The organism is Gammaproteobacteria bacterium, assembly GCA_030680605.1.
GTDB lineage: Bacteria > Pseudomonadota > Gammaproteobacteria > SURF-13 > SURF-13 > JAQBXX01.
In genome coordinates this window covers 1-115,343 of record JAUXUQ010000007.1, presented here as the reverse complement: position 1 = coordinate 115,343, position 115,343 = coordinate 1, and the positions used below count along the sequence as shown (strand labels likewise).

At 58.7% G+C, this 115,343-nt stretch carries 95 protein-coding genes and 4 tRNA genes (1 of these 99 running past the window's edge); 68 read left to right on the top strand and 31 right to left on the bottom strand.

Annotation, left to right across the window (positions count from 1 at the left end; all coding sequences use genetic code 11):
* The 5 genes in view from recJ to Q8L89_03890 are tightly spaced (at most 19 nt apart) and all read right to left on the bottom strand, a layout consistent with a single transcriptional unit that may run on beyond the window.
* A protein-coding gene (gene recJ, locus Q8L89_03910; GenBank protein ID MDP1708192.1) for a single-stranded-DNA-specific exonuclease RecJ crosses the window boundary here: on the bottom strand, positions 1 to 1,209 show its 5' portion. The gene continues 609 nt to the left of window position 1, outside the view; 1,209 of the gene's 1,818 nt are visible here — the first part of the coding sequence; the start codon lies at positions 1,207 to 1,209; its stop codon lies off the left edge, out of view.
* Entirely contained in the window at positions 1,206 to 2,201 is a 996-nt protein-coding gene (locus Q8L89_03905) for a hypothetical protein (GenBank protein MDP1708191.1), read from the bottom strand. The genes recJ and Q8L89_03905 overlap by 4 nt, the downstream gene beginning before the upstream one ends.
* 10 nt (positions 2,202 to 2,211) lie before the next feature.
* Entirely contained in the window at positions 2,212 to 2,883 is a 672-nt protein-coding gene (locus Q8L89_03900) for a class I SAM-dependent methyltransferase (protein MDP1708190.1), read from the bottom strand.
* Positions 2,884 to 2,902: 19 nt separating this feature from the next.
* Positions 2,903 to 3,601 carry a tRNA (adenosine(37)-N6)-threonylcarbamoyltransferase complex dimerization subunit type 1 TsaB gene (tsaB, locus tag Q8L89_03895; protein MDP1708189.1) on the bottom strand — a complete coding sequence of 233 codons (699 nt, stop codon included), beginning with the start codon at positions 3,599 to 3,601 and terminating at the stop codon, positions 2,903 to 2,905.
* Positions 3,598 to 5,529: an ATP-dependent DNA helicase gene (locus tag Q8L89_03890; GenBank protein MDP1708188.1), complete on the bottom strand. Its 1,932-nt coding sequence runs from the start codon at positions 5,527 to 5,529 to the stop codon at positions 3,598 to 3,600. The genes tsaB and Q8L89_03890 overlap by 4 nt, the downstream gene beginning before the upstream one ends.
* Before the next feature lie 56 nt (positions 5,530 to 5,585).
* On the opposite strand from Q8L89_03890, the gene Q8L89_03885 reads away from it, so the two are divergent.
* Positions 5,586 to 6,284 (top strand): pirin family protein, encoded by a 699-nt coding sequence (locus Q8L89_03885; protein ID MDP1708187.1) that lies wholly within the window; start codon positions 5,586 to 5,588, stop codon positions 6,282 to 6,284.
* Positions 6,285 to 6,299: 15 nt separating this feature from the next.
* On the opposite strand, the gene secF is transcribed toward Q8L89_03885, so the two are convergent.
* From secF to queA, 5 genes are read right to left on the bottom strand one after another with little or no spacing between them, the layout of a single operon-like run.
* A complete protein-coding gene (secF, locus tag Q8L89_03880; protein MDP1708186.1) occupies positions 6,300 to 7,232 on the bottom strand; it encodes a protein translocase subunit SecF in 933 nt (310 codons plus the stop codon).
* 11 nt (positions 7,233 to 7,243) lie between these two features.
* On the bottom strand, positions 7,244 to 9,103 hold the full coding sequence (gene secD, locus Q8L89_03875) for a protein translocase subunit SecD (GenBank protein ID MDP1708185.1): 1,860 nt from the start codon (positions 9,101 to 9,103) through the stop codon (positions 7,244 to 7,246).
* A 28-nt stretch (positions 9,104 to 9,131) separates the two neighbouring features.
* A complete protein-coding gene (gene yajC, locus Q8L89_03870) occupies positions 9,132 to 9,464 on the bottom strand; it encodes a preprotein translocase subunit YajC (GenBank protein ID MDP1708184.1) in 333 nt (110 codons plus the stop codon).
* Positions 9,465 to 9,498: 34 nt separating this feature from the next.
* The gene (gene tgt, locus Q8L89_03865) at positions 9,499 to 10,614 is read right to left on the bottom strand and encodes a tRNA guanosine(34) transglycosylase Tgt (GenBank protein ID MDP1708183.1); all 1,116 of its coding nucleotides are present in this window, start codon (positions 10,612 to 10,614) and stop codon (positions 9,499 to 9,501) included.
* A gap of 39 nt (positions 10,615 to 10,653) precedes the next feature.
* Positions 10,654 to 11,688 (bottom strand): tRNA preQ1(34) S-adenosylmethionine ribosyltransferase-isomerase QueA, encoded by a 1,035-nt coding sequence (gene queA / locus Q8L89_03860; protein MDP1708182.1) that lies wholly within the window; start codon positions 11,686 to 11,688, stop codon positions 10,654 to 10,656.
* Positions 11,689 to 11,746: 58 nt separating this feature from the next.
* On the opposite strand from queA, the gene Q8L89_03855 reads away from it, so the two are divergent.
* The 6 genes from Q8L89_03855 (at position 11,747) to Q8L89_03830 (ending at position 22,968) form a co-directional block, all read left to right on the top strand.
* A tRNA-Leu gene (locus tag Q8L89_03855) sits at positions 11,747 to 11,830 on the top strand.
* Between the two features lie 259 nt (positions 11,831 to 12,089).
* Positions 12,090 to 13,901, top strand: coding sequence for a histone deacetylase family protein (locus tag Q8L89_03850; protein MDP1708181.1), 1,812 nt, complete (start codon positions 12,090 to 12,092; stop codon positions 13,899 to 13,901).
* Between the two features lie 195 nt (positions 13,902 to 14,096).
* Positions 14,097 to 14,861: a trehalose-phosphatase gene (gene otsB, locus Q8L89_03845; protein ID MDP1708180.1), complete on the top strand. Its 765-nt coding sequence runs from the start codon at positions 14,097 to 14,099 to the stop codon at positions 14,859 to 14,861.
* Positions 14,862 to 14,872: 11 nt separating this feature from the next.
* A complete protein-coding gene (treZ, locus tag Q8L89_03840) occupies positions 14,873 to 16,720 on the top strand; it encodes a malto-oligosyltrehalose trehalohydrolase (GenBank protein ID MDP1708179.1) in 1,848 nt (615 codons plus the stop codon).
* A complete protein-coding gene (locus tag Q8L89_03835) occupies positions 16,721 to 21,859 on the top strand; it encodes a malto-oligosyltrehalose synthase (protein MDP1708178.1) in 5,139 nt (1,712 codons plus the stop codon).
* A gap of 263 nt (positions 21,860 to 22,122) precedes the next feature.
* Entirely contained in the window at positions 22,123 to 22,968 is an 846-nt protein-coding gene (locus Q8L89_03830) for an alpha/beta hydrolase (protein MDP1708177.1), read from the top strand.
* 196 nt (positions 22,969 to 23,164) lie between these two features.
* Here Q8L89_03830 and Q8L89_03825 read toward each other — a convergent pair whose 3' ends face one another.
* Positions 23,165 to 23,752 carry a hypothetical protein gene (locus Q8L89_03825; GenBank protein ID MDP1708176.1) on the bottom strand — a complete coding sequence of 196 codons (588 nt, stop codon included), beginning with the start codon at positions 23,750 to 23,752 and terminating at the stop codon, positions 23,165 to 23,167.
* A gap of 554 nt (positions 23,753 to 24,306) precedes the next feature.
* Here Q8L89_03825 and Q8L89_03820 point away from each other — a divergent pair.
* From Q8L89_03820 to Q8L89_03755, 14 genes are all read left to right on the top strand, one after another.
* Positions 24,307 to 25,188, top strand: coding sequence for a phosphoribulokinase (locus Q8L89_03820; GenBank protein ID MDP1708175.1), 882 nt, complete (start codon positions 24,307 to 24,309; stop codon positions 25,186 to 25,188).
* Between the two features lie 274 nt (positions 25,189 to 25,462).
* Positions 25,463 to 26,581, top strand: a complete 1,119-nt coding sequence (locus tag Q8L89_03815; protein MDP1708174.1) for an acetate/propionate family kinase — start codon at positions 25,463 to 25,465, stop codon at positions 26,579 to 26,581.
* A 34-nt stretch (positions 26,582 to 26,615) separates the two neighbouring features.
* Entirely contained in the window at positions 26,616 to 28,250 is a 1,635-nt protein-coding gene (locus tag Q8L89_03810; protein MDP1708173.1) for an alpha-D-glucose phosphate-specific phosphoglucomutase, read from the top strand.
* A gap of 14 nt (positions 28,251 to 28,264) precedes the next feature.
* Positions 28,265 to 30,655, top strand: coding sequence for a phosphoketolase family protein (locus tag Q8L89_03805; GenBank protein ID MDP1708172.1), 2,391 nt, complete (start codon positions 28,265 to 28,267; stop codon positions 30,653 to 30,655).
* 27 nt (positions 30,656 to 30,682) lie between these two features.
* Entirely contained in the window at positions 30,683 to 31,936 is a 1,254-nt protein-coding gene (locus Q8L89_03800) for a glycosyltransferase (GenBank protein MDP1708171.1), read from the top strand.
* Positions 31,937 to 32,024: 88 nt separating this feature from the next.
* Positions 32,025 to 33,386 carry a nodulation protein NfeD gene (locus Q8L89_03795; protein ID MDP1708170.1) on the top strand — a complete coding sequence of 454 codons (1,362 nt, stop codon included), beginning with the start codon at positions 32,025 to 32,027 and terminating at the stop codon, positions 33,384 to 33,386.
* A gap of 2 nt (positions 33,387 to 33,388) precedes the next feature.
* Positions 33,389 to 34,159: a slipin family protein gene (locus Q8L89_03790; protein ID MDP1708169.1), complete on the top strand. Its 771-nt coding sequence runs from the start codon at positions 33,389 to 33,391 to the stop codon at positions 34,157 to 34,159.
* A 344-nt stretch (positions 34,160 to 34,503) separates the two neighbouring features.
* Positions 34,504 to 36,459, top strand: a complete 1,956-nt coding sequence (gene glgB, locus Q8L89_03785) for a 1,4-alpha-glucan branching protein GlgB (GenBank protein MDP1708168.1) — start codon at positions 34,504 to 34,506, stop codon at positions 36,457 to 36,459.
* Entirely contained in the window at positions 36,459 to 38,468 is a 2,010-nt protein-coding gene (locus Q8L89_03780) for an alpha-1,4-glucan--maltose-1-phosphate maltosyltransferase (GenBank protein ID MDP1708167.1), read from the top strand. Before glgB ends, Q8L89_03780 begins: the two co-directional genes overlap by 1 nt.
* Positions 38,469 to 38,477: 9 nt before the next feature.
* On the top strand, positions 38,478 to 41,801 hold the full coding sequence (treS, locus tag Q8L89_03775) for a maltose alpha-D-glucosyltransferase (protein MDP1708166.1): 3,324 nt from the start codon (positions 38,478 to 38,480) through the stop codon (positions 41,799 to 41,801).
* Positions 41,802 to 41,907: 106 nt separating this feature from the next.
* Positions 41,908 to 42,591: a hypothetical protein gene (locus Q8L89_03770; protein ID MDP1708165.1), complete on the top strand. Its 684-nt coding sequence runs from the start codon at positions 41,908 to 41,910 to the stop codon at positions 42,589 to 42,591.
* 144 nt (positions 42,592 to 42,735) lie between these two features.
* On the top strand, positions 42,736 to 44,910 hold the full coding sequence (gene glgX / locus Q8L89_03765) for a glycogen debranching protein GlgX (protein ID MDP1708164.1): 2,175 nt from the start codon (positions 42,736 to 42,738) through the stop codon (positions 44,908 to 44,910).
* Entirely contained in the window at positions 44,907 to 45,110 is a 204-nt protein-coding gene (locus tag Q8L89_03760; protein ID MDP1708163.1) for a LapA family protein, read from the top strand. Before glgX ends, Q8L89_03760 begins: the two co-directional genes overlap by 4 nt.
* A gap of 524 nt (positions 45,111 to 45,634) precedes the next feature.
* Positions 45,635 to 46,225 (top strand): hypothetical protein, encoded by a 591-nt coding sequence (locus Q8L89_03755; GenBank protein ID MDP1708162.1) that lies wholly within the window; start codon positions 45,635 to 45,637, stop codon positions 46,223 to 46,225.
* A gap of 27 nt (positions 46,226 to 46,252) precedes the next feature.
* Here the strand turns inward: Q8L89_03755 and Q8L89_03750 are convergent, their stop codons facing one another.
* Both Q8L89_03750 and Q8L89_03745 read right to left on the bottom strand, forming a co-directional pair.
* Complete coding sequence (locus Q8L89_03750; protein MDP1708161.1) at positions 46,253 to 46,726, bottom strand: DoxX family protein; 474 nt, start codon at positions 46,724 to 46,726, stop codon at positions 46,253 to 46,255.
* 71 nt (positions 46,727 to 46,797) lie between these two features.
* Positions 46,798 to 47,019: a hypothetical protein gene (locus Q8L89_03745; GenBank protein MDP1708160.1), complete on the bottom strand. Its 222-nt coding sequence runs from the start codon at positions 47,017 to 47,019 to the stop codon at positions 46,798 to 46,800.
* 464 nt (positions 47,020 to 47,483) lie between these two features.
* Between Q8L89_03745 and Q8L89_03740 the strand changes: the two genes are divergently transcribed.
* Positions 47,484 to 49,187 (top strand): autotransporter assembly complex family protein, encoded by a 1,704-nt coding sequence (locus Q8L89_03740; protein MDP1708159.1) that lies wholly within the window; start codon positions 47,484 to 47,486, stop codon positions 49,185 to 49,187.
* Positions 49,187 to 52,927, top strand: coding sequence for a translocation/assembly module TamB domain-containing protein (locus Q8L89_03735; GenBank protein MDP1708158.1), 3,741 nt, complete (start codon positions 49,187 to 49,189; stop codon positions 52,925 to 52,927). Before Q8L89_03740 ends, Q8L89_03735 begins: the two co-directional genes overlap by 1 nt.
* A gap of 33 nt (positions 52,928 to 52,960) precedes the next feature.
* Here the strand turns inward: Q8L89_03735 and Q8L89_03730 are convergent, their stop codons facing one another.
* Genes Q8L89_03730 through orn form a run of 3 tightly spaced genes read right to left on the bottom strand, consistent with a single transcriptional unit; the run spans position 52,961 to position 56,131 of the window.
* Complete coding sequence (locus tag Q8L89_03730; GenBank protein MDP1708157.1) at positions 52,961 to 54,463, bottom strand: trehalose-6-phosphate synthase; 1,503 nt, start codon at positions 54,461 to 54,463, stop codon at positions 52,961 to 52,963.
* Position 54,464: 1 nt separating this feature from the next.
* The gene (locus Q8L89_03725; GenBank protein MDP1708156.1) at positions 54,465 to 55,532 is read right to left on the bottom strand and encodes a mechanosensitive ion channel family protein; all 1,068 of its coding nucleotides are present in this window, start codon (positions 55,530 to 55,532) and stop codon (positions 54,465 to 54,467) included.
* Positions 55,533 to 55,585: 53 nt separating this feature from the next.
* Positions 55,586 to 56,131, bottom strand: a complete 546-nt coding sequence (orn, locus tag Q8L89_03720; GenBank protein ID MDP1708155.1) for an oligoribonuclease — start codon at positions 56,129 to 56,131, stop codon at positions 55,586 to 55,588.
* A gap of 84 nt (positions 56,132 to 56,215) precedes the next feature.
* On the opposite strand from orn, the gene Q8L89_03715 reads away from it, so the two are divergent.
* From Q8L89_03715 to Q8L89_03705, 3 genes are read left to right on the top strand one after another with little or no spacing between them, the layout of a single operon-like run.
* A complete protein-coding gene (locus Q8L89_03715) occupies positions 56,216 to 57,460 on the top strand; it encodes a M48 family metallopeptidase (GenBank protein ID MDP1708154.1) in 1,245 nt (414 codons plus the stop codon).
* Positions 57,461 to 57,480: 20 nt separating this feature from the next.
* On the top strand, positions 57,481 to 57,762 hold the full coding sequence (locus Q8L89_03710) for a cytochrome c (protein ID MDP1708153.1): 282 nt from the start codon (positions 57,481 to 57,483) through the stop codon (positions 57,760 to 57,762).
* Positions 57,759 to 58,094: a 4a-hydroxytetrahydrobiopterin dehydratase gene (locus Q8L89_03705; GenBank protein MDP1708152.1), complete on the top strand. Its 336-nt coding sequence runs from the start codon at positions 57,759 to 57,761 to the stop codon at positions 58,092 to 58,094. Before Q8L89_03710 ends, Q8L89_03705 begins: the two co-directional genes overlap by 4 nt.
* A 14-nt stretch (positions 58,095 to 58,108) precedes the next feature.
* On the opposite strand, the gene gltX is transcribed toward Q8L89_03705, so the two are convergent.
* Complete coding sequence (gene gltX / locus Q8L89_03700) at positions 58,109 to 59,515, bottom strand: glutamate--tRNA ligase (GenBank protein ID MDP1708151.1); 1,407 nt, start codon at positions 59,513 to 59,515, stop codon at positions 58,109 to 58,111.
* Positions 59,516 to 59,611: 96 nt separating this feature from the next.
* On the opposite strand from gltX, the gene Q8L89_03695 reads away from it, so the two are divergent.
* Positions 59,612 to 59,686, top strand: a tRNA-Val gene (locus Q8L89_03695).
* Between the two features lie 81 nt (positions 59,687 to 59,767).
* Here the strand turns inward: Q8L89_03695 and Q8L89_03690 are convergent.
* From Q8L89_03690 to Q8L89_03680, 3 genes are all read right to left on the bottom strand, one after another.
* The gene (locus Q8L89_03690) at positions 59,768 to 62,740 is read right to left on the bottom strand and encodes a valine--tRNA ligase (protein MDP1708150.1); all 2,973 of its coding nucleotides are present in this window, start codon (positions 62,738 to 62,740) and stop codon (positions 59,768 to 59,770) included.
* Positions 62,741 to 62,804: 64 nt separating this feature from the next.
* The gene (locus Q8L89_03685; GenBank protein MDP1708149.1) at positions 62,805 to 63,224 is read right to left on the bottom strand and encodes a DNA polymerase III subunit chi; all 420 of its coding nucleotides are present in this window, start codon (positions 63,222 to 63,224) and stop codon (positions 62,805 to 62,807) included.
* Positions 63,225 to 63,241: 17 nt separating this feature from the next.
* The gene (locus Q8L89_03680) at positions 63,242 to 64,726 is read right to left on the bottom strand and encodes a leucyl aminopeptidase (protein MDP1708148.1); all 1,485 of its coding nucleotides are present in this window, start codon (positions 64,724 to 64,726) and stop codon (positions 63,242 to 63,244) included.
* A gap of 91 nt (positions 64,727 to 64,817) precedes the next feature.
* Here Q8L89_03680 and lptF point away from each other — a divergent pair, with 91 nt between their 5' ends.
* Positions 64,818 to 65,945 carry an LPS export ABC transporter permease LptF gene (gene lptF / locus Q8L89_03675; protein MDP1708147.1) on the top strand — a complete coding sequence of 376 codons (1,128 nt, stop codon included), beginning with the start codon at positions 64,818 to 64,820 and terminating at the stop codon, positions 65,943 to 65,945.
* Positions 65,946 to 66,123: 178 nt separating this feature from the next.
* Here the strand turns inward: lptF and Q8L89_03670 are convergent, their stop codons facing one another.
* Both Q8L89_03670 and Q8L89_03665 read right to left on the bottom strand, forming a co-directional pair.
* Positions 66,124 to 66,270, bottom strand: coding sequence for a hypothetical protein (locus Q8L89_03670; protein MDP1708146.1), 147 nt, complete (start codon positions 66,268 to 66,270; stop codon positions 66,124 to 66,126).
* A gap of 770 nt (positions 66,271 to 67,040) precedes the next feature.
* Positions 67,041 to 67,116: transfer RNA gene (locus Q8L89_03665), tRNA-Glu, on the bottom strand.
* Between the two features lie 30 nt (positions 67,117 to 67,146).
* On the opposite strand from Q8L89_03665, the gene pcnB reads away from it, so the two are divergent.
* The 8 genes from pcnB to Q8L89_03625 all read left to right on the top strand — a co-directional run bounded on the left by pcnB (position 67,147) and on the right by Q8L89_03625 (position 72,995).
* Positions 67,147 to 68,526, top strand: a complete 1,380-nt coding sequence (pcnB, locus tag Q8L89_03660) for a polynucleotide adenylyltransferase PcnB (GenBank protein ID MDP1708145.1) — start codon at positions 67,147 to 67,149, stop codon at positions 68,524 to 68,526.
* A gap of 36 nt (positions 68,527 to 68,562) precedes the next feature.
* On the top strand, positions 68,563 to 69,057 hold the full coding sequence (folK, locus tag Q8L89_03655; protein MDP1708144.1) for a 2-amino-4-hydroxy-6-hydroxymethyldihydropteridine diphosphokinase: 495 nt from the start codon (positions 68,563 to 68,565) through the stop codon (positions 69,055 to 69,057).
* A complete protein-coding gene (locus Q8L89_03650; GenBank protein MDP1708143.1) occupies positions 69,044 to 69,718 on the top strand; it encodes a deoxynucleoside kinase in 675 nt (224 codons plus the stop codon). The genes folK and Q8L89_03650 overlap by 14 nt, the downstream gene beginning before the upstream one ends.
* A gap of 24 nt (positions 69,719 to 69,742) precedes the next feature.
* Positions 69,743 to 70,537 carry a 3-methyl-2-oxobutanoate hydroxymethyltransferase gene (panB, locus tag Q8L89_03645; GenBank protein ID MDP1708142.1) on the top strand — a complete coding sequence of 265 codons (795 nt, stop codon included), beginning with the start codon at positions 69,743 to 69,745 and terminating at the stop codon, positions 70,535 to 70,537.
* An 11-nt stretch (positions 70,538 to 70,548) separates the two neighbouring features.
* Positions 70,549 to 71,421 carry a pantoate--beta-alanine ligase gene (gene panC / locus Q8L89_03640; GenBank protein ID MDP1708141.1) on the top strand — a complete coding sequence of 291 codons (873 nt, stop codon included), beginning with the start codon at positions 70,549 to 70,551 and terminating at the stop codon, positions 71,419 to 71,421.
* Between the two features lie 37 nt (positions 71,422 to 71,458).
* Complete coding sequence (locus tag Q8L89_03635) at positions 71,459 to 71,839, top strand: aspartate 1-decarboxylase (GenBank protein ID MDP1708140.1); 381 nt, start codon at positions 71,459 to 71,461, stop codon at positions 71,837 to 71,839.
* A gap of 80 nt (positions 71,840 to 71,919) precedes the next feature.
* Positions 71,920 to 72,552: a hypothetical protein gene (locus Q8L89_03630; protein ID MDP1708139.1), complete on the top strand. Its 633-nt coding sequence runs from the start codon at positions 71,920 to 71,922 to the stop codon at positions 72,550 to 72,552.
* Positions 72,553 to 72,644: 92 nt separating this feature from the next.
* The gene (locus Q8L89_03625) at positions 72,645 to 72,995 is read left to right on the top strand and encodes a TfoX/Sxy family protein (GenBank protein MDP1708138.1); all 351 of its coding nucleotides are present in this window, start codon (positions 72,645 to 72,647) and stop codon (positions 72,993 to 72,995) included.
* A 28-nt stretch (positions 72,996 to 73,023) separates the two neighbouring features.
* On the opposite strand, the gene Q8L89_03620 is transcribed toward Q8L89_03625, so the two are convergent.
* The 3 genes from Q8L89_03620 to glgA all read right to left on the bottom strand — a co-directional run bounded on the left by Q8L89_03620 (position 73,024) and on the right by glgA (position 78,324).
* Positions 73,024 to 73,881: a PA4780 family RIO1-like protein kinase gene (locus tag Q8L89_03620; protein MDP1708137.1), complete on the bottom strand. Its 858-nt coding sequence runs from the start codon at positions 73,879 to 73,881 to the stop codon at positions 73,024 to 73,026.
* Between the two features lie 54 nt (positions 73,882 to 73,935).
* On the bottom strand, positions 73,936 to 76,746 hold the full coding sequence (ppc, locus tag Q8L89_03615) for a phosphoenolpyruvate carboxylase (GenBank protein MDP1708136.1): 2,811 nt from the start codon (positions 76,744 to 76,746) through the stop codon (positions 73,936 to 73,938).
* A 105-nt stretch (positions 76,747 to 76,851) separates the two neighbouring features.
* Positions 76,852 to 78,324: a glycogen synthase GlgA gene (gene glgA / locus Q8L89_03610; GenBank protein MDP1708135.1), complete on the bottom strand. Its 1,473-nt coding sequence runs from the start codon at positions 78,322 to 78,324 to the stop codon at positions 76,852 to 76,854.
* A 120-nt stretch (positions 78,325 to 78,444) separates the two neighbouring features.
* Here glgA and gnd point away from each other — a divergent pair, with 120 nt between their 5' ends.
* The 4 genes from gnd to Q8L89_03590 all read left to right on the top strand — a co-directional run bounded on the left by gnd (position 78,445) and on the right by Q8L89_03590 (position 82,817).
* Positions 78,445 to 79,383 (top strand): decarboxylating 6-phosphogluconate dehydrogenase, encoded by a 939-nt coding sequence (gene gnd / locus Q8L89_03605; protein ID MDP1708134.1) that lies wholly within the window; start codon positions 78,445 to 78,447, stop codon positions 79,381 to 79,383.
* Positions 79,376 to 80,887, top strand: coding sequence for a glucose-6-phosphate dehydrogenase (gene zwf / locus Q8L89_03600; GenBank protein ID MDP1708133.1), 1,512 nt, complete (start codon positions 79,376 to 79,378; stop codon positions 80,885 to 80,887). The genes gnd and zwf overlap by 8 nt, the downstream gene beginning before the upstream one ends.
* Positions 80,888 to 80,969: 82 nt before the next feature.
* Entirely contained in the window at positions 80,970 to 82,610 is a 1,641-nt protein-coding gene (gene pgi / locus Q8L89_03595; protein ID MDP1708132.1) for a glucose-6-phosphate isomerase, read from the top strand.
* 21 nt (positions 82,611 to 82,631) lie between these two features.
* Positions 82,632 to 82,817, top strand: coding sequence for a hypothetical protein (locus Q8L89_03590; GenBank protein ID MDP1708131.1), 186 nt, complete (start codon positions 82,632 to 82,634; stop codon positions 82,815 to 82,817).
* A gap of 7 nt (positions 82,818 to 82,824) precedes the next feature.
* Here Q8L89_03590 and Q8L89_03585 read toward each other — a convergent pair whose 3' ends face one another.
* Positions 82,825 to 84,231, bottom strand: coding sequence for an amino acid permease (locus tag Q8L89_03585; GenBank protein ID MDP1708130.1), 1,407 nt, complete (start codon positions 84,229 to 84,231; stop codon positions 82,825 to 82,827).
* A gap of 288 nt (positions 84,232 to 84,519) precedes the next feature.
* Here Q8L89_03585 and trxB point away from each other — a divergent pair, with 288 nt between their 5' ends.
* The 4 genes from trxB (at position 84,520) to Q8L89_03565 (ending at position 90,154) form a co-directional block, all read left to right on the top strand.
* Positions 84,520 to 85,485, top strand: coding sequence for a thioredoxin-disulfide reductase (trxB, locus tag Q8L89_03580; GenBank protein ID MDP1708129.1), 966 nt, complete (start codon positions 84,520 to 84,522; stop codon positions 85,483 to 85,485).
* Positions 85,442 to 87,823, top strand: a complete 2,382-nt coding sequence (locus tag Q8L89_03575; protein ID MDP1708128.1) for a DNA internalization-related competence protein ComEC/Rec2 — start codon at positions 85,442 to 85,444, stop codon at positions 87,821 to 87,823. Before trxB ends, Q8L89_03575 begins: the two co-directional genes overlap by 44 nt.
* A 74-nt stretch (positions 87,824 to 87,897) precedes the next feature.
* The gene (locus tag Q8L89_03570; GenBank protein ID MDP1708127.1) at positions 87,898 to 89,970 is read left to right on the top strand and encodes a carbon starvation CstA family protein; all 2,073 of its coding nucleotides are present in this window, start codon (positions 87,898 to 87,900) and stop codon (positions 89,968 to 89,970) included.
* Between the two features lies 1 nt (position 89,971).
* Entirely contained in the window at positions 89,972 to 90,154 is a 183-nt protein-coding gene (locus tag Q8L89_03565; protein ID MDP1708126.1) for a YbdD/YjiX family protein, read from the top strand.
* A gap of 55 nt (positions 90,155 to 90,209) precedes the next feature.
* Here the strand turns inward: Q8L89_03565 and Q8L89_03560 are convergent, their stop codons facing one another.
* A complete protein-coding gene (locus Q8L89_03560; GenBank protein MDP1708125.1) occupies positions 90,210 to 90,716 on the bottom strand; it encodes a hypothetical protein in 507 nt (168 codons plus the stop codon).
* Between the two features lie 303 nt (positions 90,717 to 91,019).
* Here Q8L89_03560 and Q8L89_03555 point away from each other — a divergent pair, with 303 nt between their 5' ends.
* From Q8L89_03555 to Q8L89_03465, 19 genes are all read left to right on the top strand, one after another.
* The gene (locus tag Q8L89_03555) at positions 91,020 to 92,345 is read left to right on the top strand and encodes a replication-associated recombination protein A (protein ID MDP1708124.1); all 1,326 of its coding nucleotides are present in this window, start codon (positions 91,020 to 91,022) and stop codon (positions 92,343 to 92,345) included.
* 9 nt (positions 92,346 to 92,354) lie between these two features.
* Entirely contained in the window at positions 92,355 to 92,729 is a 375-nt protein-coding gene (gene crcB / locus Q8L89_03550; GenBank protein ID MDP1708123.1) for a fluoride efflux transporter CrcB, read from the top strand.
* A gap of 55 nt (positions 92,730 to 92,784) precedes the next feature.
* A complete protein-coding gene (locus tag Q8L89_03545; protein MDP1708122.1) occupies positions 92,785 to 93,132 on the top strand; it encodes a hypothetical protein in 348 nt (115 codons plus the stop codon).
* 5 nt (positions 93,133 to 93,137) lie between these two features.
* Positions 93,138 to 94,433, top strand: a complete 1,296-nt coding sequence (gene serS, locus Q8L89_03540) for a serine--tRNA ligase (GenBank protein ID MDP1708121.1) — start codon at positions 93,138 to 93,140, stop codon at positions 94,431 to 94,433.
* Positions 94,434 to 94,527: 94 nt separating this feature from the next.
* Positions 94,528 to 94,788: a YfhL family 4Fe-4S dicluster ferredoxin gene (locus Q8L89_03535; protein MDP1708120.1), complete on the top strand. Its 261-nt coding sequence runs from the start codon at positions 94,528 to 94,530 to the stop codon at positions 94,786 to 94,788.
* An 80-nt stretch (positions 94,789 to 94,868) separates the two neighbouring features.
* Complete coding sequence (folE, locus tag Q8L89_03530; protein ID MDP1708119.1) at positions 94,869 to 95,468, top strand: GTP cyclohydrolase I FolE; 600 nt, start codon at positions 94,869 to 94,871, stop codon at positions 95,466 to 95,468.
* Positions 95,469 to 95,486: 18 nt separating this feature from the next.
* Positions 95,487 to 95,765, top strand: coding sequence for a SelT/SelW/SelH family protein (locus tag Q8L89_03525; GenBank protein MDP1708118.1), 279 nt, complete (start codon positions 95,487 to 95,489; stop codon positions 95,763 to 95,765).
* Between the two features lie 68 nt (positions 95,766 to 95,833).
* Complete coding sequence (locus tag Q8L89_03520; protein ID MDP1708117.1) at positions 95,834 to 97,318, top strand: NAD(P)H-hydrate dehydratase; 1,485 nt, start codon at positions 95,834 to 95,836, stop codon at positions 97,316 to 97,318.
* Between the two features lie 41 nt (positions 97,319 to 97,359).
* Positions 97,360 to 97,803 carry a tRNA (adenosine(37)-N6)-threonylcarbamoyltransferase complex ATPase subunit type 1 TsaE gene (gene tsaE, locus Q8L89_03515; protein ID MDP1708116.1) on the top strand — a complete coding sequence of 148 codons (444 nt, stop codon included), beginning with the start codon at positions 97,360 to 97,362 and terminating at the stop codon, positions 97,801 to 97,803.
* 152 nt (positions 97,804 to 97,955) lie between these two features.
* Positions 97,956 to 99,323: an N-acetylmuramoyl-L-alanine amidase gene (locus Q8L89_03510; protein ID MDP1708115.1), complete on the top strand. Its 1,368-nt coding sequence runs from the start codon at positions 97,956 to 97,958 to the stop codon at positions 99,321 to 99,323.
* Between the two features lie 147 nt (positions 99,324 to 99,470).
* Positions 99,471 to 101,261, top strand: a complete 1,791-nt coding sequence (mutL, locus tag Q8L89_03505; protein MDP1708114.1) for a DNA mismatch repair endonuclease MutL — start codon at positions 99,471 to 99,473, stop codon at positions 101,259 to 101,261.
* A 17-nt stretch (positions 101,262 to 101,278) separates the two neighbouring features.
* Positions 101,279 to 102,214, top strand: coding sequence for a tRNA (adenosine(37)-N6)-dimethylallyltransferase MiaA (gene miaA / locus Q8L89_03500; protein ID MDP1708113.1), 936 nt, complete (start codon positions 101,279 to 101,281; stop codon positions 102,212 to 102,214).
* Between the two features lie 107 nt (positions 102,215 to 102,321).
* Positions 102,322 to 102,573 (top strand): RNA chaperone Hfq, encoded by a 252-nt coding sequence (gene hfq / locus Q8L89_03495; protein MDP1708112.1) that lies wholly within the window; start codon positions 102,322 to 102,324, stop codon positions 102,571 to 102,573.
* 20 nt (positions 102,574 to 102,593) lie between these two features.
* Positions 102,594 to 103,778, top strand: coding sequence for a ribosome rescue GTPase HflX (hflX, locus tag Q8L89_03490; protein MDP1708111.1), 1,185 nt, complete (start codon positions 102,594 to 102,596; stop codon positions 103,776 to 103,778).
* Between the two features lie 21 nt (positions 103,779 to 103,799).
* Positions 103,800 to 104,993, top strand: a complete 1,194-nt coding sequence (gene hflK / locus Q8L89_03485) for an FtsH protease activity modulator HflK (GenBank protein MDP1708110.1) — start codon at positions 103,800 to 103,802, stop codon at positions 104,991 to 104,993.
* Entirely contained in the window at positions 104,993 to 105,871 is an 879-nt protein-coding gene (gene hflC / locus Q8L89_03480; GenBank protein MDP1708109.1) for a protease modulator HflC, read from the top strand. Before hflK ends, hflC begins: the two co-directional genes overlap by 1 nt.
* A 29-nt stretch (positions 105,872 to 105,900) precedes the next feature.
* Positions 105,901 to 106,086, top strand: a complete 186-nt coding sequence (locus tag Q8L89_03475; GenBank protein MDP1708108.1) for a DUF2065 domain-containing protein — start codon at positions 105,901 to 105,903, stop codon at positions 106,084 to 106,086.
* Between the two features lie 23 nt (positions 106,087 to 106,109).
* A complete protein-coding gene (locus Q8L89_03470) occupies positions 106,110 to 107,306 on the top strand; it encodes an ATP phosphoribosyltransferase regulatory subunit (protein ID MDP1708107.1) in 1,197 nt (398 codons plus the stop codon).
* Positions 107,303 to 108,595, top strand: a complete 1,293-nt coding sequence (locus Q8L89_03465) for an adenylosuccinate synthase (protein ID MDP1708106.1) — start codon at positions 107,303 to 107,305, stop codon at positions 108,593 to 108,595. Before Q8L89_03470 ends, Q8L89_03465 begins: the two co-directional genes overlap by 4 nt.
* A 27-nt stretch (positions 108,596 to 108,622) precedes the next feature.
* Here Q8L89_03465 and Q8L89_03460 read toward each other — a convergent pair whose 3' ends face one another.
* Genes Q8L89_03460 through purM form a run of 3 tightly spaced genes read right to left on the bottom strand, consistent with a single transcriptional unit; the run spans position 108,623 to position 111,111 of the window.
* Positions 108,623 to 109,354: a DUF3108 domain-containing protein gene (locus tag Q8L89_03460; GenBank protein ID MDP1708105.1), complete on the bottom strand. Its 732-nt coding sequence runs from the start codon at positions 109,352 to 109,354 to the stop codon at positions 108,623 to 108,625.
* Positions 109,355 to 109,358: 4 nt separating this feature from the next.
* Positions 109,359 to 110,033: a phosphoribosylglycinamide formyltransferase gene (purN, locus tag Q8L89_03455; GenBank protein ID MDP1708104.1), complete on the bottom strand. Its 675-nt coding sequence runs from the start codon at positions 110,031 to 110,033 to the stop codon at positions 109,359 to 109,361.
* A 16-nt stretch (positions 110,034 to 110,049) separates the two neighbouring features.
* Entirely contained in the window at positions 110,050 to 111,111 is a 1,062-nt protein-coding gene (purM, locus tag Q8L89_03450; protein MDP1708103.1) for a phosphoribosylformylglycinamidine cyclo-ligase, read from the bottom strand.
* A 115-nt stretch (positions 111,112 to 111,226) separates the two neighbouring features.
* Between purM and Q8L89_03445 the strand changes: the two genes are divergently transcribed.
* The 5 genes from Q8L89_03445 (at position 111,227) to Q8L89_03425 (ending at position 115,123) form a co-directional block, all read left to right on the top strand.
* On the top strand, positions 111,227 to 111,793 hold the full coding sequence (locus tag Q8L89_03445; GenBank protein ID MDP1708102.1) for a CDP-alcohol phosphatidyltransferase family protein: 567 nt from the start codon (positions 111,227 to 111,229) through the stop codon (positions 111,791 to 111,793).
* A complete protein-coding gene (locus Q8L89_03440; protein MDP1708101.1) occupies positions 111,786 to 112,853 on the top strand; it encodes an AI-2E family transporter in 1,068 nt (355 codons plus the stop codon). The genes Q8L89_03445 and Q8L89_03440 overlap by 8 nt, the downstream gene beginning before the upstream one ends.
* Complete coding sequence (gene hda, locus Q8L89_03435; protein MDP1708100.1) at positions 112,850 to 113,563, top strand: DnaA regulatory inactivator Hda; 714 nt, start codon at positions 112,850 to 112,852, stop codon at positions 113,561 to 113,563. Before Q8L89_03440 ends, hda begins: the two co-directional genes overlap by 4 nt.
* A 78-nt stretch (positions 113,564 to 113,641) precedes the next feature.
* Positions 113,642 to 113,734 (top strand) — tRNA-Ser (locus Q8L89_03430).
* Positions 113,735 to 113,854: 120 nt separating this feature from the next.
* Positions 113,855 to 115,123, top strand: a complete 1,269-nt coding sequence (locus Q8L89_03425; GenBank protein ID MDP1708099.1) for a glucose-1-phosphate adenylyltransferase — start codon at positions 113,855 to 113,857, stop codon at positions 115,121 to 115,123.
* Positions 115,124 to 115,157: 34 nt separating this feature from the next.
* Here the strand turns inward: Q8L89_03425 and Q8L89_03420 are convergent.
* A partial coding sequence (locus tag Q8L89_03420) for a YaeQ family protein (GenBank protein MDP1708098.1) occupies positions 115,158 to 115,343 on the bottom strand: 186 nt, incomplete at its 5' end.

Below are 115,343 nucleotides of genomic sequence, written 5' to 3'. Positions count from 1 at the left end.
TGCTGCGAGGATGCCAATAACACCCTGGTGCCAGTCGGGATCAAACAGACAAAGCCCATGCGGTAATGCGGCTTCAGTATCCAGGCGCATCGATTTGAGCGCACTTAAGGCCTGCTCCTGCATCTCGCTTTCGATGCTGCGGCGTTCGCGGTTGAGTGTGTCGAGACGCTGGGCCATATCCAGCGCGGCTGTGTAGTCATCGCACAACAGGCATTCAATGCCGAGCGCCATGTCCTCCAGCCTGCCTGCGGCGTTAAGGCGCGGCGCGGCGGAAAATGCGAGATCGGAGGCGCAGATACGTTCCACATTCTTCCCTGCCACGGTGAGCAGTGCCCGAATGCCGGCAATGCAGCGGCCACTGCGAATGCGCTGCAGGCCCTGTGCAACCAGTATGCGGTTATTGTGATCGAGGGGGACGACGTCCGCGACGGTACCGAGCGCGACCAGATCGAGCAGTTGCGCAAGATTGGGGTCTGGTATATTTTTTTCATGGAACCAGTGTGTCGTGCGCAAGTGCGCGCGCAGCGCCAGCATCACATAAAAAATCACGCCGACGCCCGCAAGGTGCTTGCTCGGTCGCTCCCGGCGTCCTGCCTCCCGCGACACTGGCACATCCTTGTGCGGCGGAAAATCCTCTTCTGGCAGGTTGGGGTTGACGATGGCGTCAGCCGCGGGCAGTTCTGCGCCGGGCAGGTGGTGATCGGTGATGACGACCTGCAGGCCAAGCTGTCTGGCCGTGCGCACACCTTCGATGCTGGAGATGCCGTTATCGACGGTGATGAGCAGATCGGCCGCCATGGGTGCTGTAGCCATCACAATTTCAGGAGTGAGGCCGTAGCCGTATTTGAAACGGTCAGGTACTACATAGCGTACATCCTGCGCGCCCATGAGACGCAAAGCCCGTATCGCGAACGCACAACTGGTGGCGCCGTCAGCGTCAAAATCGGCAACGATGACAATACGCTTGTTGTCGGCCAGCGCAGCAGCCAGCAGCGCGACGGCATGCTCCATGCCGCCTGGGCCAGTGCCGGACTCGCCCAATAACGGCTGCGTGGACGCGAATGCCGCAGGGCTGTGCAGATGTGCAAGCGCATAGTCGAGCTCCTGTGCGGAGTTGATGCCACGTGTGGCATAAATGCGCTTCAGTACCGGGTGCAGATGATCCGGCAGCAGGGAGGGGCTGGTCGCGATACGCCGTATGACTTTCATATGAACCTGTCGTACCAGCGGCGTAGTGTCTGCGGCGTATTGCGGAATATCCTGCCGTCTTCCGTATAGATATCCAGCGTAGCAAGCGCACCGGAGTTGACTGCTCCCAGCAGTGGCGCACACCACGTGTTGCTGAAGAGTTCGGCACAGTCGTCGCTAGCGGACGCTGCCGGAAAAGAGGGGGACAGCAAGCGGTGTCCGGGTTGTGTGACATGATGCAGCCAGTCAGTAGTGTTCTCAGGCACAGTGGCATACGCCGCGCCGCTCAGGCAGGCAAGCCCAAGGCTGACCGGTTCCTCGCTCCAGACCTGCTGGAAGCGGTGGGGCGCTACGGCGGGCGCAGATCCGCCGCCCCAGAACCACACGCTGTTGACCGGCAGTTCACCGCGTGCAAGGCGGGCCTGATTGACGGGAGAGGCATGGAGTTGCATCTGTACTTCATTCAGGAGGCGGCGCCAGCGCGCGGCTGTCTGCGCATCACCGGCCTGTGGCAGGTGATGCAAAATATCATGCGCCACAGCATCTTCCAGCCCGGTCAGTGTCAGGCCGGGATCGCTCTCCAGCTGCAGGTACCAGCGCTTGGGCTGGGGCGCGGAGAACGCCATTCCGTAGGCAGAGAATAATTCGTGCAGTGCTGTGCCCAGGGCGGCGGCCTCCTCGGTGCCAAGGTCGAGGGCATGATTACCGAGCATCAGCAGACGGTCACCATCGGGGCGCAGCACGACCGGGTCGGCGCGCAGCCACCAGCTGGCGTGGGCGGCAGCGGGGTTCGCGCTGTCAAAGGCATGCGTGACCGCCGCGATGGGCAGCCCTGACAGGCGGCTGCTTTCTGCTGCAAATAATTCGAACAGCACGTGGTTGCGGTCAACGGCACAGGTTGAGGGTTTGGCGCGCGCGAACAGGGTGTGGAGCGCAGGGGCCTTGTGGCGGTGGGCTGTCGGCGGCATCCGTCCGGGGTAGAGCAGGCTCAGATGGCTTCCCGCCCGCGTCATGCCAGTCCACCTATGCCGTGCTGCATTTCAGCGCCAGCGATATCCCATCGGCAACCGGCAGCAAGCTCAAGGCAACGCGTTTATCGTGTAGCAGTTTTTCATTGAGATGGCGGATAGCGAGGGTATCGTCATCCTGTATGCCTGGGTCAGCGACGCTACCGCCCCACAGCATATTGTCAAACATGATTAATCCGCCTGGGCGTAGTAGTTGCAGCGTGCGCTCATAATACGCATCGTAACTGGTCTTGTCCGCGTCGATAAAGGCAAAATCAAACGTGCCGCCCTCCCCGTTGTGCAACAGTTGGTCAAGAGTTTCACGCGCTGGTGCAAGATGAAGGTCAATCTTGTGCTGAACTCCGGCTTCCTGCCAGTAACGTTGTGCAACCTGTGTCCATGATTCGCTCACGTCACAGGCGACAAGTCTTCCGTCAGCCGGGAGCGCCAGTGCAACACACAGTGAGCTGTAGCCGGTGAAGACGCCGATCTCCAGTGTCTTTTTTGCACCCATGAGCTGCACCAGCAGCGCCATGAACTGGCCCTGCTCGGGTGCGATCTGCATCACCGCCAGTGGATCGCGTGCAGTTTCCTCGCGCAGACGTGTGAGTAGAGGCGTCTCGCGTACAGAAACGTGTATCAAGTAATCGTACAAGGCATCTGTCAGGGTGATGGATTTATTGGTCATAGGTGTGGCCGTCTGCGGTTTATAGGGTTGGCTGATCCGACAGTTTTTTCCAGGTGACCTCGTTTCTGAGGTATACCGGTTGCGCCTGTTCGGCACTGACGGCCTGACCGAGTGTGAATCCGTGCGCGCCGAGCTGTGCCACGGCGCGTGCACGCGGATGATGGTCGGTATACGTAGCACTGAGCCGGTCTTGCAGGCGGATATGCAGTACCGATGAGTAACTTTGCCAGCCGCTGCCGGCACCCTGCCAGTGCCCCGCGGCGGGAACAGGGACATGCCCCGGCGGGTAGACACCTTCTTCACCCTGCAACTGCATCATGCCATTATCACTCATCCGGTAAGCGCCCCAGTAGACTTCGCTCATGCGCGCGTCCAGCGCCGACAATACATGTGTAGTACCGAACTGTTCGTGCACGCCCTGGGCCAGCGCTGCCAGTGTGGACACCGGCACCACCGGAAGATCGGCGCCAAAGGCGATACCTTGCGCGACGCCAGCGGCAATGCGTACCCCTGTGAATGAGCCGGGCCCGCAGCCGAAGGCCAGTGCATCGATCTGGCTCAACATCAGGCCTGCCTCCGCCAGCAGTTCCTCCGCCATCGGCAGAATCAGCCGGGAGTGGTTGCGTGGCGCCACCTCGAAGCGCTCGCGTATCTCGCCCGCAACAGACAAGGCAACGGAGCAGGCGTCGGTGGAGGTTTCAAGGGCGAGAATATTCACGATGCGATACCTGCGGTGATGGAGCCTTCGGCCGCAAAAAAAGCTTCGACATCTTGCATGCTGCGTGTCAGCGGCACCGGTGGCAGGCTGTGCAAAAAATTCTTGCCATATGACTTGGTAAACAGCCGTGGATCGCACAGCATCAACACGCCGCGGTCGTGCGTGTCCCGGATCAGTCGGCCGATGCCTTGCTTGAGTGAGAGCACGGCCTGCGGTAACTGGTAGTCCATGAAGGGGTTCTTGCCTGCTGCGCGCAGGGCTTCGAGGCGGGCCTGCAGCAGCGGGTCACCGGGTGAGGCGAAGGGAAGTTTGTCTATGATAACGCACGACAGTGCTGGACCGCGCACATCGACACCCTCCCAGAAACTGGCGCTGCCCAGCAACACGGCGTTCCCCAGTGTGCGGAAGCGCTCAAGCAGTTCGGCGCGCGGCGCACTGCCCTGCACCAGCAGGGGGAAATCGAATCTTCCCTTGAGCAGTGTGGTAGCCTCACGCAGGGCACGGTGGCTGGTGAACAGCAGGAAGGCGCGGCCGCCGCTGGCGTGGATGACCGGCAGCGCGGCTTCAATCACGCTGGAGGTGTAGTGGGGTTGTGCCGGGTCAGGCAGCATGTCCGGCACATACAGCAAGGCAAGGCGGGCGAAGTCGAAGGGGCTGGCCCATTGCCGGGTAATGGCATCGTTCAGGCCGAGTCGCGCGCTGAAGTGATCGAAATTGTCCCCCACTGCCAGGGTTGCCGAGGTGAATATCCAGGCACAACGCTGCGCCAGAATCCGCGCGTAAAACTGCTGTGCAATATCGACCGGTGTGAGGTTAAGGGCGAAGACATGCGCATGGGTCTCGAACCACGCGACGTGATTCTCGGGCACCGCTGTGGTAAACAAATCCAGCTGTTCTTGCAGGATGATGCAACGCCGCCAGCAGTTTTCCAGTCCTTTGCCGCGCACCGCTGCGGTCTCCAGTAAATCGTGCAGCTGGTTCAAGGCCTGCTGCAATGCGTCCAGTGCGGGAGTCAAGGCGGGCTCCTGCTGTGCCTCGTGCCAGTTGCCGCGACGCTCGTCGACACCCAGTGCCAGGCGAAAATCACGGGTGGCCTTGCTCAGGTTGTCTGCGGCGGCAGCGAGCGAAGTCATGTCAACTGCCTCCTTGACCTGTTCTGCAACGGTGTCGTGGGCGAGCCCGAGCAGCTGACGGTTGCCAAGTACGGTTCCGAAAAATCCAGCAGCGATTTCCGCCAGCTGGTGGGCCTCATCGAAGATGATACCCTCGACGCCGGGGAGCAGATCACCAAAACCCTCTGCGCGCAAAGCCATATCGGCGAAAAACAGGTGATGGTTGATGACCAGCAGGTCTGCCGTCTGCGCCTCGCTGCGCGCGCGCAGCACATGACATGACCTTAATGACGGGCACGCCTGCCCCAGGCAATTATCCGCAGTGCTGGTGACATGCGGCCAGAGCGGGGAGTCCTCGCGGATACCGGTCAATTCGGCAATATCGCCGCTACGGGTGTGTCCGGCCCAGGCGCGGATGGCGCCCAAATCGGCGGTCTGGGCAGGGCTGTGGTGGCGTTGTTCCGCCAGATCCAGCCGGTGCAGGCACAGGTAATTGGAGCGTCCCTTGAGGAGGGCGGCGCGTGCCGGCACCGCAAGGGCTGCACGCAGGGCGGGCAGGTCGCGCTGGAACAACTGGTCCTGCAAGGTTTTGGTTGCCGTGGAGACAATGATTTTCTTGCCAGACAGCAGCGCGGGCACCAGATAGGCAAAGGTCTTGCCTGTACCGGTGCCGGCCTCGGTGATGAGCAGGTCCTGGTCTGCCAGCGTCCGGGCAACGGCGGCGGCCATCTCCTGTTGCGCGATGCGCGGCGCAAAACCCGGCAGGGTATGCGCAAGCGGTCCGTCGGGGCCGAAGAGGCGGGCAAGTGAGTGCATGGTGTTATTATAGTGGAACTGATGCGCAAGCCGGGGTTTTGTCAGGGGATACAGGCATGATTACACTGCGGCCGGGCGCAGAACGCGGCCACTTCCAGCACGGCTGGCTCGATAGCCGGCACAGTTTTTCGTTTGCAGATTACCATGATCCTAAACACATGGGCTTTCGCGCCTTGCGGGTCATCAATGAAGACCGGATACAGCCAGGGCAGGGTTTCGCTGCGCACAGTCACCGCGATATGGAGATAGTGACCTACGTGCTGGAAGGCGCGCTGGAGCACAAAGACAGCCTCGGGACGAGTTCAGTGATGCGGTATGGCGACGTACAACGCATGAGCGCAGGCAGCGGCATTACCCACAGCGAATATAACCACTCAACAACCGAGCCGGTGCACCTGTTGCAGATATGGGTGCTGCCGGACAAGAACGGTATTGCGCCGGGCTACGAGCAGCGCAGCTTCAGTATCGAGGATAAGCGCGGCGGTCTATGCCTGATCGCTGCGGGTGGCGGGCGTGGCAATGCAGTGGCAGTGCAGCAGGATATAGATGTATATGCCGGTATTCTCGCCGCACATGAGCGCGTGACACATGCGCTGACCCGGCGCCATGCCTGGCTTCAGGTGGCGCGCGGTGCAGTGGATGTACAGGGTACACGGCTGATCGCCGGTGACGGTGCCGCAGTGAGTGATGAAACAGTGCTCGAGATTGCCGGCGTGGCCGAGGAATCCGAGGTGTTATTGTTCGATCTGGCCTAGGCTCAAAGCGGGTGGTCAAGGGCGGTCATCAATTTCACCCTCTTTTTTGACCGGCACCATGTCGGCACGCGAGATGCCCAGCCACATGACAATCGGGCTGGCCACCAGTACCGAGGAGTAGGTGCCTACCGCAATGCCGATGGCGAGTGTGAGCGCGAAATAAAACAGTATTTCACCGCCGAGAAATAACATGGCAAACACCATGATCAGCGTCGTTGCGCTGGTCATGATGGTGCGACTCAGGGTGCTGGTGATAGAGCTATCGATGATCTCCGCAATCGTGCCCTTGCGCATCTTGCGGAAATTCTCCCGGATACGGTCAAACACCACGACGGTATCGTTTACTGAATAGCCAAGAACGGCGAGCATGGCGGCAAGCACCGTGAGGGTGAATTCCCACTGAAACAACGAGAACAGACCGAGCAGTATCAGCAGGTCGTGGGCAGTGGCGACGATGGCGCCTACCGCAAAACGCCATTCGAAACGGATGGCAAGATAGATCATGATGCCGATGGACACCAGAATCAGTGCCAGTCCGCCGTCATTGACCAGCTCGGCACCCACCTGCGGGCCGACAAATTCCACGCGCCTGACTTCCACTTTGTCGTTGTCGGCGCGCAACACTTTCAGCACCTGCTCGCTCAGTTGCGCACTGGTCACGTCCGCCTTGACCGGCAGGCGTATCAGTACATCTACAGAAGTACCAAAGTTTTGCACATTGGCGTCGCGGAAGTTTCCGGCTTCGAGCGTATTGCGTACCTGATTCAGGTTGACCGCCTGAGGGTAACGGACTTCCATCATGGTGCCGCCGGTGAACTCGATGCCGAGGTTGAGCCCGCGCACAACGAGCAGTACCACTGCGGCAAGAAAGATGACGGCCGAGACGATCGACGTAGTCCGCGCATGACGCATGAAGCGGAGCTCTTTTGTGATGTGGAAAAATTCCATTGTCCGGCCCGCTAGATATGGAGTTTGGCGAGCTTGCGCCTGCGCCCGTAGAGGAGATTGACAACACCGCGTGACACCATCACTGCGCTGAACATTGATGTCAGAATGCCGATGCACAGTGTCACCGCAAAACCGCGTATCGGCCCGGAGCCGAGCCAGAACAGGGAGAAGCCGGCAATCAGCGTGGTGATGTTGGAGTCGAGAATGGTGTCGAAAGCGCGGTCGTAGCCCGCATTGATGCTGGCTTGCGGACTGTTGCCGTTGCGCAATTCCTCGCGGATACGTTCGAAGATAAGCACGTTGGCATCTATCGCCATGCCGATGGTGAGTGCGATACCCGCAATACCCGGCAGTGTGAGTGTTGCCTGCAGCATGGACAGCACGGCGACCAGCAACAACATGTTGATGCCGAGCGCGAGGCTGGCGATGACTCCGAAGAAATAATAGTAAATGGTCATGAAGACCGCGATGGCGGCAAACCCGATCATGGTCGAGTTGAAGCCCTTGGCGATATTCTCCGCGCCCATACTGGGCCCGACGGTGCGTTCTTCGACGATTTCAATCGGCGCTGTCAGGGCGCCAGCGCGCAGCAGCAGAGCCAGATTACGCGCCTCGTCGGTGTTGTCGAGTCCGGTGATCTGGAAGCGCTTGCCGAGCTGTTCGCGGATGACGGCTGTGTTGATGACTTCCTCGACCTTGGATTTGATCTTGGTCTGCACGCCATCAACGACCCGTGTCTCACTCTTGTTTTCAATGAACACCACCGCCATCAGCTTGCCGACATTTTCTTTGGTGGCCTTGCTGAAAATATTGGCGCCCTTGCCGTCCAGAGTAATGAATACTGCGGGTTCGCCAGCTCTCTGTTCAATGCCGGAGGCGGCATCAATGATGTAGTCGCCGGTCAGCATGACCTGGTTCTTGAGCAGGATATGGCCGCCCTCGCGCCGCTTATAGAGCTTGGAGCCGGCAGGAACGCGGCCCGCCAGGGCGTCATCGACCAGATTCGTCTCGTCCGCCATACGGAATTCGAGGGTAGCCGTGGCGCCGAGTATTTCCTTGGCGCGTGCGGTATCCTGCACGCCCGGCAGTTGTACTACGATACGGCTGTCGCCCTGCTGCTGGATGACGGGTTCAGCGACACCGAGTTCGTTGACGCGATTGCGCAACGTGGTGATGTTTTGCTGCAAGGCAAACTTGCGAACCTCGCGCTGCTCAGATTCGGAAACCACGGCAATCAGATCATGGTTGGTGGCGCCGTCAACATCTTTCAGCTCCAGCAGGGGGAAATCCCGGCTCACCAGGTCATTCGCCTGGTCCCGCTCTTCCGGGCTGCGGAATTTTATCTCAAGGCCATTTGTGCCGCGGCCAATACTTAGGTAGCGCAGCTTCTTGTCGCGTAGCAGGCTGCGAATATCACTTATATAGCGCTCCTCCGCCTGGCCTACGGCGGCTTCCATATCTACTTCCATAAGGAAGTGCACGCCGCCGCGCAGGTCAAGCCCGAGATACATGGGCAGTGCATTGATGGCCCTGAGCCAGACAGGCGTTGCAGGCGCGAGATTCAGTGCTACCACGTAGCCGCCGCCCAGCGTTTCCTTGACGATATCCTTCGCCCGCAACTGGGTTTCGGTATCGCTAAAGCGGATCAGCAGGGCATGGTCATCGCGCGTGGTGGATTTGTAGGGGAGGGCATTTTGCTGTAATAGCCCGAGTACCTGCTCCTCGGCAGCAGCATCTATGGTGGTGGTGCGGGTGCCGGAAATTTGCAAGGCGGGATCTTCGCCATACAGGTTGGGCAGGCTGAACAGCACGCCCGTGACGACGGCGATCACGATCAGCAGGTATTTCCAGGCAGGATACTGGTTCATCATGGCGGCAGGGTATCTGGCAGCGTGGGCTTCAGGCTGATGCTATGGTGCCTTTGGGCATGACGCCAGCAACAGAATGTTTCTGCACCTTCACGACGGTGTTGCCTGCAATCTCGATGCTGACGAAATCAGTGCCTACTTCGGTGATACGGCCCAACAGGCCACCCGTGGTGACGACCTCGTCATTTTTTGCCAGTGACCCCAGCAAGACCTTGTGTTCCTTGGCGCGCTTCATCTGTGGGCGGATGAGCAGAAAGTAAAACAGCACGAATATCGCGATCAGCGGTATGAAGCTGAACAGCGTGGATTCCGGCGAGGCAGCGGGTGCTGCCTGGGCCATGGCATCGGAGATAAAAAAGCTCATGAGGGTTTCCGGGCAATCATTAAAGTGGCGCTAATTATGCCACAGCCGACGGGTTTTGCGCGCGTTTTGCGTGGAAATCGGCCACAAAGTCGTCGAGCTGGCTCCGGCCGATGGCATCGCGCAGACCCTGCATCAGGCTTTGATAATAGTGCAGGTTATGCAGGGTGTTGAGGCGCGCCCCCAGAATTTCATTGGCCCGGTCGAGATGGCGCAGGTAGGCGCGGCTGTAGTGGCGGCAGGTGTAGCAGCTGCAGTCCGGGTCGAGTGGGCGGGTATCAGCCTGATACTGGCTGTTGCGGATACGTATTTCACCGCTGCTGACAAACAGGTGACCATTGCGGGCATTGCGCGTAGGCATCACGCAATCAAACATGTCCACACCCCGCTGTACCGCTTCGACCAGATCTTCTGGCGTGCCGACGCCCATGAGATAACGCGGTTTGTCGGTGGGCATGCACGGTAGCAGCGACTCCAGCACCTGTAGCCGGTCAGCCTTGGGTTCACCTACGGATAGCCCGCCGATGGCATAGCCGTCAAAACCGATGTTGGTAAGGCCTGCGAGCGAAGTGGCCCGCAGCTGTGGGTAAACACCACCCTGCACAATGCCGAACAGGGCGGCGGGGTTGTCACCGTGTGCCTGCTTGCTGCGTGCGGCCCAGCGCAGCGACAGTTCCATGGAGGTGCGCGCAGTGTCGGTGTCGGCGGGGTAGGGTGTGCAGTCGTCGAAGATCATCACGATGTCCGCGCCCAGCGCGCGCTGCACTTCCATGGAGCGTTCGGGGTCGAGGTATACCATGTCACCGTTCACCGGCGAACGGAAGGTCACGCCTTGCTCGGTGATCTTGCGCAATTCACCCAGACTGAACACCTGGAAGCCGCCGGAGTCCGTGAGAATAGGGCCATCCCAGTGCATGAAGTCATGCAGGTCGCCATGTGCGCGGATCACCTCGATGCCGGGGCGCAACATCAGGTGAAAGGTGTTGCCGAGAATGATTTCGGCGCCGGTGGCACGCACCTCCTCCGGTGTCATCGCCTTCACCGTGCCGTAGGTACCAACCGGCATGAAGGCAGGCGTTTCCACCGTGCCGCGCGCAAAGGACAGGCGACCGCGGCGGGCGTGGCCATCATTGTTGAGGAGTTCAAAGTTCATAACATAGTAGCGAGGATAGAGTAATGTTTTTACTCGCCACTAGCTACTCGCCACTGGTGTGACAAACATGGCATCACCATAGCTGAAGAAGCGGTAACGCTGCTGCACCGCATGCCGGTAAGCATTCAATACGTTCACAGTGCCGGCGAAGGCAGACACCAGCATCAGCAGTGTAGACTCCGGCAGGTGGAAGTTGGTGATCAGGGCATCCACGGTTTTGAAGCGGTAGCCGGGGTAAATGAAAATGCCGGTTTCGCCTGTCAGGGGCTGAATCTCTCCGTTTGCCGCCGCACTTTCCAGGGCCCGTACGCTGGTGGTACCAACTGCAATCACGCGCCCGCCACGTGCGCGTGTAGCGCGCACCTGCTCACAGACGTGTGTGGTTACTTCAAGCCGTTCACGGTGCATGACATGGTCTTCGACATTGTCTGCACGCATCGGCTGAAAGGTGCCCAGCCCCACGTGCAGGGTTACGAAGGCGCACTCGATGCCTTGCGCTGCAAGGCGCCGCAGCAGCGCGGTGTCAAAGTGCAGCCCTGCGGTGGGGGCGGCAACGGCGCCCGGGGTCTGCGCATACACGGTCTGGTAGCGTTCGCGATCGGCGGGCTGGTCGGCACGCTCGATATAAGGCGGTAGCGGGGTATGGCCGACGCTATTCAGCAGTTCGAGGACATTATTCTGCCCGTTCGCAAACGCCAGCTCATACAGGTCACCGTGGCGCGTCACAACATGGGCGGGCATGCCTTCCAGCATTAACTGCATGCCCGCCCTGGGCGGTTTGCTGGCGCGTATCTGTGCCAGCACGCGGTTATGATCCAGTACACGCTCCACCAGCACCTCAATGCGCCCGCCGGATTCCTTGCTGCCGAACAGACGTGCGGGAATGACGCGCGTGTCGTTGAGCACCAGCAGGTCGCCCGGAGCGAGCAGTTGCGGCAGCGCACTGAACGAGTGATCTCCCAGCGCACCGCTAACGCCATCGAGTGTCAGCAACCGGCTTTGTGTGCGCTCGGGCAGAGGGGCTTGGGCGATCAGCTCAGGCGGGAGGTCATAGTGAAATTCGCTGCGGCGCATATTTAAGGGGTGGTGCAATCTATCGCCATGCGCAAGAAAGCCCTATAATAGGCGATATGCCGGGGTGGCGGAACTGGTAGACGCGCCGGACTCAAAATCCGGTGGTGGTGACACCGTGTCGGTTCGATTCCGACCCTCGGTACAATCAAGGAATCACCTGATGTTGCATGTGCTTCAGGACAGCGTCTGGCGCTGGACTGGGGCAGATGGCGCGGTCAGGGGGTATCGTGCACTCCACGCTCTGTGGGCCTCAACTGCTTCGGGTTTCCGCCCCGGGGTGATTGCAGGGCAGCCTGTCCATCCTGTTTTGCACGATGTCATCGTGTCCGGGCAGATGGGCGCCGTGTACGAGGCGCTCATATGGGAACGGCTGCAGCCCTTTGCATGAAGGATGCTGACCCATGTTCAGAATACGCAAAATATACGACGACACCTCGGCTGCCAATCGTGATGCGATCGAGCAGGTCAAGGGCATCATGCGCAAGCAGTTCCCGCTCACGCGCAAGGAAGACCTCGACAAGATCGTCATGCAGTTGCATGACCCCGTGCGCTATCGTTATCGCTCGATTCTGTTTGTGGGCGAGAATGCGGCCGGCGTGGTCAAGGGCTTTGCCATGATGCTGCACATGCCCGACCTGAACATCGGCTATCTGGAATTATTGTCGGCGGCGCCGGGTGCTACCGGCGGTGGCGTTGGCGGTGCGCTGTATGAGCATGTCCGGGAAGAGGCCGGCAATCTCGGTATGAGGGGACTGTTTTTTGAGTGCAGCGTCGATGACCCGATGGTCATCGCCAGCGCCAGCACCCTGAAACAGAATCAGGAGCGCCTGCGCTTCTATGAGCGCTACAAGATATTCCCGATCATCAACAACCTCTACGCCAGTCCGGTACACGAAGGCGACCGCGACCTGTATTTTCTGATGCACGATCCGCTGGGCAAGCCGGATTCTCTGCAGTTGCCGTTTCTGCGCAAGGTTATCAGGGCGATACTGGATCGTAAATACGGAAATTTGTTGAGCAAAGACCATATAGCCATGGTGGCGCTCTCATTCAAGGACGATCCTGCCGTATTTCGTGAGCCCAGATACATCAAGCATGCCGTTGCCGCTACTCGAGTTGTGTCGGGAGCCAAGGCAGCTATTGCGCTGATTGTGAATGCGGGGCACGACATTCACCATGTGCGTGACGTCGGCTATATGGAGGCACCGGTGCGTATTCCGGTCATCATGCGAGAGCTTGCAAAAACAAGTCTGTTTTGCAATGTCAAGGCCGAGCGCTTTCCGTCCCGTTTTATCAAACAGGTGCACGATGCCGGCTACGTGGATTATCTGCGCCGCGCGTGCGAATCCCTGCCTGCGGGCAAGTCCATATACCCGATCATTTTTCCGTTGCGTAACAAGCTGCGTCCGCCCAAAGACTCGGAACTGCAGGTTGGCTACTACTGTATGGATACCTTTACGCCGCTCAACCGTAATGCCTACATTGCCGCACGCAATGCGGTCAATTGCGCGCTGACCGGGGCCACGAAACTTCTGGATGATTATTCCATTGCCTATGCGCTGGTGAGGCCGCCGGGGCATCATGCCGAGACGCGCGCATTCGGCGGATTCTGCTACTTCAACTCTTCTGCGGTCGCTGCCAATTATTTATCCAGTTACGGGCGGGTAGCCGTACTGGATGTGGATTTCCATCACGGCAACGGTACCCAGGATATTTTTTATTCCCGCAGTGATGTATTGACAGTTTCCATACACGGCCACCCGCATTTTGCCTATCCGCATTTTTCCGGGTTCGCGGATGAGAAGGGTGAGGGCGCGGGTGAGGGATACAACATCAACTACCCGTTGCCGGAAGCCTGTTCTGTTGAGCGCTATCAACGAACGCTCGAAGATGCGCTGAAGAAAATCGCGCGCTTCAGACCCGATTATCTGGTGGTCGCGCTCGGCCTCGACACGGCCAAGGCCGATCCAACAGGAAGCTGGACGCTGGGCGCCAAGGATTTTCATGAGAACGGGAGGCTCATCGGTGCGCTTGGAATACCGATGCTGGTGGTGCAGGAGGGTGGCTACAGAACCCGAACGCTGGGCATCAATGTAAGAAACTTCTTTGCCGGATTGTGGCAGGGCTACAGCGGAAGCAAGAAGCAGACTCATCTGCCTCCATCGCGAGGCAGCATACATCCCGCAACTGAAAATATGCAAACCTCTCCATGACGGATATTCAGTGCTGAGATAGCGTGGCATGCGCTGTCCTAAATTGACTTGCAGTGCTGTCATTGTTACAGTAAAAAGTGCCCGGAATGCACATGTTTTGATGTAATTCAGGGTTCGCAAGCTGCGCCAGGTGAGTGGCCGTCGCAGGCCAGTGCACCCGCCCCCATTCCTCGTCAACCATAAAGGTAAGCAGCCTTGGCGCAACATTTACCCGCCTTTGGTCTGAACTGGGCCTTTTTTCTCGATGTTGACGGCACCTTGCTCGACATCGTTCAGCATCCGGATGATGTGCAGTGCGGCCCGGGCTTGATCGACACGTTGGCAGCACTGCACTGTATTGCGCCAGTGGCACTGATCAGCGGCCGGCCGATTGCAATGCTTGATCGTCTGTTTGCGCCACTGCAACTGCCTGCCGCCGGACAACACGGCGCAGAATCGCGCCTGTCGAATGGACAGGTAAGCCGGCAGGATACACACGCGCAGGCGTTCACTGCCATCAGGCCCGCACTGGAGCAGTTTGCGCGCCAGCACACGGGTGTGCTGCTGGAGGACAAGGGTCTCACGCTCTCGCTGCACTACCGTATGGCGCCAGCGCTCGAGGGTGAAGCACAGGCATTAATGTCGCATCTGCTGCGGCAGCTTGGGGATGATTTTGTGCTCATGGCAGGCAACAAGGTGTTCGAGATACGGCCACGTGGCCGGGACAAGGGGCAGGCCATTGCCACATTCATGCAGACTGCCCCGTTCAGCGGGCATACGCCGGTATTTGTGGGTGATGATGTAACGGACGAAGACGGGTTCAGAATAGTCAATTGGATGGGGGGTTACGCGATCAAGGTAGGCGAGGGTGCCACATTGGCGCGTGGGCGACTGGAGGATGCCGGCGAGGTGCTGGACTGGCTGCGACACTATGTGCAGTGGCATGCCTTGCAAACAGGCGCCTGCCAGACTCCATCATAAGGGAATAGAGTATGGCGCAACAGCAGCAATCTGTGCAACGTGTGCATGCCATGCCCTTCGGGGCAGAGATGCTGGACGATGGCAGCATCAACTTCCGGCTGTGGGCCCCGGCGGCGCAGCGTGTCGAGGTCTGTCTGCAGGACGGCGCGGGTGAAAGGATACTCCCGCTGCAACTTCAAAAAGACGGCTGGTTTTCGCTCGCCACGCATGAGGCAACCGCGGGTGCGCACTATTGCTTTAGTGTGGACGGCGGGATGCGGGTGCCGGATCCTGCCTCGCGCTACCAGCCGCAGGATGTGCACGGGCCGAGTGAAGTGGTAGACCCGCGCGCGTGGCAGTGGGCAGATACAGGTTGGCAGGGCCGCCCCTGGGAAGAGGCCGTGTTTTATGAGCTGCACGTCGGCAGCTTTACGCCGCAGGGCAGTTTCGTGGGAGTTGCAGAGCGTCTCGATCATCTGGTCGATCTCGGTGTGACGGCCATAGAGCTGATGCCGGTGGCGGATTTTCCGGGTGTTCGCAACTGGGGCTACGATGGCGTGTTGCCGTATGCGCCTGATGCGAGTTATGGCCGCCCCGAAGAGCTCAAGGCGCTGGTGCAGGCGGCGCACGCCAAGGGTCTGATGGTGTTTCTGGATGTCGTGTATAACCACTTTGGGCCGGAAGGCAATTACTTGCATGCCTATGCGCCGCAGTTTTTCAGTCAGCAGCACCACACGCCCTGGGGCGCGGCCATCAACTTCGACGGCGTAGACTCTGGCCGGGTGCGAGATTTCTTCATTCACAATGCCCTCTACTGGCTGGAGGAATATCATCTGGATGGCTTGCGGCTCGACGCCGTGCACGCAATTCTGGACAATTCCAGTCCGGATTTTCTCACCGAACTGGCGCAGGCCGTGGCCCGAGGGCCGGGGGCCACGCGCCACGTGCATCTGGTGCTGGAGAATGACGACAACGCGGCGCGCTATCTGGAGCGTGACACTGTGCTCAAGCCACGCGCCTATGTGGCGCAGTGGAATGACGACATCCATCATGCACTGCATGTGCTGGCGAGCGGCGAGCAAGGGGGCTATTACGCGGATTACGCCGATGTCCCCGCGCGCCATCTCGGGCGCTGCCTGACCGAAGGCTTTGCCTATCAAAATGATCCATCGCCGTATCGGGACGGGGCGCTGCGCGGTGAACCGTCGCGCCATCTGCCGGTGACGGCCTTTGTGACATTTCTGCAGAATCACGACCAGATTGGCAATCGCGCGTTTGGCGAGCGACTGACGGCGCTGGCAACAGCGGAGGCCCTGCGCGCGGTGACGGCGGTAGTGTTGCTCGCGCCGTCACCGCCGTTGCTGTTCATGGGACAGGAGTGGGGCAGCCGCCAGCCGTTCCCATTCTTCTGTGACTTCGGCCCGGAGCTTGCGGAGGCCGTTACCGCAGGGCGCCGGCGCGAATTCGAACGCTTCCCCGAGTTCAGTGACCCGGCGGCGCGCGCACGCATTCCCGATCCGTGCGCTGTAGCCACTTTTGACAGTGCCTGCCTTGATTGGGCAGCGCAGGATGCAAGCGCACTGCAATTGCACCGTGCCCTGCTTGCGCTGCGCCAGTTGGAGATTGCCCCGCGACTGGCCGGATTGCGCGGTGGCACGGCAGGCTTCACGGTGCTTGGCGACCGCGCCTTGTGTGCGCATTGGCTGCTCGGCGAGGGCTCGCGACTGGTGCTGCTGGCCAATCTTGGGGCAGCGCCGGTTGAAAATGTGCCGGCGTCTGCGGGGCGTGTCCTGTACACAACGGACGCAGTGTGGATGCCGCCGCGCGCGTTGCCGCCGTGGTCGGTATGCTGGCATCTGGAGCCTGCTACAGGAGTATAGATGATGTCCCGTGTCAGTGACCTCGACCAGTTGTGTGCCCTGTGTGGCATTGAAACCGAATACCATGACGTATGGGGCAACCGGCATGAGGTTGCGCTGGCAACCCGGCGTGCGCTGCTGCAGGCGATGGGTGTTGCAGCCGGCAGCGACAAGGAGATAGCGCACGCGCTCGCGCTGCGCAGGCAGCGCTCATGGCAGCGTACGCTGGCGCCGGTGCAGGTCGTGCGCAACAGCACTGCGCCGGTCAAGCTGACGCTTACACTCGCAGGTGGCCAGGCAGAAGAGTTGCTGGAATGGACGCTGCGGCTGGAGGATGGGCGCCAGCATGCAGGCCGGGTGCGACCGGATGAACTCGACGTGCTGGAGCGCGCCACTATCGATGACGTGCTGTACCTGCGCTACGCGCTGCCGCTACCGCTCACACCGCCGCCGGGATACCACCGCTTCGAGTTGCGCCGCACCGGTCAGGTCACCGACCGGCTGAGCCTGATCATTGTGCCGGACCGGTGTTATAAGCCTCCGGTGTTGGCGGAAGGTGGGCGCGTCTGGGGCCCGGCTCTGCAACTTTATGCGCTGCGTTCGGAACGCAACTGGGGGATCGGCGACTTCTCCGATCTGCAACGGATAGCCGGGCAGCGCGCCCGCGAGGGCGTCAATGTCGTCGGCGTCAATCCGTTGCATGCGCTGTTCCCGCATAACCCTGAACATGCGAGTCCCTACAGCCCGTCCAGCAGACTGTACCTCAACGTGTTGTACCTCGATGTTGAAGCGGTGCCTGATTTTTCTGAATGCCAACCGGCACGCAAGGAGGTTGCCAACCCGGCATTTCAGGCGCGCCTGCAGGCGCTGCGTGAATCGGAGCTGGTGGACTACGCGGGGGTCTCGAAAACCAAGCTGCAACTACTGCGGCATCTCTATAAACATTTCTGCAAACACCACCTGCAACCACGCAGCGAGCGCGGCACTGCATTCCGGACATTTGTCGAGCAGGCGGGTGACACACTCTACCGCCACGCGTTGTTCGAGGCCTTGCAGGCGCACTTTCATGCCAGCGACGCAACCATTTGGGGTTGGCCGGTCTGGCCGCAGGAGTATCGTGATCCTGCATCCACAGCGGTGCAGAAATTTTCCCAGACTCAGCGCGAGCAAATCGAATTTTTCCAGTACCTGCAATGGCAGGCCGACCAACAGCTTGGCGCTGTAGGCCGTCGCGCAGAGCAGGCGCATTTAGGCATAGGCCTGTACGCGGACCTTGCCGTGAGCGTAGACCGCGGCGGGGCCGAGGCATGGGCCAATCAGAAGTTGTATGCGCTCGACGCCAGCATCGGCGCGCCGCCGGACGATTACAACCTGCATGGTCAGAACTGGGGCCTGCCGCCGTTTATACCCGAGGCGCTGGTGGAGGCAGGCTATACCCCCTTCATAGCGATGCTGCGCGCCAACATGCGCCATGCCGGTGCATTACGTATCGACCATGTCATGGGTTTGATGCGGCTGTTCTGGGTGCCGGGCAAGGGCACGCCGGATGAGGGTGCGTATGTGCACTACGCGTTTGAGGATCTGCTGGGTATTCTTGCGCTGGAGAGCCAGCGCAATCATTGCTTTGTCATCGGCGAAGACCTGGGCACCGTGCCGGAGGTGGTGCGCACGGCGCTCTTGCCCCTCGGCGTGTTGTCCTACCGCCTGTTTTATTTTGAGAAAGACGACCAGGCCGGATTCAGGCCGCCGTCCGGCTACACCGCGCAAGCGGTGGTGTCGGCGAGCACGCACGACCTGCCGACACTCGCGGGTTTCTGGCTGGGCGATGACCTGCACGAACGCGATGTGTTGCACCTGTTTCCGTCGGATGCAGTGCGTGACCAGCAGATGGTAGGGCGGGCCGAAGACCGTGCCCGTCTGCTGTATGCGCTCAAACGTGAAGGCCTGCTGCCGGCGGATATGAGCGTTGATCCGCAGACGGTGCCGGAAATGACACCGGCACTGGCACACGCCATCCATCACTATCTGGCGCGCACCGCGTCACAGGTGATGCTGGTGCAGCTCGAAGACATCATCGGCCAGCGGCATCAGGTCAACCTCCCCGGCACGACCGACCAACGGCCCAACTGGCGTTACAAACTCGCTCTCACGCTTGAGGAGATATGGGGCGATGCGCGCTGGCGCGCACTGGCCGTTACCTTGCGTGACACGCGCGGCCTTGTGCCGGGCGCTGCACCACCGGTGCCGTTGCGCACTGCCAGCATTCCGCGTGTCACCTACCGCTTGCAGTTCAATCGCGACTTTACCTTTTCCCAAGCGTGCGAACTGGTGCCATATCTGGCCCGCCTCGGCATCAGTCACGCCTATGCCTCGCCCTACCTCAAGGCGCGCGCCGGCAGCCAGCACGGTTATGACATCGTCGACCACGCCAGCATCAATCCCGAGATCGGCTCGACCGACGACTACGAAGACTTTGTGCAGGCGCTGCACAAGGCCGGCATGGCGCAGATTCTGGACATCGTGCCCAATCACATGGGCGTCGCCGGCAACGACAACCAGTGGTGGCTGGACGTGCTGGAGAACGGGCGGGCATCGGCCTACGCCGGCTATTTCGATATCGACTGGCGCCCCGAGAAAGACGCGCTGCGTGGCAAGGTGTTGCTGCCGGTGCTGGGCGATTATTACGGCAAGGTGCTGGAGAAGGGCGAGCTCAAGCTTGCGTTTGATGCCGAGGCTGGCAGCCTTGCGGTGCACTATTGCACGCACCTGTTTCCCATCGACCCCAAAAACTACGCGCAAATCCTGAGTCACGCGCTGGAGCGTTTGCAGCGGCAGATGGGCGAGGACAATCCGCAGCAACAGGAACTCCAGACCCTGATTACCGCCTTCCGCAATCTGCCACCGCACCATGTCAGCACTGAAGAACGTATCCGCGAGCGTAATCGCGATCAGGCCGTACACAAGCGTCATCTGGCCGAACTGGCGCGCGCGGCGCCGACTGTTCGCCAGTTTATCGAGGAAAATGTCGCCACCTTTAATGGCGGCGGCGAGACGGCTGACTTCAACCTGCTGCACGAGTTGCTGGAGCAGCAGGCCTACCGGCTGGCCTATTGGCGCGTGGCGAGCGACGAAATCAATTACCGGCGCTTCTTCGATGTCGACGAACTGGCCGGCCTGCGCATGGAAAATCCCGACGTGTTTGAGGCCACCCATCGGGTGATACTCGAGCTGGTGGCGCAAGGCAAGGTCGACGGCCTGCGCATCGACCATCCCGACGGCCTCTATGACCCGGCAGCGTACTTTGCGCAACTGCAACAACAGGCTGCCGTTTTGACGGCGCAACATAACGGTAGCGACACGCCCGCTGACAGCGCGCCGCTGTATATCGTGGCGGAAAAAATCCTGGCGCACTACGAGCGCCTGCCGGAGGAGTGGCCGATTCACGGCACCACCGGCTATGACTTTGCGGTGCTGGTCAACGGCCTCCAGATCTATGGCCCGTCCGAGCGCGAGTTTGATCGTATCTACCGGCGCTTCACCGGGCACGCGCAGAGCTTCGACGAGTTGCTCTACGAACGCAAGAAACTCATCATGGGTACCGCGCTTTCCAGCGAGTTGCATGTGCTCGCGAGCGAGCTCGACCGCATTTCTGAATCAGACTGGCACACCCGCGACTACACCCTGACCACGTTGCGCAATGCCCTGAGCGAAGTAGTGGCATGTTTCCCGGTCTACCGCACCTATGTCACCGGCGCGGGCGTCTCGGAGGAAGACCGGCGCTACGTGGAATGGGCGGTGGCGCAGGCCAAGAAACGCAGCCTGGCGGCCGACGTGAGCATTTACGATTTCATCCGTGACATCCTGCTGCTGCAGGCGCTGGAAGGCAAGTCGGGAGCCTATCGCCAGATGGCGGTCACCTTCGCCATGCGCTTCCAGCAATACACCAGCCCGGTCATGGCCAAGGGCATGGAAGATACCTTGTTCTACATCTATAACCGGCTGGTGTCGCTCAACGACGTGGGCGGCGATCCGCGCCGCTATTCGGTATCGGTGGCGGCCTTCCACAACGCCAATCAGGAGCGGCTCAAGCGCTGGCCGCATACCATGCTCGCCACCTCCACCCATGATGCCAAGCGCAGCGAAGATGTGCGCGCACGCATCAACGTGCTGTCGGAAGTGCCGGAACAGTGGTGGCAGAGGCTGGCACGCTGGAGTCGACTCAATCGCCATAAAAAACGCCGGCTGGACGAGCACTGGGTGCCTAGCCGCAATGACGAGTATCTGCTCTATCAGACCCTGGTGGGCGTCTGGCCGCTGGAGGTGCTGGATGACACAGGCCTCGCGGCATTGCGCGAACGCATCGAGGCCTACATGCTGAAGGCCATCAAAGAGGCCAAGGTGCACACCAGCTGGATCAATCCCAACACCGGCTATGAAGAAGCGATGCAGCACTTTGTGCGCGCGCTGCTGGGTTCGGTGGCCAGCCCGTTCGTCACCGACCTGTGGGCCTTCAAACAGCGCATTGCCCGCTTCGGCCTGTTCAACAGCCTGAGCCAGACATTGCTCAAGCTTACCGCGCCGGGCGTGCCGGATATTTATCAGGGTTCGGAGCTGTGGGATTTCAGCCTGGTCGATCCCGACAATCGCCGCCCCGTGGATTATGGCCTGCGCCAGCAGTGGCTGGCAGAGGTCGAAGACGCCATCCACTCAAACCCCGCCGCGCAGTTGCAAGCCATGCTGGATCACATGGAAGATGGACGCATAAAACTGTATCTGACGTGGAAGGCACTTGCCCTGCGTCACGCGTTGCCGCAACTATTCCAGTTGGGCAGCTACCAGCCACTGGCGGTTGAAGGCGCGCAGGCCGGGCATGTGTGCGCCTATGCGCGGCGTCACGAAAACGATGTCGTGGTGATCGTGACGACGCACTGGTTTGCGCGCCTGCTGGGTGACAGCGCACAGCACCCGGTGGCTGCGGTTTGGAGTGACACCTGGATTGAAACACCCGCGCAGACCGCAGGCGTTGATTACACCGACGTGTTGAGCGGAGAAATCATCCGCAGCGAACTGCACGAGGGACGCACGCTGTTTGCCGCCGAGCGCCTGCTGGCGCGTTTCCCGCTGGCGTTACTGCGGGCACGGCTTCAGCCTGAAAACTAATATGGGCAGCTGGTTCAGAAGTTTTCTGCTATCCGAGCAGTTTCAGGTCACCAGGCTGGGCGCGTATCTGCTGATGATTCCGAATGAGTCGTCAGCTACTAAGCAGGCGCTGCTGGAAAAATAGGGACAACACCCACCTGGGTGAAGGCTATGATGAGGGTTTGTTCTCAAGACGGTATCTGGCCCTGCGCACCTTGCTTAAGCCTGCCAAGGTGTAAAGCAGTCATTATGATATTCGTGAACTCGCCGAGGCCATCGTGCGCATGGTGTGGAACGTTGCAGGAATCCTGGCAGCCGTCTATGCGGCGCTGCTCATCGGCGTGTTCCTGTTTCAGTCGTGGCTGGTCTATTTCCCCGGCATAGGTCGCGAGTACGCCGCAACGCCGCAGGACGCTGGCCTCGACTATGAAGAGGTGCAGCTCGACACCGGCGACGGGGAAAGCCTGCATGCCTGGTTCATTCCGGCGCCGCAGTCGCGGGGAACCGTGCTGCTGTTCCACGGCAATGCTGGCAACATCTCCCACCGCCTGGAATACCTGCCCATGTTTCACCGGCTGGGCTATTCCAGCTTTATCTTCGACTACCGGGGCTACGGCAAGAGCAGCGGAAGCCCGAGCGAGCAGGGAACCTACCGGGACGCCGAAGCGGCTTGGCGTTACCTTACCGTAACCCGGAAAATCGAGCCCCGATGCATCGCGCTACTGGGCGAATCGCTCGGCGGCGCGGTGGCGGCGTGGCTCGCGGCACGCCAACAGCCCGGAGCGCTGGTGCTTGCCTCCGTATTTACCTCGGTGCCGGACATGGGGGCCGAAGTCTATCCGTTCCTGCCGGTGCGGCTGCTGTCACGCTTCAACTACAACACCCGCGCCTACCTCAAGAACGTGGAAGCCCCGGTATTCATCGCCCACAGCCGCGAGGACGACATCATTCCCTACCGCCATGGCCGGGCGCTGTTCGACGCGGCGCGCGAGCCCAAGATATTTTTGGAGATGCGCGGCGGCCACAACGACAGCTTCCTGTTCAGCCGGGAAGCCTGGGCCCGGGAATTGGGCGTCTTTCTTGACCGCCACATGAGAAACCCGGCAGTGCCTGCCCCGGCCGGAAACTGAACGGATACTGTTTCCGCTCTTGCAGATCCGGCGAACTGAGCATAATGAAGTCTTGCAGGGCATTGCATTGGCCTTGCCAGGGTGGAGTGTCATCTGCCGTGGCTGACAACCCATCGCTACCGTACGTGAAGCGATGGGCGAGGGTGAATGAAGGCCATGATTAAATACACTATTGCAAAACCGGAGCCTTTATTTCTCACCCCTGCGCGGATCGGGTGCCCGGGTGGATCGCCACCTCCAGATGACTCAGCTTGTGATAGAGCCGGCGCCGATTGCGAATCGGCCACCAGTCGTAGAGGAAGATCTGGATCGGCCGCCACATCGCCACCCAGCCGCTGATGAGCAGCCCCTCCTGGACGATGTCATGGAGCATGCCGTTGCCGACCGGGGCGATCAGCGCCCGCGCGCTGATACAGGCGAACAGGAACAGCAATCCGATGACGAGGCTTGCGCGGCCCTGGCGGAGCTTCTGGCGCAGCGCGCGGTCCGCCACCTCGGTCTGGTATTCGAAGAAATTGTGGATCGCCTGGCCGATGCTCTCGCTCGATTCCTGGGTCACCGCCTCGGGTGGCAGATGCAGGTGCAGCCGCAACGGCGTCTTCAGCGGAAACTCGCGCGCGGTGCCGACGATGTACTCCACCGCATCGTCGTCCAGGTCCTTCTCGTGAAACGGCGAGGGATCCAGCGAGTTAAACAACTGCATGACGCTGTGCAGCTTCAGCTCGATCAGGATGCTTTCGCCGTGCTTGCGGTAGCGGGACTCAAGGCCTTTGGTACGGGTCATGATCGTATCTGTTGACGAACCACGCTGGCTGGTGTCGGCCGGGGTGAGCCGCTCAGGCACGACAGTGCGTGACCGGCATAGAGCGCACGGATGAAAGGAGTCAGGTTCATTGCATGACTATGCATATAGATAGTTGCGGGATTACACAGCCCATGCAGTCATACAATGAACTTGATCCTTTACGCTTCGTTGAACCCGAAAAGCTGCCCTACATCAGTAAACGTTACCGTGTCTGACAACCCATCGCTACCGTACCGTGAGGTGTAAGGCGAGGTCATGCAATAATACACACATCATTGCGCTCATGCCTCGTCGCCACCCAGCTTACCGTACTGTAAGGTACTCCAAAGTGACGGGCAATCGTACCGTGGTCTGTGGTAAAAGGAGGGTGTGCCGTGGCCCGGTTGGATATTTAGCTCCATATGGCTGCATAAAGGCGCCAGACCGCTGAAACGGGTCTCGATAGCACGGACGTGGATGATGACAGGCCCGGTTCCCCGCAGGTACAATTGGGTGGTTTTCGCTTTCAATTTTCATACTTAGGGAGTTCCAGCATGTCCAAGAAGCATCCCGTGATTGCGGTGACGGGCTCGTCCGGCGCCGGCACCACGACCGTCAAGCGCGCGTTCGAGCACATCTTTCAGCGCGAAAAGATCAATGCCGCCGTGGTCGAGGGCGACAGCTTTCATAGCCTGTCGCGGGTCGAATTCAAGGAAGCGGTCAAAAAGGCCGAGGCCGAGGGCAATCGTCACTTCAGTCATTTCGGGCCCCAGGCCAACCATTTCGACAAGCTGGCCGAGCTGTTCCAGACCTACGGTAAAACCGGGGGTGGCAAGAAGCGCTATTACATCCACAGTGATGAGGAGGCGCGGCAGCATAATAAACGCCTCAATACCCAGCTGAATGTGGGCGAGTTCACCCCCTGGGAAGACGTGCCGGCGGGTTCCGACCTGCTGTTTTACGAAGGCCTGCACGGTCTGGCCAAGAGCGACGATGTGGATGTGTCGGAGCATGTCGATCTGGGCATAGGCGTGGTGCCCATCGTTAATCTGGAATGGATCCAGAAAATCCATCGCGATGGCGCCGAGCGCGGCTATCCTGCCGAGGTGATCGTGGATACCATTCTGCGCCGCATGCCGGATTACGTGAACTATATCACCCCGCAGTTCTCGCGCACCGACATCAACTTCCAGCGCGTTGCCACGGTGGATACCTCCAACCCCTTCATTTCGCGCGACATCCCGACGCCGGACGAAAGCTTCATCGTGATCCGCTTCCGCGACCCGAAGGGTGTGGATTTTCCCTACCTGCTGAACATGATTCCTAATTCCTTCATGTCGCGCCGCAACACCATCGTCGTCCCCGGTGGCAAGATGGGTTTTGCCATGGAGCTGATTCTGGCACCCATCATCCACGACATGATTTCCAGCAAATAGTAAATAGTAAGCAGATTCTGTCCGAGTGAAAAACGGAGTCTCGTACTCCGTTTTTTTTGCGCTTTTCTCCCGGTGGTTGCTGTAAGCCGCGCTTAATTCGGGTAACGGGGTCTACATTGCTGACCCACTCGAAATACGTCTGCACGCGCCCTGTGGGAGTCACGGAATTTGGGGTTGCAGAAGCGGTGCTTTGGGGAAACAATGATCTTAAGGCCGTGCGTGTTGATTTTCACAGCGCGCAAGGGCGCGAGCTGAGGCAGGAGTGTAGGTATAGATGAAGCTGCTGACCGTCAACACCGGAAGTTCCTCGATACGCCTCACGGTACTGATGCTGGAGGCAGGTGTGCCGCGCGTGGTGGCGTCGCACCATGCCACGCATGCGGGGGCCACTCAGGTCGAAGTGTTGCGCGAGTTTTTGCAGCACACCAGCCTGCATGCGATAGATGCGGTGGCGCACCGTGTCGTGCACGGCGGCACCCGGCTGGTGCGTCCGTGTCTGATCGATGCCGAAGTCGAAGCCGAGATCACGCGACTGGCGCCGTTGGCACCGTTGCATAACCCGCTCGCGCTGGGCTGGCTGGGCGCGTGCCGCGAGGTGCTGGGCGATATCATCCCGCAGGTGGCGGTGTTTGATACGGCGTTTTATGCCGCGCTACCCGATGTGGCGGCCACGTATGCATTGCCGCATGCGCTATGTGCCAGCCATGGGTTGCGGCGTTACGGGTTTCATGGACTCGCGCATCAGGCGATGTGGCGGCGCTGGTGTGCGTTGCGGCCGGAGCGAAAAGACGGCGAGCGCGTGATCTCGCTGCAACTGGGTGCGGGCTGCTCGGTGACCGCGTTGCGTGACGGCAGGCCAGTAGAAACCTCAATGGGGTTTTCACCGCTTGAAGGACTGGTGATGGCGACGCGCGCGGGCGATGTCGACCCCGGCCTGCTGCTGTTTCTCCAGCGTACCGAGAGTCTGACACCGGAGGCGCTGGAAAAAATGCTGAATGAGGACTCGGGCCTGCTCGGTATTTCCGGCATCAGCGCCGACATGCGCACCTTGCTGGCGTCACGCGAACCCGCGGCACGTCTGGCGGTCGATGTGTACTGTCATCGCGCGCGAAAATATCTGGGGGCGTATCTGGCCGTGCTGGGCGGTGCGGATGCGATTCTGTTTGGCGGCGGGGTGGGTGAGCATGCAGCCGAGGTGCGGGCTCGGATACTGGCGGGCATGGAGTGGGCCGGTATTGTAGTCGATGACGCGGCCAACAGCGTTGCCGTGGGTGCCGAGGCGCGTATCAGTACGCATGACAGTTCGGTGGCGCTGTGGGTGACGCCCGTGGATGAAGCCGTCATACTGGCAGAAGAGGCCGCCACCGTGCTGGCGGCAGACGGCAATGCGTGAGTCAGTGTCGCGCCGCGTAACTGAAGGGGTAGGCATGAAGATCAGGGAAGTAACAACTCAGGCCTTTACCGACCAGAAGCCCGGTACATCCGGCCTGCGCAAAAAGGTACGCACGTTTCAGCAGCCGCACTATCTGGAGAATTTCGTCCAGGCGATTTTCGATGTGCTCGGCGCCACCGGCGAACGGCCATTGGTGCTTGGTGGCGACGGGCGCTATTACAACCGCGAGGCGATCCAGATCATTCTGCGCATGGCGGCAGCCAACGGTATCGGCAAGGTGATGGTCGGGCGCGGCGGTATTTTGTCCACGCCGGCGACCTCGTGTGTGATTCGCAAATATGGTGCCGCAGGCGGCATCATACTTTCTGCCAGCCACAACCCCGGTGGCGTCACCGGCGACTTCGGCATCAAGTTCAACACCGACAACGGCGGGCCGGCACCGGAGAAGATCACCGAGGCGATATACCGCCGCAGCTGTGTGCTGACGCGCTACTGCACGCTGGACAGCGATGACGTCGATATTGATACGGCAGGCAGCGTGACGCTCGGCGACATGACGGTGCAGGTCATTGATCCGGTGGCAGACTACGCGGAACTGATGGCGCAACTGTTCGATTTCAACCGCATCCGCACGTTGCTCAGCGCAGGTACATTTCGCATACGCTTTGACGCCATGCACGCCGTTACCGGGCCGTATGCCCGGGAAATTCTGGAGCAACAACTGGGTGCGCCGCCCGGCAGCGTGGTGAACGGCGAGCCGCTGCCGGATTTCGGCGGCGGCCATCCTGACCCCAACCTGACCTACGCCCACGAACTGGTGGAACATCTGTTCGGCCCTGATGCGCCGGATTTCGGTGCTGCCGCCGATGGTGACGGTGACCGTAACATGATTGTCGGGCGCGGATTTTTCGTGACGCCGAGCGACAGCCTGGCCGTGCTGGCGGCGAACGCACAAGTAGTACCGGCCTATCGTGCCGGGCTCGCGGGCGTGGCGCGCTCGATGCCGACCAGTCAGGCGGTGGATCGGGTGGCGGCGGCGCTCAAGATTGCGTGCCATGAAACACCCACTGGCTGGAAATTCTTCAGCAATCTGCTCGATGAAAACATGATCACGCTGTGCGGCGAGGAGAGCTTTGGCACCGGATCGAACCACATCCGTGAAAAAGACGGATTATGGGCGGTGTTGTTCTGGCTCGACCTGCTGGCCGCGCGCCGCGTATCGGTCGAGCAGATCGTACGCGAGCACTGGGCCCGCTATGGCCGTAATTTTTATACCCGTCACGATTACGAAGACCTGCCCGCTGCACCAGCGCAGGAGCTATTACAGTCCGTGCGCGAGCAGAGTGCCAGTTTGCAAGGCAAACGCTTGGGTGGCTATGTGGTACAACAGAGCGATGATTTCGCCTATACCGATCCGGTCGATCACAGCGTGAGCAGGCAGCAGGGTGTGCGCATCCTGTTTGAGTGCGGTGCGCGTATTGTCTACCGGCTTTCTGGCACCGGCACCGAGGGTGCGACATTGCGTGTGTACATCGAGCGCTATGAAGCAGACCCGGCGCAACACACGCAGGACACACAAGCCGCACTGGCCGGGCTCATCGCGCTGGCGGATGAAATCGCGCAACTGCATAAGCGCACACAAAGAGACAAACCCAGCGTGATTACCTGACAGGAGAGGGCACCATGAGTGAGACAGCGATACGGATGGCAGCAGCGCAAACCCCACTTTCCGCCGAGCAGGCGCGGCTGATACACGCCTGGTGGCGCGCCGCAAATTACCTCTCGGTCGGGCAAATTTATCTGCTGGATAATCCGCTGCTGCGCGAGCCGCTGAGGATCGAGCACGTGAAGCCGCGCCTGCTCGGTCACTGGGGCACCACGCCGGGGCTGAACTTTATCTATGCCCATCTCAATCGCGTCATCAAGGCGCAAGACCTCAGCGTCATCTATGTCGCCGGACCCGGTCACGGCGGACCGGGGTTGGTGGCGAGCACCTGGCTGGAGGGCAGTTACAGCGAGGTCTATCACAACGTATCGCCCGACGCCGAAGGCATGCGGCAGTTGTTCCGCCAGTTCTCATTTCCCGGCGGCATACCGAGCCACGTGGCGCCGGAGACGCCCGGCTCTATCCACGAGGGTGGCGAGCTGGGATATTCGGTGGCGCATGCCTTTGGTGCGGCGTTTGATAATCCGGATTTGATTGTAGCCTGCGTGGTGGGGGACGGTGAGGCCGAGACCGGCCCGTTGGCGGCCGCCTGGCATTCGAATAAATTTCTCAATCCGGCGCAGGATGGCGCGGTGCTGCCGATTCTGCATTTGAATGGCTACAAGATTGCCAACCCCAGCTTGCTCGCACGTATCCCGCATGCCGAACTGGAGAGCCTGTTTGTCGGCTATGGCTACCAGCCGCATTTTGTCGAAGGTGATGATCCTGAGGTGATGCACCAGCAGATGGCGGCCACGCTCGACAAGGTTATCGCCGAGATCAAAACCATTCAGCACCATGCGCGTGAGCTGGGCAAGCCCGGTCGTCCGCGCTGGCCGATGATCATCCTGCGTACGCCCAAGGGTTGGACCGGGCCGAAAGAGGTCGACGGCAAAAAGACCGAGGGTTCGTGGCGCTCGCATCAGGTGCCGTTTGCCGATCTCTCCGCCAAGTCCGGACACCTGAAGCTGCTGGAGCAGTGGCTGAAAAGTTACCGGCCCGAAGAACTGTTTGACGCCGATGGCGTGCTCATGCCAGACCTGGCCGCGCTCGCGCCGGACGGCGCACGCCGTATGGGCGCCAACCCGCACGCCAACGGCGGCTTGTTGCTCCAGGATTTACGCTTGCCGGATTTTCGCGCCTACGCGGTGGAGGTGCCGCAACCCGGTGCTGTGCTGGCTGAGGCCACGCGGGTGATGGGCCAACTGCTGCGCGACGTGATGCAGCGCAACCTGAAGGCACGCAACTTTCGCGTGGTCGGTCCTGATGAGACGGCCTCCAATCGGCTGGGTGCGTTGTTCGAGGTGACGGATCGTGCCTGGATGGCCGAGCAGCTACCGGAGGACGATCATCTGGCGCCGGATGGGCGGGTGATGGAAATCCTGTCCGAGCACACCTGTCAGGGTTGGCTCGAAGGCTATCTGCTCACCGGCCGTCACGGATTTTTTTCCTGCTATGAGGCCTTTATCCACATTGTGGATTCGATGTTCAACCAGCACGCCAAGTGGCTCAAGGTTACGCGCGAGATTCCCTGGCGGCGGCCCATCGCCTCGTTGAATTATCTGCTGACGTCGCACGTCTGGCGTCAGGATCACAACGGTTTCTCACACCAGGATCCCGGTTTCATTGACCATGTGGCCAACAAGAAGGCCGATACCATTCGCGTCTACCTGCCGCCCGATGCCAACACGCTGCTCTGTGTCACGGATCAATGCCTGCGGTCGCGCAATCTGGTCAATGTGATCGTCGCGGGCAAGCAGCCGCAGGCGCAGTGGCTGACGATGGACGCCGCCATCAAGCACTGTGCGGCGGGCATCGGCATCTGGGAATGGGCCAGCAACGACCGCGACGGCGAGCCGGATGTGGTGATGGCGGCGGCGGGTGATGTGCCGACCCTCGAGGTACTAGCGGCAGTCAGTCTGCTGCGCCAGCATGCGCCTGACCTCCGGGTGCGTGTGCTCAATGTCGTCGACCTGATGACCCTGCAGCCGCGCGAGGAACACCCGCACGGCTTGTCTGACAAGGACTTTGATACGCTGTTTACCACCGACAAGCCGATCATCTTCGCCTACCACGGTTATCCCTGGCTGATTCACCGACTGACCTACCGCCGCACCAACCACGATAATCTGCATGTGCGCGGCTATAAGGAAGAAGGTACCACCACCACGCCGTTTGACATGACGGTGCGTAACGACCTTGACCGCTTTCATCTGGTGGCCGATGTGGTGGATCGTGTGCCGACACTCGGTTACAAGGCGGCCTACCTCAGGCAGTTTGTGCGTGACCGGCTGATAGAGCATGATGAATACATCCGGCGTCATGGTCAGGACATGCCCGAGATCCGTGACTGGAAGTGGCAGGCCTGATTAGGCGCAGTCTGGCGAGGATTCAAGATGGACAAGTTCTTCTGGCCCATGGGTATTGATGCGTATGAACGCTTGATCGGGGCTGAGGCTGTCGAGCGCATCCTACGCAAGGCCAAGCGGCTGCATGGTTTGCGCGTTATCAATATCAGTTCCACGTTTCATGGCGGCGGCGTGGCCGAGATGCTGTCGTCACTCACGCTGATGCAGCGTGCTCTTGGCATCAGGGCCGACTGGCGCCTGATCCAGGGCAGCCCTGACTTCTTCAGTGTTACCAAGAAGCTGCATAACGCGTTACAAGGAGGCGACATCAACTTGACCGAGTTGAAGCGGAATGTCTACGAGCAGGTGATATCAGAGAATGCACTGCGCATGGATATCGACGCAGATTTTGTGGTCGTGCACGACCCGCAGCCGCTTCCGCTTATCAGCCACTATCGCCGTACCTGCCCGTGGGTCTGGCGCTGTCATGTAGACCTCACACAGCCGGACGTCGAAGCGTGGAATTATCTGAGGGGATTTGTGGAAGAGTACGATGCCATGATTTCGTCGCTGCCCGAATACACGCAGAAGATCGAGGTGCCGCAGGTTTTTTTCATGCCGGCGATCGATCCCTTCTCCCTTAAAAACCGTGAACTGAGCGAGGCCGAGATCAAGGATCGACTCGAGCACTATGGCATCCCGGATGATCTGCCTATCGTGGTCCAGGTTTCACGTTTCGATCGCTGGAAAGACCCGGAAGGCGTCATTCAGGCCTTTAAAATAGCGCGTCGTGAGGTGCCCGCGACACTTGTGCTGCTGGGGAATATAGCCACCGATGATCCCGAAGGGCAGGAGGTGTTCGAGTCGCTGCTTTCCTGCAAGGAAGAGCGCATAATCATACTGACCGCCACAGACAGTGCCTTGGTGAATGCGTTGCAGCGATGTGCGGCAGTCGTTATGCAAAAATCCCTGCGTGAGGGGTTTGGCTTGACCGTGACTGAGGCGATGTGGAAAGGTGCTGCTGTCATTGGCGGTAATTGCGGCGGCATCCGGCGCCAGATAGAGGATGGCGTCAGCGGGTTCCTTGTCTCCACGGTAGAAGAGGCGGCGGCGCGCCTTGTGCAACTGCTGAAAGATAAGGAGTTGCGCGCCAGTCTCGGCCGCAATGCATGTGAGTCAGTGCGTCGTCAGTTTCTTCTGACCCGACTGGCAGAGCAGTATCTTGACCTGTTTGATGCGTTCGAGCCGCATTTTACAATGCATGCAAGGCGTGCTGCCGCGCTGGGTCAGCCGGCAGAGTGAGGATACCGGGTCACAGGGTTACCGTGTGGGCCGACGGTAATTGCCGCAGGCCGTATCTGCAGTCACGAACATGGCGAAGGAGTGTCACATGAAGCGGAATAGGGCTGTGTGGCTGACAGTACTGCTGGCAGGGTTTGCGATGGCAGCGCCAGCGGCTACCCCCGCGCCGGTCATGCTGTTGCAGCTGGACGGTGCGGTAGGCCCCGCCAGTGCCGACTACATCACCCGCGGGATCGAACGCGCCGCCCGGGAAGGGGCGCAGCTCGTCGTGTTGCGCATGGATACTCCGGGCGGGCTGGATACCTCGATGCGCGAGATCATCAAGGCCATACTGGCCTCGCCGGTGCCGGTGGCAAGCTACGTTGCACCGAGTGGCGCACGCGCCGCCAGCGCTGGTACCTATATCCTGTATGCGAGCCACATTGCCGCCATGGCGCCTGGCACCAATCTGGGTGCGGCCACGCCGGTGGCGATAGGTGCGCCCGGCACCGGTGCGCCGCCGCAAAAGCCCGGCAAGGACACGGACAAAGCCGGGTCACCCGCTGAAATTCCCAGGGACGCCATGGGCGAGAAGGCGGTGAACGACGCTGCCGCCTATATCCGCGGGCTGGCACAACTGCGCGGCCGCAATATTGAATGGGCAGAGCAGGCCGTGCGTGAGGCCGTCAGCCTGTCCGCCACCGAGGCCTTGCAGCTGAAGGTGATTGATTATCTTGCACCTGACCTCAGCCAACTGCTGGTGCAGGTAGATGGGAGCAAACTCAGTGTGCCGAGTGGAGAAGTCACGCTGGATACGGTGGCCGCGCCGCAGATCAAGCACGAACCGGACTGGCGCACCAAATTTCTTGCCGTTATCACGGCCCCCAATATCGCATTGATTCTGATGATGATTGGGATTTATGGTCTGTTTTTTGAATTGGCCAACCCCGGTGCGGTGGTGCCCGGCGTGATTGGTGCCATCAGCCTGCTGCTGGCGCTGTATGCCTTGCAGATGCTGCCGGTTAACTATGCCGGCCTGGCGCTGATTCTGTTGGGGCTGGCCTTTATGGTGGCGGAAGCTTTCGTTCCCAGTTTTGGCATACTGGGGTTGGGGGGTGTGGTGGCGTTTGTCGTTGGCGCCGTCGTGCTGATGGATACGGATGTGCCCGGTTACGGTATTTCGCCCTATCTGATTGGTACGCTGGCCGTGACCAGCGCCATTGTGCTGGCGGCAATCGGTGGCCTCGCAGTCAAATCCTATCGCCGCCCGCTGGTGAGTGGGGGCAGGCAGATCATCGGCAGTGAGGGAGTGGTGGTGACGTGCACGGGCAGCGAGTGCTGGGCGCAGATACAGGGTGAAATTTGGCGGGTATCCAGCACGGCTCCATTGACGCCAGGTTTGAGCGTCAGGGTGACTGGTGAAAAAGGTCTTCTACTAACGGTAATTCCACTGGCAGCAAAAGGAGAATAATCATGTCATTCGACTTCAGTTTGGTTGGCCTGCTGTTTCTGCTCATAGTGCTGGGCATTTCAATGTTCCGCATTCTGCGGGAATATGAGCGCGGTGTAGTGTTCCAGCTGGGACGGTTCTGGAAGGTGAAGGGTCCGGGCTTGATCATCATCATTCCCGGCATTCAGCAGATGGTGCGCGTAGATTTGCGCACCGTAGTACTCGATGTGCCTACGCAGGATGTGATCTCGCGCGACAACGTTTCAGTCAAGGTGAATGCGGTATTGTATTTTCGCGTAATGGATCCGCAGCGCGCCATCATCCAGGTGGAAGATTTTATGAACGCCACCAGCCAACTTGCACAGACTACGTTACGTGCCGTACTCGGAAAACATGAACTGGATGAAATGCTGGCCGAGCGCGAACGACTCAACCTGGATATTCAGAAGGTATTAGATGCCCAGACTGACACATGGGGAATAAAGGTTTCCAATGTAGAAATAAAACATATTGATATTGATGAATCCATGGTGCGTGCCATCGCTCGTCAGGCAGAGGCTGAACGAGAACGCCGCGCCAAAGTTATTCATGCAGAAGGCGAACTGCAGGCCTCTGAGAAGCTGTTGCAGGCAGCCCAGATGCTTGCGCAGCAGCCAGAAGCCATGCAATTACGTTATATGCAGACGCTGTCCGCAATCGCGGGCGACAAGTCATCTACGATTGTTTTTCCATTACCCGTAGATTTGTTTTCCACGTTGTCGCGTCTGGTAGGAAAGGGCAAAGACGGTAGTTGATAAGTGCGCATTGATTTTGTTGATGTTGGGCATGTGTAACACGTGATGATACGCCTGGTGTAGTTTGACCGGGGTACTGTCGTGATGTATGATTTTTTCATAATATGAACAACAGTTGGTTGTACGAGATAATCAGTTTAACGCTCGTCCAATCAGGCAGATCAGCGCCGACAGCAAGCAGTAAAATCACTCTCCCCGGTCCATTGTCTGTCTTTGTGGCAATGACTACATAAACCTGAGTACAGCAGGCGCCCTGCGCATGGCAGGCAAGCCCTGGAGTGTGCCACAATCATCAAGTGCGTTGACCCCGATTTTACCTGCGGGTCGCTTCAGAGGATAGCATTATGGGAACGACGACAGCACACGATTCAGCCGAGCGCGTGATATACGGTGTTGGCTTGCTCACCGAGCATGACATCTATCTTTTCCGCCAGGGTAAGCATTTCCGTTTACATGAGAAGCTGGGTGCGCATCGTATCAGCGTACAAGGTGTGGACGGTGTGCATTTTGCGGTGTGGGCACCTAATGCCAAGGGCGTTTCTGTTATCGGCGATTTCAACGGCTGGAATAGCGGTGCGCACCCATTGCGTATGCGTGACGATGGCTCGGGTATTTGGGAGGGATTTGTAGGAGCTATCGGCGCCGGTACCTGTTATAAATATCGCATTTCATCGCGCTACAACAACTATCAGGTGAATAAGGCAGACCCCTTCGCCATGCGCAGCGAGATGCCGCCTAAGACGGCCTCGATAGTATGGGATACGGACTACGCCTGGGGTGACAAGGCATGGATGGATACGCGTGCGCAGGTAAATGCGCTGGATGCACCGTGGGGGATATACGAGGCGCATCTGGGTTCTTGGCGTCGCGTACCGAATGAAGACAACCGCTTTCTCACCTACCGGGAGCAGGCGCAGCAACTGACCGACTATGTGCGTGATATGGGCTTCACCCATGTCGAACTGATGCCGGTGACCGAACACCCGTTTTACGGTTCATGGGGTTATCAGACCACGGGATATTTTGTACCTACGGCGCGTTACGGTACGCCGCAGGACTGCATGTACCTTATCGACTGCCTGCATCAGAATGGCGTTGGTGTGGTACTTGACTGGGTGCCTTCACACTTCCCGACCGACGAGCACGGGCTGGTGTATTTCGACGGCACCTACCTGTTTGAACACGCTGACCCCAAGCGTGGCTACCATCCGGAGTGGAAGTCGAGCATCTTCAACTATGGTCGCCACGAAGTACGTTCTATTTTGATCTCGAGCGCGCTTTTCTGGCTGGATCGCTATCACATTGATGGTTTGCGGGTGGACGCCGTGGCCTCCATGCTTTATCTCGATTATGCGCGCAAGGAGGGTGAGTGGATACCCAATGAATATGGGGGCCGGGAAGACATTCACGCGATAGAATTCATGCGTGATCTCAACGAGGCGATATACCGCGACCACCCTGATGTACAGACCATCGCCGAAGAATCGACGGCCTGGCCGATGGTGTCGCGGCCCACTTATCTGGGCGGATTGGGATTTGGCATGAAATGGAATATGGGCTGGATGCACGATACGCTTGCCTACATCGGGCGTGATCCGGTGTACCGCAAATACCACCACGACCAGATTTCCTTCAGTATCTGGTATGCCTTCAACGAAAACTTTACGTTGCCGCTATCGCACGATGAGGTTGTGCACGGCAAGGGTTCGTTGCTGCGCAGAATGCCGGGGGATGATTGGCAGAAATTTGCAAATATGCGACTGCTGTTTGGCTATCAGTATACCCACCCCGGCAAGAAGCTCTTGTTCATGGGCGGGGAGTTTGGTCAGTGGCGTGAATGGAATCATGACGATAGCCTGGACTGGCATCTGCTGGATTATGCGCCTAACCAGGGCTTGCAACGATTCGTAAAAGACATGAATCATTTGTACCGCTCTGAACGGGCGCTGCATGAGCAGGACTTTCAGGCCGAGGGCTTTGAGTGGGTTGATCTGCATGGCTGGGAAGCGAGTATCGTGAGCTTCCTGCGCAAGGGGCGCAATCCAGACGATATGGTATTGGTCGTGTGTAATTTCACGCCACTGCCACGCCACAACTATCGTGTCGGCGTACCGCGTGAAGGGTATTGGGTCGAGTTGCTGAATAGCGATGCCAGTCTTTATGGTGGCAGCGGACAAGGCAATCAGGGTGGGGTGCACTCTGCCCCTGTGCAGGTACAGGAACGGTATCACTCGCTCACGCTGACCTTGCCGCCGCTGGCCATGGTGTGTCTCAAGGCGCCTTCGCAGGGGGGTGTGTAATGGCCAAGCCGGTTGCGCGCAGTTTGCCCGCAGAGGCTCGTCAGCGTGTTGTGATAGAAACACTGACGCCACAGGTCGATGGTGGGCGTTACCCCATAAAGCGTGTTGTTGGCGAAAAGGTTGGGGTAGAGGTGGATGCCTTTACTGACGGGCATGACGCAATCATGTGCGTACTGCGCTACCAGTATGAATCGGAGGGCAAGTGGTTCGAGCTGCCCATGGTCCCCTTGGGCAATGACCGCTGGGCAGCATTCTTCAGCGTGTCTCAAACCGGATTTTACCGCTACAGCGTTTGTGCCTGGGTGGATCACTTCGAGTCCTGGCGGCGGGACCTCGGCAAGCGTATCGCTGTGAACGAAGATACCGAGCTCGATTATCGAGCCGGTGCAGCGCTGGTTGCTGCCGCTGCTGCGCGTGCCACGGGCAAGGACGCGAGTCACCTCGAGGCAACCGTCAGGGGGTTGAGCAGCAAACGCGATGCGAGTGAAAAACGTACCTTGGCGCAGGATGAGGAATTGTCCCGCCTCATGTATACCTGCGCGGACAGGCGCTTCGAGACGCATTACGGTACAGAACTCAGGGTCCGCGTCGACCGCGAACGGGCACGCTTCGGCGCCTGGTATGAGTTCTTCCCGCGCTCGTTTGGCGGCGAAGGACAGCATGGCAGTTTCAAAACATGCATGGCCCAGCTTGAGTATGTTGCTCGCATGGGTTTTGACGTTGTGTATCTCCCACCGGTGCATCCCATTGGCCATAGTTTTCGCAAGGGTAAAAACAACATCCTGGCGGCGACGGCGGATGATGTAGGCAGCCCATGGGCCATTGGCAGCAAGGAGGGCGGGCACAAATCCCTGCATCCTGAGCTTGGCACCCTGGAGGATTTTTCAGCCTTCCGCAAACGTGCCGAAGCACTGGGTATGGAACTTGCGCTTGATATTGCCTTTCAGTGCGCCCCGGATCATCCCTATGTGAAAGAGCACCCGGAATGGTTCCGCAAGCGCCCCGATGGGAGTATCCAGTACGCGGAAAACCCGCCCAAGAAATATCAGGATATCTACCCATTCGATTTTGAGACCGAGGCATGGGAAGGCCTGTGGCAGGAATTAAAGAGTGTATTTCAGTTCTGGATCGATCAGGGCGTGTATATATTTCGCGTTGATAATCCGCATACGAAATCATTCGCCTTCTGGGAGTGGGTGATAGACGAAATAACGCGTAAACACCCCGAGGTTATTTTTCTGGCCGAGGCCTTTACCCGCCCCAAGGTGATGCATTGCCTGGCCAAGCTCGGGTTCTCGCAGTCATACACCTATTTCACCTGGCGCAATACCCGGGGGGAGCTGACCGAATATTTCACTGAGCTCGCAAGCTCTGAATCACGCGAGTATTTCCGGCCCAATGTCTGGCCCAATACACCGGATATTCTGAGTGAGTATCTCCAATATGGCGGTCGTCCGGCGTTCATGATCAGACAGATATTGGCGGCTACGCTTTCTGCCAACTACGGTATCTATGGGCCGGCCTTCGAGCTCGCCGATGACCAGACGCATAAGCCGGGTGCAGAGGAATATAACAATTCCGAAAAATATCAACTGATGCAGTGGGATACCACCCGTACTGACAGCCTGAGCGCCCTGATTGCGCGGCTTAACAGTATACGGCGCGATAATGCGGCGTTGCAGAGTGACTGGAGCCTGCAATTTCATGGTGTGGATAACGATAACCTGCTCTGCTACAGCAAGGCCGTCGATGATGCCAGTGAGGTCATACTGGTTGTGGTTAATCTCGACCCGTATCACACACAGTCCGGCTGGATCGATCTCCCACCGGCGCGCTTCGGGATCACGGGCGATGGCCCGTATCAAATGCACGACTTACTTACCGATGTGCGTTATCTCTGGCATGGTGCACGCAATTATGTGCAGTTGGATCCGCATGCTGCGCCTGCACATGTATTTCGCCTGCGTCGGCATGTGCATAACGAACGCGATTTTGACTACTATCTGTAGGATTGCCGGATGCACGCTAAAGCCAAACAGGTTTCCTCGGCGATCAGTGACGATCCCTTGTGGTATAAGGACGCCATTATCTATGAGGTGCATGTAAAAGCCTTCATGGACAGCAACGGTGACGGGGTGGGGGACTTTGCCGGGCTGATATCGAAGCTGGATTATATTAACGATCTGGGTGTAAACACGATCTGGCTGCTGCCGTTTTATCCCTCGCCGCAACGTGACGATGGTTACGACATATCCGATTACCGTAACGTTCACCCCGACTACGGGACGATGGCGGATTTTCGCACCCTGATAAGCGAGGCCCATCGTCGTGGTTTGCGCGTGATCACGGAGCTGGTGGTCAACCACACATCTGATCAACACCCATGGTTTCAGTCGGCTCGTCATGCGCCTCCCGGCTCTGCCAAACGTGATTATTACGTATGGAGCGACACGGTAAAGAAGTTTGAAGACACCCGGATCATATTCAGCGATACCGAAAAATCAAACTGGGCCTGGGATGATGTAGCCAAGGCTTATTACTGGCATCGCTTCTTCTCCCACCAGCCGGATCTTAATCACAATAACCCCCATGTCGTGAAGGCGGTGATGCGGGTGATGCGTTTTTGGTTCGATATCGGCGTTGATGGCGTACGTCTCGACGCCATCCCCTATCTATGTGTGCGTGAAGGCACAACAAATGAAAATCTTCCGGAGACGCATGAAGTCATAAAATACATGCGGGCAGAACTGGACAAGCACTACAAGAACCGCATGTTCCTCGCCGAGGCAAATCAGTGGCCGGAGGAGGTGCGTGGCTATTTTGGCGAAGGTGACGAATGTCACATGGCCTACCATTTCCCCCTGATGCCGCGCATGTACATGGCAATTGCCCAGGAGGACCGGCATCCAATAGTAGAGATCATGCAACAAACGCCCGAGATACCAGCCAACTCACAATGGGCGATCTTTCTCCGCAACCATGATGAGCTCACGCTCGAGATGGTTACCAGTAAAGAGCGTGATTATATGTATCAGATGTACGCTGCTGATACGCGCGCGCGCATCAATTTGGGTATCCGGCGCCGGTTGGGGCCACTGATGGACAACGATCACGAGAAGATCAAGCTGATGAACAGCCTGTTATTGTCCATGCCGGGCTCGCCCATTATCTATTATGGCGATGAGATAGGCATGGGTGACAACATTTATCTCGGTGACCGTAATGGTGTGCGTACACCGATGCAGTGGAGCCCCGACCGTAACGCAGGCTTTTCCCGCGCTGACCCGCAGCGCCTGTTCCTTCCTCCGGTTATGGATCCCGTGCGTGGTTATGAGGCGGTGAACGTGGAGGCACAATTGCGTGATCCTTCGTCACTGCTTAACTGGATGCGACGCCTGTTGGCAGTGCGCAAAACCTACCAGGCGTTTGGTCGCGGCAAACTGATCTTTTTGCGACCAGGAAACCGCAAGATCCTCGCCTTTCTGCGGGAGTACGATTCAGAAGTCACGCTCTGCGTGAATAACCTTGCGCGCACGGCGCAGCCTGTGGAGCTGGATCTTTCAAACTACAAGGGTAGTGTGCCGCTGGAACTGATGGGGCGTACGCCTTTCCCACCCATTGGCGAATTGCCTTATCTGCTGACGCTGCCGGGCTATGGGTTTTACTGGTTCCGCCTTGCCAAGGGTGGGGAAGTGCCCGAGTGGCATGAGGAGCGTTTGCAGCGCGAGGAGCTGCCGGTGGTGGTGTTGTTCGATGGCTGGCTCAGCTTTTTCCGTGACCGCGTCATTCCCTGGCGCATTGTCATGGCGGAGAAGGCCCGGGAACAACTTGAGACAGAAGTGCTGCCGCATTTTGTTGCAGGCCAACGCTGGTATGCAGCCAAGGACGTGGCTACCCAGTGTGTAGCACTGACGGACCATGTTGAGTGGGGTGGTGAACAAGCCAACTGGCTGATGGGTATCTTCCGCGTAGAGGGCGCTGCCGCAGCAGACGCATCAATGTACTTTCTGCCGCTGGCACTGGCATGGGAGGATGACGACGAACGCATGGACAGGCTGATGCCGGCCACAATAGCCAGGGTACGCCAGCAAGCGCGTATCGGTATTATGGGTGATGCCTTTGCTGACGTAGAGTTCTGCCGTGCTCTGGTAGAGGCCATGAGTGAAGGATTCAAGTTGGTGAGCGAAAGAGGCCTCATCAACTTTCTGCCTACCAGTGTATTTGCCAAGCTGGTGGGCGAAGACATCTCCGGCTTGACCATGCATACGCCAGGAGCTCAGAGCAGTAATACTACGGTACAGCTGGGCGATAATCTCTTCCTCAAGGGGTACCGGCGACTGCACACAGGGACTAATCCCGAAGTTGAAATAGGCCGCTTTCTGACGGAAGTTGCCCACTTCAAGCACGCCGTGCCCGTGGCTGGGGTGGTCGAGTATGAGGTTGAAGACGGCAGCAAATGCACGTTGGCAGTACTGCAGGGTTACGTCAGCAATCAGGGTGACGGCTGGAGCACAACGCTGAATTATCTGGAGCGTTTTCTGGAGTACAGTTGTAGCTGCACAGAGGCTGAATTGTCCGGCGAGGCGCATGGCGGCTATCTGGCCCTGGTGCATACGCTGGGTGTACGTACTGCTGAGTTGCACAAGGCCCTGTCTATTACAACAGGTGATCCGGCCTTTGACCCGGAGCCGATCGAGCAGGACGACCTGGATGTCTGGATGCGGCAGGTACGCGAAGAGGCGGTAGCAACGCTGGACCAGCTTGAGCGCAATCGTTCCAGTCTGGATGTAGAAGTGCAAGCCGTTGCGGATAGCCTGCTATCAAGGCGCAAGGATATGCTCAAACACATTGAGACCTGTGTGCCATCGCGAGTCGCCGCAATCAAGACCCGCTACCACGGGGACTATCATCTGGGACAGGTGTTGCTGGTTGAAAATGACTTCATGATTATTGATTTTGAAGGCGAACCAGCACGGCCGTTGAGTGAACGTCGCCAGAAGCATTCCTCACTGAAAGATGTCGCCGGTATGCTGCGCTCATTCAATTATGCCTTGTATACCATGCTTGCTCGCCTCAGCACCGAACGGCCAGATGATTTTGCCGCCTTCCAGCCATACGGGAAGATATGGGAGGCTGAGGTACGGCGGGCTTTTCTTGATGCTTATGAAGAAACTACGCGTGACTCCGGGCTTTATGGGGCATGGGGAGACGCGAAACAGCTGCTGGAGTTGTTTGTGCTGGAGAAGGCCTTGTATGAGTTACGTTATGAACTTGCCAATCGGCCTGAATGGGTGGCTATCCCGTTGCGCGGGATACTGGAAGTGGTGAACCAGGGCAAATAGAGTAAAGTTCAAGGAGTACAATGCAATGCTGACGGGGGTCAGCAGGGGTCCGCAGCAAGGCTCTGGATGCCGGCTGTGAATATCAAACCAAGTGAAGGAGAGAGCGATGGAACAGGTCAATATTATGCTTGAGCCAGTACGTGTGTTTATGATCCAGTTGGGTGAATTCCTGCCGAAGTTGATCGTTGCCATAGCCATACTGGTGGCAGGTTGGCTGTTCGCGAAGATTATCAGGTTCGCCGTAGTCAGGGCGCTCAGGGCAATCAATTTTCAGGTGCTGACAGAGCGCGCAGGTGTTGATGGCTTTTTACAACAGGGTGGAGCCAAAACAGATACAGTCGATATTCTTGGGTTGCTTATTTACTGGCTGGTGATTCTGGCGGCACTGGTAGTGGCTTTCAATGGCCTTGGGCTGACCCATGTCACCGATCTGCTTGGCAAGGTAACGTTGTTTATCCCCAATGTGATTGTGGCAGTATTGGTGCTGGCATTTGGTGCCTATTTTGCCCGTTTTATAGACGCTACTGTTACTACCTTTGGTAAAAATGTAGAGTTACAGGATGCAGAGCTGCTCGGCAGGCTGGCGCGTTTTGCCACGCTGATCTTCGTGGTGCTGATTGCGCTAGACCAGATCAGTATCGGTGTGGACATCGTGCGGCAGAGTTTCCTGATCCTGTTGGCGGGTGTGGCGCTCGCGCTGGCGATAGCATTTGGTATCGGTGGCCAGAAGTGGGCGGCAGGGCTGCTGGAGCGGTGGTGGCCTAACCGCAATGATTCCGGGCATGGCTGAACAATATGGGGTGACTGCCCAAGGCAGTATCCATAGAGTTTGTTGTAATAAGGAGTGCAAGTGGCAGACATCACGTTTCATCGGGTAACGTGATGTCTGCCGCCGTGCGCCAATTCAAAATAATATATCAGAGACATCAGCAACATGTATCAGTTTACGACCAGCAACCTCAGTGTTTGGCCAGGCCGTCCTTATCCTCTGGGTGCTACGTGGGATGGAGAGGGTGTGAACTTTGCGCTGTTCTCTGAGCATGCGGAAAAGGTAGAGTTGTGCCTGTTTGATCACAAGGGACGGCGAGAGATCATCCGCATCCCCGTGCGCTGGCAGACGGATCAGGTATGGCATTGTTACTTGCCGGATGCGCGCCCCGGGTTACCGTACGGCTACCGCGTACACGGACCCTACAAGCCTGCGGAAGGCCACCGTTTCAACCCCAACAAGCTGTTGCTCGATCCCTATGCAAAGGATATCGTCGGTGCGCTGCGCTGGAGCGACGCCCATTTCGGCTATCGTGTCGGCGCCAGTGGTGCAGACCTCGTCCTTGACCGGAGGGACAGCGCACCGGGCATGCCAAAGTGCCAGGTCATTGATCCCGCATTCACCTGGGGCGATGACAAGCCACCGCGCATACCCTGGCATGACACCATTATTTACGAGCTGCATGTGAAGGGCTTTACCAAGCTGCATCCCGATGTGCCGGAGACACTGCGAGGTACCTATCTGGGCCTGGCAAGCGCCCCCATCATTGATTACCTGAAGCGGCTGGGTGTTACGGCAGTGGAGCTGATGCCGATACACGGCTTTGTAGACGACCGCCACCTGGCCGAAAAGGGTCTGCGTAATTACTGGGGTTACAACTCGATAAGCTACTTTGCGCCGGAGCCGCGCTACTCGGCGACCGGTCTGGTGTCAGAGTTCAAGACGATGGTCAAGAAGCTGCATTCAGCCGGTATCGAGGTCATTCTGGACGTGGTATACAACCACACCGCCGAGGGCAATCATCTCGGGCCCACGTTGAGCTTCCGGGGCATCGATAACGCTGCCTATTACCGGCTGGTTGCCGATAATCCGTGTCACTACATGGATTACACCGGTTGTGGCAACACGCTCAACATGCTGCACCCGCGCGTGTTGCAGTTGATCATGGACAGCCTGCGCTACTGGGTGCAGGAGATGCATGTGGACGGATTCCGCTTTGATCTTGCCAGCGCGCTGGCGCGTGAGCTGCATGACGTAGACCGGCTGGGGGCATTTTTTGACATCATCCACCAGGACCCGGTGCTGTCCCAGGTCAAACTCATCGCCGAGCCATGGGATCTGGGTGAGGGCGGCTATCAGGTAGGCAACTTCCCTGTGGGTTGGGTGGAGTGGAATGACCGTTACCGTGATGATGTGCGCTCCTACTGGAAGGGAGAGGGGGGGCTGATAGGTGATCTTGCGCACCGGCTGACCGGCTCGAGTGATCTGTATGCGCACAGTGGGCGTCGGCCTCATGCCAGCGTTAACTTCGTTACCGCGCACGACGGCTTCACACTCAACGATCTCGTGAGCTACAACCATAAACATAATGAGGCGAATGGTGAGGACAGCCGCGACGGTACCGACAACAACCGGAGCTGGAACTGTGGTGTCGAGGGCCCAACCGATGACCCGGAAATTACGGCCCTGCGCGCACAACAGAAACGTAATTTCATGGCGACGCTGCTGCTCTCGCAGGGCGTGCCGATGTTTGTTGCAGGCGACTGTGCAGGGCGCACGCAAATGGGAAACAATAATGCCTACTGCCAGGACAACGAACTCAGCTGGGTAAGCTGGGACATAAAGCCTGAAGACAGGCAGCTGTTTGAGTTTGTGCGACGTGTCATTGATTTGAGCAAGTCACATCCGGTGTTCCGCCGCCGCTCGTTTTTTCACGGCAGGCGTATTCGTGGCAGCGCCCTCAAGGATATCGTCTGGCTAAAGCCAGACGGTGAGGAAATGACGGACGAGGAATGGCAGGCATCTTATGCCCGCAGCCTGGGGTTGTATATCGCTGGCGAGGGTGTGAGTGACGTCGATGAGCGCGGCGTGCCGCTGGAGGATGACAGCTTCATACTCCTGCTCAATGCGCACCATGATGTAGTGCCATTTGTGGTGCCCGGCTTCAAACCGGATACAGGATGGCTGCGGGAGTTCGACACGAGTCGGGGTGCGGGACTGGAACGAGATGGACTCACCATGCCGGGGCAGGCATATCCACTCGCGGGCCGTTCCTGCGTACTGTTACGCGAGACCAGTACCGTGTCCCACGGCACACATGGCGGAGATAATATGCAATGAGTCCGAAGCTGATCCTGATGCTGGTTCTGGTCAGCCTGGTGGCAGTATTCATTGTCCAGAATACCACGGTAGTAGAAGTGCGTTTACTGCTGTGGACAGTGGCGATGTCGCGTGCCTTGCTGATTCTCGGTGTGTTGATCGTGGGCATGCTGTTGGGCGCCTTTCTGTATAGTCACATTGTCCGCAGGCGCCGTATGTGACAGGTGTAATGACCTGCAGGGGCCGCACCAATGGCGCGACCCTTGCAAGGCTGCATCAGCGCATATTATCCAGGACAGGTTTGAGCGTAGCGGTCACAAGATCGTTGGAAAGTATGGGGAACGCTGCCAATCATGAATTTATCCAGAACTTTGAACGCATTCACCGGCACCTTGATATGTTCCGGGTCGAGCAGTTTCTGCAGGCGGAATTGTTACACCAGTGGCGACCACCGCCAGCGTACGTTGCACTGTCCGGCATGGTTCGCGAGGACGTTGATGGCCGATGATCCAGACCGACATTTTAATATTCAGGCCTGACTTTAGCTGGAAGCAGCATTCCTGTAGTCCCGCTACGACAATGTAAACATACGTCAACCGCATGGGAATCAATAACCTATGGCGTCCAGGCTGTTGGTTTTGTGACTTATTATTCTTATTGTTGTTTGTCAGCATCATGACGCCACCGTTACGGGGCTGCTACAATGTCCATATGCTGAAGCAGTACCTGTACTTGGCGTTTATTATTGACAGAAAATGTAATTGCAAATGGCAAGGGGTTAATCATGACTGAGGAAATAAAGAAGGACGATACAGCAGGGCAAAAGGTGGAAGACAGCGCGCAACAAAAGCAGGATGAGGTGGCGGCCTATGAAAGACTGCGGCAGGAAGCAAAGCGGGTGTTTTCAGAGATGCGTGAGAATGTGAATGCCGAGACTATCCGCGAGGCGGTTGACAAGGCAGGTAGCCGGCTAAAGGAGGCTGGAGGTTATACGGCAGAGATGTTGAACAAGGCATCTGAGGCGTTGAAGAAGGACGCCGCTTATGCCATGGAGAAGCTGGGGCCAAAGTGGGACGCCTTTTCCGATAAAAGCGCCGATCTTTTCAGCGTGTGGTGTGATCGCAGTGCGCTTTTTCTGTCGCAGGCTTCGGTCGCTGTCGGAGAGTGGCTGCAAAAGGCCGGCACCAAACTGGGCCACCTCACGTATCGTACCGGTGAAATGGCCAGTGGTGGTACATTCTCCTGTACTGCTTGTGGAGAACTTATAGTCCGGTCTGAATCCGGACATTTGGCTGAGTGCCCAAAGTGCAAAGGTACCGAGTTTCGGCGTCTTTGACAGAGTCTTTGTGCTTGTCTCGTCAGGTTAGTTGCCATGTGTCGAATAGCGGCGCCAGAGGTAGTGATCAAGCGACAGCTTGCCGGGGCCATGCAGCATCAGTACCGTGAGTAATATACCGAAGTAGATATGGGACAGATAGCCTTCGCCCCAGGTGCTGGCAGCATCGGGCACGTCCAGATGGTATGAGATGGCGGCCATGAACGTCAGAAAGATTAGCGAGGCACTGGCGAATCTGGTTGCCAGGCCCAGCACCAGCAACACAGCGCCGATCAGTTCCGTGCCAGTGGCCAATACCGCAGCCAGTGTGGGGTTGAACAGCGGCACTTTGAAAACAGTGGTGAATATATCCAGTGTCTTGTCAAAATTACCGATTTTGACAAGACCGGACGACCAGAAGATGTTGGCCATCCACAATCGTATAAAGAGATCAAGCAGTGAACTCAGTGCATTTGCCCCGTTGACGATTGCATTTATTCCTGAGGAAAATCTGCTGTACATGAGGCTCTCCCGTTGATGCGCGCGTGACCGGCCGGGAATAGTTCCCGGCCGGTTGTTCGTGACCGCTATGACTACTTGTGCATCTCCATTTCCATTTTTGCCTGTGCAGCCTTGCAGTCCTCAGGTGTCATGAACAGAAAGCCCTTGCCTTTGCAGCTGTTTTGGCCTTGGCAGGCATTCACGCCTTTGCAGTCACCTGTTCCTTTGCAGGAGTTCACGCCGTTACAGTGGATTTTCCCTTCCTTGCTGTCCATTTTGTCAGCGGCAGAGGCGAGACCCGCGGTAGCGAACATGCCGGCTGCAGCGGTTGCGAGGAGTAAGCCCTTGAATGCATTTGCAGTGTTCATATATGTGCTCCAGTTCAAGTGATGGATAGTTAGAGTGATCGTAGGCGTCTGGCCTACGGTGTACAGATTAGACGGCATATCTTGCCTCTGTCTCACAAGAAAATCACAATTCGGTCACATCGTGGCCGGGCTTGTGGACAGTGCAGATGCAGTCTATGTGGCATGCGGGCCAGCGGGTGCTTATGCACGCGTACCACCTCGATGGTGACTCGATGCCATTGATTGAACAGAGTATAATTAGCACAGATTTACAGCCTGCCACAGTGTGTTTTGTGCAACCCCCAGCGGCTCTATCTGAAAACATGCGCCCGAGGTTCCCTATGCAGTCGGTGCCTATTTTGCGAGCTTTGCTGTGTGCGCGGCATACCCTCACACGGTATGCCAGCATCGGAGCACTTTGTCTGTTTTTTGTGCCAGTCCTGGCGTCCGCACAGGACTTTCGTTACTCGATTGAGCTGGATATCCCGGAGTCCTACCGTGCCTTGCTGGAGCAGTACCTGGATATCTATAAGTGGCGTGATAATCCACGCATGAATGAGGATCAGTTGCGCCTGTTGTTGCGCAAGGCGCCGGATAATACCCGCGAGCTGTTGTCGACCGAGGGATTCTACTCACCCACAATCGACTCATCGCTTGAGGGAAAGGATGGTGCATGGGTGGTGAGCTTCACGGTAGAACCAGGTGAGCCGGTGCGGGTGGTTCGATTCGATCTGGAGGTGCGCGGTGATTTTGAGGATGGCCCAGAAGAAAATGCCCTGCGCCTGCAGAAGCTGCACGAGGTATGGCCGTTGCAGCCGGGCAGTGTATTCAGGCAGGCAGAATGGGAGGCGGCCAAGCGCTCTGCATTAAAGGAGTTACTGATTGAGCAGTATCCTGCGGCCACGATAAGCGCAAGTCAGGCGACGGTGAATCCCGACACACGGGAGGTGGTGTTGTATCTTGCGCTTGATAGCGGGCCTGCATTTACTTTCGGAGCGCTGGAGGTGGCAGGGCTTTCACGTTATCCGCGCTCGATCATTGATCGCCTCAGCCCGATTGGGGAGGGTGCTCCATACTCGCAAACCCGCCTGCTCGATTTTCAGTCACGACTGCAGGATAGCCCCTATTTTTCCAGTGCACTGGTGAGTATGGAGACCGATCCGCTCAGGCCAGAGCATGTGCCGGTACGGGTGGAGATTACGGAGCGACCTGCCAGAAGGATCGGTTTTGGTATCGGGGCCAGCACCAACACCGGCGGACGTGGACAGGTGGAGTACGAGAATCTCGATTTTCTGGGCCAGGCCTGGCGCCTGACCAGTCTGCTTAAACTTGAAACCAATCGACAGTTTCTGAAAGGTGAAATACTGGTGCCGCGCACGGCGGGGGGTTATCTGGATAGCTTGGATGTCTTCACCGAGAGTAGCGACATAGAGGGTGAGGATATAACCAAGTATGGACTGGGTACAAAACGAACGCGCGTGGTTGGCAAGATCGAGACGACGCTTGCCATCCAGTATCAGACAGAACAACAGAAGGTACTGGGTGCAGAGGAAAACCAGCGTCAGGCGTTGAGCTTGAATTACGCCTGGGCGCGACGTGATCTGGATAATCTGTTGTACCCGACCAGAGGTTATTTACTGAGTACACAGGTGGGCGGTGCTGGCAAGGCGCTGCTCTCTGACCAAAGCTTTGCGCGCAGCTACTTGAAAGCAGCCTATTATTATCCTCTGGGTGAACAGGACAGCCTGCTCGTGCGAGGTGAGTTGGGCATGGTCGCGGCCAGTAGTCGTCAGGGGATTCCCTCGGATTTTCTGTTTCGCACCGGAGGTGACCAGTCTGTGCGTGGTTACGACTATCTGAGTCTGGGGGTGAAGCAGGGCAACGCTGTTGTCGGTGGCCGCTATCTTGGTGTGGCGAGTGTGGAGTATGTCCACTGGCTGCGCCCGAAATGGGGCGCCGCAGTATTTTATGATGTCGGCAATGCTGCAGACGACCTGGCGTCGTTCCGGCTGGCGCACGGTTATGGCCTCGGCGCACGCTGGAAAAGCCCGGTCGGCCCGTTGAATGTTGATGTTGCCTATGGGCGTGACCAGGCAAGCCTGCAGCTGCATTTCTCCGTTGGAGTGGCATTCTGATGGCGTTTCGAAAATCCCGACGGGCGTGGTTGATAGCCATTCTGCTGCTGGCCAGCACAGCAGGCACCCTCTGGTTCGTGGGCCGCACACCGGTGTTGCTGTGGCTGGCAGAGTATACCGTTGCGAATAGCGATGGCAGGCTGGAACTGCAGGGGGTTGAGGGTTCGCTGTATGGTCCGATACGGATCGCAACGCTGGTGTTTGAGACAGCAGAACGTCGTATAGAGTTGAGCGGGTTTGAGTTTGACTGGTCCCCCCGTGACATCGTGCTCGACAAGAAAATACATGTGCAGACACTACGGATACAAAAACTCAGGTTGACCATAAAGCAGCCAGGTACTGAACCGCTACAGCTCCCGAATACACTACAGTTTCCGCTGGGATTGGAGATACCTGCCGCGATGGCGGAGCATATAGTGATTGAGACAGCCGACCAGCGCCACGAGTTTTCACGCTTGAAACTTTCACTGAATAACCCGGAGGGCGAGTATCAGGTGAGGGTTACACTCGATACTCCCTGGGGAAGGGGAGATGCGATCATCGGTATGGGGGCTGTCTTACCCTATCGGTTGGGTGGGCGAGTGCAACTTGATCACGCAGGGCAACCACACCCCTACAAGGTAGATGTAACCCTCGCAGGTAGTCTGGGCGCTATCAAACTGGCAGGCACGGGAAGTGTGGGTGCGGCACAAGCCACAGTGAGCGCAACCCTCGCACCGTTTGATGCGGTACCACTGAAACAGGCTGCGCTAAACGCACAGCACATAAATCCGCAGCAGTTCGGGGCAGACTTGCCTCAAGCCGACGTCGCTGTTGATGTTACGCTGCAAGCAAAATCTCCAGATATTTTTCAGGGTGTAGTAGGCGTGGTGAATGCGACACACGGCACGCTGGATGGTGCGCGAATACCATTTAAGCAATTACAGGCAGTATTTGAGGGTACGTTCGACAAGCTTGCCTTCGGCGAACTTCAGCTGGATTTGGCGGAGGCGGGCCGGTTTTCAGGCGCAGGTGGTTTGCAGCAAGGGAAATTGAGTTTCGACCTGACCACTACAGGGCTCAATCTGCGCGGCATACACAGCACACTCAAACCCACCCAGCTGGCGGGCAAGGTACAGGTGGCTGTTGAAGGGACAACACATATTGTGCGGGCTGACCTTGGACAGGAGCAGTATCGCATCCAGCTTGATGCTCTGCATCGTGACGCTGTAGTGGAAATCAAGTCGGCACGCATTTCGTCTGCAGACAGTGAGCTGGCGCTTCAGGGGGCACTGAAGCTTGCACAGGCACGCGAGTTCCAGGCTGAAGGCACGCTAATAAAATTTGACCCCGCAAGATTCGGGGATTACCCGGCAGCGTCAATCAATGCACGCTTTACTGCAACGGGTCAATTACAGCCTGTGCTGCAATCGACATTGCAGGTTACCATCGCGGACAGTCAGTACCGGAACAGACCACTGAGCGGAAAGGGCGGCGCGACTGTTGCCATGCAGCGTCTTTGGGATGCCGATGTGGCTCTGCAGTTGGGTGCTGACAGGTTCGCTGTCAATGGTGCCTTCGGTGAGCCCGGCGACGTGTTGAACTGGCGTCTGAATGCGGCAGATGTGGGTGCCTGGGTCGGGCCGCGTTTTGGCGGGCGAATTGCGGCCACAGGCACGCTGGCAGGAACCCTGCAACAAACAGCCGGTACATTTGATATCAACGCAGGCAATCTTGACTGGGATGGAGCGCACCACGTCGCGCAGTTCGCGGCCAGTGGGCAGCTCGAACAGGGCTTGGACGGGCCGCTGGCGCTGAAGGCAGAGCTACACGGTTATCGCAGTGCAGGTTTGGAGATTGAGCAGGTGCTGATAAATGCCACGGGGCGGCGTACTGCCCACGAGATCGGGTTTTCAGCGCGCAATAAAATCATGGACATGCGCGCCACATTCAACGGTGCCTGGGGAGAGGGCAGTGCTTGGACAGGTACAGTGGCGAGCCTTGAGAACCACGGACGCTACCCTGCGATGCTCAAGGCCCCGGCGACACTGACGCTGGAGCGGCGAAAGTTTACTCTTACAGGAGCATCCGTTACTTTTGCGGGCGGTGAAATACGTATCGGAGAATTGATGCACAGTGACGGACGGATGAGTAGTCATGGGGTGCTGGCGGGGTTGCGCGGTGCCGAGTTTCTGAGGATGACGCAGCAGCCGTTACATGCGCAGACTACGCTGATATTTGGAGGGAAGTGGGCGCTGTCGGCAAGCGACAAGTTAAATGGTGAGATTGTGCTGTGGCGTGACCAGGGCGACGTGACGATGTTGACGGAGCCACATACAGCCCTGGGACTGACACGCCTTGCGCTGCAAACTGCAGTGGTAGATAACCAACTGACAACTGAACTGGATCTGGCAGGTACCACCCTCGGCTCCATAACGGCCCGCATACAAAGCAGTCTGGCACAGAAAGACGGTGTGTGGGGAATTGTCGGCGATGCCGCGCTAATACTGGATGCGGATGCCAATATGCCGTCCATCGCCTGGATCACGCCACTGCTGGGAAAGCAGATGGGGATAGACGGCGCAGTGAAAGTACGCATGAGTGCGCAAGGAACCGTGAGCAGGCCCAATCTTTCCGGAGAGCTTAAAATAGATGGCCTCAAGTTCGACTACCCTGAGTATGGCATCAGTTTCAGGCAAGGTAATTTACAGGCCAGCATGGATAGCAGCAACCAGTTGGCAGGACACTTTGATGTGCAGGGTGGCGCAGGGAGTGTGAGCGGCAAGGGCGGCGTCAGCTGGGAGTCTGGCGAGCCTGAGGTCGAGGTCGCGCTTGTGGCCAAGCAACTTGAGCTGCTGAGCCGACCTGACCGGCTGTTGATAGTGAGTGGGAATGGCGATGCAAGATTGCATGCCGGGAAGTTGGGCCTGTCCGCCAAGCTCAGGATTGACCGCGGCCTGATCGATCTTCCGGAGGAAGATGCACCAAGCTTGAGCGAGGATGTCGTGGTGCTCGGACAGCCTGACGCAGTGGAGAACAGAAAAGCACCTTATGCCATTATAGCGGATATAGACCTCGATCTTGGTGACCGGTTTTACCTGAAGGGAAAGGGTGTGGATGCGCAGCTTGTCGGTGCCGTGAAGGTGCACGCCAGCGGAAAAACCGCGCCCACCGCTTCCGGCAAGATACAGGTGGCCAAGGGCAGGTACTCGGCGTATGGCCAGAGTCTCTCGATTGAGCGTGGCATTCTGAATTTTATTGGGCCGATTGATAATCCCGGCCTCAACATCGTAGCCCTGCGCAAAAACCTGCCGGTGGAGGCAGGCGTTGCCATTAGTGGTACGGCGCAGGTACCGCAGGTGAGGCTGACATCCATACCATCTGTACCCGACAGCGAAAAATTGTCATGGCTGGTACTCGGGCACGGGCTGGAAAAAACCAGCGGCGGAGAGTTTGGTGCGTTGCAAGCAGCGGCGGGTGCATTACTTGCGCAGGGTGAATCGGTTTCGCTGGAGGCAAAAATAGCTCACGCCGCCGGGCTGGATGAGTTTTCCCTGTCAGGCGCGGGCGGTGTCGAGAACGCCGTGCTGACAATGGGGAAACGCCTTTCATCGCGGGCCTACCTGACGTTCGAGCAGGGGTTGGCAGGCGCATCCAATCTGGCGAAGATTAACTACACGTTGACCGAGCGTCTGTCAGTGCGCACGCAGACGGGAGAGGAGAGTGCTGTAGATCTTTTTTACAGCTTCAGCTTTGACTAGGCGGCTGCATGCCTGTCCAACGATTCGTCCTGCTCAGAGAGGGGTGTCGCCAATATCGTCCCGGGGCACATAGTCCGCCAATACCGGGAAGGCAGCCATGTCCTGCGCGATCGCTGCACGCAAAAATGAGTCCACCCACCAAAAAATATCCTGGTTCCTGATGGAGCGTCGCAACCGGCGCATGCGGGTTCGGCGTTCATCAAGATCCATGATAAAGGCTTGGTGGATGGCATCGGCGACGCCCTCAATATCATAGGGATTTACCAGCAGCGCGCCTTTCTGCATCTGGGCAGCGGCACCAGCAAACTCACTGAGAATCAAAACGCTGTCCTCGTCGTTAGAGCATGCACAGTATTCCTTGGCGACCAGATTCATGCCATCCTTGAGAGGTGTGACCAGTGCCATTTGCGCGGCACGGTAATATGCGAGCAGTTCGGTGCGTGTAAGGCTGCGGAAGATGTAGTGTATCGGCACCCAGCTGCCGGGCTGGGTGAACTGGCCGTTGATTTCACCTATCAGCTGTTCGATATTCATTTTCAGGTCGTGATACTGGGGGATATCTTCCCGGCTGGGTACGACTACCTGGATCAGCGTCAGGCGCTCACGCATGTCAGGATAACGCAGCAATGCGTTGCGAAAGGCCTCAAGTCGATGCGGGATGCCTTTGGTGTAATCCAGTCTGTCTATACCCAGGATAAGTTGGCGCCCTGGCTGTATGCGGCCTAGCTCCGACACCTTGTCGGCTATCTCCCTGTCAGCAGTGCGTTTGACGAAGCTGTTGAAGTCAATGCTGATGGGGAAGTGTCCGATGCGCACACTGTGCTCGTCCACAGTGGCGGTCAGCACCTGCCCCTTGCCTTGAATGTCGATCTTCTTGATCAGGGTTCGCGCGCACAGTGTGAAATTATGCCTGTCGCGCAGGGTCTGAAACCCTATCAGGTCATATTCAAGTAGTGCGTGCAGAAGCTGGAATCGCCAAGGGAGTTTTACAAAGATATCGAGAGGTGGGAAGGGCGTGTGCAGGAAGAATGCTGTTTTCGCCGTGACACCCAGGCGACGAAGTTCCTGGCCGGTGTTCATGAGATGGTAGTCGTGAATCCAGATGAAATCATTATCTCGGCTGCAGCCGGCAATCACTTCGGCAAATTTTCGATTTACCGCTTGGTAGGCATCCCAATATGACGGGTTAAAATTGCACAAGGACTGGAGATCATGAAACAGTGGCCAGATAATTTCGTTGGAGAATCCGTGATAGAACCTGTGATGCTCATCCTCGGTCAAGGCTACCGGCTCCAGCCGATAGCCTGCTTGATGCATTGTCTGCTCTAAAAGCGTGTTGATATTGTCCGGAAGTGCGGGCAGGCCTGGCCAGCCCACCCAGATCCCGCCGCGATTACGCAACACAGGCAGTAGTGCGGAAACCAGTCCGCCGCTGCCAGTGGTGGCATTTATAGTGCCTTTGCTATCGCGGGTCAGAACCACCGGCAGGCGGTTGGAGGCCACGATGAGTCGTGAGCGGTGCGCCCGGTCTGGCATGTCAGCTATGTTCTGGCTCGGCAGGAGGGGCCTGATTAATGAAGAGTGTTTGGGTTGGATAGGCAAATTCGATGCCTTCCTGCTGGAAGCGCTTGAACAGCTCCAGATTAATGGTCTGCTGAATGTTCATGTACTGCGTGTAGTCCGGGTCCAGTACGTAATACACAGCTTCAAAGTTCAGCGAAGAGTCACCGTACTCCTTGAAATGTGCACGATCAAAGCGGATCTTGTCCTGTGATTCAATGATATTGCGTACCATCGCAGGTATATGCGTGATTTTATTAAGTGGTGTCTGGTAGATAATGCCAAACTTGAACAGAACACGTCTTTCCTGCATGCGCTTGTAGTTGCGTATGCGGCTGCCAAGCAAATCCGCATTGGAGATGATGATCTGCTCGCCTGACAGACTGCGTATGCGGGTGGTCTTGATGCCGATGTATTCGACGCTGCCCATGTGCTCGTTCACGATAATGAAGTCGCCCACAATAAAAGGCTTATCCATGGCTATCGAAAGTGAGGCAAAGATATCGCTGAGAATATTCTGCACTGCAAGTGCTACTGCGAGACCGCCGATGCCTAAGCCTGCGACAAGTGCCGTGATGTTGAATCCCAGGTTGTCCAGGATCATCAGGAGGATCACCGCCCACAGTATTGGACGTGCGATGAATCCGAGCAGGGTGGTGACGCCGGTCGATTGCGCGTCCTGATGCCGAGCCGTATAACGTGACAGCCACAGGGCGATGGCACGGTTACCCCAGACTGCTACTTGCAGCAGCAGGGCAATGATGGCTGCGCTGGTGATGAGGCGCGCAGGCTTGGGCTCTAAATCAAGATATTGCAGGCCGAAATAGGCTGCCAGAATCAGTACGAAGATAAACTTGGTGTGGGCCAGGACATCAGCGATGAAATCATCAAGATGGGCCGAAGTTTTGGTGGCTAGTTGGGTGAGATGCCTCACCATCATCCGTTGTATGGTGTACAGCACTATGGACAAGCCTGCTGTTATTGCCAGCGCAATACCCCAGTCAAATACGCTGTGCCCGTAAAACACCTGATCCAGCAGCTCCATCACTTGCCCTCCACAGGCCGCAGGTGGCGGATTCAGTCCATCACATTCAGCCTTTATATCTTTAAAAAATGTTCGCGATAATATTTCATCTCCCGAACAGAATCACGTATATCTTCCAGCGCAAGATGTGCGGGATTTTTGCTAAATCCATCCGACAGTGTCGGTGCCCAGCGGCGTGCCAGCTCTTTGACTGTGCTGACATCAAGATTACGGTAATGAAAATATTTCTCCAGATCCGGCATCGAGCGATGCAGGAAACGGCGATCCTGGCAGATGCTGTTGCCGCACATGGGTGATTTATTGCGTGGCACATATTTCTGCAGGAATTCCAGTGTGCGCTGTTCAGCCTCTATTTCGTTGACCATGCTGGCACGCACGCGCTCAATCAGGCCTGAGCCGCCGTGCTGGCGTGTGTTCCAGTCATCCATACCATTCAGCATCTCATTGTTTTGATGGATGGCGAGTACCGGCCCCTCCTCCAGGATATTGAGATTGCTGTCGGTAATGAGGGTGGCAATTTCGATAATGCGGTCAGTGTCGGTATTCAGCCCGGTCATTTCGAGGTCGATCCAGATCAAATTATTGGGGTCTTGAGCCACGGGCGTCCTTTGTTTGTGTACTTGCTCCCTATTGTACCAAAGGCTATGCTGGGTTACCTGAAATAGTGCCAAAGACCGAGAGATATGAATACATTTGCCATGTTGTTTATTGTTGCGCTGATATTGGGTCTGGGTATTGATATGTGGTTGATGCGGCGGCAGGCCGCCGCTGTATTGGCGCATCGTTCATGGGTGCCTGAGGCCTTTAGGGACCATATTTCCTTGCCGGAACACCAGAAGGCGGCAGACTACACAGTCGCCAAACTTGGTCTGGGTGCCGTTGAGTTGTTCATGGGTGCACTATGGCTGTTGCTGTGGACGCTGGGTGGGGGGCTGAGTTTGCTCGACCAGGTATGGCGTGGCATGGAGCTGCCCATGTTGTGGACGGGGGTAGGCTTCACCATGAGTGTGGTATTGCTGATGACGTTGCTTGATCTGCCGTTTGCGGCTTACCGCACCTTCGTCGTTGAGCAGCGCTTTGGTTTTAATCGCACCACACTGAAGACGTTTGCCACAGACCTGCTCAAGCATACGGCATTGGCACTGGCACTGGGTGTGCCACTTGCCGCCATGGTGTTGTGGCTGATGGGGCAGGCTGGCTGGTGGTGGTGGCTGTATGCGTGGCTGGTGTGGACCGGCTTTGGCTTGCTGATGATGTGGGCCTATCCGGCATTTATCGCGCCCTTATTCAATAAATTCAGTCCGCTGGAGGATGAGGAACTTCGGGTACGGATTCAGAGTCTGTTGCAACGTAGCGGGTTTACCAGCAAGGGTATCTTTGTGATGGATGGTTCCAGCCGCTCGGCGCACGGTAATGCCTACTTTACGGGTCTGGGTGCGAATAAGCGCATCGTATTTTTTGACACACTGGTCAAAACGCTGGCAGCGGATGAGATCGAAGCGGTGCTGGCGCATGAGCTTGGGCACTTCAAGCGCAGGCATGTGCAAAAGCGCATGATAGTCATGGCCATATTCAGTCTGGCAGGGCTGGCGTTGCTGGGTTGGTTGATGCAGCAGCTGTGGTTTTACCAGGGCCTTGGCGTCAATCAGCCTTCGGTACATGCCGCGCTTATGCTGTTTCTGATCGTCGTGCCGGTGTTCGGATTCTTTATGCAGCCTGTCGCAGCATGGTTTTCGCGTAAGGATGAATTCGAGGCCGACGATTATGCCGCGCAGCAGGCGGATGCGAGCGCGATGATTCGGGCGCTGGTGAAGCTGTATCAGGAGAATGCAAGTACGCTGACACCCGATGCGTTGTATTCGGCATTTCACGATTCACACCCGCCCGCCCCGCTGCGTGTGGCGCATCTTTCAGCCAAGTTGGCGTAATATATTTCTGGAGGTGTAGCATGAAACCATGGACAGTATTCCCCGCGCTGCTGCTGGCTGCCTCATTGGCGCAGGCAGGCGATGCCAAGCTGGGCCAGGCGCTGTATCAGGCCAATTGCGGTGGCTGCCACGACACATCGATACACACACGTCCGAACAGCATTATTCACTCGCTGGACAGCCTGAAGAAGCGGGTACAGTTTTGCGAGGCAGGCAACCGTTTGCACTGGTCAGCGACTCAGGTCGAGGACGTGGCCACGTATCTGAATGAGTCATTTTACAAGTTCGGGAAAGCGCCATGAGCGAACTGGCCACAAAACACTGTAAGCCGTGCGAAGGGGGCGCCATACCCTTGTCTCTAGGTGCTGCGCGCGAGCTGCTGAAACAGGCCCCTGAGTGGGTGCTGAGTGACAAGGGCGATGAAATCAGCCGCACGTTCCAGTTCAAGAACTACTACCAGACGCTGGCGTTCGTCAATGCGCTGGGCTGGGTCGCGCACCAGGAAGATCATCATCCCGATCTGGAGGTGAGTTACAACAAATGCCGCGTGCGCTTCAGTACACACGCGATCAAGGGCCTGTCGGAGAACGATTTTATCTGCGCGGCGAAGATTGATGCCCTGACGCCGGGCTGAGCGGCAGCGCTCCGTCAGCCGGGCTGCTGGCGGATATAGTCCAGTGCGCGGCCGATGCGCTGCAAACTGCGCTTGCGGCCGAGCAGTTGCAGGGTAACGTCGATGGGTGGTGAGGCGGTCTTCCCCGTGACAGCGGCGCGCAGCGGCTGGGCCAGTTTGCCGAGTGCCAGCTGATGCGTGTCGGCAACCTCGCTGACGAGTGTGTGCAATGCCTCCGTAGTCCACGCCGCTTGTGTCTCCAATCGTGCGTGCAGGTTCGTGAGGGCTGCGAGTATGCCGGGCGTAAGCTGGCTTGCCGCCTTGGCGTCGTAGCCGGTGATATCCTGATAGAAAATCGTACTGGCCTCTGCCATCTCTACCAACGTCTTGGCGCGCTCGCGCAGCGCAATCACGACCTCACTTAATTCCGGGCCCTGCGTCGGGTCAAGGCCAAGTCTGCCCATGTGCCAGCTCAGCTGATGTGCGACGTGGGCAGGATCGGAGTGCTTGAGGTAATGCTGGTTGAGCCACAGCAATTTCTGCGGATCAAAGGCGCTGGCGGCACGGTTTACATTGCTGATATCGAACAGTGCAATCAGATCATCGAGCGAAAAGACTTCCTGGTCGCCATGCGACCAGCCGAGCCGTACCAGATAGTTGAGCAAGGCCTCGGGCAGGTAGCCGTCCTCCCGGTATTGCATCACGCTTACAGCGCCATGGCGTTTGGACAGGCGTTGACCATCCGGCCCCAGAATCATGGGGACGTGGGCATAGACGGGCAGAGGCGCCCCGAGCGCGTGCAGAATGTTGATCTGACGTGGTGTATTGTTAAGGTGGTCGTCACCGCGGATAACGTGCGTAACATGCATGTCCCAGTCGTCCACTGCGACTGTGAAGTTGTAGGTGGGCGTGCCATCTGAGCGCGCAATGATGAGGTCGTCCAACTCACTGTTGTTGAAGATCACGGCCCCCTTGATCTGGTCGTGCACAACAACATCGCCATCCAGCGGGGTCTTGAAGCGTACTACCGGTGCAATGTCCGAGGGCGGCGGGGTGTGAAGGCTGCGGCAGTGGTGGTCGTAGCGCGGTTTCTCCTTGCGCGCCATTTGACCCGCCCGCAATTCCTCAAGGCGCTCCCTGGAGCAATAACAGTGATAGGCATGGCCCGTTTCCAGTAACTGCTGGATTACTGCACGGTAGCGGTCGAAGTGCTGGGTCTGGTAGAACGGGCCTTCATCATATTCGAGGCCGAGCCAGGTCATGCCTTCCAGAATCGCATTTACCGATTCGGCTGTGGAGCGCTCAAGGTCGGTATCCTCAATACGCAGAATGAAGACGCCGCCATGCTTGCGGGCATGCAGCCAGGAATACAGCGCGGTGCGGGCGCCACCGACGTGCAGATAACCGGTGGGGCTGGGTGCAAAACGGGTGCGGATGCTCATGGGCAGGGGGGTCTGATAGTGGAGTGTTATTCTAGCAAAAAAGCAGGCTTAATTTGACCCGCATCGCCCTTCCCCGTAAAATCGCCTGCTCGGTCAGGGCGATTAGCTCAGCGGTAGAGCACTGCCTTCACACGGCAGGGGTCGCAAGTTCGAACCTTGCATCGCCCACCATCAAGAGTTTTCTCCAGTGCCTAGCCCACAAGCGAGTGGTTACGGTGTGTGCCTTTTGGCATGAGTTGAGTTTTGGGTACGCTATAGATTGCCTACGCGCGCCAGTTGCTCTCCCAGTGTGACCAGTGATGAACGTATTTCTTCCGCACGCTGCTGCCCCGCGCTGACAACAGGCTCGGGTGCGCGTTGCAGATAATCCGGATTGGCTAGCCTTCCTTCCAGTTGGGCCAGTTCCTTGTTCAGTTTTCCAATTTCCTTTTCCAGCCGTGCCAACTCAGTTTGCTTGTCGATCAGGCCAGCCATCGGAATAAGCAGCTTCATGTCACCCAGCAGTGCAGTTGCAGACTCCGGGGCTACGGCAGCGTCTTCCAGCCATTCGATGGAGGCGAGGCGCGCCAGTGTGGTGAGATAGGCATGATTGCGTGTCATATAGTCGTGGTCAGTGTTGCTGCCACCCTGTAACAGCAGGGGCAGCGGTTTGCCGGGTGAGATATTCATACCGCTGCGGATGGAGCGTACGCCGAGAATGAATGCCTGCAGCCACTGCATCTCGCTCAGGGCCGCTGGGTCCACCTTGTCGGGTTGAGGTTGCGGGTAGGGTTGCTGCATGATTGTGTCGCCCTGTTTCCCTGCCAGCAAGGCGACGCGCTGCCATATTTCTTCGGTGATGAATGGCATGATCGGGTGGGCAAGCCGCAGCAGCGTTTCCAGTACACGCACCAGTGTGCGGCGCGTGCCGCGCAAGGTAGGTTCATCGCTTTCTGCCGACAGCAGTACCGGCTTCGACAGTTCCAGATACCAGTCGCAATAGTCATTCCATGCAAACTCATACAACGCCTGTGCAGCGAGATCAAAGCGGTAGGCTGCGAATGATTCGATGATGGTCTGCTCTGTGGCCTGCAAGCGTGAGATGATCCAGCGATCCGCCAGCGTCAGCTCCACTACGCCACCGGTCTGGCCGCAGTCCTTGTCTTCGGTGTTCATCAGCACGTAGCGTGCGGCATTCCAGAGCTTGGTGCAGAAGTTGCGGTAACCCTCAATGCGACCCGTGTCGAAGCGGATATCGCGCCCCTGGGTGGCCAGTGAGGCGAAGGTGAAGCGCAGCGCGTCAGTGCCGTAGGGAGGGATGCCGGCGGGGAACTGCTTGCGGGTGGCGCGTTCAATCTTCTGCGCCATCTCCGGCTGCATCAGGCCGCTGGTACGTTTGGTAACCAGCGCTTCCAGTTCGATACCATCGATGAGATCAATCGGGTCAAGCACGTTGCCCTTGGATTTCGACATCTTCTGACCTTCGGCATCACGTACCAGGCCGTGGATGTACACCTCGCGGAACGGCACCTCACCGGTGAATTTGAGCCCCATCATTACCATGCGCGCCACCCAGAAGAAAATGATGTCGAAGCCGGTGACCAGTACACTGGTGGGGTAAAAGGTTTTTTTCAGCTCGGATGTTTCATCCGGCCAGCCGAGGGTGGAGAAGGGCCACAGCGCGGAAGAGAACCAGGTGTCGAGCACATCTTCATCCTGTTTCAGGATCGGCGTGCCCTTAGCTGCAGAAACTTGCTCAGATTCTGCCACCTTCTTCTCATCAGTGCTTAGCATTTTGAAGGCTATCATCAACCCCCTGACGCTGTCGGCGTGTACCGATTGAGTTTCCTCTAAATGCTTCAAGTATTTCTCGTAAGCGTCAAATTTATTGCGGGCAACGTATATCTTTCCATCATGGTCATACCACGCTGGAATACGATGGCCCCACCAGATCTGGCGCGAGATACACCAGTCCTGGATGTTGCGCATCCATTCGAAGTAGGTCTTGCTCCAGTTTTCCGGCACGAACTTGATACGCCCGTCTTCGACTACCTTGATGGCCTCGGCAGCGAGTGGCGCGACCTTCACATACCACTGGTCGGTGAGGTAGGGCTCGATCACGGCATGGCTGCGGTCACCGCGCGGTACCATGAGTTTATGCGGCTTTATTTCGGCGATGAGGCCCAAGCCCTCTAAATCCGCAACCATTTGTTTGCGTGCCGCGTAACGGTCGAGGCCCCAGTAGCCATGGGGTATTCCGATATCAGATGCTACATCGATAATATTGTCTCGAGCTGAGATGCGCGCGTGCCTAAGACCTTCCTTAACCATTGGCCAGTCTGTATCACTTACGATCTTTGCGTCTTTTGTAAAGATACAGATGAGAGGTAATTTATGACGCTTACCGACCTCGTAGTCATTGAAATCATGCGCGGGCGTGATTTTTACGCAACCAGAGCCGAAGGCAGGATCGACGTAGTCATCGGCGATGATGGGTATGTTGCGCTCCGTGAGCGGCAATCGGAGGGTTTTGCCGATGAGTGCTTTGTAACGCTCGTCGTCGGGGTGTACGGCAACAGCGGCATCGCCCAGCATTGTCTCCGGGCGCGTGGTGGCGACGGTTAAAAATCCACTGCCATCTGTGAGCGGGTAGCGAATGTGCCAGAGAAAGCCGTCTTCTTCCTGGGCGACGACTTCCAGGTCGGATACCGCCGTGTGTAATACCGGGTCCCAGTTCACCAGACGCTTGCCACGGTAGATCAGGCCTTCGTCATGCAGCCGTACAAAGACCTCGGTCACCGCTGTGGAGAGGCCCTCATCCAGGGTGAAGCGCTCGTGCGACCAGTCCACCGAGGCACCCATGCGTCGCAACTGGCGGGTGATGTGGCCACCTGATTCGGCCTTCCACTTCCACACCTCATCAATAAATTTGTCGCGCCCCAGATCGTGGCGGGTCTTGCCCTGTGCCGCGAGTTGGCGTTCGACCACCATCTGGGTTGCGATGCCGGCGTGATCGGTGCCCATCTGCCACAGCGTGTTGTCACCCCGCATGCGGTGGTAGCGTGTGAGGGCATCCATGAGTGTGTCCTGGAAGGCATGACCCATGTGCAGTGTGCCGGTGACATTGGGCGGCGGAATCATGATGCAGTACGCTGTATCCGCCCCGGACGGCGCAAAATAATTATTGCTCTCCCAGTACTGGTACCAGCGCTGTTCAATGCCGTGGGGGTTATAGGTTTTGTCCATCGTGTATGTGAGCTGCCGGGTCTGATTGTTCGGGGTGGAAAAGAGGGTAGGGGGCCTGTTGGCGTCAGTTTTCAATAGTGTGTGATTCAGGGGTGATGCCACGCTCGCGATAAAATTTGAAGCGTTCGCGCGCCGCCTGTTTGGCGGCCTCATCATGGTTCACGATTTCGGCAATACGCTCGAAGCGATCATGAAACACGGGTACGGTGGGTGCGAGGTTGATCAGCAGGTCTCGGGCAGGGGGTTCACCCCGCCAGCCGATGTGTGCAGGCAGCTCGCTGTCATTGTCGGTTTCATACAGTGCGTGCGGAATAAAACTGCCCTGTCTGAAGGTCCACAGCAGATTATCGAGCTGTATGGCCTGTGCCTCTGACTCCGTGTGAATATAAATGCGCTGGCCAAGGTCATAGGCCTTCTCGGTCAGGCGGCAGGCAAAGGGCAGCTGATCGTTTTTGTCGCCCGGAGGCAGCACATAGAAATCCACGCGCACGGCATTGCCCGCTATTGTTTGCTGCGCTGCAGCAGATAGTGCATGAGCAAGGGCACGGGCCGGCCGGTGGAGCCTTTCTTGTCACCTGAAAGCCAGGCCGTGCCGGCGATATCAAGGTGCGCCCAGTGAAATTTTTTGGTAAAGCGGGCGAGAAAGCAGGCGGCCGTGATGGTGCCTGCTTCGCGCCCGCCGACATTGGCCATGTCGGCAAAATTGGTTTTCAGTTGATCCTGATACTCGTCCCACAGCGGCAGCTCCCAGGCCCGGTCGCCACTGGTCTCGCCAGCCTGTATCAGGTCGCGTACCAGCGGTGCATGGTTGCCCAGCAGGCCGCTGGGGTGCTTGCCGAGCGCGATCACGCAGGCGCCAGTGAGTGTGGCGATGTCGATCACCACAGCAGGTTTGAAGCGTTCGCTATAGGTGAGGGCATCACACAGAATCAGGCGCCCCTCAGCGTCGGTGTTGAGGATTTCGATGGTCTGGCCGGAGAGGCTTTCGACCACGTCACCGGGCTTGATCGCATCGCCCCCCGGCATGTTCTCGGTGGCCGGGATCACGCCGACCACGTTGATCGGGAGGGCAAGTTCGGCGCAGGCGGCAAGGGTGCCGAGCACACTGCCCGCACCGCTCATGTCATATTTCATCTCGTCCATGTTGGCCGAGGGTTTGATGGAAATGCCGCCACTGTCGAAGGTAACGCCCTTGCCGACCAACACGACTGGCTTGTCGGTTTTTTTCGCACCCTGATATTCCAGTGTGATGAGCTTGGCAGGCTCAGTTGCGCCACGCGCAACTGCAAGCAGTGCGCCCATGCCCAGGCGCTCCATATCCTTGACCTCAAGCACGCTGACCTTGAGATTTTTGTAGGCCTTTTGCAGGGCCTTGGCCTGGCGTGCAAGGTGGGAGGGTGTGCAGACATTGCTGGGCTGGTTGCCGAGGTCACGTGCTAGCCGGACGCCTGCGGCGATGGCTTCGCCTTCGCGCAGCGCCTGTGCTGCCGATTTATGGCGTTCAATTGTCGCGAGCAGGATATGACGCAGCTTGGGCGTGGCTTCCTTCTTGCTCGTGTGCTGGGCAAAGCGGTAGAGCGTGCTGTGTGCGGTGAACACAGCCTGGCGCACCATCCAGTTGACATCGTGCTCCAGATCGCCGGGGTCTGGCAGATAAAACGCAGCTTCGCGCGCACCGGTGTCGCGCAGTGCGTTGACTGCCGCAGTGACCACCTTGCGGTACTTCATGTCGCTGAACTCGCTATGTTTGCCACAACCGACCAGCAGGATGCGCTCGCTCGCGATGTGAGGTACATTGTGCAGCAGGCGCGTCTCACCTATAGTGCCCTTGATATCGCCCTGCTCCAGCAGTCGAGACAGGAGCCCGCCGCTCTGCTTGTCCAGGCGAGCGGCGGCGGCGGAGAGGTGGCGCGACTCGAAGATGGCGGCCACAATGCAGCCGGTGCGCAGTTTTTCCGGCGCTGCGGTCTTGATGCTGAATTCCATGCGGGCTCCTGAAGGATCCGGGTTGATAGAGGCCACAAGTGTACTCGAAGCAGTGATTTTTTTCAGCCTGGGAGACCGGTAAAAGCAGGCCATGCGGATATTTAATCGCTACCTGATGCGGGAGGTGCTGGACAGCATGCTGGGCGTTACGCCCATATTGCTGCTCATTTTTCTGAGCGACCGTTTTGTGCGCTATCTGGCCGAGGCGGCGGCAGGCAATATGTCGGGCGCGGTCATACTCGACCTGTTGGCGCTCAAATCGCTGGTCGCCCTGGTGCTCATTTTGCCGCTGGCCTTTTTTATCGCCACCCTGCTGGCGCTTGGGCGCATGTACAAGGACAGCGAAATGATCGCCCTGATGGCATGTGGGGCTGGTACCGCCACGGTGTTGAAGATGCTGCTACGCTTCACCGTTGGGTTGGCGCTGGTGGTGGCCGTCCTGTCGCTGGTGATAGCGCCATGGGCCGCCGGGCGCAGCAACCAGATTGTCCATCAGGCCAGGGCGCTTTCTGAAATTACCAGTGTTATACCGGGCAGCTTCAAGGAATCACGCAAAGGTGAGCATGTCCTGTACGTGGAGTCTGTCTCTGCCGATCAGCGCGGACTGAAAAATGTGTTTATCCAGAGTCGTAGCGCAGAAACCCTTGACATCATGACCGCGAACAGCGGGACAAAGGTTACTGATGCCGCTACGGGTGACCAGTTTATTGTGCTTCAGGGCGGGAACCGCTACGAAGGCAGCCCCGGCAGCGGGAATTACAAGATAATCAGCTATGAAAAGTATTCGTTACGTATACGCGACGCAGATCCGGCGCCGGCGGATGATGATATGGATGCCAAGTCCACGCTGACGTTGTGGAGTGCAACGGATCCGGGTTCGAGCGCCGAATTGCAATGGCGCATTTCCATGCCACTGTCAGTGCTGGTCTTCGGCATGCTGGGCGCGCTGCTTGCGCGTACGTCACCCCGGGAGGGCAAGTACGCAAAATTGTTCGTGGCCGTTCTCATCTACCTCATCTACAACAACATGCTGGGTGTTGCGCGCGCCTGGCTGAATCGCGGCCTGTTGGATCCGGTAGTAGGAATGTGGTGGGTGCATGTTGCCGCCTTGTTGCTGGTCGCTGTGATCTTCATGCACCAGGCCGGATTCCGCTGGTCACTGTGGCAGCACTGGTCTGCGCATAAGGAAAGAATCAGTCCGGGACGGGCGACAGCATGAAAATACTGGATCGCTATATTGGTACTACTGTCGCCATGAGCTCGCTGCTCGTTATGCTGGTGTTGCTCGCGCTGTTTTTCTTTATTGATTTCGTCAACAACCTGCGCGATGTAGGCAAGGGTAACTACAATGCAGTAACAGCGGTGCAGTATGTACTGTTATCACAGCCACGTCGCATCTATGAGTTGTTTCCGCTGGCGGCCTTGCTGGGCACCATGCTGGGCTTGGGCACGCTGGCGGCAGGCAGCGAACTGACCGCGATACGTGCCGCAGGTGTTTCACTGGCGCGTATCGTGCTGTCGGTGATGAAAGTGGCTGCCATCATGATGCTGGGGGTAGTTCTGGTTGGCGAATTGGCCGCGCCGAAAAGCGAGCAGTATGCGCAAAGCCTGCGTTCGATGGCACTGTCCTCCCATATAGCGATAGGTACCCGTTACGGTTTCTGGTCGCGTGATGAACATAGCTTCATCAACATTCGCACGATACTGCCCGGAGGCAGATTCAACGATATCTACGTGTATGAATTTGACGACAAGCAAAATCTGCGTGTTGCCACGCACGCAGCCAAAGGGCAGCGTGAAGATGATGGCAAGTGGCTGCTGGAAGATATCGTGCAGAGCGAGATAACACCCTCTGGAGTAATGACGCGTCAAATTGCGCGTGCCCAGTGGAGTTCGTTGCTCAGCCCCGACGTGGTAGGCGTGGTTCTGGTCAAGCCGGAGAGACTGTCGCTCTGGAACCTATATCACTATATCGATTATCTGCGGGCCAACAGCCAGAATACGCAGCGCCATGAACTCGCGTTTTGGGGCAAGATTCTGGCGCCATTGACTACCGGAGTCATGGTGTTTCTGGCGATTCCGTTCGTGTTCGGTTCGCCGCGCTCTGTGGGCATGGGGCAGCGGGTGCTGGTGGGAAGCCTGCTCGGTGTCAGTTTTCATTTGCTCAACCAGATATCCATCCATATCGGGCTGGTGTATGAGTTGAGTCCGCTACTCAGCGTGTTGTTTCCGGCAACGCTGTTTTTGCTGATCGCGCTACTGCTGTTGAGCCGACCCTATTGGGGGCAGGGGCGCTTGGCACCACACTCGAAAGTGGCGCTCCCTAGGGGGTTCGAACCCCTGTTACCGCCGTGAGAGGGCAGTGTCCTGGACCACTAGACGAAGGGAGCGTGGATAGCCGGGTTGGCTGAGTGCAGAGCATGGTATTATACGCGAAGCCGCCGCCCACTCAAGCGGCTTCCGCGGAAAGCCGTATCGACAGGACAACCATTATTACGCCCCATATCATTCCCCGCGCTGAACATACCATTTCACGCGCCCAAGTCAGTGACTACGCCCTCAAGGTGCTTTATCGCCTGAAGGAGGCCGGATTTGAGGCCTACCTGGTGGGTGGCTGCGTGCGTGACCTGCTGCTGGGTCGCGAGCCCAAGGATTTCGATGTCACTACCAACGCGCTGCCTGACCAAGTGGCGCAGTTGTTCCGCAATTGCCGCCTGATCGGGCGGCGGTTCCGTCTCGCGCATGTGCACTTCGGGCGTGAAATTATCGAGGTCGCCACCTTCCGTGGTACGCAAGCCGGGGGCGAGGATGAGGTGCACGGCGAAAACGGCCGTATTCTGCGCGACAACGTGTACGGTGTGACGCTGGAAGAGGATGCCTACCGGCGTGATTTCACGGTCAATGCGCTGTACTACAACATCCGTGATTTCTCCGTGGTGGATTGCATGGGGGGCATGGACGACCTCCGGGCGGGATTATTGCGTCTGGCAGGCGACCCCGATCAACGCTACCGTGAAGACCCGGTGCGCATGCTGCGGGCAGTGCGTTTCGCGGCCAAGCTCGGTTTTCGCGTAGACCCGCAAAGCGAGGCGCCCATGGCCAGTCTGGGGCATTTGCTGCGCGAGATACCGTCGGCCCGCCTGTTTGAAGAGGTGCTCAAGCTGTTTATGGGCGGCGTGGGCGTGCAGACGTTTGAGTTGTTGCGGCATTACCGGTTGTTTGAGCATTTATTTCCGGATACCGAAGTGAGCCTTGCCCATGAGCAGGAGCATTTTCCGCTCACGCTGTTGACGCGGGCGCTGGCCAGCACGGATGAGCGCATCGCACAGGGTAAGCCGGTGACACCGGCATTCCTGTTTGCCGCACTGCTGTGGGAGCCCATGCGGCAACTGGCTGAAAAAAAGCAGGCCGAGGGCATGGGTGCGATTGAGGCCATGCAGATTGCCGCAGACATCATCGTGACGCGTCAGGTGGCGAGGATTGCCCTGCCGAAGCGCTTCAGTGTGCCGATGCGCGAAATCTGGGTCATGCAGCAGCGCTTGCCGCAGCGCGCGGGCAAGCGTGCCCTGCGGCTTGCCGCGCATCCGCGTTTCCGGGCGGCGTATGATTTTCTGCTGTTGCGCGCCGCAGCGGGCGAGGAGGTGCAGGAACTGGCGGACTGGTGGACCCATTTCCAGGAGACCGACGTCTCCGGCCAGCAGGCCCTGCTGTCCAAGGTTGTCTCCACCGGGCCGGCCAAGAAACGCCGACGCAAGCGCAGGCGACCGGGCGATGCGGCGCCCGCAGGCGAAGGCGCTTAACCCGTTTATCACCCCGCTGCGCGGCCGCACACTGTCATGACGCACCATGCCTATGTCGCCTTGGGCAGTAATCTGGCCGACCCATTGCGGCAGGTGCGTTCAGCACTGGCGGCGCTTGCCGCGCTGCCCGAGACCACACGCATTGCCCACTCCAGCCTGTACCTGAGCGCGCCTCTGGGGCCGCCGGGGCAGCCCGACTATGTCAACGCTGTCTGTGCGCTGGCTACGCGCCTGCCGCCTGAGCGCCTGCTGGATCGTCTGTTGGAGATTGAGAACCAGCATGGGAGAATACGGGGCGCAGAGCGTTGGGGGCCGCGCACACTGGACCTCGACCTGCTGCTCTACGGGGAAGTGGAAATGCAGACCGCACGTATCACGTTGCCTCACCCGCGCCTGCACGAGCGCAACTTTGTTCTGTATCCATTGTACGAGCTGGCGCCGGCGTTGAGCATCCCCGGGCACGGAACGCTGGCCGAACTGATAAAGCGCTGCCCGGCGCAGGGATTGAGGAAGCAAGATGAGCAGACCTGACGACACGTCATCGGGCGTTGTGCGGCGCAGTTACATCGCCGTCGAAGGCCCCATTGGGGTAGGCAAGACCAGCCTCGCCAAACGCCTTGCGCTCTCGCTCGCGGGCGATGCCTTGCTCGAACAGGCCTACGACAATCCTTTTCTCGAGCGTTTTTACCAGAACCCACGCCAGGGTGCTTTGCCTGCGCAGTTATATTTCCTGTTTCAGCGCACGCAGCAGATTAATGCGCTGCGCCAGAGTGATTTGTTCAGCCCCGTGCGCGTGTCCGATTTCATGATGGAGAAAGACCGTCTGTTTGCGCGCGCCACGCTGGACGACGACGAGTTGCGGTTGTACGAACAGGTGTACGCCCAGATGACCGTGCAGGCGCCGCAGCCGGATCTGGTCATTTACCTGCAAGCCCCGGTCGAGGTGCTGCTGGCACGCATTGCGCGCCGTGCCATACCATACGAGCGCCTGATCGAGTCGGCCTACCTGCATCGCTTGTCCAATGCCTATGCCGACTTTTTCCACCACTACGACGAGGCGCCGCTGCTGATTATCAACGCCGCCCAGATCGATCCGGTCAACAACGAGCAGGATTATGCGCTGCTGCTGGAGCAGATCGGCAGCGTGCGCAGCGGGCGGCACTACTTCAACCCGCTGTCCGTAGCCTTGTGATGGCCTCTGTATGACGGGGGCGTTATGAAGCCGGTCACATTGACCACGCTGCGCGAGATGAAGCCGCGCGGCGAAAAGATCGCCTGCCTCACCGCCTACGACGCGAGCCATGCGGCTGTGCTGGACAGTGCCGGCGTCGATCTCATCATGGTAGGCGATTCGCTCGGTATGGTGATTCAGGGTCATGACAGCACGCTGCCCGTCACGCTGGCCGACGTGATCTACCACACCCGCTGCGTGCGGCGCGGCAGCCGGCGGGCGTTTGTGGTTGCCGATCTTCCCTTCATGAGCTATGCCAGCAGTGCGCAGGCGCTGGGCAACGCCGCGCGCCTGATGCAGGAGGGCGGCGCGCAGATGGTGAAGCTCGAAGGCGGCGCCTGGCTCGCCGACAGCGTGAGCGCGCTGACGCAGCGCGGCATGCCCGTGTGCGCCCATCTCGGCTTGCTGCCGCAGTCGGTGCACCAGCTTGGCGGTTATCGGGTGCAGGGGCGCGACGCCGACAGCGCGCAAACCTTGCTGGCCGATGCGCGCACGCTGGAGCAGGCGGGCGCGGGCTTGCTGGTGCTGGAGTGTGTGCCGGGTGCGCTGGCGCAGCAGGTGGCACAGGCACTGACAATCCCCGTGATCGGCATCGGCGCGGGCGCGGGCTGTGATGGTCAGGTGCTGGTGCTGTATGACGTGCTGGGCCTCAGTGCCAAGCCGCCGCGCTTCGCCAAAAACTTTCTTACCGGCGTGGCCGGTATTCCCGCTGCGGTGGCGGCCTATGTCAGCGCGGTGAAAACGGGCGAGTTCCCGGCCGCCGAACACGGCGTGCAGTAGCAAGCCTTGTCATGCGTGTGATCAAGACGATCGCCTCCCTGCGTGGGGAACTGGCCGAGTGGCGGGCGCGGGGCGACCAGATTGCCTTGGTGCCGACCATGGGCAATCTGCACGAGGGCCACCTGCGGCTGGTGGATGAGGCCAAAAGCTGCGCCCAGCGGGTGGTGGTGAGTATTTTTATCAACCCCTTGCAGTTCGACGACCCTAACGATTTCAGCGCTTATCCAAGCACGTTTGATGAAGATCGCAGCAAATTGGACAAAAATGGCGTAGATATCGTATTTTTTCCTGAAGTTACCGAAATGTATCCGCAGGGCATGCAGCACCACACCAGCGTCACGGTGCCGGATATCTCCGACATCCTGTGCGGGGCGCACCGGCCCGGCCATTTCCGTGGGGTGGCAACGGTGGTGCACAAACTGCTCAACATCGTGCAGCCCGATGTCGCCCTTTTTGGCGAGAAGGATTACCAGCAACTGCAAGTGATCCGGCGGATGGTGCGTGATCTGGCGCTACCGGTCGACATCGTCGCCGTGCCCACTGTGCGGGAGCAGGATGGACTGGCTCTAAGCTCACGCAACAGCTATTTGACTGCGGACGAGCGCCGGCACGCCCCGCGCCTGTATCAGGTGCTGATGCAGGTCAAAGGCCGCATCGAGCAGGGCGCGAGCGACTTCCATGCGCTGGAAAATGACGCCCTGATGGCCTTGCAGCAGGGCGGGTTCCGCCCCGAGTACGTCAGCGTGTGCCGCGCGGACAACCTCGCCCCCGCCGGGCCTGAGGACACAGACCTCGCCATTCTCGCCGCCGCCTGGCTGGGCAAGGCCCGCCTGATCGATAGCCTGCAGGTGGCCTTGCCGCCTGTGGTGCAAGATCGGGTATAATACCCAGCCTGCTCGTCCTTTCCAGGCGGAGATATCCATGCAGTACACCCTCCTCAAGGCCAAGCTCCACCATGCCCGCGTCACCCACTCCGAGCTGGAGTATGAGGGTTCATGCGCCATTGATGGCAAGCTGCTGGCGGCGGCGGGCATCCACGAATACGAGCAAATCCACATCTACAACGTCGCCAACGGCGAGCGCTTCACCACCTATGCCATCCGCGCAGAGGACAACTCCGGCATCATCTCCATAAACGGCGCCGCCGCCCACAAGGCCAACCCCGGTGATCGCGTGATCATCGCGGCCTACGCCGTCCTCAACCAGCACGAACTCGCCAACTTCCACCCCACCCTCGTCTACCTCAACGAACACAACCGCATTACCCACTGCCGCAATGCCATTCCGGTGCAGGTGGCCTAGGCAGGCGATGGGTTGCGCTTGGGCTCTATCCAACCTGCACGTTATCCTACGCACTCTCCGCGTGTGATTAGATTATGTATGTGAATGATTTTGCGCCTTGGCTGGCAACCTTGATTGCAGCTTTTGCTGGGGCTTGGTTTGCTTTTTACCTGCAAGACAAAAAGGAGTGCCGTAAGGAACGGAATCAACGGGTGTCATCCATTAACCAAGCTTTGTTTACCCTGGCAAGACAATACAGAGCCTTGTGCAATATGAAGGAGGATTTAGATGCCTTTAAGGACGACAATCTTCGTTTCGTAAATGCGCCAGCCCTCACTACTAACGATTCCCAAGACATTAGGGTGAAAATTGATAATCTTCATTTCTTGCTTGAGTCATCAAATCCAAACTTGCTTATGGAGGTAACGCTTGAACAAGAGAGGTTTGAGATGGCTCTTAAAGCGATCCAGCTTAGGAGTGATTTTCACATCGGAGAATTGCAGCCTGTTTTCGTGAGTCTTGGGATAAAGAATGGAGTGCCAATTAGCCTAGATGAGATTTCCCAGAAGCTAGGGCCCAGGTTGGTGGGTACGTTACGAAACCAAACAGATCAGATGTACAGCAATGTATACGAAAGCTGTGGATCAACTCTTGATGTGTTAAACAAGCTTAGAACCTTCGCCAAACAGACTTTCCCTAAGGATAAGTTTATTGGAGTAGCTAGTGCATCATAACCCTGTGTTCAAGCTGACCCTTTATCAGCGCGGGATGAGTGAGGTACAGCGCGACCTCTCGCAATCGATTGGGGCGAACGTCTCGGCTAATCATGCCGGTACGCAATGAATTTGTTGAGTTTGTGCTGGAGCAGCTGGCACCGCTGGGTAGCGTGAGTGCGCGGGCGATGTTTGGCGGGCACGGGATTTACCAACGCGACACAATTTTCGCGCTCATACTCGAAGACAGATTGTATTTCAAAGTCGATGACCTTAACCGTGCTGAATTTACGGAGCGCGGACTGGGGCCGTTCACCTACACCGCGCGTGGCAAATTGACCACCATGAAGTACTACGAGGCACCGCCGGAGGTATTTGAAGAGCCTGAAGCCATGTTGAGTTGGGCGCAACAGGCGATTAACGCGGCGTTGCGCATTGAGCGGGGTAAACGCAAGGCTAAATAATAGTGCACATTCCCTGGGTGCATAAATCCTACTGTTGCTGCATGCGCTGAAGATAGCGTTGCCGTTCCTCTTCGGCCTCCTTGATCGCGGCGTCAATTTCCCGCATGACACCCTTCACATCCGCCGGCTTCTCGCTGCGCGCGAAGCGACCGGTCAACTCGATCTCCGGGCGCAGCTTGCCGCCCTCGTAGTGTGCCCAGATCTCCATGGCATAGTCGGTCGTCAGCAGCTCGGGCGCAAAACGGCCAAAGTAGGTGGCCAGATTATTGATGTCGCGCTCGAGCATGCTGAAGGCACTGTTGTTGCCTGCGGCGTTAATGGCCTGCGGCAGGTCGATGATGACGGGCCCTTCGGTGCCGACGAGCACGTTATATTCTGATAAATCGCCGTGCACGAGACCGGCGCAGAGCATGCGCACCACCTGCGTTATCAATATGCCGTGGTATTCGTGCGCTTGCTCTGCTGTCAGCACCAGTTCATTGAGCCTCGGGGCGGCTTCGCCATGGGCGTCGGTCACCAGTTCCATCAGCAGCACACCCGCATGGAAGTGATAGGGCTGTGGCACACGCACGCCAGCGGCGGCGAGACGGTACAAGGCATCCACTTCGGCGCTTTGCCAGGCGTCTTCCTGTGCCTTGCGACCATAGCGGGTGCCTTTCTCCATGGCACGGGCACGACGGCTGCTTTTCATCTTGCGGCTTTCGGTGTAATGGGTGGCCTGACGAAAGCTGCGTTTGTTGGCCTCTTTGTACACCTTGGCACAGCGGATGTCTTCGCCACAGCGCACCACGTAGACCATGGCCTCCTTGCCGCTCATGAGCTGACGCACGACCGTGTCGACCAGACCATCCTCGACCAGCGGTTCAATTCTTTTGGGGGTCTTCATGGCGTAGCGCGTGCTGTGCGCGTGAAGTATTTGGAAAAGTTAATCTGCAACAGGCTAACCGGTATTGCGCATGCCAGCTGCGATGGCGTTGATGGAGCGCAGCAGCGGGGCGAGCCAGCGGTGGCGCTCGGGTTCGCTGAGTTCTTCATTTCTGGTACGCCTGAGCAGTGTGACCTGGATCGCGTTGAGCGGGTCGAGATAGGGATTGCGACGTGAGAGTGAGAGCGCGAGCGGCGGGTTTTCCTCAATCAGCGATTCGGCGCCGACGACTTTCAGTATCTCGCGTATCGTGCGGTAGTATTCGGTGCGGATAAGTTCGTAAATATGGTCGGCTTCACTGCGGTTACTGCACAGGTCGGCGTAGTCGCGCGCGATATCCATGTCGGCCTTGAACAAGGCCATCTGGGTGTTGCTGAGCAGGGCGCGGAAAAACGGCCAGTCACGGTACATGGCCTGCAGCATGGCGAAGCGTTTCGGGTCGCCGCCGTGCCAGCTTTCGAGGGCCGTGCCGATGCCATACCAGGCGGGCATGGTGTGGCGCGACTGCGCCCAGCCAAACACCCAGGCGATGGCCCGCACGGAATATTTTGAGCGATCGCCTTTCTTGCGGTGCGAGGGCCGCGAGCCGATGTTGAGCTGGCCGATTTCGTTGATGGGTGTGGCTTCGTAAAAATAGTCGCTGAAGCCGGGTGTGGTTTCGGTCAGATCGCGGTAGCAGCGCTCACCCAGTTCTGCCAGTTGCTGCATGATGGCAAGGTATTCCGGATTATCCACCGCAGGCGGGTGTACCTGTCCACGGCTGGCCTTGAGCAGGCCGGTAGCGCCGACGGAGAGTTCGTATATGGCGGTTTCGCTGTTGCTGTATTTATACGACACCATTTCGCCTTGCTCGGTGAATTTGATCTGGCCGTGCACCGTGCCTTCCGGCTGTGACAGGATGGATTCGTGGGTCGGGCCGCCGCCGCGCCCGATGGTGCCGCCGCGTCCGTGAAACAGCAGGCATTCGACACCGTGCCGGGCGGTCAATGCGGTAATTTTTTTCTGCGCTTCGTACAGGCTCCACGACGAGGCGAGTATGCCGCCGTCCTTGCAGGAGTCGGAGTAACCCAGCATCACCTCCTGTAGATTGCCGGAAGCCTTGAGCAGCGCGCTATAGGTACGGTTGGACAACAGCGCCTCCATCACCGGCTCGATGTGGGCGAGGTCGTCGATGGTCTCGAACAAGGGGGCGACGCGAATGTCGCAATACCAGCCCTGATCGCGGTAACCGGCGAGGTCGGCCTGCCGCGCGAGCAGCAACACCTCAAGTACGTGGCTGGCTGAACGCGTCATGGAGATGATGTAGCTGCCGAAGGCCTCGGGGCTGGTTTCCACGCGCATGCGCGCCATGACGTTGAAGACTTCCAGTGTCTCGCGGGTTTCGGCGCTGAGGTTGGCCTGCTGGGTGAGACAGTCGGATTGTGCCAGTGCGCGCCCCAGCAGTTTGATGCGCTCGTCTTCGGACAGGGCGTCGTAATCAATGGCCTGTGATTGGGTGGTGAAGAGTTCAGCCACTGCCTGTGTGTGGCGCGATGACTCCTGACGGATATCGAGCGACATCAAAAAGAAGCCGAAGGTTTCGACCAGGCGGATGAGGTCTTGCAGCCCGCTCATGGAGATGTTGTAGTCGCCGTGGCTGATGAGTGAATCGCGAATCAGGTAAAGATCGGCGAGAAATTCTCGCTCGGAGGAGTAGGCGGCTACCGCCAGAGGCGCATCAAAATCACCTTCCAGTCGCTTTTTCACCGCACGCAGGTTGTACTCCAGACGATGGTGCATGATGTAGAGTTTGCGCCGGTAAGGCTCATGACTGGTGCGCTCATGGTCGCCGCCAAACATGGAGGGCGCGATGCGTTTGTCGGTCTTGAAGCTTGCAAGCAGCTCGGCGGAAGGGGCGCTGAGGTGGCTGGAGTGGGTCAGTACCCGGCTCAAGGCAGACAGCCGTGAGAGGTATTCCAGCAATACCACCCGCGCCTGCATGCGCAGGGCGAGTTCCGTGGTTTCGGGTTTTACGTTGGGGTTGCCGTCGCGGTCGCCACCTACCCAGGATCCAAAACGCAGGAAGCTCGGCACATGGATTTGCCGGGCTTGTTCGTTGCCCTTGGTATAGGTGCGCTGGATGGCATTTTCCATGTAGCGGTAGACGACGGGCACGGCCTGAAACAGGCTCTCGCGGAAGTAGAACAGACCGTTCTGGATTTCATCGACCACCTGCGGACGGTGCACGCGCACCTCGTCGGTCTTCCACAGTATCTGAACCTGTGCTTCCAGCAGTTGCGTGATTTCGTAACGTTCGCTTTTGGTAAGGCGGTGTTCGTTCAGGCGTTCGCTGGTGAGAAAAATACGCCGTAACGCCTCCATGATGGTCTGACGCTTGGATTCCGTGGGATGCGCGGTGATGACCGGAATGAATTGCAGGCGATCGAGAAGTGTTTGCAGCTGCTCTGCAGTGACGCCCTGAGAGCAGAGCTGGCGCAGGGCATGATCGAACGAGCCGACCCAGAGTGTACCGCCCGCCCGCACCTGGGCGCGGCGCAGGCGATGTTGAAACGCCTCTTCCGCGATGTTCACCAAGCTGAAGTAAGTGCTGAAGGCGCGCACGATATGGGTGACGAATCCCGGATCGAGCGCGTCAATGAGTTGGGCGAGGCGGCGGCGCTTGAGCGGGTTGTCCTTGGTGCGCAGGCCGATGTAACCCTTGCGCAGCGTCTCCACCATTTTGAGCGCGCGCTCGCCTGCCTGCGCACGCAGCACATTGCCGAGCAGGGTGCCCAGCAGTTTGACGCGTGCGCGTAACTCCTTGTCGTTATAACCCTGGCCGGCCATTCGTATTCCTGTTGTTCAGTGTAGTGTCGCGTTATTCGAGCCGCGGCAGGGGGCGATATCGGCGCTCAAGCCCGCACACAACAAAGCGCATCATTATAACGATAATTACACAGGAGCGGGCGTGCCACGGTCGGCCAGTGCCTGACGGTATACCTCGAGGTAGGCATCTGTGCTGCTGCCCCAGCTGAAGTCCTGCTGCATGCCGCATGCGACTACCTTACGCCATTGCACAGGCTGATGGTACAGGGCCAGCGCGCGCTGGAGCGCATGCAGCAGGGCCTCGGGCGTGGTGGCGTCGAACACGAAACCGGTGGCAGTACCACTCTGGAGATGTCCCGGGGTGGCGTCTACTACGCTGTCAGCCAGTCCCCCGGTGTGGCGTACGATGGGCACGGTACCGTAGCGCAGACTGTAGATCTGGTTCAAGCCGCAGGGCTCAAAACGGGATGGCATGAGAAACATGTCGGCCCCGGCCTCGATGCGGTGTGCCAACTCCTCGCTGTAACCGATGTATACGGCGATCTGGTGCGGATGGCGTCTGGCGATCTCGAGCAGTACCTGCTCGAATTTTTTCTCACCGCTGCCGAGCACGGCGAGTTGTACCGGTTGCTGAAGCAAGCTCGGCAGTATCGCCAGCAGCAGGTCGATGCCTTTTTGCTCTACCAGGCGGCCAATCATTCCCAGCAGGGGCACGTCGGCTGTATGCGGCAGGCCCATGCTGCGCTGCAGTGCCCGCTTGTTGACAGCCTTCAGGTGCAGCGAGTGGATGTCATAGGGTTTTTCGATAAATGCGTCATGTGCGGGCTCCCACTGCGTGTAGTCGGCACCGTTCAGAATGCCCGTCAGACGTGTAGCGCGGAATGCCAACAGGCCCTCCAGTCCATAGCCGAGCTCGGGCGTCTGTATTTCACGGGCGTAGGTCGGGCTCACGGTGGTGAGGCGATCGGCGAATGCAATGCCGCCCTTGAGGAAGGACAGGCGGCCATAAAATTCGAGTCCTTCAGACCCCCACAGCGATGCTGGTAGTGCGAGGGTGGGAAACACAGCGGCCTCAAACTGGCCCTGGTATGCCAGGTTATGGATGGTGAAGACGGTGGCGGGGCGTACGGTTTCATGTTGCAGTAGCGCAGGAACCAGGCCGGTTTGCCAGTCGTTGCAGTGCACAATATCGGGTTGCCAGCCGAGGCCGGCACGACCACAGGCGATCTCAACGACGGCGCGCGCAAACAGTGTAAAACGGGCCGCGTTATCCGGCCAGTCTATGCCCTCGGTGTCACCGTAGGGCCCACCCTCACGATCAAAATACGCAGGCGCATCGACGAGCCAGAGCGTGATGCCACTGTCCGTCATTTTCCCCTCGAGAATGCGTACGGGTTCGGTGAACCCGGCGAGCTGTAGCGTGGCGATGGGTTTCAGCTGGCCCGCGCGCGCAATCGCCTGCCGGTAGGCGGGCATGATCAGACGTAGCGTACGCAGGTGTGGTTGCAGTGCGCGGGGTAGGCTGCAGGCGACATCCGCCAGCCCGCCGGTCTTGATCAGGGGATGCGCTTCGCTCACGGCAAATAGTAGATGGGTCATGGTGCAGGTCTGGGCTGGTAGATTAGAAGCTGGAGGTGTAGTGTGGCATGATTATCGCATAAACATGAGGTTGCACAGTTATTTGCAGTATGTTTCCAGCATGGAGCTGACATCATGACGATCAGAATTGCATTGGCAGGGTTGGGCAAGATGGGCGCCAACATGGCGCGACGCCTGTGCCGGGGCGGTGTCGAGGTGGTCGGTTTCAACCGTAGTCACGACATTGTCCAGCGCCTGGCACGTGAGGAAGGCGTGGTTGCGGCGCAGTCGCTCGACGATGCCGTGCGCAAACTTTCTGCGCCGCGTGTGGTGTGGCTCATGCTGCCAAGCGGTGCCCCGACCGAGCAGGCAATTTTCGATCTTATACCGCTGCTGGAGCAGGGTGACATCATCATCGACGGTGGTAACTCCAATTACCATGACAGTGAGCGCCGTGGCGTGCTGCTGGCGAAGCACGACATCGCCTTCATCGATGCCGGGACATCGGGTGGCGTCTGGGGACTGGATAACGGTTATTGCCTGATGGTGGGTGGCAGCATAGAGGCGGTCAGAATGGTCGAACCGGTGCTCAAGGTGCTGGCCCCCGCGCCGGATCGAGGCTGGGCCCATGTTGGGCCGATCGGTGCCGGCCACTTTGCCAAGATGATTCATAACGGCATTGAGTACGGCATGATGCAGGCCTATGCCGAGGGGCTGACGCTGCTGCACGGCAAGAGCGAATTCAATCTCGACCTCGCGCAGATCACCGAGTTGTGGCGTCACAGCTCCGTGGTGCGCAGCTGGTTGCTCGACCTTACCGCAGATGCCTTGAACAAACGCGACGGCAAAAGCGTGGAGCAGTTGTTGGAACAATTTTCATCCGAGGTGCAGGACTCCGGCGAGGGCCGCTGGACTGCCATCGAGGCTGTGGACCAGGGCGTCGCCGCACCGGTGATGACCCTCTCATTGCAGATGCGCTTTGCGAGCCGAGACGGTGGTTATGGCAATCGCCTGCTGTCACTGATGCGTAATGCCTTTGGCGGTCACGTTGCGCCTGAGGCAGGGAAAAAGCATGATTGAGCCCTGCACATTTGTCATTTTTGGCGCGACCGGCAATCTGTCGCAAAACAAGCTGCTGCCCGCACTCTACCACCTGGAGGCAGCGTCGCGCCTTCCTGAGGGGACGGCGATCGTGTGTTTTGGTCGGCGCGAATGGAACACCGAACAGTGGCGGGAAGAGGTGGCGACACTGCTGAAGACGCGCGTGCGGGGCGGAATCGATGAGGAAGTGTTCACCCATTTTTGCGCACGGCTGCATTATTTCCAGGGCGATATGACGGATGTCAAAACCTTCCAGCGCCTGAAGGATATGCTGGAGACGGAACATCACTTTCCGGAAAACAAGGTGTTTTATCTTGCGATCCGTCCCGCCGAATACGGCGCCGTGAGTCAGCACCTCGCCAGCGTTGGCCTGCATGAGGAGGACGGCGGCTGGCGGCGGCTGGTGGTGGAAAAACCCTTCGGTTACGATCTCGAAAGCGCGCAGACGCTGGAAGAGCGCTTGCACCGGAATTTTTCCGAACAGCAGATCTATCGCATCGATCACTATCTGGGCAAAGGCACGGTGCAGAACGTGCTGGTATTCCGTTTCGCCAACATCATGCTTGAGCCGCTGTGGAACCGCAACTACATCGATCACGTCCAGATTACACACTCGGAAACCAACGGTATTGATGGCCGCGCGGAGTATTACGACGGCGCAGGCGCCCTGCGTGACATGTTGCAAAGCCATCTGCTGCAAATGCTGACGCTGGTGGCGATGGAGCCACCGGCCAACATGGACGCAGAGTCATTGCGCGATGAGAAGGTCAAGGTGCTGAAATCCATACGTCCCATACCGCAAAGCGCGGTGCACGCGCACGCCTTTCGTGCACAGTATGCCCGTGGCATGGTGGGGGGGAAGAAGGCTGCTGGTTACACGGATGAAAAAGGCGTGGCGGCCGGCAGCTCAACGGAGACCTATGCGGCACTCAAGCTCTATATCGACAACTGGCGCTGGCGTAACGTGCCGTTTTATGTGCGTACCGGAAAACGCATGGCGAAGCCGACGTCCAGCATTGCCATACGCTTCAAGCACGCGCCGCAAATGCTGTTCCGGGAGACCATCACAGAGCAGGTGAGGCCCAACTGGGTGTTGCTGGGGATACAGCCGGAGGAATGTCTGAGGGTCGAGATTCAGGCCAAGTTGCCGGGCCTCAAGATGCACACCCACACCGTGAGCCTGGACGCGAGCTACCGACAGGAGTTCGAGGCACAGCTTGATGCCTATGAGGCATTGCTGCTGGATGTCATTGAAGGCGATCACTCGCTGTTTCTGCGTTATGACGAGGTGAGCTGGGCCTGGCGGGTAGTGGATCCGATTCTCAAGACATGGTCGATGGAACGCGACTTCATTCATACCTATCCTGCAGGTAGTTGGGGGCCGGGCGAGGCCAACCGGTTGTTCGAGCGTGAATACCAGTGCTGGCGTAATGACATCAGTCTCGCAGGCGAGCCTGGTGGTGACCCGGGGTGCATGTACTGAAGGGGGCGCGAAAGGCATGCTGCGGTATAAAGCCTGGCTTTAGGTGTAGAATCCATAAGGCATATTCCGGAGAGCTAATCACGTGAGCGCACTGACACAGTCCAGGGCCTGGCAGGCGTTGCAAGCCCATTACCCCGTACTGGCGCGGGTTCACATGCGCGACCTGTTTCAGGAGGATGCGCAGCGCTTCAACCGGTTTTCGCTCAGCGTCAACGATATCCTGCTGGATTATTCCAAAAACCGCATTACCGAGGAAACGTTACGGTTGCTGCTTGATCTCGCGGCGCAGGCCGATATCAAGACGTGGTCGGAAAAGATGTTTTCCGGCGACAAAATCAACGTGACTGAGAACCGGGCCGTATTGCACGTTGCACTGCGCAACCGCAGCAACCGCCCTGTAGTTGTTGATGGCGAGGACGTCATGCCTGACGTGAACGCGGTGCTTGCGCACATGCAGAAATTCACCGAGGCAGTGCGTAGCGGCGAGTGGAAGGGTTACAGCGGCAAGGCCATCGCCGACATCGTCAACATCGGCATCGGAGGCTCCGATCTCGGGCCGAAGATGGTGTGTGCAGCGCTTACGCCCTATGGCAAGGCGGGTCTGCGCATGCACTTTGTCTCTAACGTAGACGGCACGCACATGGCCGAGACGCTGAAGGTTGTTAACCCCGAGACTACGCTGTTTATTGTTGCCTCCAAGACCTTCACCACGCAGGAGACGCTCAGCAATGCGCATACGGCGCGCGCGTGGTTTTTGAAGATCGCCAAAAGTGAGGCGGCGATTGCCAGACATTTTGTGGCGGTTTCGACCAACGCGGGCGAAGTCGCCAGTTTTGGTATCGATACCGCAAACATGTTTGAGTTCTGGGACTGGGTGGGTGGACGCTACTCGCTGTGGTCGGCCATCGGCCTGCCTGTTGCGCTCTATATCGGCATGGAGAATTTCGAGGCCTTGCTGGCGGGCGCGCATGAGATGGACGAGCATTTCAGATCTGCGCCGCTGGAGCAAAACATGCCAGTGATCCTGGCGCTACTCGGCATCTGGTATAACAATTTCTTTGGCGCGCAGACCCAGGCCATTTTTCCCTATGACCAGTATTTATGCGAGTTCCCGGCCTATTTTCAGCAGGGTGACATGGAGAGTAACGGCAAGGGCGTGACACGTGACGGCCATCACGTGGATTATGCGACCGGCCCTGTGCTCTGGGGCGAACCCGGCACCAACGGCCAGCACGCATTTTATCAATTGTTGCATCAAGGCACCAAGCTCATCCCGGCCGATTTCATTGCACCGATGGAAACGCATAACCCCATCGGCGAGCACCATCGTATTCTGCTGGCCAACTTCTTTGCCCAGACCGAGGCGCTGATGCGGGGTAAAACCGAGGCCGAGGCGCGCGCGGAGCTGGTGCAGCAAGGCTTGCAGGGCGAGGCGCTGGAGAGCCTGCTGCCGCATAAAATATTTCCGGGTAACAAGCCCACCAACTCCATCGTGGTGAAAAGAATCACCCCCCATACGCTGGGTGCGCTGATTGCGCTTTATGAGCACAAGATTTTTGTGCAGGGCGTAATCTGGAATATCAACTCCTTTGACCAGTGGGGCGTGGAGCTGGGAAAACAACTGGCGCAGAGGATATTGCCGGAGCTGACGTCTGCTGCCAGCGTCACGACCCATGACTGCTCAACCAATGGCTTGATCAATTACTGCAATAAATCCCTGTAATCTAACAGTCAGGAGGCGCGCATGAACTCGGACAACCCCACGGAAGTAGTGGTCACGGACATCAGCATGAGTTTCTGGTCCATGGTGGTCTTCATGGTCAAGTGGGTGATTGCTGCGATCCCGGCCTTTCTCATCCTGATGTTTATCGGTGCTGTTTTCTCCTGGCTGTTTGGCGGCCTGTTTATGATGGGCAGGCATTCCTTTTGAAAGTACTCTACGGCGCTTCTTTTGCCAGCTGGCTGTTGTGCATGGAGTAAGTGAAGTAAACGGCCAGGCCAATCAGCAGCCACACGCCGAAGCGCTGCCAGGTGATGAGCGGCAGGAAGGCCATCAGTGTTCCGCAGAAGATTATGCCCAGAATAGGTATGACCGGGTGCCAGGGGCATTTGAACGGACGCAATAGACCGGGTTCGCGGGCACGCATCATAATTACAGCGATGCACACGAACACAAACGCTGCCAGCGTGCCGATGTTGGTCAACTCGGCCAGATCGCCCAAGGGCACAAGCCCGGCAATGGTGGCGATGAGCAGTCCGCACAGAATAATGACGCGCACCGGTGTGTGAGTTTTCTTATGTACCTCGCTAAAGAAGATCGGCAACATACCATCGCGCGATATGGCAAATAAAATGCGAGTGAGACCGTAGTACAGCACCAGCATCACCGTGGTGAGACCCGCAAGGGCGCCGGTGGCGACCAGGCCTGAGGCCCAGTTGATGCCGAGCAGTTGCAATGCATGCGCTACCGGCGATGAGACGTTCAGTTCTTTATAGGAAACGATACCGGTGAGCAGGCCTGATACCACAATGTAAATTACGGTGCAAAATACAAGCGAGGCGATGATGCCGATGGGTACGTCGCGTTGTGGGTTTTTCGTCTCCTCGGTGGCGGTGGTGACGGCGTCGAAGCCGATGTAGGCAAAGAATACGATAGCTGCACCGGTAAGCACACCCACGGATTCACCGGTGGCGCTGGTGCCACTCCAGCCGAAGGGTATGAAAGGATGCCAGAGATCTGGGTTGACGTGAAACACTGCAACGCCGATAAACACGGCGATGGTGAGGAGTTTGACGAACACCAGCGCGGCGTTGAACTGGGAGCTCTGTTTGACGCCGATGGCCAGCAGTACGGCAAGCAGCATGACAATGGCAGCGGCAGGCAGGTTAATGAGGCCGCCTTGCGAGGGTGCTTGAGTGAGGATGTCAGGCAGAGGGTAGCCTATGGCCGTGAGCGCATTGTTGAAATAGCCGGACCAGCCGTTGGCGACGGCCGCAGTTGCTACGCCGTATTCCAGTATCAGAATCCAGCCCACCATCCAGCCCAGCAGTTCTCCCATTGCAGAGTAGCAGTAGCCGTAGGCGCTGCCACAGCCACCGAGGCTGGCTGCGAGTTCAGCATAGGCCAGCGCGGCGAAGGCGCAGGCGGTGCCCGACACCATGAATGATAGCACCACGGCAGGCCCGGACTTGGTGGCGGCGGCGATGCCGGTGAGCACGAAGATGCCGGTGCCGATGATCGCGCCAATCCCGAGCAGTGTCAGGTCGAACGCGCTCAATGATCGCTTCAGGCCGATGTTGCAATAAGCATCCGACGAGCTGGGTTTGGTGCGGAATATCTGCATTGCTACCTCTTATTTATAGTGGATGCCAGCGGCCAGCAGTCACGATTGTAGGCTGGCGTCCAGCGTATTGGAAGGCTGTGATGCAATGACAGCCCCGGGTTTCCCGTTTACTCAGAAGTCACAAGGTAAGGCTGCACTACTCCATAGTGTGACTCCTGAGTAAGCACCCTGTTTAGTCTACCCCCACCCTGTCCCGCCCCCTAAACAGGGGGCGGGATATAGCGGGAAATGTAGTCTTACTTACTGACTTATGAGTATCATGCAACTTTTTCCGGGAACGGTGACCTCATGTCCAGCGTTAAACACAGCCGCCTGCTGATTCTGGGCTCTGGCCCGGCGGGGTACACTGCCGCGGTATATGCTGCGCGCGCCAATCTCAAGCCGGTGCTCATCACCGGTCTCGAGCAGGGTGGGCAACTGACGACGACCACCGATGTCGATAACTGGCCCGGTGATGTGCACGGCCTGCAGGGCCCGGCACTGATGGAGCGCATGCGCGAGCACGCAGAGCGATTCAATACCGAGATCGTGTTTGACCACATTCACACCACAGACCTGAAGCAGCGGCCGTTTCTTCTGACCGGTGATGCGGGCCAGTACACCTGTGACGCACTGATCATCGCCACCGGCGCATCGGCGATGTATCTCGGCCTGCCGTCCGAAGAGGCATTCAAGGGGCGCGGTGTCTCGGCTTGCGCGACCTGTGACGGATTCTTTTATAAAGGCCAGCGGGTCGCCGTGATCGGCGGGGGTAACACGGCGGTGGAAGAGGCGCTGTACCTGTCCAATATTGCCGAGCACGTTACCATCGTGCACCGGCGTGACAAGTTCAAGGCGGAAAAGATACTGATCGACAAGCTGAACAAAAAAGCTGCGGAGGGTCGTGTCGATATCGTCTGGAACAGCACGCTGGATGAAGCTTTGGGCGATGACAGTGGCGTGACCGGCATGCGCATTAAAAACGTGGCGGATGAGAGTCGTCAGGATATTGCCGTGAACGGTATCTTTATCGCCATAGGGCACAAGCCGAACACGGCAATTTTCGAGGGCCAGCTCGACATGAGCAACGGCTATATCCAGGTGCAGAGCGGCATTACCGGCAACGCTACCGCCACCAGCGTGCCGGGTGTATTTGCAGCGGGTGACGTGGCCGATCACGTGTATCGGCAGGCCATCACCTCGGCGGGCTCGGGCTGCATGGCGGCGCTGGATGCCGAGCGCTATCTGGAAGCACTGGAAAACTCACAGGCATAGTCGCGCCCTGACCCGGCCATTACACCCGGTCCCCGGATACCGCACGCTGTGGTGCGATCTGCGCCTGCACGCGCTGGCCTTTTTGCTCGGCATCCTGCTGGTGCAGCAACTGCCGGTGCTGCCTGCGCTGGTGTGGTCTGTCCTGCTGATCCCCTGTCTGTTGTTGGCGGTCTACAGCCGTGTCTGGCTGCTGCCCGCATTTTTTGTCGCGGGCAGCGTCTGGGTCACGCTGATCAGCGGCGCTCTGCTGGCGGATCATCTGCCCAAAGAACTGGAAGGGCGTGATCTCTGGGTAGAAGGCTACGTGGCGGACGTGCCCAAGGGCATGGAGCACGGCACGCGCATTGAATTCGATGTGCAACGCGCCACGCTCGACGGTGCGCCGGTGGTGCTGCCGCGCAAGATTCGCCTCAATGTGCGCGGCGAACGGCAGTTACGGCTGGGTGATGAGTGGGGTTTGTGGGTACGGCTCAAGCGCCCGCACGGTTTTCGCAACCCCGGCAGCTTTGACTACGAAGGTTATCTGTTTCACGAGCGTATCCGCGCTACCGGTTACGTGAAGGACAAGCCGCCGCCGCAGTTGCTGAACTCCAATCCTTATAACTATCCGGTGGGACGCTTTCGCCAGTATCTCGGCGAGCGCATCCATGCAGCGCTGGTGGATAACGATTTCGCAGGCGCCATCACGGCCTTTGCCAATGGCGACCAGAACAGCGTCACCGACGCGCAATGGCGTGTGTTCCAGCGCACTGGCACCACCCACCTGATTGCCATCTCCGGCATGAACATCGGTCTGGTATCCGGCATTGTATTTCTGCTGGTGCGTTGGCTGTGGTCGTGGACGGGCTCCGGGGTGTTGCGTCTGCCGGCGCAAAAGGCCGCTGCCGCCAGTGCGCTAGGCGCTGCACTGTTTTATGCCGCACTGGCCGGTTTTGCAATACCGGTTCAGCGTGCGCTGATCATGTTGACCGTGGTGTTGGGGGCATTGCTGCTGCAACGCAATGTACGCTCCTCGCATCTGCTTGCCGTGGCGTTACTCGCCGTGCTGCTCTACGACCCGCTGGCGGTCATGGCGCCGGGGTTCTGGCTGTCGTTTGGCTCAGTGGCGGTGATTCTGCTGGTGGTGCAGGGGCGTGCGGGCGAGCAGCGCTGGCGGGTGTGGGGCCGGGTGCAGTGGGCGATTACGGTTGGGCTGTTGCCGCTGTTGCTGCTGTGGTTTCAACAGGCGTCACTGGCCGCACCGCTGGCCAACCTGCTGGCTATTCCCGTGATAGAAATCGCCGTGATCCCGCTGACCCTGCTCGGCATCGTGTGCCAGGTGTTGCTGCCCGATGTTGTCGCCGCGAGTTTGTTTCAGCTCGCCGCCTGGTTCATGGCTCAACTGTGGCTGGCGCTGGAGGCGATGGCGCGCTTTGACCAGCTGCAATGGCTGCAACCCGCGCCGCCGCTGTGGGCGCTGATCAGTGCGGCCATCGGCGTGTTGTGGTTACTGTTGCCGCGCGGCTGGCCGGCGCGCTGGGTGGGCGCGGTGTGGCTGCTGCCGATGTTGCTGGTGCGGCCCGCCGCACCGTCGCCGGGCGAGGCCTGGGTGACATTGCTGGATGTGGGGCAGGGGCTGGCAACGGTGGTGCGCACGCACGCGCACACGCTGGTGTTTGATACCGGCGCGCGTTTCAGCGTCCGGTTTGATATGGGACGTGCGGTGGTGGCGCCTTATTTGCGCGCCACCGGCGTACGCAAACTCGACACACTCATTGTCAGCCATCAGGACAACGACCATATTGGTGGTGCGGCCTCGCTGCTGGAGCAATACCCTGCGGACCGCACGCTCTCCAGCGTGCCTGAACGCCTGCCCGCTGCAGGCCCGTGTGTCGCGGGTGAGAGTTGGCGTTGGGATGGAGTGGAATTTACCGTGCTGAATCCGCTCACGGGGAACGCACGCCGCAATGACGCCAGTTGCGTGCTGATGGTAACAACCGCGCACGGCAAAGTGTTGCTCACGGGTGACATCGAGGCAAAAGCGGAGAGGGCGCTGATGGCGCACTGGGGCGAACAACTGCGCGCCGATGTGCTGGTGGTGCCGCATCATGGCAGCAAGACCTCGTCCACAGTGGCCTTTATAGATACCGTCCGCCCGCGCTATGCGCTGATCCCGGCAGGTTACCGCAGCCGTTACCGCCATCCGCATCCAACCGTGGTACAACGCTATGCAGAGCGCAACATTACACGCTACAACTCGCCTGAACATGGCGCGATACAGGTCACGCTGGATGCGGGCGGGGTGAAGCTTGCGGGTTATCGCCAGCAGGCGCAGCGCTACTGGTCGGCGCATGAGTGAAAGGGGCGCATGCGCTTTGCTCCGTGTGCCGGGTCTGGTAGATTGGGCGCGAAGCAAAGCAACGAGGCCAACCCATGTGGAATAAAAGCATAAGAGTCCTGATCTGGCTGCTGGTCGCCATGATCGGCGCTGCGGCAGTGGGCGGTATCGCGCTCAATCGCGGCGAGTCGATCAATGCGATCTGGTTCATCGTCGCGGCGGTGTGCGTCTATGCCATCGCCTACCGCTTTTACAGCGCATGGATTGCGACCAAGGTGCTGGTGTTTGATGACACCCGCGCCACACCGGCCGAACGCCTGAATGACGGGCGGGACTACGTGCCGACCAATCGCTGGATTGTGTTTGGCCACCACTTTGCCGCCATTTCGGGGCCGGGCCCGCTGATCGGGCCGACGCTGGCGGCGCAGTTCGGTTATCTCCCCGGCACGCTGTGGATACTGTTTGGTGCGGTGCTGGGCGGCTGCGTACAGGACATGGTCACCCTGTTTTTCTCCACCCGCCGCAACGGCCGAAGCCTGGGCCAGATGGCACGTGATGAACTGGGCAGGATCGGCGGTGCGGCGGCGCTGATCGGCACGCTGATGATCATGGTGATACTCATCGCCGTGCTGGGGCTGGTGGTGGTGAATGCGATGAAGCACAGCCCGTGGGCCACCTCGACGGTGTTTGCCACCATTCCGGTGGCGGTGCTGATCGGCCTGTATATGCGCCACCTCCGCCCCGGCCGCGTGCTGGAGGGTACGGTTATCGGTGTGGCGCTGCTGCTGTTTTCCGTCGTCGGCGGCGGCTGGATAGATCACAGCGAGACGCTGCGCGGCTACTTCGATATGGACGGGCTGAGCCTCGCCTGGTTTGTGATCGGCTATGGCTTTCTCGCGGCGGTATTGCCGGTCTGGCTGCTGCTTGCGCCACGCGATTATCTGTCCACCTTCATGAAGCTCGGCACGGTGCTGCTGCTCGCCGTTGCCATCCTGCTGTTGCAGCCCGAGGTGAAAATGCCGGCGCTGACCCAGTTCATCGACGGCAGCGGCCCCATCTTCGGCGGCACACTGTTCCCGTTTGTATTCATTACCGTCGCCTGCGGCGCCATCTCCGGCTTCCATGCGCTGATTGCCTCCGGCACCACGCCCAAACTCATCGCCAACGAACGTGATATCCGCATGATCGGCTACGGCTGCATGATGCTGGAATCGTTTGTTGCCATCATGGCGATGATCGCTGCCACAGTGCTGGATCCCGGCATATTCTTCGCCATCAACAGCCCGGCGGGTGTGGTCGGCAAGGAAGCGGCGGAGGCCGTGGCGACCATATCGTCATGGGGCTTTGCCGTGACCGTCGAGCAGATGAACGAACTGGCCCGGCAGATGGGCGAGGCGACCCTGTTCGCCCGCACCGGCGGCGCGCCGTCACTCGCGGTGGGCATGGCCAGCATCTTCGGCAGCGCCTTCGGCAATGGCCTGCTCGCCATGTGGTACCACTTTGCCATCATGTTTGAGGCGGTGTTTATCCTCACCACGCTCGACGCCGGTACCCGCGTGGGGCGCTTCATGCTGCAAGACCTGCTCGGCAATATCTGGGAGCCGATGGGGCGTACCTCCTGGTACCCGTCGGTACTCGCCACCAGTGCCGCCATTGTCGCGGCATGGGGCTACTTTTTATATATCGGCGTCATTGACCCCAATGGCGGTGTCAACATCCTGTGGCCGCTGTTCGGCATGGCCAACCAGATGCTCGCCGGTATAGCGCTGTCTGTGGTTACCGGCATCCTGATCAAATCCGGCAAGTTGAAATATGCCTGGGTGACTGCCGTGCCGCTGGCGTGGATAGTCACGGTGACCACCAGCGCGGCATGGGAAAAAATCATGAGCGACGACGTGCGCATAGGCTTCTTTGCGGCGGCCAACGACATGGCGCAGAAGCTGGCGGCCGGGCTGCTGCCGCCCGACAAGGCCGCCGTCGCCCCGCACCTCATCTTCAATCAGCAACTGGACGCCTGGTTGACGCTGTTTTTTGTGGTCGTGCTGTGGGTCGTGGTGCTCGACATGGTGCGTATTGCGTGGCGTCGCATCAATGGCAAGGCGGTACTGCCGAGCGCCGAGGCACCACATATCCCGAGTCGGTTAGTGGAAGACTGGGTGAGGGACTGACATGTTCAGGTGCAAACTTGTTGTATTGATAAATGCTATCCGCGAGCTCAGCGGGGATGATGCCTATGAGCGTTATCTGGTTCATCACGCCGAGGCCCATCCGGACACACCGCCACTGGATAGGGGTGCCTACTTCCGGCAGGAGCAGGATCGCAAGTGGACGGGCATACGGCGGTGTTGCTAGTCAGAGAAGGCCCCTTCCCCAAAGAATTTTCCTGATTGCTTGACTATTGCAGCAGTTAGTTAGTGCGCTCAATTTTGAGATCACCCAACTCTTTTGGGACTGTAGTAGACCAAATAAAATGATCCTTGGCAAATTGTTCCTGAAACTCCGGAAATTTATTCATCCATTCTGCAATGTACTTGTACGTAACATTTGATAGCCCGTTTGCATCCCTCGCAAGCTCATTTGAGAAGACAGTGATTGTCTGAAACGCGCTATCATCATTGGGTAATCCATGCTCCGTCCCCCAGCGATGAATCAGAGTGTGTCTGCGTTCGATAAGATCCACCAACTTGTTCTCAAACTCCTGCGATACGTCGACGTAATTCCGAAGCTCCGTCAATAGAGTTTTCATCGGAGGTTTCGAGAAGTTCTTCTCTAGCGGTGTTATCTCACTTAGGGCAGCGGCGGATTGGTGTTTGAACGCCAACCGTACGCACATGGCAAATAGCATCTCTAAAGATTGACAGGCCATCACAGCCAATCCAATCGAAGCATGCGCCTGGAATTGTGCGTCACTCATAGAGCGGGCTAACGGTGCGCAGTAGTAGCAGAGCAGCAGGGGCAGACCTTACATTTGACATGCTCGCCTCCGGGCGGAAATGGGATGCTGAGATAACGTTTTAACCTCTTACCTTGTGCTCCATAATCTATACCATCAATTTGTAAAATGCTAACAGGGTAGATGCTGGCTGCTTTGGCTATTTAGCGGCTGTCCGTGACTTGCTTTTTGCCCCCATCATGGCCTTTGTGCTGGAATGGGGGAGAGAGGGCAAAGCTGTTGTAAACTATTGAAGCAGGCAAACTACAGCAGATGTTTCAAATTATGACTAATAACGACCCCAGCCGCCCACTTGCTGACCGCATGCGGCCTCAGCGGTTGGAGGATTTCTGTGGCCAGTCACATCTGCTCGGCTCCGGTAAACCGTTGCAGCTGGCCATTGCATCCGGCCATGTGCACTCCATGGTGTTCTGGGGGCCGCCGGGTACCGGCAAGACCACGCTCGCGCGCCTGATTGCAAAAACATCCAACGCGCAATTCCTGAGCCTCTCGGCTGTGTTGGCGGGGGTGAAGGATATCCGCGAAGCCGTCGTCAAGGCAGAACAGGCGCGCGCACTGGGTCAGAGTACGGTGTTGTTTGTCGACGAAGTGCACCGCTTCAATAAATCGCAACAGGATGCCTTTCTGCCGTATGTGGAAAACGGCACCTTCACCTTTATCGGCGCGACCACGGAAAATCCGTCGTTCGAGCTCAACAGTGCCTTGTTGTCACGCGCCCGTGTGTATGTGCTGAAGGCGTTGCAGCCATCTGATATCCGGCAGGTGGTGGAGCGTGCGTTGTCCGACCCGGAGCAGGGGCTCGGCGGGCAGCAACTGGAGATGGCGGAAGCATTGCGCGACCGGCTGGCGCTGGCCGCTGACGGCGATGCGCGTCGCGCTTTGAACCTGCTGGAGATTGCCGCTGATCTGGTTGAGCCGCAGGATGGGCAGGCGGTCATCACCGAAGAGCTATTGAATGAAGTTCTGAGTGGCGGCAGCACGCGCCGCTTCGACAAATACGGCGAGGCGTTTTACGACCAGATTTCCGCGCTGCATAAATCGGTGCGCGGTTCCGCACCCGATGCTGCACTGTACTGGATGGCGCGCATGCTGGATGGTGGTTGCGATCCGCTCTATATCGCGCGGCGGGTATTGCGCATGGCGAGTGAAGACATCGGCAATGCCGACCCGCGTGCGCTCACTATCGCCCGCGAGGCGTGGGATGTATTGGAGCGGCTGGGTAGCCCCGAGGGTGAGTTGGCGCTGGCGCAGGCCGTGGTTTATATGGCGTGCGCCGCCAAGAGCAATGCCGTTTATACGGCATTCGGTGCTGCACTGCGTGACGCGCGCGAACAGGGGTCGCTGGAAGTGCCGCTGCATCTGCGCAATGCCCCCACCCGCTTGATGAAGGAGCTCGATTACGGCAAGGATTACCGCTACGCCCACGATGAGGGCGAGGGCTATGCCGCAGGCGAGCGGTATTTTCCGGAGGCACTGGGCAGCAAAATCTATTATCATCCTGTAGCACGCGGGCTGGAAATCAAGATCGCCGAGAAATTGGCCCATTTGCGTGCACTTGACCGGCAAGCGCCCGATACCAGGAAAAAATAGGCAGATACCGTGACACAAACACTTGCCATTGCCGCAGGCGGCGCACTGGGCTCGGTGCTGCGCTTCTGGATGTCCGGCTGGACACACGGACTGCTGGGGCGTGGCTTCCCTTATGGCACGCTGCTGGTGAATGTGCTGGGGTGTTTGCTCATGGGTGTGTTGTTTGTGTGGCTCACCGAGCGCGTGAGTATGGCGCCCGTCTGGCGTGCCGGGCTATTAATAGGTGTGTTGGGCGGGTTTACCACCTTTTCTGCATTTTCGATGGAGACGCTTAATCTGCTGGAGGAAGGTGCGCAGGTAAAGGCGTTGTTCAATGTCGTGTTAAGTGTAGTCGTATGTCTGGGTGCCACATGGATTGGCATGACCGTCGCAAGACAGCTATGAAGATTCTTGCGGTACAAATTCAAGATGATCGTATCAATAGCCTGAGGATCCGTATATGCATGCCCTCGAAGTCATAGTGTTGCGTATTTATCTTCCCGATGACAAGGAACATCTGGATCGGGTGCTGAGTGCAATTGAAAGTTTCCACCCGGGTGGCGACGTGATTGTGCACGAGCTTAACCCGGCCTTCGACCGGAACGGTTACCGCATCAAGGTGGGTACGGAGCGTATGCTGATGGTTGAATACACCGAAGAGAGCTGCCGCGCCAAGATTTTCGTGGACGCCTTTCACGATGTCATTAAGCCCGGCAGAATCATCGGCAGCAGTGTCTATATGTGTGCCGGGGAAGAGGAAGAGGAAGGTGAAGAGCCGACTGAAGCCAACGGAGAGAAAGAAAGCTAACCGCCATGCTGGATCCGCGTTTTTTGAGAAGTGAGCTGGAGACAGCGGCACAACGGTTGGCGACACGGGGTTTTGTGCTTGATGTGGCACAGCTCAGCGCGCTTGAGGCCGAGCGCAAGCAGGTGCAGGTCGAGGCCGAAAGCCTCCAGGCCGAACGCAACGCCAACTCCAAGGCCATCGGCAAGGCCAAGGCGACGGGCGAAGATGCCACGCCGTTGTTGCAGGCCGTTGCTGATCTGGGCGACAAGCTGAAGCAGGCAGAGACCGGGCTTGCGGAAATACAGTTGCGGCTGGAGATCAAGCTGCTCGATATTCCCAATCTCCCGCATGACTCTGTGCCCGTCGGCAAGAGCGAGCACGACAATGTGGAGCTGCGTCGCGTTGGCGAACCGAAGCAATTCGACTTCACGCCCAGGGATCACGTCGATCTGGGTGCTGCACTGGGGCAGATGGATTTCGACGTTGCCGCCAAAATCAGCGGCGCGCGCTTTGTGACCCTCAATGGTCCGCTCGCGCGGTTGCAACGTGCGCTGACGCAATTCATGCTGGATGTGCATACAGAGGCACACGGTTATACGGAAACGTACGTGCCGTATATCGTCAACGCCGACAGTCTGCGCGGTACGGCACAACTGCCGAAGTTCGAGCAGGATCAGTTCGCACTCAAGGGTGAGCAGGACTATTACCTGATTCCCACCGCCGAGGTGCCGCTGACCAATCTGGTGCGCGATACCATCATTGAGGCCGATTATCTGCCGCGCAAGTATGTCGCACACACCCCGTGTTTCCGCAGTGAGGCGGGGTCGTACGGCAAGGACACGCGCGGCATGATCCGCCAGCACCAGTTTGAGAAAGTGGAGCTGGTGCAGATCGTGCGGCCGCAGGATTCCTTTGCGGCACTGGAGGAGCTTACCGGCCACGCCGAAACCATCTTGAAAAAGCTGGGGCTGCCTTACCGCGTGGTCGCGCTGTGTACCGGTGACATGGGGTTTGCCGCCGCCAAGACTTATGACCTCGAGGTCTGGCTGCCGAGCCAGAATAAATACCGTGAAATCTCCTCGTGCAGCAATTTCACCGATTTTCAGGCGCGTCGGCTGCAGGCGCGCTGGCGTAATCCGGAGACGGGCAAGCCGGAGCTGGTACATACCGTGAACGGTTCAGGGCTGGCGGTGGGCCGCACGCTGGTGGCGATCATGGAAAATTGTCAGGACAGCCACGGCCATATTCATGTGCCAGAGGTCTTGTGGCGCTATATGGGTGAGGATGCAGCCCATGTCATCAAGCCCGCAGCCGCGACGTAGCTGCGCGCGGGGCAGACCAATTGTTGATCAAATTGATCAGGTATAGTATCGTATCTGCCCCCGAGTGAAGGACAGGCAGGCGTGAGGTTGTGTCATGGCGTTAATGATTACCGATGAATGCATCAACTGCGATGTGTGTGAGCCTGAATGTCCGAACGGCGCCATCTCGCAGGGTGCCGAGATTTATGTCATCGATCCGGGGTTGTGCACCGAGTGTGTGGGGCATTTCGACACGCCGCAATGTGTTGAGGTGTGCCCGGTGGACTGTATCCCGCTCAACCCGGATATCGTCGAGACCAAAGAGCAGTTACTGGAAAAATATACCGTACTCATGGCCCAAAAAGCCGCCAGCTGATCAATCGGCGTTGGTCGTCCCGCTTAACAGCATGTAAAATCACGGGAAGCGTGCGAACGCAACCTGCACAGGAAATCACTATGTCAAAGACAGACAAACGCGGCAAAGACGCCGCAGCGCTGAAGGCCGGCATCCGCTCGATGCTGGAGTACATCGGCGAGGATCCGGACCGGGATGGATTGCGCGACACACCGACGCGGGTGATTGATGTGCTGGATGACCACTTTCAGGGCTATACGCAAGACCCCAAGGAGCACCTGCGCAAGACCTTCGAGGACGTGCAGGGCTATGACGAACTGGTGCTGGTGTCCGACATCCATCTGCACAGTCACTGCGAACACCATATGGTGCCCTTCGTCGGCAAGGCGCACGTGGCCTATATTCCCAACGGCCGCATCGTCGGTCTCTCCAAGCTGGCGCGGGTAGTGGATATTTATGCCAAGCGATTGCAGGTGCAGGAAAAACTGACCGCACAGATCGCCGACAGCATTGAGGAAGTCCTGCAGCCACAGGGCGTTGCCGTGATCCTGCAGTGCCAGCATTTCTGCATGTGTTACCGCGGTGCGCGCAAGCCGAGCTCGTGGACCACCACCAGCAAGCTGCACGGCCTGTTTCTGAAGAATGCCTCCTCGCGCATGGAGCTGTTCACGCTGATCGGCATGCAGCGCGAACTGAACTAGCCGCTGTAAAAACCCGCCATGGCTGTAAAGCCGCGCATTGAAATTGAGTACTGCACCCAATGCCGCTGGCTGCTGCGTGCCGCCTGGCTGGCGCAGGAGCTGCTCACCACCTTTGAGGCAGATCTGGGCGGGGTGACGCTGATCCCCGGCACAGGGGGTGTCTTTGAGGTGCGCCTCGGCGACGTCTGCCTGTTCTCGCGCAAGCAGCACGAGCGCTTTCCGGAGTCGAAAGAACTCAAACAGCTGGTGCGTGATCGTATCGCACCGGAGAAAGACCTCGGCCACAGCGAGCGCTGAGATACCTTCCCTTGCCCGCGCCTGTCTGCGGCATTGCCGCGCAGCGTGGGCTTACCTATGATGGGCGCATGAGCGCTTCCCCCTGGAATCTTTATCGTGCCGCAGAGGTGCGTGCACTCGATCGCGCGGCCATGGATGTATTCAATATCCCGGGCCAAACCATGATGGCGCGCGCAGGCCGCGCGGCATTTAATGAGCTGCGCACACACTGGCCGCAGGCACAGCGCATCACGGTAATGTGCGGGGTGGGCAATAACGGCGGCGATGGCTATGTGCTTGCGCACTGCGTGGCACAAGCGGGCATGGCTGTGACAGTACTGCAGGTAGGCGATGCCGCTCGGGTGCAGGGTGACGCGCAGGAGGCGAGGCGGACCCTGCTGGAGTCAGGTGTATCGATACTGCCTTTCGCAGCCTCCGGTTTGCATGCGGCGGATGTTATCGTCGATGCCCTGCTGGGTATCGGGCTGGGGCGCGAGGTGGCAGGCGAATGGCGCACAGCGATAGAAGTCATCAACGCCGCGCAGACACCGGTACTCGCGCTTGATATCCCCTCCGGCCTGCACGCCGATACGGGATGCGTGTGGGGTGTCGCAGTGCAGGCTGCAAGCACAGTGTGTTTTGTCGCACTCAAGCAAGGCCTGTTTACTGCAGACGGCCCGGATCACTGCGGCAACATCGTGCTGCATGATCTGGACTTGCCGCCACAGTTGTTCGAGCGCACCCGTCCCGCTGCGGTTTTGCTGGCGCCCGATAATCTGGTAGCGCTTGCGCCCCGGCACCGCAATACGCACAAGGGCGATTATGGCCGGGTGCTGGTGATCGGCGGCGATCACGGCATGCCCGGCGCAGTACGGTTGGCGGCAGAGGCGGCGGCGCGCACCGGTGCCGGACGGGTCACACTGGCGACACGTCAAACCCATGCAGTAACGCTCAGTGGGCAACGGCCGGAGTTGCTGTGTTATGGCGTAGCGCATGGCGTGGAACTGAAGCCCTTGTTGGCTGCTGCGGATGTGGCCGTGATCGGCCCCGGCCTGGGTCAGTCGCCGTGGGCGCGAGAGTTGTTTTCCACCTGGCTGGAGTCGTCGGCGTTGCCTTGCGTGGTGGATGCCGATGCGCTCACACTGCTGGCGACCGAGCCGGTTACGCGCAGCGGCTGGGTGCTTACGCCACACCCCGGTGAGGCCGCGCGCTTGCTGGGATGCAGCACCACAGAGATACAGGCAGACCGGTTTCAGGCCGCACAGGCGCTGCAACGTCGCTACGGTGGCGTTTGCGTGTTGAAGGGTGCGGGCACGCTGGTGGTGTCGGCGGATGGGCCCATAGCGGTGTGCGCGGCGGGCAATCCCGGCATGGCGAGCGCCGGCATGGGGGATGTATTGAGCGGCGTGATTGCCGCGTTGCTGGCGCAAGGGCTGAATGGGGGTGACGCGGCCCGCCTCGGTGTCTGGCTGCATGCGACGGCCGGGGATCGTGCAGCGGCAGAGGGTGGCATGCGCGGCTTGCTCGCGGGCGACCTGATGCCCTATCTCCGCACCCTGGTAAACAGTCTGTGAATACAGCCGCGCATGAGTGCGTGGCCTCCAGCGCGGAGGCGATGGAGACCGTGGGTGCGGCGCTGGCGCACGGGCTGCGCGCCGGGCTGATCATTTATCTGCGTGGCGAACTGGGTGCCGGTAAAACCACGCTGGTGCGCGGTCTGCTGCACGCGCTTGGCCACAGCGGTACGGTGAAGAGCCCGACCTATACGCTGGTAGAGCCCTACGTCCTGGCGGGGCGGGATATTTACCACTTTGATCTTTACCGCCTCACGCATCCTGCAGAGCTGGATGCGATGGGTGTGCGCGACTATTTCCGGCCCGATGCAGTGTGCCTGATCGAGTGGCCCGAGCGCGCCAGCGGCCTGCTGCCCGCACCCGATATTGAGGTGGCCTTGCAGCATGCGGGGGCAGGACGCAGGGTGCTACTGGCCAGCCACAGCGCGGCGGGCGCGGCCAGCCTGGCCCGTTTCGCTGCCGCCACTCAGGTGGATGAGCAGTAATGCTTTATATCATGATTTTGTAAGCTTGCACCTGTATTGTGATTTCATCCGGGAGGTTTGATTGCTATCCCTTTATTAAATAATAAAAAATGCTTGCAAATGTGGCCGCTTTTCCTACAATAAAGGCAGATTCAGGTGGTGAGGCGATAATCATGAGAACCTTGAGTGCCTTGCTTCTCGCACTGGTTTCCGCCACGACTTGGGCGGCGCCCGTGCAGGTCGAGGGTGTGCGTGTCTGGCCTGCGCCGGACAATACGCGCATCGTCATTGATCTCAGCGCCCCGGTGGAGTATCAGCTTAATCGTACGGGTGATCAGCTTCAAATCGATCTGGCACATGCTACGCTCAAGCGCGCCTTACCCCCTATTGATGCCATGCGGGGACTGCTTGCCGGGCTTCAGGTACACACGGTGGAAAAGGGCGTGCGGTTTGCGCTGGCCCTCACGCCCGGCGCAGATGCGAAGAGTTTTGTACTCAAGCCCTATCAGCAGTATGGCCACCGTCTGGTGGTAGACCTTTCCCCGCTCAAACCTGCAGTACCCACGCATCTCCCGGCCCAGGCGGCAGTGATCGGGCAGGAAAGCAGGGCCGTTGTCCCGCCTGCCTCACGCGAAATCGTTATCGCCATTGATGCCGGCCATGGAGGGGAGGATCCCGGCGCGCGAGGACGCAATGGCACGCTGGAAAAGGACGTAGTGCTGGCAACGGCACGCCGTCTCGAGGCCCTGGTGCGCGCAGAAAAGGGCATGCGCCCGGTCATGATCCGCGATGGTGATTACTATTTAAGCCTGCGTCAGCGCATCCAGAAGGCACGCCAACACAAGGCGGATTTGTTTATCTCGATACATGCCGATGCCTTCCTGCACCCCAACGCCAAGGGCTCGTCGGTGTACACCTTGTCTGAACGCGGAGCGAGCAGTGAGGCCGCGCGCTGGCTGGCGGAGAGCGAGAACGCCGCTGATCTGGTCGGCGGCGTCAGCCTGGAAGACAAGGACGAACTGCTGGCCTCGGTCTTGCTCGATCTGTCACAGACCGCCACCAGCGGCGCCAGCCAGGTTATTGCTGCTGAAGTGCTGAGCAGCCTGAATGCTGTGGGGAATGTACACAAGCCGCAGGTACAGCAGGCCGGTTTCGTGGTGCTGAAGTCGCCGGATATCCCGTCGATACTGGTTGAAACCGCCTTCATCTCCAACCCGAAAGAGGAGCAAAGGTTGCGTGACCCGCGCTTCCAGCAGTCACTGGCCGAGGCCATCATGCGTGGTGCGCGTTCGTATTTTGCACGGCATGCGCCGCCCGGCAGCGTGCTTGCGCTGCGCGAGCATGTGGTCAACCGCGGCGAAACACTGGCGGGCATCGCGCGTCAATACCAAACCACGCCCGACCAGCTACGTGTCGTCAACAGGCTCTCCGGCGACCTGCTCAAGGTGGGCGAGGTGTTGCGCATCCCGGTCGATGAAGAAGACGCACCGGAAGTCGGCACCCAGACGTCACTGCCCAAGTCTGCAGACAAGGCCGCCTGAAACCCCGCCGCGCGTCAAAGAGGTGCGCCGGGTTGGCAGGCAACCCATAGCGGCACCTTCTAAACAGCCTTTCGGCAGACGCGGTCTCCGCGTTAGTATGTAACCTCGCCGAGAGACTGCTACCCCGTGAAACCGACACCTGACACAGTGCGCACTGATGCGCCGTCCCGTATCCAGCCGCTGGCCGCGCGCCTGATCAACCAGATTGCGGCGGGCGAGGTGGTCGAGCGTCCGGCATCGGTGGTGAAGGAGCTGCTGGAGAACAGCCTTGATGCCGGTGCGCGTGAGATTGTCATAGAAATTGAGCAGGGTGGTGCACGCCTGATGCGCGTGCGTGATGATGGCTGTGGCATTCACAAGGATGATCTGGCGCTGGCGCTGATGCGGCATGCCACCAGCAAGATCCGCGCATTGGAAGACCTGGAGCGTGTGCAAAGCCTGGGCTTTCGCGGCGAGGCCTTGCCGAGCATCAGTTCCGTCTCACGCCTCGTGCTGACATCGCGTACGGCCCGGGACGATCGCGGCTGGCGGGTGGAGGGCGATGGCCGTGAGCTGGCATGTGAGCCGCAACCGGCAGCGCATCCGTGCGGCACCACGGTCGAGGTGCGCGATCTTTTTTTCAATACGCCGGCTCGGCGCAAGTTTCTGCGCGCCGAGCGTACGGAGTTCAATCATCTGGGAGATGTCGTCAAGCGGATTGCGCTGGCGCGTTTCGAGGCCGGGATCAGTCTGCGTCACAATGAGCGTACGCTCTACACGCTGCGACCGGCCCACACGCCTGAAGAGCAGACGCGGCGCGTGGCAGCCTTGTGCGGCGAACCGTTTATCGAGCAATCATTGCGGGTGGAGGGGATGGCCACCGGACTGGCGTTGCAGGGCTGGATTGGGCGCCCGACATTTTCGCGCAGCCAGCCCGATTTGCAATGGCTGTATGTGAATGGCCGCATGGTGCGCGACAAGCAGGTGAGTCACGCCGTGCGCCAGGCCTATCAGGATGTGCTCTATCACGGCCGGCATCCGGCCTTTGTGCTGTATCTTACGCTGGCGCCCGAGCAGGTAGATGTGAACGCACACCCGGCCAAGCATGAGGTGCGTTTCCGCGAGGCACGCCTGATTCACGATTTTGTATTTCACACCTTGCATGAAGCGTTGGCGCAGCCACAAACGACGGCGGGCGCAACCGTGCGGATGCCCGCAACGTCTGCGCCGACATTTGCAGCCACAGTGCGGCCTGCGCAGCAGGTGCAACATGTCATGCCACTCAAGGTGCAGGAGCAGATGGGTGTGTATCAGTCCCTGCATGCCGCACCGGCGCCCGACGACGTGGCGGTCACCGATGCCGCGTCCGCTGCAATCCCGCCACTGGGTTATGCGCTGGCGCAGTTACAGGGTATCTATATCCTGGCGGAAAATGCTCAGGGCCTGGTGCTGGTGGATATGCACGCCGCCCATGAACGCATCACCTATGAAGGCATGAAGTCGGCGCTGGCGGGTGAGGGCGCGCGGGCACAGCCGCTGCTGGTGCCGGTGACGTTGGCGACCAGTGAGCGCGAGGCCGCGTTGGTGGATGAGCACGCTGTGTGGTTCAGCACGCTGGGTTTTGAGCTGGATCGCGCCGGGCCGGAAACGGTGACCATCCGGCAGGTGCCGACACTATTAAAAGACGCCGACAGTGCGACACTGGTGCGTGATGTATTGTCGGATGTGCTGGAACATGGTGTCAGCATGCGTATCAGCAATGAAACTGACCGGATACTGTCAACACTGGCCTGTCACACCGCCGTGCGTGCCAACCGCAAGCTCACGCAGGCCGAGATGAACGCGTTGCTGCGTGACATGGAGCGAACCGAGCGCAGCGGACAATGTAATCACGGCCGTCCCACCTGGGTGCAGGTCAGCCTGAATGAACTCGACGCATTGTTCCTGCGTGGCAGGTAACGGCGTTAGCCGCAGTGATGATGTTGAACCCTCCCGCCATTTTTCTCATGGGGCCTACGGCGTCCGGCAAGAGTGATCTGGCGCTGGCACTGGCCGCGCAGCTGCCATGCGAAATCGTCAGTGTGGACTCGGCCATGGTGTATCGGGGCATGGATATCGGCACGGCGAAGCCTGAACCTGCGCTGCGCGCCAAAGCACCCCACCACCTGATTGATATCCGCGACCCATCCGAGCCGTATTCCGCCGCCCAGTTTCGATCGGATGCGCTGCGGATCATGGCCGGCATTACCCGCGCCGGGCGGATCCCGCTGCTGGTGGGTGGTACGGGGCTGTATTTCCGGGCGCTGGAGCGCGGCCTGTCAGCACTGCCGGGCGCAGACCCGGTGTTGCGCGCCCGTCTCAACGCGGAGGCGGAACAACTGGGCTGGTCGGCAATGCACGCACGGCTTGCTGTGGCCGACCCGGCGGCGGCAGAACGTATTCACCCCAATGATCCCCAGCGTATCCAGCGTGCGCTGGAGGTGTATGAATTGAGTGGTGTACCGATGAGCGTGCTCCAGTCCGCGACGGGGTGTGAGCGCCTGCCCTATCGGGTGCTTAAAGTAGTGATGGCGCCCCCTGAGCGCAGCCTGCTGCATGGACGTATTGCCAGCCGCTTCAAACAGATGCTGGCACAAGGCATGGTAGACGAGGTGCGCGCACTGTACCAGCGGGGCGATTTGAGCCCGGGGCTGGCATCCCTGCGGGCGGTGGGTTACCGTCAGGTTTGGGGCTTTCTGGCGGGCGAGATTCGTTGCGACGAGATGGAGAGTCGCGCTATCATAGCCACCCGGCAGCTCGCCAAACGCCAACTGACCTGGTTGCGCGCTGAGCCGGGGACACGCTGGTTCGACAGTGAGGCCGGCGATCTTTTGGCGAATGTGTTGAAATATTGCAGCACAGCCACAACTTAGTAATCAGATACGTGTCAAACCTTTGCTTGGCCGAAAGGTGTCTATCAGGAACGTTGCCCCCAACGCCCTGGTGCTGATGGCCCCAATAACTATAAGGGAAAGCAAACATGACCAAAGGGAAAACATTGCAGGATCCCTTCCTGAACGCGTTACGCAAGGAAGGCGTGCCGGTTTCGATTTATCTGACCAACGGAATCAAGCTGCAGGGCCAGATCGAGTCGTTCGACCAATTCGTGGTGTTGCTGAAAAATACTGTCAGCCAGATGGTGTACAAGCATGCCATCTCCACCGTGGTGCCATCACGCAACGTCAAGCTGCCCGTCGCGGAGGATGCGGAACCTGATGTGGGTAATGCTTGAACGTGTGCGGGGGCCGGTGATTGTTTGATCGTCCCCAGCAGCGGCATGGCGGGTTCGAGCGCGCCGTACTGGTGCATGTCGATTTTCGCGCCGCCGAGCAGCGCGAGGATCTTGCTGAACTGCGTGAATTGGCAGTCTCTGCGCATACCCTGCCAGTTGCAGTAGTCACGGGCTCACGCCAGCAGCCAAATCCAAAGTACTTCATCGGTAGCGGCAAGGCCGAGGAGTTGCGCGCCTGTGTGGAGCGCGAACAGGCCGAGGTGGTGCTGTTCAATCATTCCCTGTCACCGGCGCAGGAGCGAAACCTGGAAAAACTGCTGCAATGCCGTGTACTGGATCGCACCGGGCTGATTCTTGACATTTTCGCGCAGCGCGCGAGTAGTCATGAGGGCAAGCTGCAGGTCGAGCTTGCCCAGTTACAGCACATCGCCACGCGCCTGGTGCGAGGCTGGACTCACCTTGAACGCCAGAAGGGTGGTATCGGCCTGCGTGGTCCGGGCGAAACTCAGCTCGAAACTGACCGCCGCCTGATCCGGGTGCGCATCCGTCACCTAAACAAGCAGCTTGAGAAGGTGGCTGTGCAGCGTGGCCAGAGTCGCAAGTCGCGGCGCAAGTCGACGGCACCTGTGGTCTCCCTGGTGGGGTACACCAATACCGGAAAATCCACCCTGTTCAACCGGCTGACACGTTCCGGCGTCTATGCCGCCAATCAGCTGTTCGCGACACTCGACCCGACACTACGGCGCATGTATCTTGCCCACAACAGCCATGCGATTCTTGCCGATACGGTCGGCTTTATCCGGCACTTGCCGCACGATCTGGTGGCGGCATTCCGCTCTACCCTGCAGGAGACCCAGGAGGCAGACCTGTTGCTGCATGTGATCGATGCGCACGACGACAATCGTCATGCCGCCATCGAGCAGGTCAATGCAGTGCTGAAGGAGATCGGCGCCGAGGCCGTGCCGCAGATCGAGGTATACAACAAGATTGATTTGATACCGGAAGCGTCACCGCGCGTCGAGTGTGATGAGCGGGGCAGGGTGAAGCGGGTGTGGGTGTCGGCGGTGAGCGGTGCAGGGCTGGATTTGCTGCGTGAGGCCGTGACCGGATACGCTGCGCAGAGACAGTCGCTGTATGCAGGCGCAGAACAGCGCTATAATGGGCACGGTGATACTCGGACCGAATGCTGTGTCGGTGAAAATTAACTATCAACAGCGGAGCGTGTAATGGCCTGGAATGAGCCCGGTGGTGGCGACAATAATCCGTGGGGAACAGGATCGCGCAAGGGCGCGTCTGGGCCACCCGATCTGGATGATATTTTCCGCAAGCTGAAGCAGTCTCTGGGCGGCTTTGGAGGCGCGCGCGGCGGCGGTGGTACAGGCATGCGCTCACCGATACCCCTGATCGTGGGCATCATATTTGCGGTATGGCTGGCCTCCGGTATTTATATTGTTGATCCGGCGGAGCGTGGCGTGGAGTTGCGCTTTGGCAAATACACAGTAACTACCCTGCCGGGCCCGCACTGGCATATCCCCTATCCGGTTGAAACCGTCGAGGTCGTCAATGTCGCGCAGATCCGCAATGTTGAAATCGGATTCCGTTCGGCTGGCTCCGCACGCGGCAGCGCCTCTGCGCCGCGTGTACCGGCCGAGTCATTGATGCTCACCAAGGATGAAAACATCGTCGATATCAAGCTGGCAGTGCAATACCGCGTCAAGGATGCACGCGAATACCTGTTCAACGTCATCGATCCGGATGCCACGCTGGCCCAGGCGACCGAGAGCGCAGTGCGTGAGACCATTGGCAAGAGCAGCCTGGACTTTGTGTTGACCGAAGGCCGTGCCGAAGTCATGACGCGTACGGACGATGTCCTGCAATCCGTGCTAGACCGCTACGGCAGTGGTCTCGAAGTAACCAGCGTCAACCTGCAGGACGCGCAACCCCCAGAGGAGGTTCAGGCCGCATTCGAGGACGTGATCAAGTCGCGCGAAGACGAGCAGCGTCTGCGCAACGAGGCCGAAACCTATGCCAACGATATTATCCCGCGCGCCCGCGGCGCAGCCCAGCGCCAGATTGAGGAGAGTTCTGCCTACAAGTCGCGGGTAGTAGAGCAGGCGTTTGGTGAGGGCAGCCGCTTCACCCAGGTGCTGGCCGAGTATCGCAAGGCGCCTGCCGTAACACGGGAGCGGTTGTACCTGGATGCGATGGAGCAGGTGCTGGCAAATACAGGCAAGGTGATGGTCGATGTCAAAGGCAGCAGCAACCTGCTGTACCTTCCGCTCGACCGTATGAATGGCGAGAGATCCCCGTCTTCTGGTCAGGCGCTGGAGCGCTTGTTGCCACCTGCCACCACCATGGCCCCTCAGGGCAGCACACAGCAGGATACGCGTGATCGTAGCCGCGACAGGGGAGAACGTTGATGGAGAAGCTGAAGACATTATTGCCGGGAGTTGTCATTGCAGTACTGGCGCTGATTTATTTCTCCGTATTTACGGTTAATGAGCGCGAGCGCGCCATCCTGTTCCGGCTGGGTGAAATCGTACGCTCTGACTTTACGCCAGGGCTGTACTTAAAGCTGCCGGTGATCAACAACGTGCGCAAGTTTGATGCCCGCATTCATACCGCTGAAGCCGAGCCCGAGCGCTACCTGACCGCCGAAAAGAAGAACGTCATTGTCGATTCTTTCGTTAAATGGCGCATCAAGAATGTTGCGGACTACTATCGCAGCATGGGTGGCGACGAGGCGCGCGCGAGCCAGCGGCTCTACCAGATCGTCAAGGACGGGCTGCGTGGCGAGTTCGGCAAACGCACCATACAGGAAGTCATTTCAGGCGACCGTGCCAACATCATGCAGGTGCTGACCACGGCCGCCAATCAGCAGGCGCACCAGTTCGGCATCGAGGTGGTGGATGTACGACTGCGCCGCGTGGATCTGCCCAAGGAAGTAAGCCTGTCGGTGTTCCAGCGCATGCAGGCCGAACGTGAGCGCGTAGCGAAGGATTTGCGCGCCCGCGGTGCTGAGGCGGCGGAGCGTATCCGGGCGGATGCAGATCGCCAGCGTACGGTCATTCTCGCCGAGGCCTACAGCAAGGCCGAGCAGGTGCGAGGCGACGGCGATGCGCAGGCGGCAGCCATCTATGCCAAGGCCTTCGGCAGCGATGCCGAGTTCTACTCGCTCTATCGCAGCCTGAATGCCTATAAAAATACCTTCAAGGACAAAAATGACATATTGGTGCTTGACCCCGGTGCGGATTTCTTCAAATACTTCAAGAATCCGCGCGCCGATGGCGCCAGGTAGAGGACGGTGCGCCGGAGTGCGGGCACGCCATGTGGGATAGCCTGGCAGGCGCGCTCGCACTGCTGCTCATCATAGAAGGCATGCTGCCATTTCTCAGCCCCGCGTGGCTGCGCAAATCCCTCAGCCAGATCGCGCAGATGGATGATCGCACATTGCGTACCGTTGGCTTCATCAGCATGCTGGTGGGGCTTGCTCTGTTATACTTTGTGCGTTAGTTAAACCCGGCCTTATCGCTCTCATGTCCCGACAAGATCGCTGGTTGTTGCCTGAAGGAATCGAAGAGCTGTTGCCGCTTGAGGCGGAGCAGCTCGAAGCCCTGCGTCGCAAACTGCTCGACCTGTTCCGGAGCTGGGGCTACGAGCTGGTGATGCCGCCGCTGGTGGAGTACATCGAGTCGCTGCTCACCGGCACCAGCAACGACCTTGACCTGAAGACATTCAAAATCACTGACCAGCTTACGGGTCGGCTGATGGGTGTGCGTGCCGACATGACGCCCCAGGCCGCACGCATCGACGCACATCGCCTCAAGCGCACGACGCCGGTGCGCCTGTGTTACCTCGGCACCGTGCTGCACACGTTACCCGATGGCTTTGCGCGTTCGCGCAACCCGCTGCAGGTTGGTGCCGAGTTGTATGGTCATGAGGGTATCGAGAGTGATCTCGAAGTGCTGATTCTGATGCTGGAAACCCTCACAACTGCAGGTGTCACAGGTATTTGTCTGGATCTGGGCCATGTCGGCATTTACCGTGGGCTGGTGCGGGAGGCCAATCTGAAGCAGGAGCAGGAAAAAACCCTGTTCGATGCGCTGCAACGCAAGGCGGGCTCTGAAATCGAAGAACTGCTGTCCAGTTTCACATTAACCAAGACTTACCGCCAGCGCTTCGCGCTGCTGGCGGAGTTAAATGGTGGCGCGGAGGTGTTGGAGGATGGCCGCAGTGTGTTGCGCGGGGCCTCTGCTGAAACACTGAACGCGCTCGAAGGTTTGTGCAACCTTGCGCAGGCCGTGCAGCGCCGGTTGCCGGAAACGTCGCTGCATTTCGATCTGGCAGAACTGCGCGGCTATCACTACCACACCGGCGCGGTATTTGCCGCGTACGTGGCGGGGCATGGCCAGGCCGTGGCCCAGGGTGGGCGCTACGACGACATTGGTGCGGTGTTTGGCCGCGCCCGTCCAGCTACGGGTTTTAGTGCCGACCTGAAGACCCTGGTCAACCTGTCATCGGCAAAGGCAGCTACAACGCCTGGCGCCATTTTTGCGCCTTGGGTGGAAGATGCCGCGCTGGAGGCGGTGATACGCAGCTTGCGCACGCAAGGTGAGCGGGTGCTGTGCGCCCTGCCGGGGCAGGAGGGTGGTGCGCGTGAAATGGGCTGTGAGCGGGAACTGGAATTGACTCAGGGGAGCTGGGTGGTGACCCGGCGCAAGGGGGCGGGGTGAGCAAGAATGTAGTCGTCATTGGCACCCAGTGGGGCGACGAGGGCAAGGGCAAGATTGTTGACCTGCTTACCGACCGCGCACGCGCCGTGGTGCGCTTTCAGGGCGGCCATAACGCGGGCCACACGCTGGTCATTGACGGTGCGAAGACCGTGCTGCACCTGATCCCGTCCGGTATCCTGCGCGAAGGCGTGCGGTGTCTGATCGGCAATGGTGTGGTGTTGTCGCCCAGCGCACTGCTGAGCGAAATAAAAATGCTGGAAGGTATCGGTGTGCCGGCGCGGCAGCGGCTTAAGATCAGTGAGGCCTGCCCGCTGATTCTGCCTTACCATGTCGCGCTTGATCAGGCGCGCGAATTGGCGCGCGGCGCATCCGCTATCGGTACCACCGGGCGCGGTATCGGCCCGGCTTACGAAGACAAGATCGCGCGCCGCGCGTTGCGTCTGGGCGATTTGTTTCATCGCGAGCGCTTTGCGGCCAAGCTCGGCGAAGTGCTCGATTACCATAATTTTGTCCTGCAAAATTACTATAAAGTGGCGAAGGTGGATTTCCAGCAGGTGCTGGACGAAGCGCTGGCGTGGCAGGAAGTCTTGCAGCCGATGATAGATGATGTGCCGGAATTGCTGTATCAGTACGCCAAACGTGGTGAAGGAATATTGTTTGAGGGTGCGCAGGGCGCCTTGCTCGACGTGGATCACGGTACCTATCCATACGTCACCTCATCCAATACTACCGCCGGTGGCGCGGCGACAGGCAGCGGCGCCGGGCCGCGGAGTTTCGACTACGTCATGGGGATTACCAAGGCCTACACGACGCGTGTGGGTTCAGGCCCGTTCCCTACCGAACTGTTTGACGCAATGGGCGAGCATCTCTCCAGTCGCGGCAATGAGTTTGGTTCCACCACCGGGCGGGCACGCCGCTGTGGCTGGTTTGATGCCGTCGCCTTGCGGCGCGCCAATATGATTAACAGTGTCTCGGGCTTGTGTATCACCAAGCTTGATGTACTCGATGGTCTCGACAGCCTGAAGTTGTGTGTCGGCTACCGCAGCGGTGGTGTTGAACGCCTGACACCGCCCGTGGGTGCGGAGGCCGTGGCGGATTGTCAGCCGGTATATGACGAGATTCCGGGCTGGTCTGAGTCCACCGTCGGAATCACGGATTACAAGAAATTACCTGCGAATGCGCGTGCCTATCTCAAGCGTATTGAGGAAGTCAGCGAGACCCCGATCGATATCATTTCCACCGGCCCAGATCGTGCCCACACTATTGTATTGCGCCATCCATTTGGCTGACAGGCCCTCGTCCGAGGTATGCCTGTGCTAAGGTGAGGCAGACGCAGGCGGCAGGCCCTTTACGGACTGGATCAGGGCACTGAACTCATCGTTGTTGCTTTCGCGCTGGTCGAGCCGCACCAGCAGATAGTTCAAGCTGGGCGCGCACCAGAAGGTGGTGCGGCGCTTGCTGCCGGCATTCATGACGCGTTCGATGCGTAATGTTTCGAGTGTGCCGAGCGGTGTGCTCAAAGTTTCCTCGCCCACCACCTGAAAATGGTAGGTTTTGGTTTCGTCATCGTCGAGCAGGGTGTAGGCAAGCTCGGTCTTGCCCTGCTTCAGATCATCCATCAGTGCGACCTGGTAGGCAAGCTTGTCGAGGGTGCCTGCGGCAACAGGCAGCGTGCTTGAGGCCTGTGTGCCACCGGTCCTGTTGACCACTTTCCGTTCCCAGTCGAAATGTTGATCGAGTTGTAGTTCACGTTTGCCACCGCTTTTACGGTAGCTGTAATGCAGCGGGCGCATCACCCCGCCGTGATAGTCCCACTCGCTGCTTTCCACGATACGGTCCTTGACGAATAACGCAGCCAATCCGGTGCTGTAGGTTTCGGTTTTGAACCGGTAGTGTGCGTCAGTCGAACGGCTGAGACTGCGGTGCATCTCACCCAGCAGGATACTCCCTTTATGCACCGTGTAACTGGCGCTGAAGGACGCGGGCGGCGGGGTGGCGGTAATGGGCCACGCGACACACAGCAGCAGGAGGGCGATGAGGTTGCGCATGCAGCTATAGACCCTGTGTCCGGGCAACAGGTTCAGTGCCGACCGGTTTGTCGTCGAGCAAAGCGTACTCATGAGGGGGGGCTCCTGCAAGTCGCAGCCGACCTTCGGCGAACCAGCGCAACGCCTGCGGGTAGATGCAATGCTCCTGCTCGAGAACGCGTGCGGCCAGTGTGGTGACGGTGTCATCAGGCAGCACGGGTACACGCGCCTGCAGTACGACGGGCCCGCCATCTACCGCAGGTGTCACAAAGTGCACGCTGGCACCGTGTTCCTGCACGCCGTCCATCAGCACGCGCCGGTGGGTATCAAGACCGGGGTAGGCAGGCAGCAGTGAGGGATGGATATTCAGCATGCGGCCACGGTAGTGGTTGACGAACTCCGGACCCAGGATGCGCATGAAGCCGGCCAGCACGACCAATGCGGGTGCATGGCAGTCGATTGCTGTCTGCAGCGCGGCATCAAAGTGTTGGCGATCCGGATAGGTGGTATGGTCCACCGTCTGTGTAGGTATGCCTGCCGCTCGTGCCACCGCCAGTGCCGGTGCATCAGGCCGGTTGCTGATAACGGCACGCACCTCGAGCGGCGATGAGGGTGCGGCAGCAGCCTGCAGAATGGCTTGCAGGTTGCTGCCACGACCGGAAACCAGAATGACGGTCGGCAATGTATCCGGGGTGCTCACCGACGCAGGGGCAATCTCAGCGTATTACCACATGTGGAGCAGTGCCGGGTGTACTCGCCTCGATGTGGCCAATGTGCCAGACGTCCTCACCGTGCTGGCGCAGGAGCTGGAGGCTGGCATCCAGGTCTTGCGGCGCTACACAGACAATCATGCCGATGCCACAGTTGAAGGTGCGATACATTTCCTCATCCGCAAGCACGCCCTGCTGCTGTAACCAGTCAAAGATCGGGGGGCGCGCCCAGGCACTACTGTCCAGCCGGGCGCAGGTACCGTCAGGCATGACACGCGGCAGGTTTTCGAGCAGGCCGCCGCCAGTGATGTGTGCGAGGGCGTGCAATTGCACCTGCTCCATCAGTGCCAGTAGCGGCTTGACATAGATGCGGGTGGGGGCAAGCAGTGTTTCGATCAGCGTACGGCCCGCAAATGCCTGCTGCAGGTCGGCCTGCACGAGCTCGATAATCTTGCGGATCAGTGAGTAGCCATTGGAGTGCGGACCGCTGGAGGCAATGCCGATCAGTGCATCACCGGCTGCTACGCGGCTGCCGTCGATGAGCCTCTTTTTTTCCACGACGCCGACACAGAAGCCAGCGAGATCATAATCGCCGGCCGCATAGAGGCCGGGCATTTCTGCGGTTTCGCCGCCTACCAGCGCACAGCCGGCCTGTTCGCAGCCATGACCGATACCTGCAATGACTGCCGCCGCTGTGTCCACGTCAAGTTTCCCGGTGGCGTAGTAGTCGAGGAAAAACAGCGGCTCGGCCCCCTGTACCACGATGTCGTTTACGCACATTCCTACCAGATCGATGCCTATCGTAGAGTGCGTACCGGTTTCGATGGCGAGCTTCAGTTTGGTGCCTACGCCATCGGTGCCGGAGACCAGCACCGGCTCCTGATAACGACCTGCGGGGAGCTCGAACAGGGCGCCGAAACCGCCAAGGCCGGTGAGCACGCCCGGGCGTTGCGTGCGCCGGGCAACAGGTTTTATTTTTTCCACCAGTCGGTTGCCGGCGTCTATGTCAACGCCTGCGGCACGGTAGCTGAGTGGCGTGGCGGTAGGAGGGGGATTTTTGGGTTTCACGGGAGTCTGGAGCCTGTGCAGGGTATGGTATCGGGGGCAGTGCCGGGCTGTAAATATATAATAGTGACGTGTAAGGCTCGCGTTATGGCGGCGGGCTGCTAGAATACCCCTACATATGCTGCGTTATAATGATATCCCTAACCTGATCAGCCTGTTGCGCATGGTGCTGGTGGTGCCGCTGGCCGTCCTGCTATTGCAGCAGCGTTATCTGGATGCGCTGCTGATATTCGGTCTGGCCGGCATCACGGATGCACTGGACGGTTTCCTCGCCAAACGCCATGGCTGGAAGAGTCGTCTGGGTTCCATCCTGGATCCACTGGCGGACAAGCTGTTGCTGACCTCGTCGTACCTGGTGCTTGCCTGGCTCGGAGTGTTGCCGCTGTGGCTGGTGGCGGCCATCGTTGCCCGCGATTTTATCATCGTACTGGGCGCCGTTGCGTATCATTATACCATCCGTCACTTTGATCTGCTGCCCAGCCGTATCAGCAAGCTCAATACGGTCATGCAGATCGTGCTGGTGCTGGCCGTGATGCTGCACCACAGCGTGCTGCCCGGCATCGGTGGGGGGGTGGAGGCGTTGATCTATATCGTACTCGGCACCACGCTTGCGAGTGGTGTGCACTATGTCTGGACCTGGGGTACCCGCGCCCTGCAAACAAGCACGGAGAGCACGCGTGTCTGACTCACAGCGCTGGTTTACGCTGACCATCATCGTCGGCACCGGTGTGCTGCTGTATCTGCTGGCACCCATATTTACGCCGTTCCTGCTCGGCGCGCTGCTCGCTTACATGTTTGATCCGCTGGTGCGGCGGCTGGAGACACGACGCTTCTCGCGCACGCTGGCGACGGTGCTGGTATTCGTGCTGCTGCTGGTATTGTTTACCCTGCTGCTGCTCGTGCTGGTGCCCGTTATCGAGCGCCAGATCACGGTGCTGATTACCAAGCTGCCGGTGTACATTGACTGGGTGCAGCGCACCTTGTTACCGCTGCTGTATGAGCGTTTTGATCTCGCCATAACCGGATTCGACTCGAATACCTTGTATCAGGCCCTGGCCGGCCAGTGGCGAGAGGCCGGAGGCATTGCGGCAAATGTGCTGAAATCAATGTCGAACTCAGGTGCGGCGGTGTTGGGCTTTCTGCTCAATCTGCTGCTGATCCCGCTGGTGACGTTTTATCTGCTGCGCGACTGGCCGCAGCTGCTGGAACAGGTACGTAATCTGCTGCCGCGTAAGTCGGAACAGACCATCATGCGTCTGGCCGCGCAGAGTGACGAAGTGCTGGGCGGATTCCTGCGCGGTCAATTGCTGGTGATGCTGTCGCTCGCGCTGCTGTATACCGTCGGGCTGTGGCTGATCGGGCTTGATCTCGCCCTGCTGATTGGCGTGCTGGCGGGCCTGCTCAGCTTCATCCCCTATCTTGGCGTGATTACCGGCGTGCTGGCGGCGGGGATTGCGACCGTGGTGCAATATCACGACTGGCTGCACCTGGTGCCGGTGCTGATCGTGTTCGGTATCGGCCAGTTGGCAGAAGGATTTTTTCTTACGCCACGCCTGGTAGGAGATCGCATAGGTCTGCATCCGATTGCCGTAATTTTTGCCATAATGGCAGGGGGACAACTGTTTGGTTTCAGCGGTGTGTTGCTCGCGCTGCCGGCGGCGGCCGTATTGATGGTGTTGCTGCGCTATGCGCATGAGCGTTATGTGAACAGCTATTTGTATGACCGTTCACCGGATGAGCCATGAACGCGGCACAACAGATTCCGCTTGGCGTTGGGCTGCGCGACGAGGCCAGCTTTGGCAATTATTTCCCCGGTCCCAATGGGGAGGTGCTGCAAGCCGTGCAGACGCTGGTAAGCGGTGCCCATCAGTTTTTGTACCTATGGGGTGCAGCCGGTACCGGTAAAACCCATCTCCTGCATGCTGCGTGTCATGGCTGCGCCATTCAGGATCAGCGCTCCGCGTATCTGCCACTAAAAGATCTGCGTACACTGCAGCCGGAACTGCTGGAGGGTCTGGAGCAACTGGCGCTGGTGTGCGTGGATGATGTCCAGGCCGTGGCCGGACAGGGCGAGTGGGAGACTGCGCTGTTCCACTTGTATAACCGCCTGCGTGCCTCCGGTGCCCGTCTGTTGATATCCGGAGTTGCGCCGCCTCCGGCAGCCGGCATACAGCTCGCTGATCTGGGTTCGCGGCTTGGCTGGGGTCTGGTGCTGCACCTGCGGTCGCTGGATGATGTCAGCAAGATTTCAGCCCTGCAACTGCGTGCCCGCAACCGTGGCATGGATTTGCCCGCCGAGGTGGGTGAATATCTGCTGCGCCACTGGCCGCGCGACATGGCACGGCTGTACGATCTGTTGCAACGGCTGGACATGCACTCGCTTACCCAGCAGCGCAAGCTGACCATTCCCTTTGTGCGAACGCTGATCACGCACGCAACGGCAGAGACGCAATGAGTGGTGTAGTGTGGCGGTGACGGATCAAGTCAAGTATTGTTGTCGCGAAGCAGAGCGCCTATGCTATGCAACCTCAAGGGAGAGGTACCGAAGCGGTCATAACGGCGCCGACTCGAAATCGGATGGGCGGTTCATCCCGCCACGTGGGTTCGAATCCCACCCTCTCCGCCATATGCTTATGCCCCTGTTTTCCTTCTCGCTGCCGGTGATGAGTGATGCCGCTCCGGCGCGGGCTTGTTACACTGAACCCTGAACGCCATCAGGCTAACCAGTAAAATCAGGAGCGCAGTGATGCCAGCAGAGCAAGGACGCCGGGACAGTGTGGTTGCGTTTGTGATGGCGGGTGGCCAGGGCAGCCGCCTGAGCCCATTGACCGCCGAGCGCTGCAAGCCAGCGGTACCATTTGGCGCACGTTACCGCATTGTGGATTTTGTCCTGAGCAATCTTATTAACTCGGATATTCGCTCCATCTATCTGCTGGTGCAATACAAGGCGCAGGCCCTGATTGAACATGTTCGCAAGGCCTATGTGTTCTCACCGCTGCTGCCTGACCAGTTCGTTACCGTGGTACCGCCCCAGATGCATGAAGACTCGCATTTGTTCAAGGGCACGGCGGATGCGGTCTATCAGAGCCTCAGGCTGATTGAGATGCACCAGCCTGATCTCGTGGCGGTATTCGGGGCAGATCACGTCTACCGCATGGACGTGCGGCAGATGATACGGTTTCACCGCGAGCATAATGCCGACGTCACGCTGGCGGCACTACCGGTGCCGCTCGATGAGGCCTCCAGCTTCGGTATCCTGGGCACCGACAGCGAAGACCGGGTCACCGAATTTCAGGAAAAGCCGGAGCAGGCAAAGTCCATGCCGACGGATACGGCACATGCCTATGCGTCGATGGGAAATTACATCTTCAGCACCGACGTGCTGGTGAAGGCGCTGGCCGGGTGCCGCAGCGATGAAACCGATTTCGGTCATCATGTTCTGCCACGCATGCTCAATAGTCACCGGCTGTTTGCCTACAACCTCGCCTCCAACAAGGTGCCGGGCGTCAAACCGTATGAGGATGCAAGCTATTGGCGCGACGTTGGCAGTATCGATGCATATTTTGATGCACACAAGGATGTCATGGGTGACAAGCCGATATTCGATGCCTTCAACCCGCAGTGGCCAATCTTCTCCAGCAATTATCAGGGCCCGGTGGCACGCATACTGGGTGGTGAGATTGAAGACAGCCTGTTCGGCGCCGCTACCCTGGTGCACAAGGGCGCCAAGGTGCGTAATTGCATCATCCGCCGCGAAGCAGTCATCGAAGAGGGCGCCGAACTGGACGATTGCATCATCATGGACTACGCCCGCATCGGTCGTGGCGCGCGTCTCAAACGCGTGATCGTCGATCGCCACAACATGATTGCGCCGGGCGACTGCATCGGCTATAACCCGGAAGAAGACGCCAAGCGCTATCATGTGACACCCTCCGGGATTGTGGTGGTGCCGGAAGGCAAGGTTACCTACTTCGCGCGCGACTCACGCGACCACGGTCCGGGCTACGCCGAGTAGTTTGATGCGGCTGGTTCAGCAAGGAACCGCCGCGTCAGCGATCAGGTGCTGATGAGGTTTTTATTGTAACTGGATTGACCTGCACCCTGTCATTGCTGTCGGCCAGCCAAATCTCGCCATCCTGAATGGTGCAGTGCAGCTGCATCTTGATCTGCGCCAGTTTTGCCAGGGTTTGACTGGTCTCCGGTGGCAGGTTCATGACGGTCAGGTTTTTGGCCCG

Excerpts from the sequence above, each read along its gene's own strand:
- Q8L89_03885 (MDP1708187.1), top strand. The coding sequence starts at position 5,586 with ATGATTACACTGCGGCCGGGCGCAGAACGCGGCCACTTCCAGCACGGC.
- Q8L89_03535 (MDP1708120.1), top strand. The coding sequence starts at position 94,528 with ATGGCGTTAATGATTACCGATGAATGCATCAACTGCGATGTGTGTGAG.
- Q8L89_03565 (MDP1708126.1), top strand. The coding sequence starts at position 89,972 with ATGTTCAGGTGCAAACTTGTTGTATTGATAAATGCTATCCGCGAGCTC.
- hflK (MDP1708110.1), top strand. The coding sequence starts at position 103,800 with ATGGCCTGGAATGAGCCCGGTGGTGGCGACAATAATCCGTGGGGAACA.
- Q8L89_03690 (MDP1708150.1), bottom strand. The coding sequence starts at position 62,740 with ATGGACAAAACCTATAACCCCCACGGCATTGAACAGCGCTGGTACCAG.
- glgA (MDP1708135.1), bottom strand. The coding sequence starts at position 78,324 with ATGACCCATCTACTATTTGCCGTGAGCGAAGCGCATCCCCTGATCAAG.
- Q8L89_03795 (MDP1708170.1), top strand. The coding sequence starts at position 32,025 with ATGAAGCGGAATAGGGCTGTGTGGCTGACAGTACTGCTGGCAGGGTTT.
- folE (MDP1708119.1), top strand. The coding sequence starts at position 94,869 with ATGTCAAAGACAGACAAACGCGGCAAAGACGCCGCAGCGCTGAAGGCC.
- Q8L89_03715 (MDP1708154.1), top strand. The coding sequence starts at position 56,216 with ATGAATACATTTGCCATGTTGTTTATTGTTGCGCTGATATTGGGTCTG.
- Q8L89_03510 (MDP1708115.1), top strand. The coding sequence starts at position 97,956 with ATGAGAACCTTGAGTGCCTTGCTTCTCGCACTGGTTTCCGCCACGACT.
- queA (MDP1708182.1), bottom strand. The coding sequence starts at position 11,688 with ATGCGCCGCAGCGAATTTCACTATGACCTCCCGCCTGAGCTGATCGCC.
- Q8L89_03790 (MDP1708169.1), top strand. The coding sequence starts at position 33,389 with ATGTCATTCGACTTCAGTTTGGTTGGCCTGCTGTTTCTGCTCATAGTG.
- miaA (MDP1708113.1), top strand. The coding sequence starts at position 101,279 with ATGATGTTGAACCCTCCCGCCATTTTTCTCATGGGGCCTACGGCGTCC.
- yajC (MDP1708184.1), bottom strand. The coding sequence starts at position 9,464 with ATGAGCTTTTTTATCTCCGATGCCATGGCCCAGGCAGCACCCGCTGCC.
- Q8L89_03810 (MDP1708173.1), top strand. The coding sequence starts at position 26,616 with ATGAAGATCAGGGAAGTAACAACTCAGGCCTTTACCGACCAGAAGCCC.
- Q8L89_03585 (MDP1708130.1), bottom strand. The coding sequence starts at position 84,231 with ATGCAGATATTCCGCACCAAACCCAGCTCGTCGGATGCTTATTGCAAC.
- secF (MDP1708186.1), bottom strand. The coding sequence starts at position 7,232 with ATGGAATTTTTCCACATCACAAAAGAGCTCCGCTTCATGCGTCATGCG.
- Q8L89_03905 (MDP1708191.1), bottom strand. The coding sequence starts at position 2,201 with ATGACGCGGGCGGGAAGCCATCTGAGCCTGCTCTACCCCGGACGGATG.
- Q8L89_03730 (MDP1708157.1), bottom strand. The coding sequence starts at position 54,463 with ATGCCAGACCGGGCGCACCGCTCACGACTCATCGTGGCCTCCAACCGC.
- Q8L89_03820 (MDP1708175.1), top strand. The coding sequence starts at position 24,307 with ATGTCCAAGAAGCATCCCGTGATTGCGGTGACGGGCTCGTCCGGCGCC.
- treZ (MDP1708179.1), top strand. The coding sequence starts at position 14,873 with ATGGCGCAACAGCAGCAATCTGTGCAACGTGTGCATGCCATGCCCTTC.
- panB (MDP1708142.1), top strand. The coding sequence starts at position 69,743 with ATGAAGCCGGTCACATTGACCACGCTGCGCGAGATGAAGCCGCGCGGC.
- trxB (MDP1708129.1), top strand. The coding sequence starts at position 84,520 with ATGTCCAGCGTTAAACACAGCCGCCTGCTGATTCTGGGCTCTGGCCCG.
- Q8L89_03625 (MDP1708138.1), top strand. The coding sequence starts at position 72,645 with ATGCCGGTACGCAATGAATTTGTTGAGTTTGTGCTGGAGCAGCTGGCA.
- hflC (MDP1708109.1), top strand. The coding sequence starts at position 104,993 with ATGGAGAAGCTGAAGACATTATTGCCGGGAGTTGTCATTGCAGTACTG.
- Q8L89_03555 (MDP1708124.1), top strand. The coding sequence starts at position 91,020 with ATGACTAATAACGACCCCAGCCGCCCACTTGCTGACCGCATGCGGCCT.
- Q8L89_03460 (MDP1708105.1), bottom strand. The coding sequence starts at position 109,354 with ATGCGCAACCTCATCGCCCTCCTGCTGCTGTGTGTCGCGTGGCCCATT.
- serS (MDP1708121.1), top strand. The coding sequence starts at position 93,138 with ATGCTGGATCCGCGTTTTTTGAGAAGTGAGCTGGAGACAGCGGCACAA.
- treS (MDP1708166.1), top strand. The coding sequence starts at position 38,478 with ATGCACGCTAAAGCCAAACAGGTTTCCTCGGCGATCAGTGACGATCCC.
- Q8L89_03670 (MDP1708146.1), bottom strand. The coding sequence starts at position 66,270 with ATGATGGCAGCCACTTTCATCACCGACAGCACGATACGCGCCAGTGAA.
- Q8L89_03635 (MDP1708140.1), top strand. The coding sequence starts at position 71,459 with ATGCAGTACACCCTCCTCAAGGCCAAGCTCCACCATGCCCGCGTCACC.
- hfq (MDP1708112.1), top strand. The coding sequence starts at position 102,322 with ATGACCAAAGGGAAAACATTGCAGGATCCCTTCCTGAACGCGTTACGC.
- glgB (MDP1708168.1), top strand. The coding sequence starts at position 34,504 with ATGGGAACGACGACAGCACACGATTCAGCCGAGCGCGTGATATACGGT.
- Q8L89_03805 (MDP1708172.1), top strand. The coding sequence starts at position 28,265 with ATGAGTGAGACAGCGATACGGATGGCAGCAGCGCAAACCCCACTTTCC.
- Q8L89_03470 (MDP1708107.1), top strand. The coding sequence starts at position 106,110 with ATGTCCCGACAAGATCGCTGGTTGTTGCCTGAAGGAATCGAAGAGCTG.
- Q8L89_03725 (MDP1708156.1), bottom strand. The coding sequence starts at position 55,532 with ATGGAGCTGCTGGATCAGGTGTTTTACGGGCACAGCGTATTTGACTGG.
- pcnB (MDP1708145.1), top strand. The coding sequence starts at position 67,147 with ATGGTATTATACGCGAAGCCGCCGCCCACTCAAGCGGCTTCCGCGGAA.
- glgX (MDP1708164.1), top strand. The coding sequence starts at position 42,736 with ATGTATCAGTTTACGACCAGCAACCTCAGTGTTTGGCCAGGCCGTCCT.
- gltX (MDP1708151.1), bottom strand. The coding sequence starts at position 59,515 with ATGAGCATCCGCACCCGTTTTGCACCCAGCCCCACCGGTTATCTGCAC.
- Q8L89_03890 (MDP1708188.1), bottom strand. The coding sequence starts at position 5,529 with ATGCACTCACTTGCCCGCCTCTTCGGCCCCGACGGACCGCTTGCGCAT.
- Q8L89_03425 (MDP1708099.1), top strand. The coding sequence starts at position 113,855 with ATGCCAGCAGAGCAAGGACGCCGGGACAGTGTGGTTGCGTTTGTGATG.
- Q8L89_03835 (MDP1708178.1), top strand. The coding sequence starts at position 16,721 with ATGATGTCCCGTGTCAGTGACCTCGACCAGTTGTGTGCCCTGTGTGGC.
- Q8L89_03800 (MDP1708171.1), top strand. The coding sequence starts at position 30,683 with ATGGACAAGTTCTTCTGGCCCATGGGTATTGATGCGTATGAACGCTTG.
- Q8L89_03680 (MDP1708148.1), bottom strand. The coding sequence starts at position 64,726 with ATGGAATTCAGCATCAAGACCGCAGCGCCGGAAAAACTGCGCACCGGC.
- Q8L89_03590 (MDP1708131.1), top strand. The coding sequence starts at position 82,632 with ATGAACTCGGACAACCCCACGGAAGTAGTGGTCACGGACATCAGCATG.
- tgt (MDP1708183.1), bottom strand. The coding sequence starts at position 10,614 with ATGAACTTTGAACTCCTCAACAATGATGGCCACGCCCGCCGCGGTCGC.
- Q8L89_03830 (MDP1708177.1), top strand. The coding sequence starts at position 22,123 with ATGGTGTGGAACGTTGCAGGAATCCTGGCAGCCGTCTATGCGGCGCTG.
- Q8L89_03520 (MDP1708117.1), top strand. The coding sequence starts at position 95,834 with ATGAGCGCTTCCCCCTGGAATCTTTATCGTGCCGCAGAGGTGCGTGCA.
- Q8L89_03545 (MDP1708122.1), top strand. The coding sequence starts at position 92,785 with ATGCATGCCCTCGAAGTCATAGTGTTGCGTATTTATCTTCCCGATGAC.
- secD (MDP1708185.1), bottom strand. The coding sequence starts at position 9,103 with ATGATGAACCAGTATCCTGCCTGGAAATACCTGCTGATCGTGATCGCC.
- Q8L89_03475 (MDP1708108.1), top strand. The coding sequence starts at position 105,901 with ATGTGGGATAGCCTGGCAGGCGCGCTCGCACTGCTGCTCATCATAGAA.
- Q8L89_03650 (MDP1708143.1), top strand. The coding sequence starts at position 69,044 with ATGAGCAGACCTGACGACACGTCATCGGGCGTTGTGCGGCGCAGTTAC.
- folK (MDP1708144.1), top strand. The coding sequence starts at position 68,563 with ATGACGCACCATGCCTATGTCGCCTTGGGCAGTAATCTGGCCGACCCA.
- Q8L89_03705 (MDP1708152.1), top strand. The coding sequence starts at position 57,759 with ATGAGCGAACTGGCCACAAAACACTGTAAGCCGTGCGAAGGGGGCGCC.
- hda (MDP1708100.1), top strand. The coding sequence starts at position 112,850 with ATGAACGCGGCACAACAGATTCCGCTTGGCGTTGGGCTGCGCGACGAG.
- Q8L89_03850 (MDP1708181.1), top strand. The coding sequence starts at position 12,090 with ATGTTCAGAATACGCAAAATATACGACGACACCTCGGCTGCCAATCGT.
- Q8L89_03815 (MDP1708174.1), top strand. The coding sequence starts at position 25,463 with ATGAAGCTGCTGACCGTCAACACCGGAAGTTCCTCGATACGCCTCACG.
- lptF (MDP1708147.1), top strand. The coding sequence starts at position 64,818 with ATGCGGATATTTAATCGCTACCTGATGCGGGAGGTGCTGGACAGCATG.
- Q8L89_03525 (MDP1708118.1), top strand. The coding sequence starts at position 95,487 with ATGGCTGTAAAGCCGCGCATTGAAATTGAGTACTGCACCCAATGCCGC.
- tsaE (MDP1708116.1), top strand. The coding sequence starts at position 97,360 with ATGGAGACCGTGGGTGCGGCGCTGGCGCACGGGCTGCGCGCCGGGCTG.
- Q8L89_03770 (MDP1708165.1), top strand. The coding sequence starts at position 41,908 with ATGGAACAGGTCAATATTATGCTTGAGCCAGTACGTGTGTTTATGATC.
- Q8L89_03570 (MDP1708127.1), top strand. The coding sequence starts at position 87,898 with ATGTGGAATAAAAGCATAAGAGTCCTGATCTGGCTGCTGGTCGCCATG.
- Q8L89_03760 (MDP1708163.1), top strand. The coding sequence starts at position 44,907 with ATGAGTCCGAAGCTGATCCTGATGCTGGTTCTGGTCAGCCTGGTGGCA.
- Q8L89_03780 (MDP1708167.1), top strand. The coding sequence starts at position 36,459 with ATGGCCAAGCCGGTTGCGCGCAGTTTGCCCGCAGAGGCTCGTCAGCGT.
- Q8L89_03825 (MDP1708176.1), bottom strand. The coding sequence starts at position 23,752 with ATGACCCGTACCAAAGGCCTTGAGTCCCGCTACCGCAAGCACGGCGAA.
- Q8L89_03620 (MDP1708137.1), bottom strand. The coding sequence starts at position 73,881 with ATGAAGACCCCCAAAAGAATTGAACCGCTGGTCGAGGATGGTCTGGTC.
- ppc (MDP1708136.1), bottom strand. The coding sequence starts at position 76,746 with ATGGCCGGCCAGGGTTATAACGACAAGGAGTTACGCGCACGCGTCAAA.
- zwf (MDP1708133.1), top strand. The coding sequence starts at position 79,376 with ATGATTGAGCCCTGCACATTTGTCATTTTTGGCGCGACCGGCAATCTG.
- Q8L89_03735 (MDP1708158.1), top strand. The coding sequence starts at position 49,187 with ATGGCGTTTCGAAAATCCCGACGGGCGTGGTTGATAGCCATTCTGCTG.
- Q8L89_03575 (MDP1708128.1), top strand. The coding sequence starts at position 85,442 with ATGCCGAGCGCTATCTGGAAGCACTGGAAAACTCACAGGCATAGTCGC.
- Q8L89_03445 (MDP1708102.1), top strand. The coding sequence starts at position 111,227 with ATGCTGCGTTATAATGATATCCCTAACCTGATCAGCCTGTTGCGCATG.
- Q8L89_03560 (MDP1708125.1), bottom strand. The coding sequence starts at position 90,716 with ATGAGTGACGCACAATTCCAGGCGCATGCTTCGATTGGATTGGCTGTG.
- Q8L89_03745 (MDP1708160.1), bottom strand. The coding sequence starts at position 47,019 with ATGTTCGCTACCGCGGGTCTCGCCTCTGCCGCTGACAAAATGGACAGC.
- panC (MDP1708141.1), top strand. The coding sequence starts at position 70,549 with ATGCGTGTGATCAAGACGATCGCCTCCCTGCGTGGGGAACTGGCCGAG.
- Q8L89_03710 (MDP1708153.1), top strand. The coding sequence starts at position 57,481 with ATGAAACCATGGACAGTATTCCCCGCGCTGCTGCTGGCTGCCTCATTG.
- Q8L89_03750 (MDP1708161.1), bottom strand. The coding sequence starts at position 46,726 with ATGTACAGCAGATTTTCCTCAGGAATAAATGCAATCGTCAACGGGGCA.
- Q8L89_03900 (MDP1708190.1), bottom strand. The coding sequence starts at position 2,883 with ATGACCAATAAATCCATCACCCTGACAGATGCCTTGTACGATTACTTG.